Consider the following 112,062-nt stretch of genomic DNA (forward strand, 5'->3'; position numbering starts at 1 on the left):
GCGCTTTTTCGGTCGTTTTTGCCTTGGTCTTGCCTGCCTCGCCTACGTTTCCAACGGCCTGCTGAGAGACAAGCGCCCGCCGATGCGAGCCAGACGCACGCCTGCCTCTGGATGCAGGGACGCGGACGCGCGATACTGCCGACGCAACGCGCAATGTACTAACTGGTTCGTTCTTGTTCGGTTATCGAACAGAACCCCGTTTAGCGAATTGAAATGGCCAGCCTGGTCGGCTCACTATTCCGACCACGCCTGAAAACGAAGCGATCTTCTGCCTGGTGCATCACGCTTCGAATGTTTCAGCAGCCAATAAATATAAGAAGGTCAATTGTCATGTCACAGCCTATGCACCTGCGTGCCCCGGCCTCCCATGCCACAGCCAGGGCCACTCCTTGCCCGGCCACCAGCTCGTTGCTCGACGACTGGTCATCCCTATCGACGCTAGCCATGCCCGTCCTCGCCCCTGCCTGTCATGGCATGCACAGGAGCTTCCGGCCGCGCCTGATCAGCTCGCTGCTTGCCAGACTGCTACCTGCGCGCAAAGCCTGACTCAGCCCCTTACCCTCCCCCATTCTGTCGGAGCGATAGCATGAACAAGACAGACAAGATGCTGGTCGGCGAGCGCACGTTCTGCGCTCTGCTGCTGGTGTTCAGCCTGGTGATCTTCTACCTGGCCTACCAGATTTCCGGCTTCTCCTCGGCCAACTCTCCAGGCGCCTTTCCTATCGGCGTGGCGCTGGTAATGATCCTGTCGGCGGTGAAGATTGCCTTCGAACTGGTTGGCAAGGCACGCCCCGACTGCAGTGGCTGGCTCGATGCCTTCCAGCAGTTCCGTAGCCAGCATTTCCCCAGGGCTGTGCTGATCTTTGGCCTGCTGGCCGTAACGTACCTGGCGGCTATTCAGTGGGTCAGCTTCTACGTCAGCACCTTCCTTTTCCTTGTGCTTTCGATCGTCTACCTGCGCAATGGCCGCGTTCTCAACGCCATCCTGATCGCAGCTGTGTTGCTGGTGCTGATCTATCTGCTGTTCAGCCTGGCCTTCAGCGTTTACCTGCCATAACGAGGCACCCGAGATGAGCGATACCTTTTCCTACCTGCTGATGGCCTGGAGTGATCCGCAGCTGCTGATGCTGACTGCGCTGGGCACCTTTGCCGGCATTTATATCGGCGCCATCCCAGGCCTGTCGGTGACCATGGCAGTGTCCATCCTGGTGTCCTTCACCTTCTCCTGGGACGTCAACGACGCCCTGGCGCTGATCGTCGGCATCTTCATTGGCGGCGTTTACGGTGGCTCGCGCAGCGCCATACTGCTGAACATCCCCGGCGCGCCCTCCTCAGTGGCCACGGCCTTCGATGGCTACCCACTGGCACAACAGGGCGAAGCCGGACGCGCCATCGGCCTGAGCACCGTAATGTCGGTGGTCGGCGGCATCGTCGGCACCATCATGCTCGCCAGTGCCGCACCGCTGATCGGCGATCTGGCTCTGCGGTTCGCTCCGCGCGACTACTTTCTGGTGGCGACCATCGGCCTGCTACTGGTCGGCAGCCTATCCGAAGGCTCACTGGCCAAGGGCATCTTCGCTGCAGCACTGGGTGCGATCATCGGTCTGGTAGGCATGGACCCGGTCACCGCCGAAGGGCGCTTCACGCTCGGCCAGGTCGAACTGATGGGCGGCATCCACTACGTGGTGCTGATGATCGGCCTGTTCGGCGTCGCCGAGGCCTTCTATCAATTGCATAACCTGGACAGCCCGGTGATTCGGCAGAAGGTCGACAAGATCCTGCCGTCCTTCGCCATGGTCCTGAAATTCCTGCCGCTGTCGATCCGCACCTCGATCATCGGCGTGGTGGTCGGCGTGTTGCCGGGCGTCGGCGGTGACATCGCTGCACTGATGGCCTACGACCATGCCAAGCGCACCGTGAAAAATCCGTCCAAACCATTCGGCAAGGGAGCCTACGAAGGCCTGGTCGCCCCGGAAACCGCCAACAGCGCAGCGGTCGGTGGCGCCTACGTGCCGATGCTGACTCTGGGCATGCCTGGCGACGCGGTTACGGCGGTGATCATCGGCGCCCTGGTCGTGCATGGTCTGAACCCCGGCCCGATGCTCATGGTAGAGAACCCGCACATTTTCTACTTCACCGTCGGCAACCTGCTGCTGGCCAACGTGTTTCTGATGATCTTCGGCCTGATGGGCATCAAGCTGTTCGCCAAGTTCGTCGAAATGCCCAAGGCCGTGCTGATTCCGCTGATCCTGGTGCTCTGCGTGGTCGGTACCTACTCGATCAACAGCAGCATGACCGAGGTGTACTGGATGCTCGGCTTCGGTGTGCTCGGCTATTTGCTGAAGATCTTCGGCTTCCAGATGGGCCCGATCATCCTCGGCGCCATCCTCGGCCCGCTGATGGACACCTCGTATCGCCAGGCGATGTCCTCGGCCGGCGATCACCCGGGGGAGCTACTGCAGGGTCTGGTCACCAGCCCGCTGTCGCTGATCCTGACCAGTGCGGTAGTGCTGATTCTGCTGGGCAACACCCCGCTACTGAAGAAACTCAAGAGCAAGTTCAGCCCCGCCTCCGCGCGCGGCTGACACACGAGCACCAACAGGTGTGCCCCGACCTTGACTGGGGCTCACAACAACAAGCGATGGAGAGTCCCGATGTTCAAATCCCTTCTGACCGGCGCCGCCCTCGGCCTCAGCGCCCTGACTATGGCTCTGCCGGCCCATGCCGAATACCCCGAGCGCAGCATCCAGGCGGTCATTCCCTGGGGCGCCGGCGGTGCTACCGACAACGTCATGCGCAGCCTGACGCCCTACGTGGAAAAAGAACTGGGCGGCAAGTTCATCCTCAACAACCGTCCGGGCGGCACCGCGGTGATCGGCAGCACCTTCGTCAAGACCCAGCGTCCTGACGGTTACACCGTCCTGCTCGGTGCAGAGAACCCGCAGCTGTACAAAGTGCTGAAACTGGCCGACTTCGACTACGCCGACTTCTACCCGGTGAGCATCATTGGCCAGAACGTGGTGGTGATCGCCGCCAACGCCGACGCGCCGTTCAACAACATGGCTGAGCTGATGGCTGCCGCCAAGGCCAACCCGGACACCCTGCGCATGGGCTCCACTGGTGCCGGCGGCTTGCCGAGCACCGTCAGCGCGATGATCAACGCTGTGGACGAGCTGAAAGTGCGTGAAGTGACCTTCGGCGGCGACGGCCCCGGCATCACCGCACTGATGGGCAATCATATCGACTTCATGCCGCTGAGCCTGGCCGCCGCGCGCGAGCTGGTACGCAGCGGCAAGCTCAAGGCCCTGGCCGTGTTCGCCACCGAGGAAACCCCGGAACTGCCGGGCGTGGAGCCGATCACCAAGTCGCTGCCGGCCATCGCAGAGTACCTGCCGTGGGGTCCGTTCTGGGGCGCCTTCGTACGCAAGGACACCCCGGATGACGTCAAGCAGAAGCTGGTCGATGCCTACGCCAAGGCCGTGGCCAATCCCGAGTTCCAGGGCTTCCTGAAGAACTTCGGTGCACAGAGCCTGAACCTCAACGGCGCCGAAGCCGAGGAGTTCCTCAAGCGCTGGCAGTCGGTCACCACCTGGTCGATGTACAAGGCCAAGGCCATCGAGATCTCCCCGGACTCGGTCGGCATCGCCAAGCCCTGACCTGCCCCTGACGCACCTCCGCCGCTAACGGCGGCACCCCCTCTTTTTTGCGTATCTGCCTGCGCGGAGGGGGGTAGTGCACCCTGAAGATCGACCACAGAGGAACGATAACAATGAAAACCACCGTTACCCGCCTGCTGCCCAGCGCACTGGCCATGTCCGTCATCGCCGCACTGCCAGTTGGTAGCGTCCACGCTGCCGGCTTCGTCGAGGACGCCAAGGTCACCCTCGGCCTGCGCAATTACTACTTCAACCGCAATTACCTGAACGGCACTGATCCGATGATCGGCCCGGCAACTAATCGCGAGCGTCAGGGCCAGGCCGAAGGCTGGACTCAGAGCTTCATTCTCGATGCCCGTTCCGGCTTCACCGAAGGCACCGTCGGTTTCGGCCTGGATGTGCTCGGCCTTTACAGCATCAAGCTGGACGGCAACCGCGGCGCCGCCAATACCCAACTGATGCCTATTCACGACGACGGCCAGGCTGCTGATCAGTTCGGCCGTACCGCCGTGGCGGCGAAAACCAAGATTTCCAAGACCGAACTGAAGGTCGGTGAGTGGTTCGCCGTACTGCCGATCCTGCGCGCTGACGACGGCCGCTCGCTGCCGCAAACCTTCCAGGGCGCACAGCTGACGTCCAACGAGATCGATGGCCTGACCCTGTACGGTGGCCAGTTCTGGAAGAACAGCCAGCGTAACGATGCCAGTCGCGAAGACATGTCGTTCAACGGCGTAGCAGGCGATGACTTCAACTTCGGTGGTGGTGAGTACCGCTTCAACGGCAACAACACCATGGTCGGCGTCTGGCACGCACGCCTGGAAGACGTCTACCAGCAGAGCTACGTGCAGCTGACCCACAGCCAACCGGTCGGTGACTGGGTACTGGGTGCCAACCTTGGCTACGTTACCGGCAAGGAAGAAGGCGCGGCCAAGGCCGGCAATCTGGACAACAAGGTCTATCAGGGCGCACTCACTGCCAAGACCGGCAACAACAGTTTCATGGTTGCCTACCAAAAGCTCAGCGGCGACACCAAGTTCATGCGTATCGACGGCGCCAGCGGCGGCACTCTGGTCAACGACGGCTTCACCAACAGCTATGACAACCCGGAAGAACGCTCCTGGCAGATTCGCCATGACTACAACTTCGCCGGCCTCGGCATTCCGGGTCTGACCTTGATGAACCGCTACGTCAGCGGTAGCAACATCGACGTCTACACCAATGGCGTGAAAACCCGCGAGAACGCCGAGGAATGGGGCCGCGAATCCGAGCTGGCCTACACCATCCAGGAAGGCACGCTGAAGAACCTGAGCATCCGCTGGCGTAACTCCGATGTGCGTCGCGACGCGGGCCAGGATCTGCACGAGAACCGTCTGATCATCAACTACCCGCTTTCGCTCCTGTAAGCATCACGCGGCATCGCTGCACAAGTGACTCCTAGTGTTACGGCACGTTCAGCCCGTCCTCGTGACGGGCTTTTTTTTGATGTGCACCTGTTCGAGGAAGTACCACCATGCGCTGGATTATCGAACGCAGTGCCGACCTCAAGGTCGGCCACAAACTCCTGCTGGGTTTCTCGCTGGTCATGCTGCTGACCCTGGCAGTGGCTCTGGGGGGCTGGCGCACCGCCAGCGAGATTCTCGGGCATGCCGGGCAATCGCTGCAGGTCGCGGACCTCAAGCAGCAGATCCTGCAACTGCGCCTGCTGGAAAAGGACTACCTGCTGGCGCCGCTGGCTGGCCATGAGGTGGCAATCACCGAGCAGCACGCACGTATCGCCGCGGACCTGACGGACATCGCCAGCGATACCGAGCAGTTCCAACAACTGCAACGAGGCAACGACGCCTACCTGCAGCAATTCACCCAATTGCGTGCTACCCAGTCTCAAGCCGGCACGGCGCAGACCGGGATGGCGATACGCGCCGATGAGGCGCTGATCCAGTTCGAGATGGTCACTCAGGACCAGTTCAACCTGATCCGCGACCAACTGCTCGACGGCGAAACTGGCGCACAGAACAGTCTCGACCAGGCCGAGGCGGCAGCCCGCCTGAGCCATATGCTGTTGCTACTGCGCCTGGCGGAGGGGCAGTTCATCCGCAGTGCTGACAACGCCGATACCGACCTCTGGCAAGCGCGGTTCGTGACCATGACCGAGGCGGCGCAGCAACTGCGCACGCAACTGGCAGCCCTGCAGCAGGCCTCCCTGGACGAAGCGCTGCGCGCGCTCGACAGCTACCGCGAATCCTTCGAGCACTACCGCCAGAGTCGTGAGGCAGAGCAGCAACGCCGCAGCCAACTGACCGACCTGGCGCAGGGCATGTTGCAGCAAGGCAGCGATCTGCAGCAGCACCAGCAACGCGTCATGCATGAAGGCAATCGCACGTCGCTGCAGGCTCTTGCCCTGCTTACCGCCGCCGCCTTGCTGCTGGCGCTGCTCGCCAGCTGGCTGATTCGCCGCCTGATCGTCGGGCCGTTGCAGCATTGCCTGCTGCTGGCGCAACAGGTTGCAGCCGGCGACCTCAGCGGTGTTCGCAGCGCCATCCGGCGTGACGAGGTCGGCCAGCTTCTCGGGGCGCTGCAGAGCATGCGCGACCACCTGCGCGAACTGATCGAGCAGATAGGCGGCAGCGCCACGCAGATTGCCGCGGCGGCAGAACAGCTGTCGGCCGTCAGCGAACAGACCCGTGCGGGGGTGCGCGAACAGAGTGAGGAGTCCGGCCAGACCGCCAGCGCCATGCAGCAAATGGTCGCCAGTGTGCAGCAGGTGGCGGGTGACGCCGAGCACGCCTCGCAAGCCGCGCAACAGGCCGAAGCGCAAACCCGCGACGGTGATCGCCAGGTGCGCCAGGTCGTCGAGCAGATCGAGCGCCTGGCCAACGAAGTGGCGCACACCGGGCAGACCGTCGGCCAGGTGCAAGGTGAGAGCCAACGCATCGGCAGCGTGCTGGATGTGATCAAGTCCATCGCCGAGCAGACCAACCTGCTCGCGCTCAACGCCGCCATCGAAGCGGCACGCGCCGGTGAACAAGGCCGCGGCTTCGCCGTGGTCGCCGATGAAGTACGCGCCCTGGCGCGCCGCACCCAGGACTCGACTAGCGAGATCGAAGCGCTGATTGCCAGCCTGCAGCATCGCGTGCAACAGGCCGTCGCTCAGACGCAGGCCAGCCAGAGCCTCAGCCAGGATGCAGTGAGCAGCGTCGAGCGGGCCGGTCAGAGCCTCACGCAGATCAATCAGGCCGTTGCGCTGATCGAGCAGATGAACCAGCAGATCGCCAGTGCCGCCGAGCAGCAGAGTGCGGTGGCGATGGACATCAACCGTAGCCTGGACAACGTGCGCAGCATCGGCGAGCAAAGCGCCAACGCGACCGAACAAACTGCACTGTCCAGCGCCGAGCTGGCCAGGCTGGGTGGCGAGTTGCAGCTGCGCATCGGTCGCTTTCGTACGTGAGGGCTGGAGCTGAGCAGTAGGGTGGACAACGCGCAGCTTGTCCACCATCGCGGCTCGTGAGCAAGACTCAATCACTGCCCTTTCGCGGATTGCATCCGCGCTACACCGGCAATAATTGATCGCTAACCGCACGACTTCCCGGGTGAATCATCCGACAGTGCTTGGCGCCTCGAGAGTCGCCACATAAAATCCGGAACCAAGTTCCAATAAATAACAAATGCGGAGATCTGCCATGTCCAATGCCCCACTCGACTGCGACCTGCTGGTAGTCGGCTCCGGCGCGGCCGGGCTGGCCGCTGCGGTCAGCGCCGCGCACCTGGGCAAACGGGTGATCCTGGTGGAGAAGGACGCGGTGCTGGGTGGCGCGACCGCATGGTCCGGCGGCTGGCTGTGGGCACCGCGTAACCCGCTGGCCCAGCGCGCCGGCATCGTCGAAGATATCGAGCAGCCGCGTACCTACCTGCGCAACGAGCTGGGCGAGCATTACCGCCCCGAGCTGGTGGACGCCTTTCTGCAGAACTGCCCGGACATGGTGGCCTTCTTCGAGCAGCACACCGCGTTGCAATTCGTCGATGGCAACGGCATCCCCGACATGCACGGTGACACGCCCGGCGCCGCCACCGGCGGTCATCAGGTCATCGCCGCGCCCTACGATGGCCGCGAGGTGCTCGACCTGTTGCCGCGTCTGCGCAAGACCATGCGCGAGACCTCCTTCATGGGCATGCCGATCATGGCCGGCGCCGATCTGGCCGCCTTCCTCAACATGACCCGCTCGCCCAAGGCGCTGCTGCACGTAATCCGCCGCTTCACCAGCCACCTCTACCATCTGGCTCGCTATGGCCGGGCCATGCACCTGGTCAATGGCGTGGCGCTGGTCGCCCGCCTGGCCCGTTCAGCGCAGGATCTGGGCGTGCAGATGCTGGAGTCCACACCCGCGCAGCGCCTGATCGTCGAGAACGGCAGCGTATGCGGCGCCGTGGTGCTGTATGCCGGCGAAGAAATGACTATCCGCGCCAAAGCGGTGGTGCTGGCTGCTGGCGGTTTTCCCAACGATCCGGAGCGGCGCCAGGCGATGTTCCCGCGTGATGCCAGCGGCCACGACAACCTCGCCCTGCCACCGCTCAGTTGCTCCGGCGACGGTCTGCGCCTGGGAGAATCCGCCGGAGGGCGTGTAGCCGATGATCTGCGCTCGCCAGTGGCCTGGGCGCCGGTGTCCAAGGTGCCCTACCCCGACGGCAGCGTCGGCCATTTCCCGCACATCATCGACCGTGGCAAGCCCGGCATCATCGGCGTGCTGCAAAACGGCCAGCGCTTCGTCAACGAGGCCGGCGGCTACTACGACTACGTCGATGCCATGCTCAAGGCCATCCCCGAGGATCAGGAAGCCTGCTCCTGGCTGATCTGCGACCACCGCTTTCAGCGCCGTTATGGCCTGGGCTTTGCCCGCCCGGCACCGCTGCCGCTGTCGCCGCATATCCGCAATGGCTACCTCAAGCGCGGTGACAGCCTCGAAGAACTGGCTGTTGCCTGTGGCATCGACCCGCTTGGTCTGGCCACCACCGCCAGCGAATTCAATCGTCATGCGCGTCAAGGCGAAGACCCGCAATTCGGCCGCGGCAGTACGCCCTTCAATCGTCGCAGCGGCGATGCGCAACACGACGGCCCCAACCCCTGCGTGGCCCCCATCGAGCAGGGGCCGTTCTATGCGGTAAAGGTACAGCCGGGCTGCTTCGGCACCTTCGCCGGGCTGCGCACCGACGGCCAGGCGCGGGTACTGGACGCACATGGCCAGCCGATACCGGGGCTGTATGCAGCAGGCACCGATATGGCCAGCCCGCTGGGTGGGCATTATCCGTCCGGCGGCATCAACCTCGGGCCGGCGCTGACCTTCGGCTATATCGCCGGACGCCACGCCGCTACGCTCTGACGTCCGGCACGCAGGACGAACAGGCATAAAAAAGCGCCGCCCGGATGCGTGGTCCGGGCAGCGCTCCATTGCTCGCGGGCTCAGTCCTGCAGCGATTCCACACCCAGCTCGTCCCAAACGGCTTCGGCGAGGTGGAAAGTGGCGTTGGCCGCTGGAATGCCGCAGTAAATGGCGCTCTGCATGATCACTTCCTTGATCTCTTCGCGGCTCACCCCGTTGTTCTTCGCCGCGCGCAGGTGCAGCGTCAGCTCGCCCTCGCGGTTCATGCCGATCAGCATGGCGATGGTGATCAGGCTGCGTGTGTGGCGCGGCAAGCCCGGGCGCGTCCAGATATCGCCCCAGGCGTGACGGGTGATCATCTCCTGGAACTCACTGTTGAACGGCGTGAGCTTCTCCAGGCTGCGGTCGACATGGGCGTCACCGAGTACCGCACGGCGCACCTGCATGCCGGCTTCGTAGCGTTGTTTCTCGTCCATCGATCAATCCTCGAATTGGATATGTAGGAGCGAGCTCTGCTCGCGAAGCGCTTGCGTCGCAATGTTCGCGAGCAGAGCTCGCTCCTACGGAAAAGCGGCGATCAGGCGCGCAGGAAATCCAGTACGCGTTGGCTGAACTCATCACCAGCCTGCACGTTGGACAGGTGCGCGGCATAGAACTCCACCAGTTCAGCGCCAGCGATGCGCGCCTGCATGAAACGGCCGTCCTCGGTGGTGGTGACCGGGTCGCCACTGCCGCAGACGATCAGCGTCGGCGCACGGATGGCGCCCAACTGCTCGCGGTAGTCGGCATCGCGCACGGCCGCGCAGTTGGCTGCGTAGCCTTCGGGCGAAGTCTGCGCCAGCATGCCGACGATGGGCTCGACCTTGCCCGGATTGGCCTCGGCGAAATCAGCGGTGAACCAGCGCGAGATCGAGGCATCACGCAACCCGCGCATGGCATGCTCGCCCTCGGCCAGCACCATCTCGATGCGCGGGTTCCACACCTCGGGCGTGCCGATCTTGGCGGCGGTGTTGCACAGCACCAGGCGCTCGATGCGCTCGGGCGCATTGATACCCAGCCACTGGCCGATCAGACCGCCCATGGACAGCCCGCAGAAATGCGTCTTGGCGATACTCAGCGCATCGAGTAGGGCCAGCACGTCGCGACCGTTCTGTTCGATGCTGTATGGCCCTTCGCTAACCAGCGAGGCGCCATGACCACGGGTGTCGTAGCGCAACACCTGGAAGTGCTGGGTGAAGGCCGCGATCTGCGCATCCCACATGTGCAGGTCGGTGCCCAGCGAGTTGGACAGCACCAGCACCGGCGCACCGGCCGGGCCTTCGAGCAGGTAGTTCAAATCGCCATCGGCGAGACGTACGGCAGGCATGGATAACTCCTAAGAGGAAAATTGCGTGTGTTCGGCAACGGCCCGTTCGACCCAGCGGCGAGCCTGGCCCAGGTAATGCGCTGCATCGAGCAGGCGATCCAGCTCGTCAGCAGAAAGTTGCGCGCTGACCTCGGCATTGGCAACAAGCACGGTGCGCAGGTGGGCGCCCTCACGCACCGCCTGCTTGCAGCACTGTTCGATCAGGTGATGGGCCGCGTCGCGGCCGATCTTCTGCGCCAGAGCGATGCTCACCGCCTCAGCCAGCACCAGGCCCTGGGTCAGCTCAAGATTGGCGCGCATGCGTGCGGCATCCACCTCCAGCCCCGGCACCACCAGCAGTGCCTGCTGCAGGGCGCCAGAGACCAGGCAGCACAGCTCCGGCAGGGTGTCCCACTCGGCATGCCACAGGCCCAGGCTGCGCTCGTGCTCCTGCGGCATGGCGGCGAACATGGTCGCCACCAGGCCCGGCGCGCGGGTGGCGGCGCCGATCAGCACGGCGGCGCTGACCGGGTTGCGCTTGTGCGGCATGGTCGACGAGCCACCTTTGCCCGGCGCCGACGGCTCGAAGACTTCGCCGGCTTCGGTCTGCATCAACAGGCTGAGGTCGCGGCCCAGCTTGCCCAGGCTGCCGGCGATCATCCCCAGCAGACTGGCGAATTCCACCAGACGATCACGCTGGGTGTGCCAGGGCTGCTCGGGCAGGGTCAGTTCCAACTCCTGCGCCAGCGCACCGCTGACCGCCCAACCGGCATCACCGAGCGCCGCCAGGCTGCCAGAGGCGCCGCCGAACTGAAGGCTCAACAGGCGCGGTTTGAGCTCGCTCAGGCGCTGGCGATGTCGGGTAACGGCACCAAGCACACCGGCCAGCTTCATGCCGAGGGTGACCGGTGTGGCCTGTTGCAGCCAGGTACGCCCGGCCAGCGGGGTATCGATATGGCGCTCGGCCTGCGCCGCCAGAGCATCGGCCAACTGCGCCAGATCGCTTTCCAGCAGGCCGATGGCGGCGCGCAGTTGCAGCACCAGGCCGCTGTCCATGGCGTCCTGGCTGGTAGCGCCAAGATGAACGTAGCGCTCGGCCTCGGGGTCAGTGGCGGCGATGCGCTTGCCCAGTGCCTTGACCAGCGGGATGGCGGAATTGCCAGCAGTGGCGATAGCCTGGGCCAGCGCCGGGTAATCGTAGAGTTCGGCCTTGCAGGCGGCCGCGATGGGCGCCACGGCCTCGGCGGGAATCAGCCCCACGCGCGCCTCGGCCCTTGCCAGGGCGGCCTCGAAATCGAGCATGCCCTGCACTCGCCCGGCGTCGCAGAAGATCGCGCGCATGGCCGGCGCGGTGAAATAGGCATCGAAAAGTTGGTTGCTCACGCGCGCAACGCTCCTGGGAAAAATGTACGGCTAGTGTGGCATCAACCGGCGGCGCCGCGCACGGCACCGTGGGAGGGGTGTAGGGTGGGCCGGGCGGCGATCCGTTTCAGCCCACCGCCGTCAATGGTGGGCTAAAGCCCACCCTACGCGCCCGAATTTGCTTCGGTTCACACCCGCTCGATGGCCAGCGCCAGTCCCTGGCCGACACCCACGCACATGGTCGCCAGACCAAGTTTGCCGCCGGTCTTCTCCAGGTGGTGAACGGCGGTCAGTACCAGGCGATTGCCGCTCATACCCAGCGGGTGGCCGAGGGCGATGGCGCCGCCGTTCGGGTTGACCTTGGCGCTGTCGTCCGGCAGACCGAGGTCGCGGGTGACGGCCAGGCCTTGAGCGGCGAAGGCCTCATTCAGCTCGATCACGTCGAACTGCTCGATGCTCAGGTTCAGCCGCGCTAGCAGCTTGCGCACCGCCGGCACCGGGCCGACGCCCATGATGCGTGGCGCCACGCCGCCGCTGGCCATGCCCAGCACCTTGGCGCGCGGCTTGAGGGCGTATTTCTTAACAGCTTCAGCCGAGGCCAGGATCATCGCCGAGGCGCCGTCATTGAGGCCCGAGGCGTTGCCGGCGGTGACGGTCTTGCCTTCGCCATTGACCGGCTTGAGCTTGGCCAGGCCTTCGGCGGTGGTGTCGGCACGCGGGTGCTCGTCACGGTCGACGACGATCTCGCCCTTCTTGGTCTTGATCACTACCGGGACGATTTCCTCGGCGTAGTAACCGCTCTCCTGAGCCGCCGCCGCACGCTGCTGGCTGCGCAGGCCGAAGGCATCCTGATCGGCGCGGCTGACGCCGTAGTCCTCGGCGACGTTGTCACCGGTGACCGGCATCGGGTCGACGCCGTATTGCTCTTTCATCAGGGGGTTGACGAAGCGCCAGCCCAGGGTGGTGTCTTCCAGCTTCTGGCCACGGCCAAAGGCGCTGTCGGCCTTGCCCATCACGTAGGGTGCGCGGGTCATGGACTCGACGCCAGCGGCGATGGCCAGCTCCATTTCGCCCGTGGCGATGGCGCGGAAGGCAGCGCCCACCGCCTCCATACCCGAGGCGCACAGGCGGTTGAGGGTCACGCCTGGCACCGTTTCCGGCAGACCGGCGAGCAGTAGCGCCATGCGGGCGACGTTGCGGTTGTCTTCGCCGGACTGGTTGGCGCAGCCCATGAACACTTCATCGACTGCAGACCAGTCGACCTGCGGGTTACGCTCCACCAACGCCTTGAGCGGAATCGCCGCCAGGTCGTCGGCGCGCACCGCCGACAGCGCGCCATTCAAGCGGCCAATCGGCGTGCGCACGGCGTCGCAGATGAATACGTCGCGGCTCATTCCTCACCTCCAGCCTGACCATGAGCGGCGGCGGTGCGCGCTTCCAGGTCACGCAGGGCGGCCAGTTCCTCAGCTTTCGGCGCCTCGGTGGTGGTCAGGTTGTCGGCGAAGCGAATCTGCCAGCCGGTGTTCTCGATCACCTGCTCGCGGGTCACGCCCGGGTGCAGCGAAGTGACGATGAATTCGTTGCTGCCGGCTTCCGGCTCCATGATGCACAGGTCGGTGATGATCGCCACCGGGCCGTCACCTGGCAGGCCCAGGCGCTTGCGATGATCGCCACCCTCGCCATGGCCAACCGAGGTGATGAAGGCCAGCTTGTCGACAAAGGTGCGATGGCCCTGCTTGAGGATGATCAGCACCTTCTTCGCCGAACCGGCGATTTCCGGCGCGCCACCGGCGCCCGGCAAGCGCACTTTCGGCGCGTGGTAATCGCCGATCACGGTGGTGTTGATGTTGCCGAACTTGTCGACCTGGGCGGCGCCGAGGAAGCCAACGTCGATGCGCCCGCCCTGCAGCCAGTAGCGGAAGATTTCGCCGGTCGGCACCACGGTGTCAGCGGTTTCGGCCAGCTCGCCGTCACCGATGGACAGCGGCAGCACGCTTGGCTTGGCGCCAATCGGGCCGGACTCATAAATCAGTACCACTTCCGGCGCATGGGTCAGGCGCGCCAGGTTGGCGGCCTTGGACGGCAGGCCGATGCCGACGAAGCAGACGCTGCCATTTCCGAGGCGGCGTGCGGCGGCCACGGTCATCATTTCATTGGTGTTGAACGCGCTCATCACTTGGCCTCCCCATTCACTTTCGCCTGGTACTGCGCAAAATCCTCGGTGCCATGGATGTACTCATCGATCCATGCGGTGAAGGTGTCGCGGTCACGGGCAATCGGGTCCCAGGCCTGGTAGAAGCGGTTGTCGCGCTCGTAGTAGCCATGGGCGTAGGACGGATGGGCACCGCCAGGTACCACGCAGACAGCGCTGATGGCCCAGGTCGGCAGCACGCAGGCGTTCATCGGCGCCTGCAGGTCGTCGACGATTTCCTCGACGGTGACGATGCAGCGCTTGGCGGCCAGGGCGGCTTCCTTCTGCACGCCGAGGATGCCCTGGATCAGCACGTTGCCCTTGCGGTCGGCCTTCTGCGCATGGATCACGGTGACGTCCGGGCGAACGCTGGGGATCGCGGCCAGCTTCTCGCCGCTGAACGGGCAATCGATGAACTTGATCTCCGGATTGACCTTGACCAGATCGGAACCCTGGTAGCCGCGCAGCACGGCGAACGGCAGGTTGGAAGCGCCGGCGACATAAGCGTTGGCCATGGCCGCGTGGCTGTGCTCGCTGATTTCCAGCTTGTGCGGCCAGTGCTTCTCCACCGCATCGCGCAGGCGGTGCAGCGAACCGACGCCAGGGTTGCCGCCCCACGAGAAGGTCAGCTTGCGCGCGCAACCGGCGCCGATCAGCAGGTCGTAGACCAGATCCGGGGTCATGCGCACCAGATGCAGGTCTTTCTTGCCCTGGCGGATGATCTCGTGGGCAGCGGCAGTGGGAATCAGGTGGGTGAAGCCTTCGAGGGCGACGCAATCGCCGTCCTGGACATGGCGCGAAATGGCGTCGCGCAGCGTGATGATGTCGGCCATCGTATTGTTCTCGTCAGGTTGCAGGCGCCACCGAAGCGAGCGCGGTGGATACCTGCCACATTAAAAACTGACCCTGACGAGAACAATCCGATAATCGCCATATCGGGCGATTATCGAACACCTTCGAACGTTTACACCGCGCGGAACAACTGCCCGCTCAACTCTCGGCTGGCCGACAGCATCAGCGGCAGGTAGCGCTTTTCCAGCTCGGCGGCCGGAACGCGAGCAGCGTGGGTGCTGATGTTCATCGCTGCCAGCACGTGGCCGGCGGAGTCGTACACCGGCACCGCCAGCGAACGCAGGCCTTGCTCCAACTCCTGGTCGACGATGCACCAGCCCTGGTGCCGCACGCGCTGCAGGCACTCCCATAGCGCGTCGGGGGTGTGCAGGGTACGGCTGGTCTTGGGCTGCATCTCGGCGTGGGCCAGGTAGTCCTGCAACTGATCGTCATCCAGCGCGGCGAGCAGGATGCGACCCATGGAGGTGCAGTAGGCCGGCAGGCGGCTGCCGACGCTCAGGTCCACCGAGATCAGCCGTTGCGGAATGGCCGAACGGGCGATGTAGAGCACCTGCTCGCCTTCCAGCGTGGCCAGGTTGCAGGCCTCGTGCAGTTGCTCGCTGAGGCGGTCGAGGAAGGGTTGCGCGGATACCGCCAGCGGCGTCGACGACAGGTAGGCGTGGCCCAGGGTGAGGACCTTGGGCAACAGCGAATAGGTGCGCCCGTCGGTGGTGACGTAGCCCAGCTTCATCAGGCTGTAGAGACAGCGGCGCACGGCAGCACGAGGAATCTCGGTGCGGTGGCTGATCTGCGCGATGGTCAGATGGCGTTTGCGCTCTTGGAAGGCGTTGATCACCGCCAGGCCACGGGCCAGGGAGGTCATGAAGTTGGGGTCGCCAGCGAACTCCTCGATACGCTTGGCCGGCGATACGTAGGGCGGCGGAGCAAGACTGGTAAGCGGCGGACGGGTTTCGCTCATGATGACTCCGAAACGGCGATGAACAGCACTTGGCGATTATCGAACCGTCGTGCGGTAATCGCAAACATGCTGAGCAAAACAGCAAACGACACTTCTGTAGCCCGGATGCAATCCGCGGCCATTGTCTCAGTCATTCCCGGATTTCATCCGGGCTACGAGGCTCAATGCCCTTGCTGCCGCCCAGCCCCGGCCGTTACGGTCAGGTACCCCTCAGGGTGCGGGCGGGGCTAGCCACTGCTTACGCGAGCAGCCCGCGGAACTCGATGAAGCCGATCAGCGCACTGATAGTGAAGAACGCCAGCACGGTCGCCCCGACCAGCGCCGCCGCACAACGCTCCTCGAGGCCGAAGCGCTGCCCCATGATCGGGTAGATGCTCAGCATCGGCGCGCTGGCGAACAGCACCCCGGCCACCAGCATGTGCGGCTCGATGCCCGGCATCAGCATCAGTGCGGTGAACACCGCCAGCGGGTGCAACAGCAGCTTGGCCAGGCTGATTTGCGCCACCTCGCGCCACACGCCATTGGCCTTCATGCCGTACAGGGTGCCGCCGATCACGAACAGCGCCACCGGCGCCGAGGCACTGGCCAGCATGTCGATGGGGCGACTCAGCAGGGTCGGCAGGTCGATCCCCAGCAACGAGACCGCCAGGCCCAGACTGATACCGACGATGATCGGGTGCTTCAGCAGGCGCTTGAGGGTTTCACCCAGCACCGCCCACTTCGACTGCGCCTGCTGCTGTCCGCTCTCGGCAAGCATCAGCGCCAGGGGGATCATCAGCAGGTTCTCCACCAGCATGCCCAGGGCCAGCGCCACGGCAGCCTGCTCGCCCAGCACCGTGAGCGCGATCGGGTAGCCGATGAAACCGCTGTTGGACACCGACACGCCCAGGGCCATGATCGCGCTGCGCGACACGCCCTGCCGGCGCAACCAGAAGGCCACGGCAAAACCGATGGCGAAGATCGCCAGCGAGCCCAGGGCATAGGCGCCCATGTACGGCACGTTGAGCACCTCACTCAGCGGCCGCTTGGCCAGGGCGTTGAACACCAGGGCGGGCAAGGCGAAGGTGATGACGAAGGTGCCCATGCCGCGCAGTTGTTCGCGGTTGACCAGACCACCACGTACCGACACGAAACCCAGACCGATCAGGATGAAAATCGGTGCGGTAATGCTGAGTACGGCTAACACGCGACGCAGTTCTCCACAGAGCTGGACAGTTGCTGTAAACGGCTGCGGGTGCGGCTGAAATCGCTGGCGCCGATATCGGCGCACACCTGCTCCAGGCTCGACTCGCTGGCGAGCAGCAGGACCACCCCACTGTCGTAGGCAACATCGATGAAGTTGATCACCCGCTGCTGCACATCCAGTGACAGCCGATGCAGCGGCGGAACGTTACTGACGGCGACGCAAGCGAGATGTTCGCACAACCACAGGTAATCCGCGGTCGATGACGGCACCTCGAACAGCGCAGAAAAATCCAGCCAGATCCCATGCCCGCTTCGCCCCCGCAGGGCGAACGAGCGGCGGTTCAGTTGCAGCTCGCCGCCCTCGCCCGCCACGATCTGCAAGGCGCGGCACAACAGGCTGTCGGCCCGCTCGGCAGGCGCCTGGATGAAGCGCCCCCAATCGTGGCGGGTGCGCTGGCGATAGTCTTCGCCGGCGTCCAGTTCAAGCACCTGACAATGGCGCTGCAGCAACGCGATGAACGGCCTGAAGCGTGCATGATAGAGCGGGTTCGGGCACAGCCCGGCCGGCGCGAAATTGGACGTGAACACCAACGCCACGCCTTCACGCAGCAGGCATTCGAGCAGACGCCCGAGGAGAATGGCGTCGCCGATGTCGTGCACATGGAATTCATCGAAGCACAGCAGACGCGCCTCCCCGGCCAGGTCAGTGGCGACCCGGGCCAGCGGCTCGGGCTGGCCGCTGTAAGCGTTCAGGCGCTGTTGCAGCTCCTGGAGAAAACCGTGCACATGTACCCGGCGCTTGTTCGCCAGGGGCGCGGCGGCGAACAGGCAATCCATGACGAAGCTCTTGCCGCGCCCGACACCGCCCCACAGGTAAATACCCGCAGCCGGACGCCGCCAGCGCCGCTTGGGCGCCAGCTGCGCGCCCAGCCAGTCGGCGAGTTGGGCGATGGCCCGCTGCTGGGCGGGGTCGGCGCGAAAGCCCCGGGCCGCCAGCTCGCGGTCGAAGTGACGGCGCACCGCCTCGGCGGGCGTCACCGGGTCAGAAGTCAAAGAACACTGTCTCGCCGTCCCCCTGGATACGGATATCGAAACGGTAGGCCGGCTTGCCCTCGACTTCGCAGCGTTTGGCGATCAGCGTCTCGCGGCGCTGCGGCTGCTCGATCAGGTTCAGCACCGGGTCCTTGGCGTTGGCCTCGGCCTCATCCTCGAAATACAGGCGAGTATTGAGGTGGATGTTGATGCCCCGAGCGAACAGCGCGACGTTGACGTGCGGCGCCATCGGCACGCCGGCGGCGTTTTTCACTACACCCGGTTTGACCGTGTAGGCGAACCATTCGCTGCCGGCATCGAAGGTGGTGGCGGTACGACCGAAACCGTTGAACGCTTTGGACTGGTCGTAATCCTCGTCGTAGTGGCCCTGGTGGTCGGCCTGCCAGAGTTCGAGGAAGGCGTCGCGCACCAGGTGGCCGTTGCCGTCATAGACGTGGCCAACCAGCACGATGTGCTCGCCGGGCGCGTCGGGCCCCGCCATCTGGTTCCAGATTTCCTGCGCGCGGGTCGGGTTGCCGGCGGCGGCCAGAGCCAGGCCGATGTGTACGTAGGGGCCAGCGGTCTGCGAAGGGGTTTCCGGCAGTAGTTCAACAGGCATGGTCATCCCTCCTTATTTATTCTCGAAATGGGTTTGGCGCTGGCCGCGCAGCACGATGTCGAAGCGATAGGCCAGGCAATCCATCGGATTGGCCGCACCCATGTCCAGCCTGGCGATCAGCGTCTGCACCGCGTCCGGGTTGGCGATGGATTTGACGATGGGGCACAGCGGGATCAGCGGATCGCCCTCGAAATACAGCTGGGTGATCAGCCGCGTGGCAATCGACGGGCCACTGATGGAGAAGTGAATGTGCGCCGGGCGCCAGTCGTTCGGTCCATTGCGCCACGGATAGGGGCCGGGCTTGATGGTGCGGAAGCTGTAGCGGCCTTCGCTGTCGGTCAGCGCGCGGCCAACACCGCCGAAGTTGGGGTCGAGCGGTGCCAGGTAGCGGTCGTTCTTGTGCCGGTAGCGGCCACCGGCGTTGGCTTGCCACATTTCCACCAGGGTATGCGGGATCGGCTTGCCGTACTGATCCATCACCCGCCCGGAAACGATGATGCGCTCGCCGATGGGCAGGCCGCCATTGTTGAAGTTGAGCAGCAGATCGTTGTCATGCTCGGCGAACTTCAGGTGCGAGAAATCCGGGCCGCTGGTTTCGGAAACCGACTGCGGGATGCTCACCAGCGCCTGGCGCGGCGAACGGGCGATGGAGGTCTTGTAATCGGGCGTCAGGGCTTTGGGGTGCCAGTTGCGGTCACGAATGACGAAACGGCGATTGTCCTCGGCAGGCATGGTGCGCTCCTGTTGTGAGTATTGTGGAGTCGACCTGGGATCAGGCTGAAGCACAGTTTCCGCCAAAGCAGACGCGGAGAATATTGAAAAGACGCCGCCAATCCATAACCAAATGGTTATGAAAAAAGCCCTTCGCGGTAGGCTTCGGCCACCTCACGCAGCGCCGCGCAGAACTGCTCGGCGGCCAGCGGCAGGGCCAGCGCGCTGTTGCGGCAGATGCCCACCGAGCCGCCCGGTTCCTGCACACCCAGCTGCAGCTCGACCAGCTCGCCGCGCTGCACGTCCAGGCACACCGCGTCCTGCGGCGCCACCCACAGCGCATCGCCGGACAGCACGTAGCGCCGACTCAGCGCCGGCGACAGGGTCTCCAGGCGCTGCCGCGAGGGCGTCACCCCGCACTGTACGAACAGGCTGTCGGCGTGCTTGCGGATGGTGGTACCGGCCGTCGGCAGCACCAGCGGGTAATCGCCAAGGTGTCCCAGCGCGGCGGCGCCGGCGGCCAGCAGCGGGTGACCGGGGCGCACCACCAGGCTCATCGATTCGCTGTACAGGTGCTCGAAGGTCAGGCCCTGGATGTCCGGGCTGTCGGTCATGCGACCGACCACCAGGTCCAGCTCGCCGACGCGCAACTGACCGAGCAGGTAGGCGCCCGGCCCGGTAGCAACACTGACCACCAGCGCCGAGTGACGCTGATGCAGGCGCCGCACCACCTCGGGAATCAGCAGGCTCTCTACGGTAGACAGCACGCCGACGCGCACCTGGCCGGCCTCGTGCTCACCTTCGCGAAGACTGTTCACCCCATCGCGCAGCGCCTGCACGCACGGGCCGGCGTAACGCATGAAGGCGACACCGGCAGCGGTCAGACTCACCCCGCTCTTGCCCCGCTCGAACAGACTGGCCTCGAGGATTTCCTCCAGCTCCTTGAGCGTCTTGGAAATCGCTGGCTGGCTGACCGCCAGGGCATCGGCCGCCTTGGCGAAACTGCGCTGGCGGGCGATCTCGAGAAAGCACAGCAGGTGACGGAATTTGATACGGGTGTCGATGTTCATCGCGGGTACCGAATACAGGTGCTGCGATGATGCCGCAAAGCATAGGCCTGGCACAGACGACAATTGGCAGGTTCGTCACTTTAGTCGCACTTGGCTGACCGAAGGGTCAGCTCTATGCTGCACCTTTTTTGTGCGAGTCTGCCCGATGTCCCTGTTCGATATACTGCTGCTGGCCCTCGCCGGTTTCGCCGCTGGGGGCATGAACGCCCTGGCTGGCGGCGGCACCTTCTTTTCCTTCCCCGCCCTGCTCGCCGCCGGCCTGCCACCGGTAACGGCCAATGCCACCAACGCCGTGGCCCTGTGGCCGGCCAGCCTGGCTGGTGCCTGGGCAGCGCGCGCCTCATTGCGCCCGCTGGGGCGTTATCTGCTTCCATTGCTGTTGGCCGGTCTGGCCGGCGGCCTGCTCGGCGGCCTGTTGCTGCTGGCCGGAGGCGACGATGTGTTCCGCGTGTTGATCCCGTGGCTGTTGTTGGCCGCTACTGCACTGTTTGCTGCCAGCCCATGGCTGGGACGCTGGCTGGCCGAGCGGCGCAAGAACAAGGCATCCGCACACCCACCGCATACGCCACTGTCGCTGGGCGCGCATATCAGCGTGTCGATCTATGGCGGCTACTTCGGCGCCGGCATGGGCATTCTGCAGCTCGCCGCGTTTTCCATCGAAGGCCACCCGCTGGCACGCGCCAACGCGCTGAAGAACCTGATCTCGGCGGTGATCTACAGCATCGCCACACTGACCTTCGTCATCGCCGGCCGGGTCAGCTGGTATGAGCTTGCCATCCTGCTTACCGGCGCTACGATCGGCGGTTATGCTGGCGGCGCACTGGGCGAGAAACTACCGCCGGCACTGTTGCGTGGCTTCGTCATTCTGGTCGGCAGCACGATGACGCTGTACTACTTCTGGAGCACCTACTTCTCGGCGTAATAAAGCGGCCTTTTTGTAGGAGCGGCTTTAGCCGCGATTGGCGGTGGGTGCCTGGACAGCATCGCGGATAAAACGGAATGCCGCCCAGCCGCTCCTACAAAATCAGCATGCAGCGCTGATCGATCAGCCCGCTGATTTGCCCGAGTGGCGCGGCTCTGCTAGTGTCGCGCCCGTTTCTACGCTTCCCGAGAACCCGCACCATGGCCCGCAAGAAAGCCGCTCCCGACTTCGAACACTCCCTCGCCGAGTTGCAGACGCTGGTCGAGCGCCTGGAGAGCGGCGAGCTGTCGCTGGAAGACTCCCTGACTGCCTTCGAGCAGGGCATCGGCCTGACCCGCGAATGCCAGGCCGCCCTGGCCCAGGCCGAGCAGAAAGTGCAGATTCTGCTGGAGCGCGACGGTGAGTTGCAGGCAGCGCCCTTCGACACGGAAGAATCCGCATGATTGCGGCGTACCAGAAGCGCTGCCAGACCCGCGTCGATACCGCCCTGGAACAGCTGTTCCAAGCACCGCGCAAAGAACTCGAACGGCTCTACCAAGCCATGCGCTACAGCGTCATGAATGGCGGCAAGCGCGTCCGCCCGCTGCTGGTCTACGCCGCCTGCGAAACCCTCGAAGGCGATCTCGAACGTGCCGACGGTGCGGCCTGCGCGGTAGAACTGATCCATGCCTATTCGCTGGTGCATGACGACCTGCCGGCGATGGACGACGACGACCTGCGCCGTGGCCAGCCGACCACGCACAAGGCCTTCGACGAAGCCAGTGCAATCCTTGCCGGCGACGCTCTGCAAAGCCTGGCCTTCGGCGTACTCGCCGACCGCCGACGCAACCCGCAGGATGCCGAGACGCGCCTGCAGATGATCGAACTGTTGAGCCAGGCTGCAGGCCCGGCCGGCATGGTCGGCGGTCAGGCCATCGACCTTGGCTCGGTCGGCCTGCAACTCGACCAGCAGGCGCTGGAAGTGATGCACCGACACAAGACCGGCGCGCTGATCGAAGCCAGCGTGGCGCTCGGCGCCCTGGCCAGTGGCAGCACCGACGAACTGGCACTCAAGGCCCTGCTGCAATACGCCCGCGCCATCGGCCTGGCCTTTCAGGTGCAGGACGACATCCTCGACGTGGAGAGCGATACCGCCACCCTGGGCAAGACCCAGGGCAAGGACGAAGCCCACGACAAGCCCACCTACCCCGCCCTGCTCGGCCTCGACGCCGCGAAGGACTACGCCCTGGAACTGCGCGACCAGGCCCTGCACGTGCTGCGCCCGTTCGGCAACAGCGCCGAACCGCTGCGCGAGCTGGCACGTTACATCGTCGAGCGGCGCAGCTAGGCTGCTCTTGTGGGAGCGGCTTCAGCCGCGATGGCCGCTCCACTCCATCATTGTCATCTATAACTGCATGATCGCCACATAAGGCTTGCTTTACGCCGGCCACCAGCCACCTAAGATGGCTCCATAACGACAAGACGTCCGGAGCCGCCATGCCCTTCCCCGCCCTGCTGATCGCCAACCGTGGCGAGATCGCCATTCGCATTGCCCAGGCCTGCGCCGACCTCGGCATCCGCAGCGTCGCGGTATTTGCCGAGGACGACAGCGCCTGCCTGCACACACGCAAGGCCGACCTGGCCGTGGCGCTGGTCGGTCGCGGTGTCGCGGCCTACCTGGACGTAGATCAGCTCATTGCCATCGCCCGTGAACAGGGCTGCACGGCCATCCACCCCGGCTACGGCTTTCTCGCCGAGAACGCCGAGTTCGCCCGTCGTTGCCAAGCCGCCGGTCTGACTTTCGTCGGCCCCACATCAGAGATACTGCAACTGTTCGGCGACAAGGCCGCCGCCCGTGATCTCGCCGAGCGCTGCAACGTACCGCTGGTACCCGGCATCAACCAGACGGTGACGCTTGAGCAGGCATACGCCTTTCTCGCCAAGCACGGCAGCGTGATGCTCAAGGCCCTGGCTGGCGGCGGTGGTCGCGGCATGCGCGCGGTGGATGATCAGGCGCAACTGGCCGAGGCCTTCACCCGCTGCGCCTCCGAGGCCCAGGGCGCCTTCGGCAGTGGCGCGTTGTACGTGGAGAAGCGCGTGCGCCGCGCCCGGCATATCGAAGTGCAGGTGCTCGGTGACGGCAGCGGCACAGTCAGCCACCTGTGGGAGCGCGACTGCAGCCTGCAACGCCGCCACCAGAAGCTGGTGGAGATCGCGCCCAGCCCTGATCTGGATGTGGCCACCCGTGACGCGATCATCGCCAGCGCCCTGCGCCTGGCGGCCGAGGTGCAGTATCGCGGCATCGGCACCTTCGAGTTTCTGCTCGACCTCGACCAGCCGGGGCGCTTCTACTTCATGGAGGCCAACCCGCGTGTGCAGGTGGAGCACACCGTTACCGAGCAAGTAACTGGCATCGACCTGCTGCACACACAACTGCACCTGGCCGCCGGCAAAAGCCTGGCCGAGCTGAATCTGCTCACACCACCTGCGACCAAGGGCTATGCCGTGCAGGTGCGCCTGAATCTGGAAACCCTGCTCGCCGATGGCAGCGCGCGCCCGGCCAGTGGCGTGCTCGGCGCCTATCAACCGCCCTCCGGCCCGGGCCTGCGTGTGGATGGCTGCGGCTATGCCGGCTACATCGTCAGCCCGGCCTACGACTCGTTGATCGCCAAGCTGATCGCCAGCGCCAGCGACTACCCCAGCGCCCTGCGCCGCGCCTACCGAGGGCTGTGCGAGTTCCGCCTCGACGGCGTGGCGAGCAACCTGCACCTGCTGCAGAACCTGCTGCACTGCGAGGCGGTGATCGCCAACCAGGTCGATACCACCTACGTCGAGCGGCATCTGAGCGAGTTGCTGGCCCCTCGCGAGCAGGCCCATCCACATCGCTACTTCGCCACCGATACTTCGCTGCACAGCGCCAAGGCCACAGTCGATGCTCCGCCCGGCACGCTGGCCCTGAGCGCCCCCAGCGCTGGCGTGCTGGTCAGCCTGGAGATCGCCGATGGCGACGCCGTGGCCGCCGGCCAGCGCATCGCCGTGCTGGAAGCGATGAAAATGGAATTCGAGGTCAAGGCCGAGCACAGCGGCATCGTCCGTGCGCTGGCCGTGGCCCCCGGTGACGCCATCGGTGAGGGCCAGGCGCTGGCGTTCCTGCAGCCGGCCGAGGTGGATGGCATCGACGCCCACGGCGAACAGGCAGTCGACCTGGCGCATATCCGTGCCGATCTGGCCGAAGTGCTCGAGCGCCATGCGCGCCTGACCGATGCGCGTCGCCCCGAGGCCGTGGCGAAAAGGCGCAAGACCGGCCAGCGCACCGTGCGCGAGAACCTCGCCGACTTGCTCGATGCAGACAGCTTTATCGAATACGGCGCCATGGCCCTGGCTGCCCAGCGCCGCCGACGTTCGCCCGAGGAGCTGCTGGAGCTGAGCCCGGCCGATGGCCTGATTGCCGGCATCGGTACGGTGAACGCCGCGCGCTTCGGCAGCGAGGCTGCGCGCTGCATGGCCATCGCCTACGACTACACGGTATTCGCTGGCACCCAGGGCGTGATGAACCACAAGAAGACTGACCGCATGCTGGCCCTGGCCGAGCAATGGCGCCTGCCGGTGGTGCTGTTCGCCGAAGGCGGCGGCGGCCGACCGGGGGATACCGACTTCGTCGGCGTGGCCGGGCTCGACTGCCACACCTTCGTCGCCATGGCCAAACTCTCCGGCCTGGTGCCGACAGTGGGTGTGGTCTCCGGCCGCTGCTTCGCCGGCAACGCCGCGCTGCTCGGCTGCTGCGATGTGATCATCGCCACCCGCAACGCCAGCATCGGTATGGCTGGCCCGGCGATGATCGAAGGCGGCGGACTGGGCAGCTTCACCCCCGAGCAGGTCGGCCCGACCAGCGTGCAGGGCCCCAACGGGGTGATCGACGTGCTGGTGGTGGACGAAGCCGCCGCGGTCGCCGTGGCCAAGCAGTACCTGGGCTATTTCCAGGGCCCGCTCAGCGACTGGCAGTGCAGCGATCCCCGCGAACTGCGCCAGGTGATCCCGGAAAACCGCCTGCGCGTGTACGACATCCGCAAGGTCATCGAACTGCTGGCCGACGACGGCAGCGTGCTGGAACTGCGCCGCCAGTTCGCCCCCGGCCTGATCACCGCGCTGATTCGCATCGAGGGCAAGCCGTTCGGGCTGATCGCCAACAACCCCGCACACCTGGGCGGCGCCATCGATGCCGTGGCCGGCGACAAGGCCGCGCGCTTCCTGCAACTGTGCGAGGCGCATGACCTGCCCATCGTCTCGCTGTGCGACACCCCCGGTTTCATGGTTGGCCCGGAGGCGGAGAAACAAGCCACGGTGCGCCACGTCTCGCGCCTGTTCGTCACCTCCGCCAGCCTCACGGTGCCCTTCTTCACCCTGGTGCTGCGCAAGGGCTACGGCCTCGGCGCCCAGGCCATGGCCGCCGGCAGCTTCCATTCGCCGCTGTTCACCGCCGCCTGGCCCAGTGGCGAATTCGGCGCCATGGGTCTGGAGGGTGCGGTGCGCCTGGGCTTTGCCAAAGAGCTGGCGGCCCAGCCGGACGAGGCCGCGCGCCAGGCGCTGTTCGACAAGCTGGTGGCCAAGGCCTACGACAACGGCAAGGCGCTGAACATGGCCAGCTATCTGGAGATCGACGCCGTGATCGACCCAGCCGACAGCCGCGCCTGGCTGCTGCGCGGCCTCAATGCGGCGCCGCGCCCGCCCCGGCGCGATGGCAAGAAACGTCCCTTCGTCGACACCTGGTAAGGAATTGGCTATGTCCGCGTTAGCTGTTGCCAAGCAGTTCCGGGAAGGTTCGGAGCCTTGTAGGGTGGGCTTTAGCCCACGCTGACCGTCGGTGGTGGGCTGAAGCGGAGCGCCGCCCGGCCCACCCTACGGCCCTTTCCCCCCAACACTTAACTCAGACATAGCCAAGGAATTATCCATGCACATCGACCATCGCCTGCTCGCCGTTAACGGCATCGAACTGAGCCTGTACAGCGCCGGCCCGGAGCATGGCAAGCCGGTGTGGCTGCTGCATGGCTTTCCCGAATGCTGGTACGCCTGGCATCCGCAGATCGAGGCGCTGGCCGCCGCCGGCTACCGGGTGTTCGCCCCGGAGATGCGCGGCTATGGCGCCAGCAGCGCGCCGGTCGATCCGGCGGCCTATGACCTGCTCACCCTGTGCGGCGATATCCAGGCGGCGATGGACAAGCTCGGCCAGCGCGAGGTGGCGGTGGTCGGCCACGACTGGGGCGCACCAGTGGCCTGGCACCTGGCGCTACTGGAGCCGCAGCGAGTCAAGGCGCTCGGCGCGTTGTCAGTGCCCTTCGGCGGCAGGCCGAAACGCCCGGCCATCGAGATGATGCGCGAGGCCTACGCCGGGCGTTTCCATTACATCCTGTATTTCCAGCAGCCGGGTGTGGCCGAGGCCGAACTGGACGAGGACATCGGCCGCAGCCTGCGCCTGCTGCTCGGCGGCCTCGGCGATGCCCTGCTGGCAACGGACAAACCAGCCAATGCGCGACTGTTCGACGGCATGCCGGATGACCTGCCGCTGCCGCCCTGGTGCAACGAGGCGATGTTCGCCCACTACCTGCGCACCTTCGAGCGCCACGGCTTTCGCGGCGCGCTGAACTGGTACCGCAACTTCGAGCGCAACTGGCAGCGCACCGAGCGTCTGGCCGGGCTTCAGGTGGAGCAGCCGACGCTGTTCCTGCTCGGCGAGAACGACCCGGTCGGGCGCTTCGAGGCGCCGACGCTGAAACGCATGGGCGACAAGGTGCCGCACCTGGAACGCCATGATCTGCCCGGCGCCGGCCACTGGCTGCAGGCCGAATGCGGTGAACGGATCAGCGTACTGCTGCTGGACTTCCTCACACGAAACTACCAGTAACGGCGATATGGACAGCAGATTGGGCTGTTTTCCCGGCATCAGGTAAACTGCCGCATCTTTTACACCTATAACGATTCGCCTGATGCCGACCACTTTCCACGAGATCCCCCGCGAGCGCCCGTTGACGCCGCTGCTCGACAGCGCCAACACGCCCGACGAACTGCGCCGCCTGGCCGAAGCGGACCTGGAAACCCTCGCCGACGAACTGCGCCAGTACCTGCTCTACAGCGTTGGCCAGAGCGGCGGGCACTTCGGTGCCGGCCTCGGCGTGATCGAGCTGACCATCGCCCTGCACTACGTCTTCGACACCCCCGATGACCGTCTGGTGTGGGATGTCGGCCATCAGGCCTACCCGCACAAGATCCTTACCGGTCGTCGCGAACGCATGGGTACGCTGCGCCAGAAGGACGGCCTGGCCGCCTTCCCGCGGCGCAGCGAGAGCGAGTACGACACCTTCGGCGTCGGCCACTCCAGCACCAGCATCAGCGCGGCGCTGGGTATGGCCATCGCAGCCCGCCTGAAAGGCGAGAAGCGCAAGAGCGTGGCGGTGATCGGTGACGGTGCCCTGACCGCCGGCATGGCCTTCGAGGCGCTCAACCACGCCACCGACGTCAACGCCAACATGCTGGTGATCCTCAACGACAACGACATGTCGATCTCCAAGAATGTCGGCGGCCTGTCCAACTACCTGGCCAAGATCATCTCCAGCCGCACCTACGCCAGCATGCGTGAGGGCAGCAAGAAGATCCTCTCGCGCCTGCCCGGCGCCTGGGAAATCGCGCGCAAGGTCGAGGAACACGCCAAGGGCATGCTGGTGCCCGGCACCCTGTTCGAAGAATTGGGCTGGAACTACGTCGGCCCGATCGACGGCCACGACCTGCCCACCCTGGTGACCACACTACGCAACATGCGCGACCTCGACGGCCCGCAGTTCCTGCATGTGGTGACCAAGAAGGGCAAGGGCTTCGCCCCGGCCGAGCTTGATCCCATCGGCTACCACGCCATCACCAAGCTGGAACCGGTGACTCCGGTCGCCGCGCCCAAGAAACCCAGCGGCCCGAAATACTCCAACGTGTTCGGCCAGTGGCTGTGCGACATGGCCGCAGCCGACAACCGCCTGGTTGGCATTACCCCGGCGATGAAGGAAGGCTCGGATCTGGTGGCCTTCAGCGAGCGCTTCCCCGAGCGCTACTTCGACGTCGCCATTGCCGAGCAGCACGCCGTCACCCTCGCCGCCGGCATGGCCTGCGAAGGTGCCAAGCCGGTGGTGGCGATCTACTCCACCTTCCTCCAGCGCGCCTATGACCAACTGATTCACGACGTGGCCGTGCAGCATCTCGACGTGCTGTTCGCCATCGACCGCGCCGGCCTGGTCGGCGAGGACGGCCCGACCCACGCCGGCAGCTTCGACCTGTCCTACCTGCGCTGCATCCCCGGCATGCTGGTGATGACGCCAAGCAACGAGAACGAGATGCGCCGCATGCTCAGCACCGGCCACCTGTTCGACGGCCCGGCGGCGGTGCGCTACCCGCGCGGCACCGGACCCAATGCAGCGCTGGATGCTGGTCTGGAGCCGCTGGAAATTGGCAAGGCGGTGGTACGCCGCCAGGGCAAGGGCGTCGCCCTGCTGGCCTTCGGCGTGCAACTGGCCGAAGCCCTGCGCGTCGGTGAAACCCTGGATGCCACGGTGGTCGACATGCGCTTCGTCAAACCCCTGGACGAAGCCCTGCTGCGCGAACTGGCAGGCAGCCACGCGCTGCTGGTGACCATCGAAGAAAACAGCATCATGGGCGGCGCCGGTAGTGCGGTCAGCGAATTCTTCGCCGCCGAGAACATCCAGCTGCCGATGCTGCACCTGGGCCTGCCCGACTACTACGTCGAGCACGCCAAGCCCAGCCAGATGCTCGCCGAGTGCGGTCTCGACGAAGCCGGCATCGAACGCGCGGTGCGTCAACGCCTGAGCCTGCTGCAGGCCTGAGCATGAAGCCCGCTCATCGCTGAATGAGCGGCGCTTGCTTGTGATTCATATGCGTGCGCACTAAGGTGCGCGCCATTCATGTTCCGCCAGGGTGCGCTGCGCAAGCAGTGTTAAACGGGAAGTCGGTGCGCTCATCACGAGCAATGCCGACGCTGCCCCCGCAACGGTAATCGACTGCACCCGCTGAGCGTGCGCCACGTCCAACAGCCGCTGGGCCCTGCCTGAGAAGGCGGACATGGGTCGAGAGCCCGGAGACCGGCCAAGGCGGTGCGACCGGTGTTGCGGAGGGCAGCACGGTCAAGCGCCGTCCTGCGCTTGCGCCTGCCCTCCTCGACCGTCTGCCGACCGCTGAGGAAAGAGAATGAAACTGTCCCGTCTGGCTCTGGCCATCGCCGTCATGCCAGGTCTCTCGCTGGCCGCCGAGCCCTACGTGGCCGAGCCGCTGGTCGTCACCTCCGGGCGCCTGGCCGAACCGCAAGCGCAGGCTACCGCGGCGACCACGGTGTTCGAGCGGGACGACATCGAACGTCTGCAGGTCAGTAGCGTGCCCGACCTACTCAGCCGCGTGCCCGGTGTGTCTATCGTACAAAGCGGCGGTCGCGGCAGCCTCACCAGCCTGTTCCTACGTGGTGCCAACGCCAACCAGACCTTGGTGTTGGTCGATGGCGTACGCCTGAATGCCGCCGCCAGCGGCCTAGCCCGTCTGGAGTTTCTCAGCCCCGAGCAGATTGATCGTATCGAGGTCGCGCGCGGCGCCCGCTCGGCGCTTTACGGTTCCGACGCCATTGGCGGTGTGATCCAGATATTCACTCGGCGCGGCGAGGATGGCCTGCAGCCGCGCCTGCGCCTGGCCGCTGGCAGTCAGAAGACCTTCGAGCGCAGCCTGGGTCTGGCCGGCGGCGACCAGCGCACCCGCTTCGACCTCGGCGCCAGCCTGGTCGAACGCGCCGGCTTCGACCGTTCCCAGGACGGCCGCGGTTACGACAACGATCACGACGGCCTGCGCCGCAAGGCCTTCAACCTGAGCCTGGAGCATCGCTTCAACGACCGCCTAAAGGGCGGCCTGAGCCTGCTCGAGCAACGTGGCGAGAGCGAGTACGACGACCTGTTCAGTTTCGATCCGGGCAACCCCAGCGAACGCTTCAGCGTCTCCAGCATCGCCGGCCATCTCGAAGCACAACTCGCCGACGACTGGAGCAGCCGTCTGGAACTCGGCCATAGCGAGGATAAGAGCGAGAACCGCGACCCGCTGAATGCCGACAACAACTATGTCTACAACACGTACCGCGACAGCGCCGGCTGGATCAACACCCTGCGACTCGGCGACGCTCACCAGTTGCTGCTCGGCCTCGATTGGTACGAAGACCGCCTTGGCAGCGACAGCGACTTCAGCCGCAGCAAACGCTGGAACCGGGCTGCTTTCGTCCAACACCGCTATCGTGGCAACGGCTTCGCCACCGAACTGGGCCTGCGCCACGACGACAACCAGCAGTTCGGCAGCGAGGACAGTTGGAGCGCAGCGCTGACGCTGGACCTGGCCGAGCATCTGGATCTGGTGCTGAGCTACAGTGAGGGTTTCCATGCGCCCACTTTCAACGACCTCTACTTCCCGACCATTCCGTTCTACGGCGGCAACCCGGATCTCGCCCCGGAACGTTCGAAAACCTACGAGGCACAACTGCGTGGCGATCACCTGGATACCCGGTGGAGCCTGTCAGCCTACCGTACCGAGGTCGAGGATCTGATCACAGTGGTCAGCGACCCGGTGACGTTCTTTAGCACCCCAATGAACGTCAGCAAAGCGCGCCTGCAGGGCCTGGAACTGAGCATCGAACGCGAACTGCTGGGCTGGCAGGCGACCCTCGGCGCCAGTCTGCTAGACCCGCGTGACCGCGACAGCGGCCACATTCTGCCGCGCCGAACGAAGCGCAGCCTGAGCCTGGACCTAGATCGTCAGTTCGGCGCGATCGCCGCCGGCATGACCTGGCAGGCCTTCTCCGGCCGTTACGACGATGCCGCCAACAACCGCAAGATCGCCGGCTACGGCCTGCTGGGCGCACGCGCGAGCTGGCAGATGAGCGATGAGCTGCTGTGGCAAATCAAGGTCGACAACCTTTTGGACAAAGACTACTCCCAAGCCCTGTATAGCCGACCAAACGATCCGTTCTTCAGCAACGTTAGCTATTACGGCTACCGCGAAGAAGGCCGCAGCGCCCTGCTCTCACTGACCTGGACGCCGCAACTCTGATCTTGGTGCGCACGGCGCACCCTACCACCGCTGTAGGATGCACCGTGCGCACCGCCTGAGAGGGCTACCGCGCCCCCGCCATCCGCTCACATAACTGTTCGATGGCCCCGAGCATCTGCCAGCTGGGTCGTTCCAGGCCCTTGTCCGGCACAGCCCAAACCTGGCGGTGGCGCACCGCGTGCAATTGCGACCAGGCCTGCCAGGCGCTCAGCTCGGCATTGCTGCCACCAAGAATCACATCGGGATCACGCGCCAGTACCGCCTCGACGCTGATCTGCGGCGCCGGCTGCGGCAGGTCCTCGAACAGATTGCGCGCGCCACACACCTGCAGCGCATCGCCGATCAGTTGTTCGCCACCGATGGTGTACAGCGGTTGGTGCCAGACCTGATAGAACACCGTCAGGGGCTGCTCCCGCTGGTAGCGCTGGCGCAGCGCGTGCAGCTCGGCGCGAAACTCGGCCGCCAGCCGCTCGCCCTGCTCCGCCCGGCCCACTCGCTCGCCAATGCGCACGAAGGCCTCACCGAGTTGGTCAAGGCGCTGCGGCTCGACGATCAACAGGTCGATACCGAAACGCTGCAACTGCGCTTGTTGCGCCGGCGGCACGCTACCGGGTGCGATCAGGATCAGATCCGGCGCCAGCTGCAACAGTCGCTCGAATTCCAGCTGACCATAACGACCAACAGTGGGCAGGTGCGCCAGCGCGGCGGGACGCTCATCGCCTTCGAGCACGCCGACCAGCAGTTCAGCAGCATCCAGGTCGAGCATGATTTCACTGAGCGAGGGTGCCAGGCTGATTACCCGTTCGGCAGCTGACAGCGGCAACGCCAGCAGGCAAAGCGCGAGCAGCAGCGTGCGCATCAACCCAACTGGCGGGGTATGCGGTAGAGGCTGTGCAGCACGATGGACGACAGCGCCAGCAGAACCAGCGGGATCGCCTCGAGGCCAGCAAGGACTGCCAACGCGGCGATCCACGCAGGCAGCGCCGCGCCAAGCAAGGCGCGCAAACGAACACGATCCAGCTCCAGCCAGGCGGCAGGCTCGGCGTCGCTGTCGAGGACCTTCTCGGTCGCGATCAGGGCACGTTTGTAAGCGGAAAACAGCGGCAGGCTGACGAACATCGAGGCCAGGCCGGCAATGAACATCGGCATGCTCATGACCGTGTGACCGCCACCGCCGAACAGCAGGTTGAACATGAACAAGGGCGCCAGCGCCACGCCCAGTTGACGCCACCAGGCCAGCGCAAGACGCCGCTTTACCTGGCCTCGGGTCACAGGCGCTCCTCGGTCTCACCCTGATGCTGGTTGCCCAGCATATGACCGAGCTTACCGGCCTTGGTGGCGAGGTAGCGCTTGTTGTAGGGGTTGTGTGCAATCTGCAACGGCACACGGTGGTCCACGGCGATACCCATGTCACCCAGCGCTTTGACCTTGCGCGGGTTATTGGTCATCAGCTTGAGGCTGTGAATGCCTAGGTGCTCGAGCATCGGCAGGCAGATGGCGTAGTCACGCTGGTCAGCGCCGAAACCCAGGCGCTCGTTGGCTTCCACGGTATCGGCCCCACCGTCCTGCAGCTCATAGGCGCGGATCTTGTTCAGCAGACCAATGCCCCGGCCCTCCTGACGCAGATACAGCAGCACGCCGCGACCTTCGTTGGCGATGGCCTGCAGCGCAGCCTGCAGTTGGGCACCACAATCGCAACGCAGGCTGAACAGGGCGTCGCCGGTCAGGCATTCGGAATGCAGACGCCCGAGCACCGGTGCACCGTCGGCAACATTGCCGAAGGTCAGGGCGACATGTTCCTTGCCGGTAACCTCATCGAGGAAACCATGCATGGTGAACACACCGAAGGGCGTGGGCAGTTGGGAGGCGGCGACAAACACGACGGACACCGGATACTCCTAGCAATGAGTACGAAACAGGGCCGGCATTGTATCAGCAGCCCCCGCTGGCGGGTCAGTCAGAATTGCCGATCATCAGTATCGAAACGGTCAATGGCAACCTCAAAGCTTGGATTCGAGCACCAGCATGCCTTGTTCTTCGCGCCAGCCCACCCGACCGAGGAAGCTCATACCCAGCAGGGCTTCATGCGGTGCATTCCCCTCCAGCACCACTGCCTCGACGCCGAGCACCTCGAGATCGCCGACCTTGACCCGGTCAAGCATCACGCGCCAGCCACGAGCGACACCACTGGCGGTGTTGACCTGTAGAGGCCGGCCACTGACTCGATAATCGATACCTAGGCGCCGGGCATGCGCGTCATTGAGAGCCACCGAGGTGGCACCGGTATCCACTAGAAACTGCACCGTCTGGCCGTTGACCGACCCGGCGACCCAATAGTGGCCACCAATACCCTTGGCGATACTCAGGCGTTTTCTCACCGGCTCGGCAAAACCGGCACTGTATTCCCGACTCAGTGGATAGGCGCGCTCGACACCCTCGACACGCAGCACCGCCCCCTGCTTGTCGACGCTGACCACCTCTACCCCGCCCGGACCGGTCTGGCCGACCCGCACCAGCTTGCGCTGGCCATCGACATTGACCACTGCGGCCCCGGGGAACAGCCCAACCACCTGAACCTGAGAAGCAGCGCAGACAACACTCGACCCCAACAGCGCCAACGCGGCGAGACAGTGACGAAACTGCATGTAGGACGGCCTCCCGGCTCAATCGAAGGGATAAGGCTGCTGCCAGCGCGCGAAGATTGGCCGTAACGTCCCGGCCTTGACCAGCAGCGCCATGCGCTGATCGAACAGCTCGGCCAGGGCGCGCCCTCTGACGTTATCGGCAAAACCGATGTAAAGCGGCAACCAGGTCAGCTCGACCAACTGATAGCGGCCGCGTCGCGCAACATTCGCCAGCAGCAGCTCGAGTTCCAAATGGGAGTCGATATGGAAATCGGCATGCCCCTGATCAAGCATGCCAAGAATATCGCTATGCTGCCGAACTTCCCGGTAATGCCGCACATTCGGCAGATAGCGCTGGTATTCGTAGCCGCGCTTCCAGACCAGATGCAGCTCACCGAGCGACTCCAGCGTGGGGGCCGGCTTGCCGCGCAGACCGAGTGCACTGACGCGCTCGCCGTCGTAATGCCAGCGCGGATACAGCACACCTTCATCTATTTCATCGCGGTAGGAACCCACCCAGGCATCGGCACTGCCACGCTGCACCAGACCTACCGCACGGGTGTAAGGCACGCTCTGCACATGCAAGCGCCCCCCGACCGGCTCGAACACCTCACGCAGGATATCCCAGGCCATGCCCGTGCCGTCGGCATTGGTGTGCCCTTCCCAGACTTCGCTGGCCACCTGAATCTCGTCCGGCGGCTGCAGTTCGGCATGCGCCGCCAGGATTACGCTCATGCCCAGCAGCAATGCCAACAGCCTCGCAGCCATCTTTGCTTGCCTCTCTAAAAGCCCAACAGCGCTGCATAACGATCCCAACCCCACACCAGCCCCTGCATGGCCAGCCAGGCGAATACCCCGGCGATCACGTCATCGAGCATGATGCCGACTCCGCCATGCACATGCCGGTCAACCCAGTGAATGGGCCAGGGCTTGACGATGTCGAACAAACGAAACATGAGAAAGCCTAGCAGCAACCAGACCCAACCCTCGGGCACCAGCCAGAGGGTGATCCACATGCCGACCATCTCGTCCCAGACGATGCCTTCATGGTCGTGCACGCGCAGGTCGTCGGCGACCTTGCCGCACAACCAGAAGCCGAACAGCATGGTGACCCCGAGCAGCAGCCAGTAGCCCCAGTCCGGCAGCATCTGCCACAGCGGCACGAACGGCAGCGCCACCAGCGAGCCCCAGGTACCCGGCGCCTTGGGCAGCGTGCCGGAACCGAAGCCGAAGGCGATGAAGTGCCACGGATTGCGCCACACCGAGGGCGGTACGTATTCGGCGGGAACCTGGTTGGGGTGATCGGTCACACGCACTCCGTCCTGTCAGAAATGTTGATAGCCGCCGCGCGGCGGTTCGATTGGCTGGCCGTTGGCGTCCAGCAGCTGCACCCCTATGCCGCTCAGTACACGGCCGATAATCTGGACTTCAGGCCAGTCACGCTGAATGTCGGCGAACAGCGCTGGCGGTAGGGTAAAGGCCAGGCGGTAGTCATCGCCACCACCGAGCGCGCAGACCCGCGCCTGCTCTTCACCGGCAAAGGCGCGCAGCGCTGCAGACAGCGGCACACGCGCCAGCTCAATGTGCAGCGCGACCTGCGAGGCGTTGGCGATATGCCCGCAGTCCGCGAGCAGGCCGTCGGAAATATCCAGTGCTGCCGTGGCTCGGCCGCGCAGTGCCTGCCCCAGGGCCAGTTGCGGTTGCGGCGACCAGTAACGAGCCAGCAAAGGCTCGGCGACTTCAGGCATTGCATCACGCTGGGCTAATACCAGCGGCAGGGCGCCAGCAGCGTCACCCAGCTCGCCACCCACGCACAGCAGATCACCCTCCTGCGCACCGCTGCGCAACAGTGCCTGCCCGGCCGGCACTCGGCCGAACACGGTCAGCGTCAGGCTCAGCGGGCCACGCGTGGTGTCGCCACCGACCAACGCCAGCGAGCAGTTCTCGGCCATCTGCTGCAGGCCACGCGCGAACTCGGCCAGCCAGGTTTCACTGGCGCTCGGCAAGGTCAGCGCGAGGGTAAAGGCCAGCGGCGTAGCGCCCATGGCAGCCAGGTCACTGGCGGAGACGGCCAGCGCACGCTGACCGAGAAGAAAGGCATCGCAGGCGTTGGGAAAGTGCACCCCGGCAACCAGCGTATCGGTGGACACCGCCAACTGCTCGCCCGCTGGCAACGCCAGCAGGGCGCAGTCATCGCCGATACCGCGAACCACGCCGTCACCGCCCTGAGCGCAACGGGCGGCGGCGAAATAGCGACGGATCAGCTCGAACTCATTCACCGCTTGTTGGCGTTGACTTCGGCGGCACGCAGCTTGGGCGCTAGCTTGTCGAGGATGCCGTTGACAAACTTGTGCCCGTCAGTGGCACCGAACACCTTGGCCAGCTCGATACCTTCGTTGATCACCACCTTGTAGGGCACATCAACGCGGTTCTTCAGCTCGTAGGTGGACAGGCGCAGGATGGCCAGTTCGACCGGATCGATCTCTTCCAGCGGGCGATCGAGCAGCGGCGTGAAGGCCTCGTCCAGCTCGGTCTTCTGCCGCGGCACGCCGTGCAGAATTTCGTGGAAGTAAGCGCCATCGACCTTGCTGAAATCGTTGTCGACACGAAACTGCGCTTCGATCTCGTTCAGCGGCTGCCCGGCAATATGCCAGGAATACAGCGCCTGCATGGCCAGGGTACGGGCCTCACGGCGTGCGAGAATCTTGCCGCTGGGCCCCTTCTTGGCCGGCTGGCCGTTACCGGAGTTGCTCACTTGGCCTCCAACTGCGCCAGCAGGCTGACCATTTCCAGGGCAGACAGCGCAGCTTCGGCACCCTTGTTACCTGCCTTGGTGCCGGAACGTTCGATGGCTTGCTCGATGGAGTCGACAGTCAGCACGCCGAAGGCGACCGGTACGCCATATTCCATGGAGACCTGGGCCAGACCCTTGGTGCACTCGCCGGCGACGTATTCGAAGTGCGGGGTGCCGCCGCGGATGACCGCGCCGAGGGCGATGATCGCCGCGTACTCACCACGCTGAGCGACCTTCTGGGTGACCAGAGGAATCTCGAAAGCACCCGGTGCTCGGATGATGGTGATCTCGCTCTCGCTCACGCCGTGGCGTACCAGGGCGTCGATGGCGCCACTGACCAGGCTCTCGACGACGAAGCTGTTGAAACGGCCTACCACCAGGGCGTATTTGCCCTTCGGGGCGATGAAGGTACCTTCGATGGTCTTCAGGGTCATGACGGGTCTCACATGGGTTAAAGAGCCGGAGCGCTGAGCGCTCCGAAAATAAAATTCGTGCTCCCTAGGGAGCGGGCTTTGCTCCCCTCTCCCACCTGTGGGAGAGGGGCCGGGGGAGAGGGTTAGGCGTTGGCCATAACACCCTCTCCCGCCCTGCGGGCACCCTCTCCCATAAATGGGAGAGGGTCATCAGCTTTGGCCCTTCGGGCCGCTTTTAATCGGCCGGCAGGTATTCTACAACTTCGAGGTCGAAGCCGGATATCGCGTTGAACTTCATCGGCGAGCTCATCAGGCGCATCTTGCGTACGCCAAGATCGCGCAGAATCTGCGAACCGGCGCCCACCGTGCTGTAGGTCGCAGGATTGGCCGGTTGCTGACGACCGATCAGCGCCAGCAGCTCGGGCCCGGTCAGCGGGTTGCCGAGCAGCAGCACCACGCCGCTACCCGCCTTGGCCACTTCGGCCATGGCCGCACGCATGCTCCAGCGCCCCGGCTGGTTGACCAGGAACAGGTCGCGCAGCGGGTCCATGTTGTGCACGCGCACCAGGGTCGGCTCTTCGGCGCAGATGGTGCCCAGGGTCAGCGCCATGTGTGCGGTGTCCTCGACGCTGTCCCGGTAGGTCACCAGATTGAACTGACCCAGCTCAGTGTCCAGCGGCTGCTCGCTGATGCGCTCGACGGTACGCTCGTGGATCAGGCGGTAGTGGATCAGGTCGGCGATGGTGCCGATCTTCAGGCCGTGCTCTTCGGCGAACTTCTCCAGCTCCGGGCGACGGGCCATGGTGCCGTCGTCGTTCATGATCTCGCAGATCACCCCGCTCGGTTCGAAACCGCCCATACGCGCCAGGTCGCAGGCCGCTTCGGTGTGGCCGGCACGGGCCAGCACGCCGCCGGGCTGGGCCATCAGCGGGAAGATGTGGCCAGGGCTGACGATATCCTCGGCCACCGCATTGCGCGCCACGGCAGCCTGCACGGTGCGCGCGCGGTCGGCGGCGGAAATGCCGGTGGTCACACCTTCGGCCGCCTCGATGGAGACAGTGAACTTGGTACCGAAACCGGAACCGTTACGCGGCGCCATCAGCGGCAGCTTGAGCAGCTCACAACGCTCGCGGGTCATGGGCATGCAGATCAGGCCACGGGCGAAGCGGGCCATGAAGTTGATGTGCTCGGCGGTGACGCATTCGGAGGCGATGATGATGTCGCCTTCGTTCTCGCGGTCCTCGTCATCCATAAGGATGACCATCTTGCCGGCGCGGATGTCTTCGATCAGTTCTTCAGCGGTATTGAGCGCCATCGGGGCGTCTCCTCAATTCTTCAGGTAGCCGTGTTCGGCGAGAAAGCTTTCGGTGAGGCCCGAGGCCTTGGGCTCTGCGGCCTTGTCGCCGAGCAGCAGGCGCTCCAGGTAACGCGCCAGCAGGTCGACCTCGAGGTTGACCTTACGCCCGGCCTGATAGTCGACCATGATGGTCTCGGCCAGGGTGTGCGGCACGATGGTCAGTTCGAACTCGGCGCCATTGACCGCGTTGACCGTCAGGCTGGTGCCATCGACGGTGATCGAACCCTTGTGCGCGATGTACTTGGCCAGCTCGCGCGGGGCGCGCACCGTGAACTGCACGGCGCGGGCATTATCGGCGCGCGAGACGATCTCGCCGACACCGTCGACGTGACCGCTGACCAGATGGCCGCCGAGGCGACTGGTGGGCGTCAGGGCCTTTTCCAGATTGACGGCGCTGCCGGGCTTGAGGTCGACGAAGGCGGTGCGCGCCAGCGTCTCGCGGCTGACGTCGGCCCAGAAGCCGTCGCCGGGCAATTCCACAGCGGTCAGGCAGATGCCGTTGACGGCGATGCTATCGCCGAGCTTGACGTCGCCCAGGTCGAGTTTTCCGGTGGCCACGTAAACGCGCACGTCGCCTCCTTTCGGCGTCATGGCGCGGATACTGCCGATGGCTTCGATTATGCCGGTGAACATAAGCCCTCCGGTTTCACGTTGAAGGTGGTGCTGAACAGCATGGACGAACTCCTGTTTTGGTCAAAAACAGGGCAATGCCGATCGATAGGGATTTCGCGGACACGCACTAGGCGCCCGTGGAGGGAATCCCGCTCTCTCTTTATCCGGACTATACCGTCGGCCCCGGAATCACACCGGGTCTGCTGGACCTCGCCTGGCAGGTGCCGTGGCGAGCGCTCGCGGGCTAGGTTCTACGAACCATCACCGCCGGTGGGGAATTTCGCCCCGCCCTGAGAACGTTGCGGCCATGTGAAATGACCGCGTGGCGTTTTATCACATTTCTCGCCGCGACGCATGGCCCGTGCGCTATCTGGCCTTGGGCACCGCGGTGATCTGCCAGTCGTCGCCGACGGCGCGAATATCGAGAATCTGCAACTCCGGCGCTTCGGCCATGCGGTTGAGCGGCAATTCGAACAACGGCCGCGCGCTGGAGCCGAGCAGCTTGGGCGCGACGAAGATGCGGTACTCATCCACCAAGCCGGAACGGGCGAAGGCGCCGGCCAGACGCGGCCCAGCCTCTACCAGCACTTCGTTGACGCCACGGCCGGCCAGCTCCAGCAGCAACTTGCGCAAGTCGACGTGACCATTGCTGCCCGGTACGGCGAGCAGTTCGTGACCATCGGCCAGATAGCGATCACGGGCGGCGGCAGCCGCACAGGTGGCCACCAGCGCCGGACCGGCCTGGAAGAAGGCCTTGCTCAGCGGCACGCGTAGACGACCATCGACCAATACCCGCAGCGGTGGTCGCGAAGCGGCCATGAAAGTGGCTTCGACCCCCAATCCCAGCTCGTCGGGACGCACCGTCAGCCGGGCATCGTCCGCCAGCACGGTGTCGGCGCCACTGAGCACCACGCTGGACTGCGCGCGTAAACGCTGCACCTCCGCGCGCGCCGCCGGGCCAGTGATCCACTGACTCTCGCCGCTGGCCATGGCAGTGCGGCCATCCAAGCTCATCGCCGACTTGACCCGCACCAACGGCAACCCGCTCTCCATGCGCTTGATGAAACCGGCATTGAGCGCTCGCGCCTCGCTTTCCAGCACGCCACTGGCGACCTCGATACCGGCTTGGGCCAGGCGTAGCAGGCCACTGCCGGCCACCTGCGGGTTGGGGTCCTGCATCGCCGCAACGACCCGGCTGACCCCGGCGGCGACCAGCGCATCGGCGCAAGGCGGCGTGCGCCCATGATGGCTGCAGGGCTCCAGTGTCACGTACGCCGTTGCGCCACGCGCCTTGTCGCCGGCCTGGCGCAGTGCGTACACCTCGGCGTGCGGCTCACCGGCACGGGCATGCCAGCCTTCGCCGACGATCTCGCCATCACGCACGATGACGCAGCCGACTCGTGGATTGGGATGGGTGGAGTACAGGCCTTTGCGCGCCAGCCGCAGGGCGCGCGCCATGAAGAATTGGTCGCGTTCGCTCATCGGCTTTTCGACGGCTCGCGGGCCAGGCGTTCGATTTCCTCGCGGAATTCGTTGAGGTCCTGAAAACGGCGGTAGACCGAGGCGAAGCGGATGTAGGCCACCTCGTCGAGCTTGCTCAGTTCGGTCATCACCAACTCACCCAGCACCAGCGACTTCACCTCGCGCTCGCCAGTGGCGCGCAGTTGCTGCTTGATACGGGCGATGGCTTCCTCTAGGCGCTCGACGCTCACCGGGCGTTTTTCCAGCGCGCGCTGCATGCCGGCGCGCAGCTTTTCTTCGTCGAAAGGCTGGCGGCTGCCGTCCTGCTTGATCAGACGCGGCATCACCAGCTCGGCGGTTTCAAAGGTGGTGAAGCGCTCACCGCAGGCCACGCATTCGCGGCGGCGGCGGACCTGGTCGCCCTCGGCGACCAGACGGGAATCGATGACCTTGGTGTCGTTGGCAGCGCAGAACGGACAATGCATGGTGAGGGCTGACGAATGGCGGCAAAGTCGCCATGGTAGCGCATAGCACGTCATTGAAAAATGTAAGGAGCCTTGAGATCACCTGCTTACGGCGGCAAGACAAATTAAGCTATGCCCATGCCCCGTCAAAAGCAGAACCTGCCATGAATCAATATCTGCCCCTCCTACCCATTGCCCTGAGCGGCCTACTTGCGGCCTGCGCCGGCGAGCCCACGAGCACTGCGTCGCCACCCACTCCAGTACCTGCACAGGCAGAACCCATCGCAGCACCGATCCAGGGCCCAGGCCTGCGCGGCGAATTGCTTGGCGTCGCCGCAGACGCCGATGTCGACCTCGCATTATTGGGCGTAGACATGCGCGGTCGCCCGCGTGCGTTGCTTGGCCAGGTTCATCTGCGTGGTGACGGCGAAGCGCTGCCGTTCCATCTGCCACTGAACACGCAGCAGGCGCCTCAGGACCTGCGCCTGGAACTGCGCGGCCGCGTCAGTCAATCCGGACGCCTGGTACAGCGCTTGCCGGCACGCACCATCACCGAACTGAACGACCAGGACCTTGGCGCGCTGCATCTGGTGCCAGCGCCATGAGGCCACCCGCACCGCTGCAGCATGCGCTCAGCGAATTACTCGGCGATGCCCGCCTGGTGGCCGAAACACTGCCCGGTACAGATATCGCCCTGTGGCTGATCGATGCCAGCAATATGGAGCGCGCCTTCAACCCCGAGGAGACCCGGCGCATCCTCGAGGAGCCGCCCTACTGGTGCTTCTGCTGGGCCAGCGGCCTGGTGCTGGCACGCTGGCTGGCCGAGCGCCCCGAATGGGTACGCGGCAAGCGCGTACTGGATTTCGGCGCTGGTTCCGGCGTAGCGGCCATTGCCGCGGCCAAGGCGGGTGCGGCAGAAGTGGTAGCCTGCGACCTCGACCCACTGGCGCTGGCCGCCAGCCGCGCCAACGCCGCACTCAACGGTGTGACGCTGAGCTACTCGGACGATTTCTTCGCCGAAGCGGATCGCTACGACCTGATTCTGGTCTCCGACGTGCTCTACGATCGCGCCAACCTGCCGCTGCTCGACCACTTTCTCAGCCGCGGGCGTCAGGCCCTGGTGGCCGATTCACGGGTCAAGGATTTCCAGCATCCGCTGTACCAGCGCCTGGCGCTGCTGGACGGCTGCACCTGGCCAGACCTGGCCGAGCCCGCCGAATTCCGCGAAGTCAGCCTGTATCACGCCGTGCGCCCCTTGTAACCGCGCGGCAGTGCCCGCATTAATAGACCATTGCCCTGTTTTTCGAGACCGACCATGAGCGACTCCCCCTACATCTTCGACATCTCCGGCGCCGCCAACTTCGAGCAACTGGTGATCGAGAACTCCTTCCACAAACCGGTGCTGGTGGACTTCTGGGCCGAGTGGTGCGCGCCGTGCAAGGCGCTGATGCCAATGCTGGCGAAGATCACCGAGGAATATGCCGGTGAGCTGCTGCTGGCCAAGGTCAACTGCGATATCGAGCAGGACATCGTCATGCGTTTCGGCATTCGCAGCCTGCCAACCGTGGTGCTGTTCAAGGACGGCCAGCCGGTGGATGGTTTCGCCGGCGCCCAGCCGGAGGCGGCGATCCGCGAGATGCTCAAGCCTCATGTCGCTGAACCGGCCCCTACCGCCGCCGACCCGATGGAGGCCGCCCAGGCGCTGTTCGCCGAAGGCCGTTTTGCAGACACCGAAACACTGCTCAAGCAGGTGCTGACCGAAGACAACGAAAATGCTGCCGCGCTGATCCTCTACGCGCGCTGCCTGGCCGAGCGCGGCGAGTTGGGCGAAGCGGAAACCGCGCTCAACGCCGTCAAGGGTGACGAGCACAAGCAGGCACTGGCCGGTGCCAAGGCGCAACTGACCTTCCTGCGTCAGGCCGCCGACCTGCCAGACGCCGCCACGCTGAAAAGCCGCCTGGCGCAGAATGCCGAGGACGACGAAGCGCTGTATCAGTTGGCCGTGCAGCAACTGGCGCGCCAGCAGTACGAAGCGGCGCTGGACGGCCTGCTCAAGCTGTTCGTGCGTAATCGCAGCTACAGCGAAGGCCTGCCGCACAAGACCCTGCTGCAAGTGTTCGACCTGCTCGGCGGCGACCACCCGCTGGTCACCACCTACCGCCGCAAGCTGTATCAGGCGATCTACTGATCCCAGCGTTGGATCGCGCTCGCCGTAGGGCGGACCGGAACGCCGGCCACGCGTAGGGCGGACTCAGGAGCGCCAGCGAACAGTCCGTCGGGCCGCGCCAAGTTCTCCACCGCAACTCACGCCCAACACTCCCCTCAACGGCGTACTGTTTCCGAGCGGCCGGCGCCCCGGTACGCACTACGCCCCTCGCCTTGAGGTGCGCACCAGCGATGGGGGCGCTAGCGCCTCGTTGCACGCAGCATGGCAGCGCGCGACACCCTACCAGCCTGAGCAACTACTCCTGCCAGTGATAGATCGGCGCATCCGCGCCGGTCTCCATGCGGATCTGTGCACAGTGGCGCAGACGTACCAACAAGCGTTTGCCAGCGGCCTCGCCACCTGCCAGCGCGGCCAGTTGCGCCATCAGTTTCGGTCCTTCCACCTGCCCTGCATCGCGCACCAGTTGCAGCGCGGTTTGCCACAGGGCATCACCCGCATCTGCCGTGGGTGCCGACGCCATCGCACCAGCAGTAGGCGCAACGGCGACATGCTGCGCCAGTTGCGCCCAGTCCTCAGCATCCAGCTCCACCGTCAGATCCACCGGCCAGTCGCCAATGCGCCCACGTATTCGCACCATGTTCAGCCTCCAGTCAGGATCTTGCATGCTCCCATGACAGCGTCAGGCTGGCCAGTTCGCCACGAAAGTTGTTATAACGTAACAATTAACTCGCACCCAAGCTGGAGACACCCATGCGCCACCTGCTGCTCGCCCTGCCCTTCGCCCTGCTGCCCCTGGTCGCCGCCCAGGCCCATGAACACGGCCATGATCACGACCACGAACATTCCCACGACAGCCTGGGTGCCCACGAACACGGCGTCGCCAGCCTCAACGCAGCACTGGACGGCAACCTGCTGGAGCTGCAGCTCGAAAGCCCGGCAATGAACCTGGTGGGCTTCGAACATGCCGCCAAGAGCGATGCCGACAAGGCCAAGGTCGCCGCCGCCAAGCGGGAACTGGAGCAGCCCATCAGCCTGTTCGCCCTGAACAGCGGCGATTGCAAGGCCACCCAGGTCGAACTGGAAAGCCCACTGTTTGGCGACGCTGATCATGATCATGATCATGATCATGATCATGAAGGCGAGCACAGCGACATCCATGCGCACTATCGCTTCGAATGCGCCAAGGCCAACGAATTGAAACAGTTGGATCTCGCCGAACTGTTCAAACGCTTCCCCGCCACCGAGAAGATTCAGGTACAACTGATCGGCCCGAATGGTCAGCAGGGCGTGGAACTGACGCCAGCACAGCCACGCCTGAGCTTCTGACCTGCCACGTCTCATTGCCGGAGTGAGCGCCCCTCGCTCCGGCAATAAATGCCTTCTCCCGACACGCAGCAGACAATGACCGAACCTCTGATCGAACTCGCCAATCTCGGCTTCGCCTGGCCCGGCCAGGCGCAGCTGCTGGATATCCCCGTCTTCACCCTGGCACGCGGTGAAACCCTGTTTCTCAAAGGCCCAAGTGGCAGCGGCAAAACCACCCTGCTCGGCCTGCTCGGCGGCGTACAAAGGGCACAAAGCGGCCATATCCGCCTGCTCGGCCAGGACCTCGGCCAACTCTCCGCCGGTGCCCGCGACCGTTTTCGCGTCGACCACACTGGCTACATCTTCCAGCAGTTCAACCTGCTGCCATTTCTTTCTGTGCGCGAGAACGTCGAGCTGCCCTGCCGCTTCTCGCGCCTGCGTGCCGAACGCGCACGCCAGCGCCACGGCAGCATCGATGTCGCCGCAGCGGCGCTGCTCGACCATCTCGGCCTGCGCGCCGACCTGCTCGGCCGTCGCGCCGACGAACTGTCCATCGGCCAGCAACAACGCGTTGCTGCCGCGCGAGCACTGATCGGCCAGCCGGAACTGGTGATCGCTGACGAACCGACTTCGGCACTGGACTTCGACGCCCGCGAGGCCTTCCTGCAATTGCTCTTCGCCGAATGCCGCGCTGCCGGCGCCAGCCTGCTGTTCGTCAGCCACGATCAGAGCCTGGCTTCGCTGTTCGACCGCAACCTGTCGCTGGCCGAACTTAACCGCGCCACGCGCCCACAGGAGGCCTGAGATGCACCTGATCCGCATCGCCCTGGCCAGCCTGGCCAACCGCCGCTTCACCGCCTTGCTCACGGTATTCGCCATCGCCCTTTCGGTGTGCTTGCTGCTGGCCGTGGAGCGTGTACGTACCGAAGCTCGCGCCAGCTTCGCCAACACCATCAGCGGCACCGACCTGATCGTCGGCGCCCGCTCCGGCAGCGTGAACCTGCTGCTCTACTCGGTGTTCCGCATCGGCAACGCCACCAACAACATCCGTTGGGACAGTTTCGAGCACTTCGCCAACCACCGTCAGGTGAAGTGGGCCATCCCCATTTCCCTCGGTGACTCGCACCGTGGCTATCGGGTAATGGGCACCAGCACCGCCTATTTCGAGCATTACCGCTACGCCCGTAGCCAGGCGCTGAAGCTGGCCCAGGGCCGCGAGTTTGCCGACGACCCGTTCGAGGTAGTACTCGGCGCGGAAGTGGCCCAGGCGCTGGGCTACGGTCTCGGCGAGAAGGTCGTCCTGGCACACGGCGTCGCCACCATCAGCCTGGTCAAGCACGACGACAAGCCGTTCACCGTGGTCGGCATCCTCGAACGCACCGGCACACCGGTCGACCGCACGCTGCACATTTCCCTGGCTGGCATGGAGGCGCTGCACATCGACTGGCAAAACGGCATGCCGGCACGCAGCGCGGCGCAGATCAGCGCAGATCAGGTGCGAGAGTGGGCAAGCGCCTGTTCACAAGCGTCGCGAGCGCAGACGGGGCAAGGCGAAAGCGGGCGAGGAAGCGCAGTTGAGTCGAGTCTCAATGAGCATTCCGAGCCTGCTTTCAACGCAGCAGCGTCAAGCGCAGTAGCTTGTGGACAGGCGCTGCAGCCCAAGCAGATCACTGCCTTCCTGCTCGGCCTCAACAGCAAGATCGCCACCTTCAGCCTGCAACGAGAAATCAATGAATTCCGCGGCGAGCCGCTGCTGGCGATCCTACCAGGCGTAGCTCTGCAGGAGCTGTGGAACCTGATGGGTACGGCCGAAAAAGCACTGTTCGTGGTCTCGCTGTTCGTCGTGCTGACCGGTCTGATCGGCATGCTCACGGCGATTCTCACCAGCCTCAACGAGCGCCGCCGGGAGATGGCCATTCTGCGTTCGGTAGGCGCCCGCCCCTGGCATATCGCCAGTCTGCTGGTGCTTGAGGCCTTCACTCTGGCGCTTGCCGGCGTGACCTTCGGTGTCGCGCTGCTCTATCTGGGTATCGCCGGCAGCCAGGGCTTCGTCCAGGCCAATTACGGTCTGTATCTGGCACTCAATGCGCCGTCGAGTTACGAATGGAAACTACTTGGTGGCATTCTCGCCGCAGCCGTGGCGATGGGCAGCGTGCCGGCCTGGCGGGCCTATCGGCAGTCGTTGGCCGATGGGTTGTCGATAAGGCTCTAAGGAAAAGTTGAGAGCGCCTGTCGTACACTGCACAGGCGTTCTCACTACGAGGTTCCTCATGTCCCGCCCCCTGCTCGCCACCCTGCTGCTGAGCCTGGCACTACCGCTGGCCGCCGCTGATGTGCGCGAACTCACCTGGTCCGAGCTGATTCCGCCGGATGCTCCGCCGCAGGTCATCAACCCTGCGCCGATCCACGACCTCTCTCAACTGGCCGACGCGCTGGCCGAGTCCGGGCCGGCCGCCATGCAGCAATCGCCGGCCGCACCAGTGGTCAAGGAGCTCAATGGTCAGCAGGTGAAGGTGCCCGGTTATATCGTGCCGCTGGATGTGACTGACGAAGGCCGGGTGGTGGAGTTTTTGCTGGTGCCCTACTTCGGCGCCTGCATTCACGTACCACCACCGCCCTCGAACCAGATCGTTCACGTCACCAGCGAGCTCGGCGTACTGCTCGACGCGTTGTACCAGCCGTTCTGGGTGGAAGGCCCGCTGAAAACCGAACATGTCAGCAGCGAGCTGGCCGAAGTTGGTTATAAGATGGAAGCGGACAAGATCTACGCCTACGAATTGCCGGATAACTGACCCTGCCGGGCATTCGTAGGTGTGACTGTAGGAGCGGCTTCAGCCGCGAAAAGATTCGCGGATAAATCGGAACGCCGCCCGCCGCTCCTACAAATACGCCACCCAAGAAAAAGCCAGACCCAGGGGCCTGGCTTTTTACTTGGTGCGCGCGGCGCATCCTACCGTAGGGTGCGCCGTGCGCACCGAGAACGACTCAACTGCGACTGGCGACCCGGTTCTCCCGCTCGAAGCGCAGCTCGCTTTCCGCCCATTGCCGCCAGGAGCGCACCTTGGCTCGCTCGGCACCACCACGCTCGGCACGCGCCAGTGCATCCAGGCCGGCCTGCCAGCGCGCCTGTTCCAGCTCCAACTGCGCGACATAAAGCCAATGTTTGCCATTACCGCTGCGCTCGGCCAACGGGCGCAGCACGCGTACCGCAGCAGAACGATCACGCGCCTGCCACCAGAACAACCCCAGGCACTCCTGGCGCGCGGCGGTGTTGGCCAGCAGACCACTGTCGAGCATCCCGGCCAGCAGCTTGGCACCCTGCCAGGGCTGGTCGGCAGCGCCAGCCAGCAGCACCAGGTTGTCCAGCTCGGACTCGCTGAAACGCAGGCCCTTGCTATGCGCCGCACGCAGGGTCGCCAGCGCCTTGTCATTGCTACCGGCCATCTGCTGCAGGCCAGCCAGCTGACGCCAGCCCTTGGCTTCGTTCGGCTGGCGCGACAGCAACTGGCGCTGCCAGCGCTCGGCATGGGCATAACGTTTCAGGTCGGCATTGGCACCCACCAGAAACTGCAGCCAGATATCGGCGGCGTTGGGGTTGGCCTGCACGTATCGCTCGGCCAGCGGCAACGCCTTGGCCGGCTGGTTCATGCCCTGATAGGCCTGCACCAGCATTTGCAGCACCTCCTCGGAGGCATTGCCCTGATTCGGTGCCAGCAACTCGACAACCTTGGCGTAGCGGCGCTCGCCCAGGTTGAGCTTGGCCAGATTGAGACGCTCGCCAGCCAGCATTTCATCGTCAAGCTTGCCGCTACGCACAGCCTTGTCCAGCCAGTCGATGGCCTGAGCATTGTTGCCGGCCGACCAGGCCACATAGGCCTTGCTACGCCAGACCAGTGCCTCTTCGAGGCTGCCGCTCTTGGCCTGGACGCCGTCGAGTGCGCGCTGTGCGGCGGCGTAGTCGCCTTTCTGCTGCGCAACCTGCGCCGTATTCAGGGCCTTGAACACAGCCGGATCGACGGTCTGCTGAGCCATGCCAGGCACGGCCGCAGCACTGAGCATCACGAGCAACAACCAACGATACATGGTCAGCTCCTTTCCAGACGGAAGTAGAGGGTTTTTACCGCCTCGCGGTCTACAGCCAGACCACCCTCGGTACGTGGCGCGAAGCGCCAGCGAGAGGCGGCACGGCGCGCTTCGCGCTCGAACACGTTACGCGGATTGGCCTCCAGCACACGGATGTTTTCAACGTTGCCGGAACGATTGATGGTGAACGCCAGTTTGACGAAGCCTTCAATGCCACGCTGCAGGGCGTATCGCGGGTAATCCGGGCGCACGTCATTGAGCGGCATGACTTCGCTCTCCATCCCGCCCATCTGCCCACCGGCCTCGGCTGCCTCACTCGGCGGCGTCGGTGCCGGAGCACCCGGTGCAAGACCGGACAAGCTCGGTGCCGGCGCGCTGTTGACGGCAATACCACTGGCCAGGCTGGGCAGTTGGATATCCAGCGCCGGCAGGCTGGCATTCGGCGTGGCCGTTTGCGGCGTCGGTGGCGTGGGTGGCTGCGGCGTCTGCGGTTGCGGCGGCTGCGGTGCCTGCTGACGGGTGCGGCTGGCGGTCTCGCTGGCGTTACCGTCCATGCGCACGAAATTGGCCACGCTGACCGGTTCCTGACTCACCTTGGCGCTCGGTGGCGCGACCATGTACAGCATCAGGGCGAACAGCCCCAAGGCCATCAGGCAGGCGCCGAGAAAAGACAGCGGCAGGCGCATCAGTTGACTCCGCTACCAGCGGCCAGAGCGACATCCTGCACACCGGCCAGACGCGCCTGATCCATCACCTGGACGACCAGGCCGGTACGCGCATCCTGATCGGCCTGCACCACCACGGCACCATCCGGCTGGTCGACGCGCATGCGCTCGACATGCGCCCGTACGCTGCGGATGTCCACCGGCTGCTTGTCCATCCAGATCTGCCCGTCGGCGGTGACGGCAATGAGGATATTGCCCTTGTCCTGCGGGCTGGCGGTTTCCGCCTGCGGGCGCTGCACTTCGACGCCAGACTCACGAATGAAGGAGCTGGTGACGATGAAGAAGATCAGCATGATGAAGACCACGTCGAGCATCGGCGTGAGGTCGATACCGGTGTCTTCGTCCTGCTGGTGGTGACGACGCATTCTCATGTTGGGCGATCTCAGTCGTGACGCAGCTGGTCGGCCAGCCGCTCGATGGCCTGACTGGCTTCGCGTTCGAGGCGCGCCAGGCTGAACAATCCAGGAATGGCCAGAACCATGCCGGCCATGGTCGGCAGGGTCGCCTGCCAGACGCCTGCGGCCATGCCGCGTGGGTTACCGGTGCCGTTGAGGGCGAGCACATCGAACACGGCGATCATGCCAAGCACGGTGCCAAGCAGGCCCAGTAGCGGATACAGCGCCACCAGGGTCTTGCCCAGGCGCAGCGGCGTCGCCAGTTGCTGACGCGCCTGCGCCAGCCAGGCCAGGCGTACCGCGCGCTGCCAGTTGCCGTTGTCATCGGCGAGCACCTGCTGCCAGGCCTCGCGACGCTCCTGCACCCAGCGCGGGAAAATCCTGCGCATGTACCAGAAGCGCTCGAACACCAGGGTCCAGAACACCACGCAGAGCACTGCCAGCGCCCACATCACCACGCCGCCAGCGCTCATGAAGTCGAGCAGTGCATGGGCACTGTCGACTGCACGCAGCCAGAAGGCGAACAGATCACTCACGGCGCGGCGCTCCCGACAGGTGCAAGGCAATGAGGCCGGCGCTCTGCTGCTCCAGAATCTGGATCAGGCCCTTGCTACGGCTGGCCAGCAGGCTGTGCAGGAACAGCAGCGGAATGGCCACCACCAGACCGAGCACGGTGGTTACCAGCGCCTGGGAGATACCGTCGGCCATCAGGCGCGAGTCACCGCCACCGCTCTGGGTGATGGCCTGGAAGGTGACGATCATGCCGGTCACGGTACCCAGCAGGCCGAGCAGCGGTGCCACGGCGGCGAGCAGCTTGAGCAGGCCCTGGCCTTTTTCCAGCGGCGGTGTCTCCTGCAGGATCGCTTCGTCGAGCTTCAGCTCCAGGGTTTCCAGATCCGCCAGTTGCGGCTTGGCGCCCAGCACGCCGATCACGCGGCCCAGCGGGTTGTCATTGCGCGGCGCGCTGAGGTCGTGTATCTGCGCCTTGACGCCGCTACCAACGCGAGCCAGGTAGACCATGCGCCACACAGCGAGAAGCAGGCCGAAAGCACCCAGCACGACGATCACCCAACCGACCAGACCACCCTGTTGCAGACGGTCCCACAGAGTCGGTTGCTGCTGCAGCTGCGCCAGCAGGCTGCCACGGCTCGGATCGATGGGCAGCGTGGCGAGCGCATCGGTACTGCTCAGGTAGTCCTTGACCTGGCCCAGGCCGGACGGCTGACGCGGCGGCGCCACCAGTTGCCCGGCATCGGCGTCGTAACGCAGGAAGGCATCCTCGCCATACACAGCGAAGGCGCCAACACGCAGTACCTGCTGCTCCTGACGCGAACCATCTGCACTCACCACCGGCAGTTGCAGGCGCTCGATACGGCCGCTGGCAGCCAGGTCTTCGAGCAGCAGCATCCAGTAGCCGTCAAGATCGTCAGCGGACGGCAGCGAGCGGCTTTCGGCCAATGCTTTGAGGCGCGTCAGACGCTCCGGATACTGGGCGTTGAGCAGACTGTCCTGCCATTGACCAGCGACATCACCCGCGCTCTGGCGCACCACGCCAAACAGCTCACCGAGGTGACCAACGCGCTGTGCCAGCAGTTTTTCCTGCTCGGCCAGTTCGACCTCCTGCCGGTCGAACTCGGCCTTGAGGCGTTCGCTTTCGGCTTTCTGGGTATTCAGCGCGGAACGTGCGGCAGCCAGCAACTGCGCCTGCTCACTACGTTTGGCGAGAAACGCCTGCTCGCGCTCCCGCATGGCGCTAACTTCGGCAGCGCGCTCGCTACGGATGCGCTGCAGCAGTTGATCGGGGTTGAGGGTTTCGGCCACGGCGGCCAGTGCCGGCAACAGGCTGAGCGCCAATACGGCTACAACACGACGACTCATTGTGCGGCCTCCTCGGCCAGGGTCTTGATCGGCAGGGACAGCACGGCGGGCGCCTGTTGCTGACGGGCGATGGCGATGGCCTGGGTCAACGGACGACGCGCGCTACCATCGAGCACTTCCCAGGCGTCGGACTGCGGGTTCCACCAGCCGCTCTCATGAGCATCGAGGGTCTGGTAATAGAGCATGCTGCGACCCAGACGCAGGAACTCGACGCTACGCGAGCCGCCATCGGCCTGGTTCAGTTCGCCACGCCAGGCCTCCAGGGTGCGACCGTAGTCGCTTTCAATCTGGTAAGCCTCGAGGATGCGGCGATATTTGTCGGCCAGGCTGACATCGGCGCGCGGTAGCAGGTCCTGCAGCTGAGCCAGACGGTCTTCACGTTCCTCGGGCAGGAACGGCAGGTCCGCGGCGATGAACTCACCCAGCACCTCAACCATCTTGACCATCTGCGGGCTTACCGCTTCCTGGGTGCGTTCGATGCCATCGAGCTGCTTCTGATAACTGGCCAGCTCCTGACGCTGGGCTTCGACCAGGTCACGAAGTTGACTGTTATAACCTTTCAAAGCCTCAGCCTGCTGCAAGGCATTTCGGTACTCATTGAGCATCTCACGGCTGGCGTCATCCAGCTGTTCAACACGGCCCTGGGAGGCTTTCGCCTCGGCGGCCAGGCGCTGGCTTTCGTCGAGCGCAGCATCCAGCGGCGCGGCGAGCAGCGAGCCGCTGCTCAACATCAGTGCCACGACCAGGGAACGGTGGGGGAAGCGATTCATGCGCAGAGGGTCCTCGACAGACGGGCTTGCTTCAAAAAGAGAAACATTATCATCTACAGACGCATTCGAAGCAATGGACAAAACACCGCAGCAGAGCCCGTCGATCTATTGAGCCAGGTCAAAAAGTGAATTGTTGCTTGGCTTAGCATTGATTTCAGCCAAGACACACAACCGACTCGAACTGGAGCTCGCTATGTACAAGTCACTGTTCACTGCCTCACTGCTGGCCCTGGCCATCGCCTCCCCCATTGCTCAAGCCCACCAGGCTGGCGACATCATCGTCCGCGCCGGCGCCATCACCGTCGATCCGCACGAAGACAGCTCAAACGTCAAAATTGGTGGCGTAAAAGCTGCCGGGACCGCAGCGACACTCGATAGCGATACCCAACTGGGTCTGAACTTCGCTTACATGCTCACCGACAAGCTTGGTATCGAACTGCTGGCTGCCACACCGTTCAGCCACGACGTTGGCACCAAAGGTCTCGGCGGCCTGAAACTGGGCTCGGTCAAGCATCTGCCACCGACCCTGAGCCTTGTCTACTACCCGCTCGACAGCAAGTCGGCCTTTCAGCCTTACGTCGGTGCCGGCATCAACTACACGTGGTTCTTCGACGACAAGCTCAGCAGCGAAGCCGAAGGTGCCGGTTTCCGTGGCCTGGACATGAAGGACTCTTGGGGTTGGGCTGCACAAGTCGGTGCCGATTACATGCTGACCGACAATCTGATGATCAACGCCCAGGTGCGCTACATCGATATCGACACCACCGGCACCACCTATCTGGCCGGCGACAAGGTCAAGGTCGACGTGGATGTCGACCCCTTCGTCTACATGGTCGGCCTGGGCTACAAGTTCTGATAGCCCACGCAGAAACGAAAAAGCCGGCGACGCCGGCTTTTTTTCGTGAACTCGATTTACAAACCGAGCAGTTGGCGCAATCCTTCACACAGCGGCGTCTGCTCTGGCAGGCGGTAATGGGCCTGCAGGCGCGCATTGTCGGCACGCGAGTGGCGGATATCACCGGCACGGGCCGACAAATGCGTCACCTGCGGCAAGCCGCCACAAAGCGCGCCGATCTCCGCCAGCAATTGATTGAGGCTTACCGCCTGGCTCCACCCCACGTTGACCGGATCACTCACCACCTGATCGTTGAGCAGCGCCTGCATCAACAGCACAACCAGATCACCGACGTAGAAGAAATCTCGGGTCTGTTCGCCGTCGCCGAAGACGCTGATCGGCAGCCCCTGCTGCGCACGCTGGGTGAAGATGCTGATCACCCCGGAGTACGGCGAGGACGGGTCCTGGCGCGGGCCGAAGATATTGAAGAAACGAAACACCGCCGGTTCCAGGCCATGCTGACGACGGTAGAAGTCCAGATAGTGTTCGCCGGACAGCTTGTCGGACGCGTAAGGCGTCAGCGGCGCCTTGGCAGTGGCTTCGTCGATTGCCACGCCCTCGCCGTTGTTGCCGTAAATAGCCGCGCTGGAGGCATAGACCACACGTCGCACACCATGCTGACGCATGGCCTCGCAAACATTCAGGGTACCGATGAAGTTGCTCTGGTGCGTGGACACGGGGTCATCCACCGAGGCCTGCACCGACGCCACCGCTGCCAGATGCGCTACCCCTGAACAACCGGCGACCGCCTGCGCGACCACTTCAGCATCAGCGACATCGCCCTCAATGAAGCGCAAGCGCGGATTGTCCAGCGGCAGGTTGCTGCGCTTGCCCATGGACAGATTGTCCAGCACTCGCACTTCGTGGCCAGCGGCCAGCAAGGCATCGACCAGGTGCGAGCCAATAAAGCCAGCGCCGCCAGTTACGAGAATTTCAGCCATGACGGTAATAACGATCCAAAAGCGCTGGCAGACCGGAGCGCCAGGCGCGCGGCTTGATGCCGAAGGTGTGAAGAATCTTCTTGCAGGCCAGCACGGCGTGTTGCGGTTCATCGGCTGCATCCGGGCGAGCAGCGTGCGCCTGCGGCGCGACGTCCTCGACCAGATTGCTGCGATAGTGACGCGCCTCGCTCAGCACCGCCTGCCCCAGGCTCAGCGATGTGCTGGTCTCGTGGCCACCGTAATGATAGGTGCCCCACAGCGGCGACTCGCAATCTAGTTGCTTGAGCACGGCCAGAATCACCCGTGCGGCATCGTCCACTGGCGTCGGGTTGCCGCGCCGGTCATCGGCGAGATAAAGGGCATCGTCGCGCTCGGCACGTAATAGAAAGCGCCCCAGCAACCCTTCACGACTGTCATCGAGCAGCCAGCCAAAGCGCAGCAACACATGACGCGGACAGATCGCCCGCACACTCTGCTCCAGCCGCCACAGCGCCTGACCGCGCAGCCCGAGGGGCAGCGGCTCTTCCTTCTCGCTGTAGGCGGTGACCCGCGCGCCATCGAAAACCCGGTAGCTGGACGGCTGCAGCAAGACGATGCCGTGGTGCTGACACAACTCGGCCAGCCGCTCCACAGCGCGCTCCTGCGTTTGCAGGCGCGACTCGGCCACCGACTCAGCCTGGAACCAGTCGAAGTAGTAAGCCAGGTTGATCAGTGCATCCGGGCGGGTATCGTCGAGCAGCTCAGTCAGGCTGGCGGCATCCCAACCGTCTTCCGGCGGACGAGGCGCGAGGAAGCCGATGTCTTCCTCGGCGCCAAGACGGATCAGCGCTTGCCCCAGGGCACTACCGCCGCCAAGCAGCATCAGGCGCATTCGCATAGGCTAGAGCCCGCTCAGATCAGAACGGGATATCGTCATCGAAGCTGTCGTAGTCAGGCGCTGGCTGGGCCTGCTGCGGAGCAGGACGCTCCTGACGCGGAGCATGCTGCGGCTCACGCTGCGGAGCCGGACGCGATTGACGCGGAGCGCCACCTTCGTCGCCGCTAGGACGACCGCCCAGCAGCTGCATGGTGCCCTGCATGTCGACGATGATCTCGGTGGTGTAGCGCTTGATGCCGTCCTTTTCCCACTCGCGGGTCTGCAGCTTGCCTTCGATGTACACCTGCGAACCCTTGCGCAGGTACTCGCCGGCGATCTCGGCAACCTTGCCGAACAGCGCAACGCGGTGCCACTCGGTCTTCTCGACCTTCTGCCCGGTCTGCTTGTCGGTCCACTGCTCGCTGGTGGCCAGGCTCAGGTTGGTCACTGCGTTGCCGCTGGGCAGGTAGCGTGTTTCCGGGTCCTGGCCGCAGGTACCGACCAGAATGACTTTGTTAACCCCACGGGCCATAACGTTCTCCTAGACTCCTCACGCCCCGGGCGCCGATGCGATCAGGCGCTCGATTGACGTGCGATCCACTTGTTGGGTATCGACTTTAATGTAGATGGCCGCTTCATCGACCACCACCACGGCGTCCGCCACTCCCGGCGTCGCCCTGAGGCGTTCGACCAGTCCGACATCGGCCAGTGCCGCGGCATCGAGCGGCAGGCGCAAACTGGTCACGTACGGCGGTTCGCGCATAGTAACAGCAATAGCCAGCCAAATTGCACAGAGCGCTGCGCAGCCGATGAAGACACCGCCAAGGCCAACGTGCTGATACAGCCAACCGCCAAGAATGCCGCCCAATGCCGCGCCGAGGAACTGACTGGTGGAGTACACCCCCATCGCCGTGCCCTTGCCTCCAGCTGGCGCCACCTTGCTGACCAGCGACGGCAGCGAGGCTTCGAGCAAGTTGAACGCGGTGAAGAACACCACGATGCCCAGTACCAGCGCACGCAAACTGCTGCCGAAGAAGGCAAAGTAAAGCTCGCAGACCAGCAATACGCTGACGGCGCCGAGCAGCACGCGCTTCATCTGGCGTTTTTTCTCGCCGTAAATGATGAAGGGCACCATGCCAAAGAAACCGATCAACAGCGCGGTGAGATACACCCACCAGTGTTCCTCCTTGACCAGTCCGCCCTGCTCCACCAGCGCCAGCGGCAGGGCGACGAAACTGGCCATGAGCACTGCATGCAAGGCCAGGATGGCGAAGTCCAGGCGCAACAAATCGGCGTGCTTGAGCGTCGGCCACAGCGCCTGCGCCGCTACGCCGGACTCGCGATGTTGTAGCGGGCCGGCGTCTTTGGGCACGATGCCAGCGACGATCAGAATGCCGAGCAACGCCATCGCCCCGGTGGCCCAGAACAGCCCGGACAGGCCGAAGGCGCGAGTCAGCAGCGGGCCAATGACCATGGCCACGGCGAACGACAGGCCAATGCTCATGCCGATCATGGCCATGGCCTTGGTGCGATGTTGCTCGCGAGTCAGGTCCGACAACAGTGCCATCACCGCCGCGGAAATCGCGCCAGCGCCCTGCAGCACGCGTCCGGCGATAACGCCCCAGATCGAATCGGCATTGGCCGCCAGCACGCTGCCAGCGGCGAAGATCAGCAACCCGACGTAGATCACCGGGCGTCGGCCAATACGATCACTGAGCATACCGAAGGGAATTTGCAGCACAGCCTGGGTCAAACCATAGGCACCGATGGCCAGGCCGATCAGCGCGGGGGTACTGCCCGCCAGATCCATGCCGTAGGTGGCCAGCACCGGCAGCACCATGAACATGCCCAGCATACGAAACGCGAACACCATAGCCAGGCCGCCGGCCGCGCGGGTCTCGCTACTACTCATGCGCTCGCTGTGCGAATCGTGCATCGAATAAACCCTGAGGAAATCAGCCGGCGATTCTAGCAGCCGCCATCGTTTCGGCACAGGCGCACACTTTGCCGCAGGGCAGCAGCAAGCCCTATACTCGACCGTTTTCCGCCCGCCCAGCGAGGCCGTTGTAGGGAGCCTGTAAAAGCGTTAGCGAGGCAGCTAGCGCAAGGCGAAAGCAGGCGAAGAATGCACTGGGCCCGCATCCGGGTTTACGAGCTGTAAATGAGCATTCTGAGCCGGCTTTCAACGCAGCGCTTGCAACGCAGATAGCTTTTAGAGGTTCCCTAAGTGGACAAGATTCTGATTCGTGGGGCCCGTACCCACAACCTGAAGAACATCGACCTGACCCTGCCGCGTGACAAGCTGATCGTGATCACCGGCCTGTCCGGTTCCGGCAAGTCTTCCCTGGCCTTCGACACGCTGTACGCCGAAGGCCAGCGCCGTTATGTCGAATCGCTGTCGGCTTACGCCCGGCAGTTCCTGTCGATGATGGAAAAGCCCGATGTCGACACCATCGAAGGCCTGTCACCGGCGATTTCCATCGAACAGAAATCCACCTCGCACAACCCGCGCTCGACCGTCGGCACCATCACCGAAATCTACGATTACCTGCGCCTGCTCTATGCCCGCGCCGGTATTCCGCGCTGCCCGGATCACGATGTGCCCCTGGAGGCGCAGACCGTCAGCCAGATGGTCGACCAGGTGCTGGCCCTGCCGGAAGGCCGCAAGCTAATGCTGCTGGCCCCGGTGATCCGCGAGCGCAAGGGCGAGCATCTGTCGGTATTCGAGGAGCTGCGGGCGCAGGGCTTCGTCCGTGCCCGCGTCAACGGCAAGCTGTTCGAACTGGACGAGCTGCCCAAGCTGGACAAACAGAAGAAGCACTCCATCGACGTGGTGGTGGATCGCTTCAAGGTCCGTGAAGACCTGCAGCAACGGCTGGCCGAGTCGTTCGAGACTGCGCTCGGGCTGGCCGACGGCATCGCTCTGATCGCCCCCATGGATGATGAGCCAGGCGAAGAGATCATCTTCTCCGCGCGCTTCGCCTGCCCGCACTGCGGCCACTCGATCAGCGAGCTGGAACCCAAGCTGTTCTCCTTCAACAACCCGGCCGGCGCCTGCCCAACCTGCGACGGACTGGGCGTGAAGCAGTTCTTCGACGGCAAGCGCCTGGTCAATGGCGAGCTGACCCTGGCCGAAGGCGCCATACGCGGCTGGGACAGGCGCAATGTCTACTACTTCCAGATGCTCGGCTCACTGGCCGCGCACTATGGCTTTAGCCTGGAAGAGCCCTTCGACGAATTGGCCACCGAACACCAGAAAGCCATCCTCAGCGGCAGCGGCACGCAGAGCGTCGACTTCAAATACCTCAATGATCGCGGCGACATCGTCAAACGCTCGCATCCCTTCGAGGGCATCATCCCCAACCTCGAACGCCGCTACCGCGAAACCGAGTCGGCCAGCGTGCGCGAGGAGCTGGCCAAGTTCCTCAGCACCCAACCCTGCCCCGATTGCCGTGGCACCCGCCTGCGCCGTGAGGCAAGGCATGTCTGGGTCGGCGAGAAGACTCTGCCGGCAGTGACCGGCCTGCCGGTCGGCGATGCCTGCGATTACGTCGCCAACCTGCACCTGACCGGCCGCCGCGGCGAGATCGCCGAGAAAATCCTCAAGGAAATCCGCGAGCGTCTGCAGTTCCTGGTCAACGTCGGCCTCGATTATCTGACCCTGGATCGCAGCGCCGACACCCTGTCCGGCGGCGAAGCGCAGCGCATCCGCCTGGCCAGCCAGATCGGCGCCGGCCTGGTGGGCGTGATGTACATCCTCGATGAACCGTCCATCGGCCTGCACCAGCGCGACAACGAGCGCCTGCTCGGCACCCTCAACCACCTGCGCAACCTGGGCAATACGGTGATCGTCGTCGAACACGATGAGGACGCCATCCGCATGGCCGATTACGTGGTCGATATCGGCCCGGGTGCTGGTGTACATGGCGGCCGCATCGTCGCCGAAGGCACGCCGGACGAGGTGATGAATCACCCCGACTCGCTGACCGGCAAATACCTGTCCGGCCGTGAGAAGATCCGCTATCCGGCGCAGCGCACCCCGCGTGACAAGAAGAAACTGCTCAAGCTCAAGGGCGCACGGGGCAACAACCTGCGCAATGTCGATCTGGAAATTCCAGTGGGCCTGCTCACCTGCGTCACCGGGGTTTCCGGTTCGGGCAAGTCGACGCTGATCAACAACACCCTGTTCCCGCTCACCGCCACCGAGCTGAACGGCGCCACCACCCTGGAAGCGGCGCCGCACGACTCCTTCGACGGCCTGCAGCATCTGGACAAGGTGGTCGATATCGACCAGAGCCCGATTGGCCGCACACCGCGCTCCAACCCGGCCACCTACACTGGTCTGTTCACACCGATCCGCGAGCTGTTCGCCGGCGTGCCGGAATCGCGCTCGCGCGGTTATGGCCCGGGCCGTTTCAGCTTCAACGTCAAGGGCGGGCGCTGCGAGGCGTGCCAGGGCGACGGCGTGATCAAGGTGGAGATGCACTTCCTGCCGGACATCTACGTGCCGTGCGACGTGTGCAAGGGCAAGCGCTACAACCGCGAAACCCTGGAAGTGAAGTACAAGGGCAAGAGCATCACCGAGGTGCTCGACATGACCATCGAGGAAGCCCGCGCCTTCTTCGACGCCGTGCCGGCCATCGCGCGCAAGCTGCAGACGCTGATGGACGTCGGCCTGTCCTATATCAAGCTGGGGCAGAGCGCGACCACCCTGTCCGGCGGCGAGGCGCAGCGGGTCAAGCTGAGTCGCGAGCTGAGCAAGCGCGATACTGGCAAGACCCTGTACATCCTCGACGAGCCAACCACCGGTCTGCACTTCGCCGATATCCAGCAACTGCTCGACGTGCTGCACCGCCTGCGCGACCACGGCAATACCGTGGTGGTGATCGAGCACAACCTGGACGTGATCAAGACCGCCGACTGGCTGGTGGATCTCGGCCCCGAGGGCGGCTCCAAGGGCGGCATGATCATCGCCACCGGCACACCGGAAGAGGTGGCCGCCAACCCGGCCTCGCATACCGGGCACTTCCTCAAGCCGCTGCTGGAAAGAGATAGAGCTTGAGGCTACAGGCTACAGGCTACAGGCAGAGCATGGACGCCTGCAGCCTGAGGCCTAAAGCCTGCAGCCCAAAGACTTACATCTGGCTTTGCAGGTACTTCTCCAGCCCCAGCTTGTCGATTAGCTGCAGCTGAATCTCCAGCCAATAGGCGTGGTCTTCCTCGGTATCCTTGAGCTGTGCCAGGAGGATGTCGCGAGTCTGGTAATCCTGATGCTTCTCGCACAGTTCGATACCCTTGCTCAGGGCCGCGCGCACTTCGTACTCCAGCGCCAGATCCAGCTTCAGCGCCTCAGGCACGGTCTGCCCGAAGGAGAAGGCGTTGGGCACCATATCCGGCACACCCTCGAGGAAGATGATGCGCTTGAGCAGCGCGTCGGCGTGCTGGGTTTCCTCTTCCATCTCGTGGTTGATGCGCTCGTAGAGCTTGCTGAAACCCCAGTCCTCATACAGCCGCGAATGGATGAAATACTGGTCACGAGCGGCCAGCTCACCTTTGAGCAGATGCTTGAGATAGTCGACGACTTCGGTATGGCCTTTCATGCCGGGCATTCCTTGTAGCATTCATGAACAAGTGGCAATGCTCCGCCTGACGCGGGGTTCGGTCAAGCAAAAGCACAACGCCTCCACGAGGGAGGCGTTGCGTTACCGCTCAGTGAAGCGTCAGGCCAGATCGAAACGATCCAGGTTCATCACCTTGGTCCAGGCCGCGACGAAGTCCTTGATGAACTTCTGCTGGCCGCCGTCCTGGGCATACACCTCGGCATAGGCGCGCAGCAGCGAGTTGGAACCGAACACCAGGTCGGCACGGCTGGCCGTGTACTTCTTCGCCCCGGTCTTGCGCTCCAGCACATCGAAGCCCGCGCCACTGGGTTTCCACTCCAGGCCCATGCTCAGCACATTGACGAAGAAGTCATTGCTCAGCACGCCCACCTTGTCGGTGAACACACCCCGCAGGCTGCCATCCCAGTTGGCGCCCAGCACACGCAGGCCACCGAGCAGCGCGGTCATCTCCGGCGCTGTCAGCGTCAGCTGCTGAGCCTTGTCGATCAGCAGCACCTCGTCGCCGATACCGACACCATCGGCCTTCCAGTTACGGAAGCCATCGGCCGGGCCACGCAGGTATTCAACGCTGTGCACGTCGGTCTGCTCCTGCGAGGCATCGACGCGACCAGCGGCGAACGGCACCTCGATCGACGTACCGGCAGCACTGGCGGCCTGCTCGACGCCGAGATTACCGGCCAGGACGATCAGGTCGGCCAGAGACAGGCGAGTCGAAGCCTGGATGCCCTCGATCTTGGCCAGCGCGGCAACCGCGATCTTGTTCACCGCCCAGCCGCGCTGCGGTTGCAGCGCCAGGCGCGCACCGTTGGCACCGCCGCGCTTGTCGCCGCCCCGGAAGGTGGCCGCCGAGGCCCAAGCCAGGGAAACCAGTTCGGATACGCTCAGGCCCAGCGCCGCGATCTTAGCTTTGGCATCGGCGATGTCGGCAGCGGACGGCAGCGGGCCGGCTGGCGGCAGCGGGTCTTGCCAGATCAGGTCTTCCTTCGGCACTTCCGGGCCGAGGTAACGAGCCTTCGGCCCCATGTCGCGGTGGGTCAGCTTGAACCAAGCGCGGGCGAAGGCTTCGCTGAACGCCTGCGGGTCGTTGAGGAAACGCCGCGAGATTTTCTCGAAGGCCGGATCGAAACGCAGGGTCAGGTCGGTGGTGAGCATGGTCGGCTTGTGCTTGACCGCCGGATCGAAAGGATCGGGCATGATCTCCGGGGCATCCTTGGCTACCCACTGGATCGCGCCGGCCGGCGACCTGACTTGCTCCCATTCGTACTGGAACAGGTTCTCGAAGAAGTAGTTGCTCCACTGGGTCGGCGTTTGCGTCCAGGTGACTTCGATCCCCGAGGTGATGGCGTCCTTACCCTTGCCACTGCCATGGCCGCTGAACCAGCCCAGGCCCTGCTGCTCGATGGGAGCGGCTTCCGGGTCGGGGCCGATCTTGTCGCCCGGCACCGCGCCGTGCGTCTTGCCCAGGGTGTGACCACCGGCGATCAGGGCGACGATTTCCTCGTCGTCCATCGCCATGTTGCCGAAGGTGGCACGGATGAACGGCGCCGCCGACAGCGGATCGCCACTGGCTTCCGGGCCTTCCGGGTTGACGTAGATCAGGCCCATTTCGGTGGCCGACAGCGGGCTGTCTTTCAGCGCCTCGCTATGACGGTGCTTGAGCCATTCCTTTTCCGTGCCCCAGTTGACGTCGTTATCCGGCTCCCAGGTGTCCGCGCGCCCGGCAGCGAAGCCGAAGGTACGGAAACCCGAAGACTCCAGGGCAACGTTGCCGGCCAGCATGAACAGGTCGGCCCAGCTGATCTTCTGTCCATACTTCTGCTTCACCGGCCACAGCAGGCGACGAGCCTTGTCCAGGTTGGCGTTGTCCGGCCAGGCGCCCAGCGGCGCAAAACGCTGCTGACCACGTCCCGCACCACCCCGGCCATCGACCAGACGGTACGTGCCGGCGCCATGCCAGGCCATGCGGATGAACAGACCGACGTAGCTGCCCCAGTCGGCCGGCCACCAGTCCTGCGAATCGGTGAGTACCTTGCGGATGTCGCCCTTGAGGGCGGAATAGTCGATCTTCTTAAATTCGTCGGCGTAGTTGAATGTCTCGCCCAGCGGGTTGGAGCGCTCAGAATGCTGGTTCAGCAGATCCACACGCAACTGATTCGGCCACCAATCCAGATTGGTCGTCCCCTGGCCTGCGACATGAAACGGGCATTTACCTGTGTTCGACATGCTTCTCTCCTTCTCCTCATCGTGTCGGTTCCAATGGCTGTGGCCGACAATGAAAGGAGAGTAGTCCTGCACTTACGAAAGAGCCAATATATGAAACACAACGACAAGATAGTCATTTTCTTTCGATAGACGCCCGGACGCGTCCAAACCGAGCACCACCGCAACAGGAGAAAAGCCAGGATTTTTCCGCCGCAAAAACAAACGCCCCAACACTGTTGGGGCGTTTGTCGTTGCCTTGACCTGAACTGGCTGCTTGACGCAAGCCGGCTCGGTGTAGGGAACAGAGACTTACTCGGCAGCTTCTACCGAACCGCCGACCGGACGGTCGACCAGTTCAACGTAAGCCATCGGAGCGTTGTCGCCAGCGCGGAAGCCGCACTTGAGGATGCGCAGGTAGCCGCCGTTACGGGTGGCGTAGCGCTTGCCCAGATCGTTGAACAGTTTGCCAACGATGGCTTTCGAACGGGTACGGTCGAAGGCCAGACGACGGTTAGCAACGCTGTCTTCCTTGGCCAGGGTGATCAGCGGCTCGGCAACGCGACGCAGTTCCTTGGCTTTCGGCAGGGTAGTTTTGATCAGCTCGTGCTCGAACAGCGAGACCGCCATGTTCTGGAACATGGCCTTGCGGTGAGCGCTGGTGCGGCTAAGGTGACGGCCACTTTTACGATGACGCATGGTTCAATTCCTTACCAAACTTGTTCGTTCGGTGATGATGACGATCAGGCAGTAGCCTTATCGTCTTTCTTCAGACTTGCCGGCGGCCAGTTGTCGAGGCGCATACCGAGGGACAGACCGCGAGAAGCCAGAACATCCTTGATTTCGGTCAGGGATTTCTTGCCCAGGTTCGGGGTTTTGAGCAGCTCTACTTCAGTGCGCTGAATCAGGTCACCGATGTAGTAGATGTTCTCTGCCTTGAGGCAGTTGGCCGAACGTACGGTCAGTTCCAGGTCATCAACAGGGCGCAGCAGGATCGGATCGATCTCGTCTTCCTGCTCGACCACCACAGGCTCACTGTCACCTTTGAGGTCGACGAACGCGGCCAACTGCTGCTGCAGAATGGTCGCGGCACGACGGATAGCCTCTTCAGGGTCCAGAGTACCGTTGGTTTCCAAGTCGATAACCAGTTTGTCCAGGTTGGTGCGCTGCTCGACACGGGCGTTTTCCACCACGTAAGCAACCCGACGCACAGGGCTGAACGAAGCATCCAGCTGCAAGCGACCAATGCTGCGGCTTTCATCTTCGTCGCTCTGACGCGCGTCAGCCGGCTCATAGCCGCGACCACGAGCTACGGTCAGCTTCATGTTCAGCGCGCCATTGGAGGCCAGGTTGGCGATTACGTGGTCGCCATTGACGATTTCGACATCGTGATCCAGCTGAATATCGGCAGCGGTAACTACGCCCGGGCCCTTTTTAGCCAGAGTCAGGGTCACTTCGTCACGGCCGTGCAGCTTGATAGCCAGACCTTTCAGGTTGAGCAGGATCTCAATGACATCTTCCTGCACACCTTCGATCGCGGAGTACTCATGGAGTACGCCATCGATCTCGGCCTCGACTACTGCACAGCCAGGCATGGAGGACAACAGGATGCGACGCAGCGCGTTGCCCAGGGTATGGCCAAAGCCACGCTCGAGAGGCTCGAGGGTGATCTTGGCGCGGGTCGAACTGACCTCCTGCACATCAATGTGACGGGGGGTCAGGAACTCATTTACCGAAATCTGCATGGATGCACCTATTTTCTAGCCCTTACTTGGAGTAGAGCTCGACAATCAGGCTCTCGTTGATGTCAGCGGACAGATCGCCACGAGCCGGTACGTTCTTGAACACACCAGACTTCTTCTCGGCGTCTACTTCTACCCACTCAACACGGCCACGTTGGGCGCAGAGCTCGAGAGCCTGAGCGATGCGCAGCTGATTGCGCGATTTCTCGCGAACAGCAACGACGTCGCCAGCCTTAACTTGGTAGGACGGTACGTTTACGGTCTGACCGTTGACGCTGATCGCTTTGTGCGAAACCAGCTGACGGGACTCGGCACGAGTAGCGCCAAAACCCATACGGTAAACCACGTTGTCCAGACGGCACTCCAGCAGTTGCAGTAGATTCTCGCCGGTGGCGCCTTTCTGGCTGGCAGCTTGCTTGTAGTAACCGCTGAATTGACGCTCCAGTACGCCGTAGATACGACGAACTTTTTGCTTCTCACGCAGCTGGGTGCCGTAGTCGGACTGACGGCCACGGCGCTGGCCGTGGATACCCGGAGCTGCTTCGATGTTGCACTTAGATTCAAGCGCGCGAACACCACTCTTCAGGAAGAGATCGGTGCCTTCACGACGAGACAGTTTGCATTTGGGACCAATGTAACGAGCCATTTCTCACTGTCTCCTGATTACACGCGACGCTTCTTCGGCGGACGGCACCCGTTGTGCGGGATTGGCGTCACGTCGGTGATGCTGGCGATTTTGTAGCCGCAGGCGTTCAGAGCACGCACGGCGGATTCGCGACCCGGACCTGGACCTTTGACGTTGACGTCGAGGTTCTTCAGACCGTATTCCAGTGCAGCCTGACCAGCACGCTCAGCGGCGATCTGGGCAGCGAATGGAGTGGACTTACGCGAGCCGCGGAAACCCGAACCACCGGAGGTAGCCCAGGACAGGGCGTTACCCTGACGGTCGGTAATGGTCACGATAGTGTTGTTGAAAGACGCATGGATGTGGGCGATGCCATCAACCACTGTCTTTTTGACTTTTTTACGAGTACGAGCAGCAGGTTTTGCCATGACTAAATTCCTGTCGATTCGCGAATGCGATTACTTGCGGATCGGCTTACGCGGGCCCTTACGGGTGCGAGCGTTGGTCTTGGTACGCTGACCGCGAACCGGCAGACCTTTACGATGACGCAGGCCGCGGTAGCAACCCAGATCCATCAAGCGCTTGATCTTCATATTCACTTCACGACGCAGGTCGCCTTCGGTATTCACCTTGGCTACTTCGCCACGCAGCTGTTCGATCTGCTCGTCAGTCAGATCCTTGATTTTCGCAGCCGGATTTACACCGGTAGCGGCACAGATTTTCTGTGCAGTGGTGCGACCAACACCAAAGATGTAGGTCAGCGAGATAACAGTGTGCTTGTTATCCGGAATGTTAACGCCTGCAATACGGGCCATTCAGTGGAACTCCAATTGACAGCTACCTACGCCCCGGAAGCCAAGAAATAGGGCGCGAGATATTAACGCTGTAATAACAAATAATCAACCCGGCAGCGCACTAGCTGCCGGGCTTATCACGCGTGGTTCACACTCAGCCTTGGCGCTGCTTGTGACGCGGCTCTGCGCTGCAGATCACCCGCACGACACCTTCGCGACGGATAATTTTGCAGTTACGGCACAGCTTTTTCACCGATGCACGAACTTTCATTACCAACTCCTCGAACCTTACGGGTGGATCAGCGGAGCATGCCGCTGCCATAGCCCTTCAGGTTGGCTTTCTTCATCAGGGAATCGTACTGGTGAGACACGAGGTGCGATTGCACTTGAGACATGAAGTCCATCACAACCACGACCACGATCAGCAACGAGGTCCCGCCAAGGTAGAACGGAACGTTGGCTGCAACCACCAGGAACTGGGGCAGCAGGCACACGGCCGTCATGTACAGAGCACCGAACATGGTCAAGCGAGTCAGAACGCCATCGATATAGCGCGCAGACTGCTCGCCCGGACGGATGCCCGGAATAAAGGCACCGGACTTCTTCAGGTTTTCCGCTACGTCTTTCGGGTTGAACATCAGCGCTGTGTAGAAGAAGCAGAAGAAAATGATCCCTGCACTAAACAGCAAAATGTTCAACGGCTGACCAGGAGCGATAGCCTGCGAAATGTCCTGCAGCCAGCCCAAACCCTCGGACTGACCAAACCAGGCACCCAGCGAGGCCGGGAACAGCAGAAGGCTGCTAGCGAAGATGGCCGGGATTACGCCCGCCATGTTCACCTTCAACGGCAAGTGGCTGGTCTGCGCAGCAAAGACCTTGCGGCCCTGCTGACGCTTGGCGTAGTGCACCGCAATGCGACGCTGACCACGCTCGATGAACACCACAAAACCGATGATCGCTACTGCCAACAGGCCGATGGCGATCAGAGCGAAGATGTTGATATCGCCCTGGCGAGCAGACTCGAAAGACTGCCCGATTGCCGACGGCAGACCGGCTACGATGCCCGCAAAAATCAGCATCGAGATACCGTTACCGACACCGCGCTCAGTGATCTGCTCGCCCAGCCACATCATGAACATCGCGCCCGCCACGAAAGTGGTGACCGCCACGAAGTGGAAGCCGAAATCGCCCGAGAACGCAACGCCCTGGCTAGCCAGACCAGCGGACATACCGATGGCCTGAACGAACGCCAGGACGAGTGTGCCGTAGCGGGTGTACTGGCTGATCTTGCGACGGCCAGCTTCACCTTCCTTCTTCAACTGCTCCAGCTGCGGGCTGACGGCGGTCATCAGCTGCATGATGATCGATGCCGAGATGTACGGCATGATCCCCAGTGCAAAGATGCTCATCCGCTCCAGCGCGCCGCCGGAAAACATGTTGAACAAGCTAAGAATGGTCCCCTCATTCTGTCGAAACAGATCGGCCAGACGGTCAGGGTTTATACCGGGAACTGGGATATGCGCGCCGATTCGATAGACGATGATCGCCATGAACAGAAAACGCAGACGAGCCCAGAGTTCGGACAACCCGCCACCAGCCAGAGCAGAGAGAGCACCTTGCTTAGCCATTTATTCCTCGAACTTACCGCCAGCTGCTTCGATAGCCGCACGCGCACCTTTGGTGGCAGCGATACCTTTCAGGGTGACCGCACGGGTAACCTCACCGGACAGCATGATTTTCACACGCTGCACGTGCTGGCCAACCAGATTGGCATCCTTCAGAGCCTGCAGAGTTACAACACCCTCTACCTTGTTCAGCTCGGAGGTACGCACTTCGGCGCGATCCATAGCCTTCAGGGAGACGAAGCCGAACTTCGGCAGACGGCGGTGCAGCGGCTGCTGACCACCCTCGAAGCCCGGAGCGATGGAGCCACCGGAGCGGGAGGTCTGACCTTTGTGGCCACGGCCACCAGTCTTACCCAGACCGCTACCGATGCCACGGCCCGGACGGTGCTTCTCGCGACGGGCACCCGGCGCGGAACGCAGATCGTTCAGTTGCATGATTAACCCTCCACCTTCAGCAGGTAGTAAGCCTTGTTGATCATGCCGCGGTTTTCCGGAGTATCCAGAACCTCTACGGTGTGACCGATGCGACGCAGGCCCAGGCCCTTGACGCAAGCTTTGTGATTGGCCAGACGGCCATTGGTGCTCTTGATCAGAGTCACTTTGACGGTATTAGCCATGGTTAGAGAATCTCCTCGACGCTCTTGCCACGCTTGGCTGCAACGGATGCTGGAGACTGCATGGTCTTCAGACCCTTGAAGGTGGCATGAACCACGTTCACCGGATTGGTCGAGCCGTAGCACTTGGCCAGAACGTTCTGCACACCAGCCACTTCCAGAACGGCACGCATGGCGCCGCCGGCGATGATACCGGTACCTTCGGACGCCGGCTGCATGTACACCTTGGAGGCGCCATGAGCGGACTTGACCGGGTACTGCAGAGTGGTGCCGTTCAGATCAACTTGGATCATGTTACGACGAGCAGCTTCCATCGCTTTCTGGATAGCAGCTGGAACTTCACGGGATTTGCCACGGCCGAAACCGACGCGACCCTTACCATCACCCACCACGGTCAGCGCGGTGAAAGTGAAGATACGGCCACCCTTTACGGTCTTGGCAACGCGGTTAACCTGAACCAGCTTCTCGATGTAGCCTTCGTCGCGCTTTTGGTCGTTATTTGCCATAACTTAGAACTCCAGCCCGCCTTCACGAGCAGCATCAGCCAGCGCCTTGACGCGGCCGTGGTACTTGAAGCCAGAACGGTCGAATGCCACCTGGGTCACACCAGCGGCTTTCGCACGCTCAGCAACCAGCGCACCAACTTTCTTGGCTGCGTCGACGTTGCCGGTGGCGCCATCACGCAGTGCTTTGTCCAAGGTAGAGGCGCTGGCCAGAACCTTGCTGCCGTCGGCCGAGATGACCTGGGCGTAGATGTGCTGCGAAGAGCGGTACACGCACAGACGCACGGCTTCGAGCTCGTGCATTTTCAGGCGTGCTTTGCGAGCGCGACGCAGACGAGTAACTTTTTTGTCGGTCATTTTTCAGCCCCTTACTTCTTCTTGGCTTCTTTACGACGGACAACTTCATCCGCGTAACGAACGCCTTTGCCCTTGTAGGGCTCAGGACGACGGAAGTCACGGATTTCCGCAGCCACCTGACCCACCAGTTGCTTGTCGATACCCTTGATCAGGATTTCGGTCTGGTTCGGGGTTTCAGCCACGACGCCTTCCGGCAGTTCGTAGTCGATCGGGTGGGAGAAGCCCAGTGCGAGGTTCAGCACCTGGCCTTTGGCTTGAGCTTTGTAGCCCACGCCGACCAGCTGCAGCTTACGCTCGAAGCCTTGGCTGACACCGATGACCATGTTGTTCACCAGGGCGCGAGTAGTACCGGCCATAGCGCGGTTCTGCTGGTCGCCATTACGAGCGGCGAAACGCAGTTCGCTACCTTCCTGGATCACTTCAACGGACGAGTGAACATTCAGTTCCAGAGCGCCCTTGGCACCCTTGACCGAGAGCTGCTGACCGGCGAGTTTGATCTCGACACCAGCTGGCAGCACTACGGGGTTCTTAGCAACGCGAGACATGCTTATCCCCCCCTTAGAACACGGTGCAGAGCACTTCGCCGCCGACACCGGCAGCGCGCGCAGCGCGATCCGTCATCACACCTTTGTTGGTGGAGACGATGGAAACACCGAGACCGCCGCGAACCTTCGGCAGGTCATCGACGGATTTGTACTGACGAAGGCCAGGACGGCTCACGCGCTTGACTTCCTCGATGACCGGACGGCCTTCGAAGTACTTCAGCTCGATGGACAGTTGTGGCTTGGCTTCACCATTGACTTCATAACCCGCAATGTAACCTTCGTCTTTGAGAACTTTGGCTACGGCAACCTTCAGAGTGGAAGAAGGCATGCTTACGACGGACTTTTCAGCCATCTGGGCATTACGGATACGAGTTAGCATGTCCGCTAACGGGTCCTGCATACTCATGGGCTAGACGCTCCTGATACAAAAAGAACAGCCCGAGGGCTGTGGGATCATCCAAAAGCTCGGCATGGAAATGCCAGGCTCAGGAGAGCCGGACATTCTAGAGACCGATCAAAAATGAAGCAAGCCCCAAAAGGGGCTTGTTCAATAAAAGGCAAAGCCGGCACAAGGCCGGCTTTGCTTTTAGCGACTGCTGATTACCAGCTGGCTTTCACCAGACCCGGTACGTCACCGCGCATGGCGGCTTCGCGCAGCTTGTTACGCGACAGACCGAACTTGCGATAAACGCCGTGCGGACGGCCGGTGATGCGGCAACGGTTACGCAGGCGCGAGGCGCTGGCGTCACGTGGTTGCTTCTGCAGAGCGACCTGGGCTTCCCAACGCGCTTCCGGACTGGTGTTCGGATTAGCGATGGTAGCTTTCAGCTCGGCACGCTTCTTGGCGTACTTGGCAACCGTTTGCTGACGCTTCAGCTCGCGGTTCTTCATGCTTGTCTTGGCCATTGTCCAGGACTCCGATCAGTTGCGGAACGGGAAGTTGAAAGCACGCAGCAGAGCGCGGCCTTCATCATCGTTACGGGCAGTGGTAGTCAGGGTGATGTCCAGACCACGCAGCGCATCGATTTTGTCGTAATCGATTTCCGGGAAGATGATCTGCTCTTTCACGCCCATGCTGTAGTTGCCACGGCCATCGAAGGACTTGGCATTCAGGCCGCGGAAGTCACGCACGCGCGGCAGGGAGATGGACAGCAGACGATCCAGGAACTCGTACATACGCTCGCGACGCAGAGTGACCTTGACGCCAATCGGCCAACCTTCACGAACCTTGAAACCTGCGATCGACTTACGGGCATGAGTCACAACGACTTTCTGACCGGTGATCTTCTCGAGGTCGGCTACAGCGTTTTCGATGATCTTCTTGTCACCGATAGCTTCGCCCAGGCCCATGTTCAGGGTGATCTTGGTGATGCGCGGAACTTCCATCACGTTCGCCAGCTTCAGTTCTTCCTTCAGCTTGGGCGCGATTTCCTTCCGGTAAATCTCTTTCAGTCGTGCCATGGTATTTACCTACGGATTCTCAAGCGCCAACCGGCTTCTGGGTGGACTTGAAGACACGAATTTTCTTGCCGTCTTCGGTCTTGAAGCCAACGCGGTCAGCCTTGTTGGTTTCAGAGTTGAAGATGGCAACGTTGGAAGCGTGCAGAGGCGCTTCTTTCTCGACGATACCGCCTTGAACGCCCGACATCGGGTTCGGCTTGGTATGACGCTTCACCAGGTTGATGCCACCGACGACCAGACGGTCGTCAGCGAGAACCTTGAGCACCTTACCGCGCTTACCTTTGTCTTTACCGGCGATCACGATGATCTCGTCGTCACGACGAATCTTTTGCATGTCGGATCTCCTTAAAGCACTTCAGGGGCGAGCGAGACGATCTTCATGAACTTCTCGGAACGCAGTTCACGGGTCACTGGCCCGAAGATACGGGTACCAATCGGCTCTTGCTTGTTGTTCAGCAGAACAGCAGCGTTGCCGTCGAAGCGGATGATCGAACCGTCGGCACGACGAACGCCGTGACGGGTACGAACAACCACTGCGGTCATGACCTGACCTTTCTTCACTTTGCCGCGCGGAATTGCTTCCTTGACGGTGACCTTGATGATGTCGCCGATGCCGGCGTAGCGACGATGAGAGCCACCCAGCACCTTGATGCACATAACGCGACGTGCACCGCTGTTGTCAGCAACATCGAGCATGGATTGAGTCTGAATCATAAAATTTCTCCGACCCCTAGCCCTTAGACGTCAACTGCGCGTTCGACGACTTCAACCAGAGCCCAGGACTTGGTCTTGGACTGCGGACGGGTTTCGCAAATGGAAACCTTGTCGCCGATCTTGCACTGGTTGGTTTCGTCGTGAGCGTGCAGTTTGGTCGAACGCTTGACGTATTTACCGTAGATCGGGTGCTTGACGCGGCGCTCGATCAGAACGGTGATGGTCTTGTCCATCTTGTCGCTGACAACACGGCCGGTCAGCGTACGGACTGTTTTTTCGGCTTCAGCCATGATCACTTACCTGCCTGCTGGTTGAGCACAGTTTTCACACGAGCGATGTCGCGCTTAACTTGCGAGAGCAGGTGAGACTGCCCCAACTGGCCAGTTGCTTTCTGCATACGCAGATTGAACTGGTCGCGCAGCAGACCGAGCAGTTGCTCGTTCAGTTGCTGTGCGGTTTTTTCACGAAGTTCGGTCGCTTTCATCACATCACCGTCCGCTTAACAAAGGTGGTGGCGAGCGGCAGCTTTGCAGCAGCCAGGGCGAAAGCCTCACGCGCCAGCTCTTCGGAAACGCCTTCGATCTCGTACAGGACTTTACCTGGCTGGATCTGGGCTACCCAATATTCGACGCCACCCTTACCTTTACCCATACGCACTTCGAGAGGCTTCTTGGTAACCGGCTTGTCCGGGAATACGCGAATCCAGATCTTGCCGCCACGTTTTACGTGACGAGTCAGAGCACGACGAGCGGACTCGATCTGACGGGCGGTGAGACGACCGCGGGCTACAGACTTCAGCGCGAACTCGCCGAAGCTGACCTTGCTACCGCGCTGAGCCAGACCACGGTTGTGGCCGGTCATCTGCTTGCGGAACTTCGTACGCTTTGGTTGCAACATGATGCGTACTCCTTATTTCTTAGCAGCTTTACGAGGAGCGGGCGCTTGCGGCTTCAGCTCTTCAGTGCGGCCACCAATGACCTCACCCTTGAAGATCCAAACCTTGACGCCGATCACACCGTAAGTGGTGTGCGCTTCGTAGGTGGCGTAATCGATATCTGCACGCAGGGTGTGCAGGGGCACACGACCTTCGCGATACCACTCGGTACGGGCGATTTCAGCGCCACCAAGACGACCACTCACCTGGATCTTGATGCCCTTGGCACCAATACGCATGGCGTTCTGTACGGCGCGCTTCATGGCGCGACGGAACATTACGCGGCGCTCCAGCTGCTGAGCTACGCTCTGTGCAACCAGCATACCGTCGAGTTCCGGCTTGCGGATCTCTTCGATGTTGATGTGCACCGGCACACCCATTTGCTTGGTCAGGTCCTGACGCAGCTTCTCAACATCTTCACCTTTCTTGCCGATCACGATGCCGGGACGAGCGGTGTGGATGGTGATGCGTGCGGTTTGAGCCGGGCGAGCGATGTCGATACGGCTAACGGACGCGCTTTTTAGTTTGTCTTGCAGGTATGCACGAACCTTCAGGTCGGCATTCAGGTAGTCGGCGTAAGTGCGACCATCTGCATACCAAACCGAAGTGTGATCCTTGACGATTCCCAGGCGGATGCCAACGGGATGTACTTTCTGACCCATCTGATCGACTCCGTTACTTGTCCGCAACCTTGACAGTGATATGGCAAGACCGCTTGACGATGCGATCAGCACGGCCTTTGGCACGCGGCATGATGCGCTTAAGCGAACGCCCTTCGTTGACGAAAACGGTGCTGACCTTCAGGTCATCAACGTCTGCGCCTTCGTTGTGCTCGGCGTTGGCAACGGCCGACTCCAGCACTTTCTTCATGATCTCGGCGGCTTTCTTGCTGCTGAAAGCCAGCAGGTTGAGCGCTTCGCCCACCTTCTTCCCGCGGATCTGGTCGGCGACCAGGCGAGCTTTCTGGGCGGAGATGCGAGCGCCCGACAACTTAGCGGCTACTTCCATTTCCAAACCCCTTAACGCTTGCCTTTCTTGTCGGCAACGTGACCACGATAGGTACGCGTGCCGGCAAATTCGCCCAGTTTGTGGCCGACCATGTCTTCGTTCACGAGGACCGGGACATGTTGACGACCGTTATGCACAGCAATGGTCAGACCGACCATCTGCGGCAGGATCATGGAGCGACGCGACCAGGTCTTAACCGGTTTGCGCTCGCCCTTTTCCACCGCCGCTTCGACCTTCTTCAGTAGGTGAAGATCGATAAAAGGACCTTTTTTCAGAGAACGTGGCACTGTCGTATCCCTCTATTTACTTGCGACGACGGACGATCATGTTGTCGGTGCGCTTGTTAGCACGGGTTTTCGCGCCCTTGGTCGGGAAGCCCCATGGCGACACCGGATGACGACCACCGGAGGTACGACCCTCACCACCACCGTGCGGGTGATCAACCGGGTTCATGGCAACACCACGAACGGTCGGACGAACACCGCGCCAGCGCTTGGCACCGGCCTTACCCAGCGAACGCAGGCTGTGCTCGGAGTTCGAGACTTCGCCCAGGGTCGCACGGCACTCGGACAGGACTTTGCGCATTTCGCCGGAGCGCAGACGCAGAGTCACATAGGCACCTTCACGAGCGACCACCTGAGCGGAAGCGCCAGCGGAACGAGCGATCTGAGCACCTTTACCCGGTTTCAGCTCGATACCGTGAACGGTCGAACCTACCGGAATGTTGCGCAGCTGCAGGCTGTTGCCCGACTTGATCGGAGCCATGATGCCCGCAATCAGCTGGTCGCCAGCAGATACGCCCTTCGGAGCGATGATGTAGCGACGTTCGCCGTCAGCGTATTTCAGCAGAGCGATGTGAGCAGTACGGTTCGGATCGTATTCCACGCGCTCGACGGTGGCAGGGATGCCATCCTTGTCGTTGCGACGGAAGTCGACCAGACGGTAATGCTGTTTATGACCACCACCGATATGACGGGTGGTAATACGGCCATTGTTGTTACGACCACCGGACTTCGACTTTTTCTCGAGCAGCGGAGCGTACGGAGCGCCTTTGTGCAGCTCCTGATTGACCACCTTGACCACAAAACGGCGGCCAGCGGAAGTCGGTTTGCATTTAACGATTGCCATGATGCACCCCTTCCTTACTCAGCACTGCTGGTGAAATCGAGTTCTTGGCCCGGCTGAAGGGAGATAACTGCCTTCTTCCAGTCGTTACGCTTGCCCAGACCGCGAGCGGTGCGCTTGCTCTTACCCAGAACGTTCTGAGTAGTAACACGCTCAACCTTCACGCCGAACAGGCCTTCGACAGCCTTCTTGATTTCCAGCTTGGTCGCATCGGTAGCGACTTTGAAAACGAACTGACCTTGCTTGTCAGCCAGAACCGTGGCCTTCTCGGAGATGTGCGGGCCAAGCAGCACTTTGAATACGCGTTCCTGGTTCATCCCAGCAGCTCCTCGAATTTCTTCACGGCCGAAACGGTGACCAGCACCTTCTCGTACGCGATCAGGCTGACCGGATCGGAACCCTGAACGTCACGTACATCAACGTGCGGCAGGTTGCGGGCAGCCAGGTACAGGTTCTCATCGACAGCGTCGGATACGATCAGCACGTCGGTCAGGCCCAGGCCATTGAGTTTGGCCAGCAGAGTCTTGGTCTTCGGCGCATCAACGGCGAAGTCTTCGACTACGACCAGACGGTCGGTACGAACCAGCTCAGCAAGGATGGAGCGCAGAGCTGCGCGGTACATCTTCTTGTTCAGCTTTTGATCATGGTTACGGGTGGACGCTGCGAAGGTCACGCCACCGCCACGCCAGATCGGACCACGAGTGGTACCAGCACGAGCACGACCGGTGCCTTTCTGACGCCACGGGCGCTTGCCGCCACCGGAAACGTCGGAACGGGACTTCTGGCCTTTGGTACCCTGACGGCCGCCAGCCATGTAGGCCACGACTGCTTGGTGAACCAGGGTCTCGTTGAACTCGCCACCGAAGGTCGCATCGGACACTTCGATCGCCTGAGCGCCATTTACATTCAATTGCATCTCAGATTCTCCCCTTACGCCTTGACAGCCGGACGAACGATAACGTCGCCGCCAGTAGCGCCAGGAACGGCACCCTTGACCAGCAGCAGGTTACGCTCGGCGTCTACGCGTACGACTTCCAGGGACTGAACGGTAACGCGCTCGGCACCCAGGTGACCGGACATCTTCTTGCCCTTGAATACGCGACCCGGGGTCTGGCACTGGCCAATGGAACCCGGAACACGGTGGGACACGGAGTTGCCGTGAGTGTTGTCCTGGCCGCGGAAGTTCCAACGCTTGATGGTACCGGCGAAGCCTTTACCTTTGGACTGACCGGTGACATCCACCAGTTGACCAGCTTGGAAAATTTCAGCGTTGATCAGATCGCCAGCCTGGTAGTCGCCTTCTTCAAGACGGAACTCCAGAACGGTACGACCTGCCGCGACGTTCGCCTTGGCGAAGTGGCCAGCTTGAGCTGCTGTGACACGCGAAGCACGACGCTTGCCAACAGTGACTTGCACTGCGCGATAGCCATCGGATTCTTCGGTTTTAAACTGGGTGACGCGATTCGGCTCGATCTCAATGACCGTAACCGGAATGGAGACACCTTCTTCGGTGAAAATACGGGTCATACCCGCTTTACGACCGACTACACCAATAGTCATGTTGTAAACCTCATGAGTGTACGGGGCTTTCACCCGCTATGGCCGCCCATTTCAGAGCGTTACACGACTAAAACCGCCAGGTTTTAGCCGAGGCTGATCTGCACTTCCACGCCTGCCGCAAGGTCGAGCTTCATCAGCGCATCAACGGTTTTATCCGTCGGCTGGACGATGTCCAGAACGCGCTTATGAGTGCGGATTTCGTACTGATCGCGCGCGTCTTTGTTGACGTGCGGGGAGACCAGAACGGTATACCGCTCCTTACGAGTAGGCAGAGGAATCGGACCACGCACCTGAGCACCAGTACGTTTCGCGGTTTCCACGATTTCCTGGGTAGATTGATCGATCAGGCGATGGTCAAAAGCCTTCAACCGAATACGGATTTGTTGGTTTTGCATTTTGACCTCAGATTCCAAGCTGCTAATCCCCACAGACGGACTACGCCCGTTCAAGGGAGGCGCAATTGTACGGATGCCCCCTGGGGGTGTCAACTTTTAACCAATCCAAAAGAAAAGGGCCCCGCAGGGCCCTTTTCTATACCGCGGATCGTTGATTACTCGACGATCTTGGCAACCACGCCAGCACCAACGGTACGACCACCTTCGCGAATTGCGAAGCGCAGGCCGTCTTCCATGGCGATCGGCTTGATCAGGGTGACAACCATTTTGATGTTGTCGCCCGGCATTACCATCTCAACGCCTTCCGGCAGTTCGCACGAACCGGTCACGTCAGTGGTACGGAAGTAGAACTGAGGACGGTAGCCTTTGAAGAACGGGGTGTGACGACCACCTTCTTCTTTGGACAGAACGTATACTTCAGCTTCGAACTTGGTGTGCGGCTTGATGGTGCCCGGCTTGGCCAGAACCTGACCACGCTCGACTTCATCACGCTTGGTGCCGCGCAGCAGCACGCCGCAGTTCTCACCAGCACGACCTTCGTCCAGCAGCTTGCGGAACATCTCAACGCCGGTGCAGGTAGTTTTGGTGGTCGGACGCAGACCAACGATTTCGATTTCTTCCTGGATCTTGACGATACCGCGCTCTACACGACCGGTCACAACAGTACCGCGGCCGGAGATCGAGAATACGTCTTCGATCGGCATCAGGAACGGACGGTCGATGGCACGAACCGGCTCAGGGATGTAGGTATCCAGCGTTTCAACCAGCTTCTTGACGGCAGTGGTGCCCATCTCGTTGGTGTCTTCGCCGTTCAGCGCCATCAGCGCGGAACCGATGATGATCGGAGTGTCGTCACCCGGGAAATCGTAGGTGCTCAGCAGGTCGCGAACTTCCATCTCGACCAGCTCCAGCAGCTCAGCGTCGTCAACCATGTCAGCCTTGTTCAGGAAGACAACGATGTACGGTACGCCAACCTGACGGGACAGCAGGATGTGCTCACGGGTTTGCGGCATGGGGCCGTCGGCAGCCGAGCAGACCAGGATCGCGCCGTCCATCTGGGCAGCACCGGTGATCATGTTCTTCACATAGTCGGCGTGACCCGGGCAGTCAACGTGCGCGTAGTGACGAATGGTGGAATCGTACTCTACGTGCGCAGTGTTGATGGTGATACCACGAGCCTTCTCTTCCGGCGCGCTGTCGATCTTGTCGAAGTCAACACGGGCCGAACCGAATACTTCGGAGCAGACACGGGTCAGAGCAGCGGTCAGAGTGGTCTTACCGTGGTCAACGTGACCGATGGTGCCGACGTTGACGTGCGGTTTGTTACGTTCGAATTTTTCCTTAGCCACGACAGTAAACCTCTTACTTAAAGGGCGGGATTAGCCTTGTTTTTTAACCAGAGCTTCGACGATGTTCGACGGAGCTTCTGCGTACTTGGAGAATTCCATGGAGTAGCTGGCGCGACCCTGGGACATGGAACGAACGTCGGTAGCGTAACCAAACATCTCGCCCAGCGGAACTTCGGCACGGATTACCTTACCGGATACCGAATCTTCCATACCCTGGATCAGACCACGACGACGGTTCAGGTCACCCATCACGTCACCCATGTAGTCCTCAGGAGTTACCACTTCCACCTTCATGATCGGCTCGAGCACCTTGCCGCCGCCCTTTTGGGCCAGCTGCTTGGTCGCCATGGAGGCAGCGATCTTGAACGCCATCTCGTTGGAGTCGACGTCGTGGTAGGAACCATCGAACACGGTAGCCTTCAGGCCGATCAGCGGATAGCCGGCAACGACGCCGTTCTTCATCTGCTCTTCGATACCCTTCTGGATCGCCGGGATGTATTCCTTCGGAACCACACCGCCCACGACTTCGTTGGTGAACACCAGACCTTCGGTGATGTTGCCCTTGTCGTCCACGTCCGGAGTCGAGAAGCGAATCCAGCAGTGACCGAACTGACCGCGACCACCGGACTGACGAACGAACTTGCCTTCGATCTCGACATTGTCCTTGGTGATGGTTTCACGGTAGGAAACCTGCGGCTTACCAATGTTGGCCTCAACGTTGAACTCGCGCTTCATGCGGTCAACGAGAATGTCCAGGTGCAGCTCACCCATACCGGAGATGATGGTCTGACCAGTCTCTTCATCGGTCTTGACGCGGAACGACGGGTCTTCCTGAGCCAGCTTGCCCAGCGCGATACCCATCTTCTCCTGGTCAGCCTTGGTCTTCGGCTCTACAGCTACCGAGATGACCGGCTCCGGGAAGTCCATACGCTCGAGGATGATCGGCTTGTCCGGATCACATAGGGTTTCACCAGTGGTGACGTCCTTCATGCCGATCAGAGCAGCGATGTCGCCAGCGCGTACTTCTTTGATCTCTTCACGCTGGTTGGCGTGCATCTGCACCATACGACCAACACGCTCTTTCTTGCCCTTCACGGAGTTGATGACCGATTGGCCAGACTCCAGAACGCCCGAATAGACACGAACGAAAGTCAGCGTACCGACGAACGGGTCGGTAGCGATCTTGAACGCCAGAGCCGAGAACGGCTCGCTGTCGTCAGCGTGACGCTCGTCTTTCGGCGCTTCGTCACCCTGCTCAATGTGATCCGGATGGATACCCTGAATGGCAGGGATCTCGGTCGGAGCGGGCAGGAAGTCGATGACGGCATCGAGAACCAGGGGAACACCCTTGTTCTTGAACGAGGAGCCGCAGACAGCAGGAACGATCTCGCTTGCCAGAGTACGGGCACGCAGACCAGCCTTGATGTCTTCGACGGACAGATCACCTTCTTCAAGGTACTTGTTCATCAGCTCTTCGTTGGCTTCGGCAGCAGCTTCGACCATGTTCGAGCGCCACTCGTTGGCCAGGTCCACCAGCTCGGCAGGAATCTCTTCCTCACGATAGGTAGTACCCTTGTCGTCATCGTTCCAGTAGATGGCCTTCATCTTGATCAAGTCGACCTGACCAGCGAAGTTCTCTTCCGAACCGATGGCGATCTGAATTGGAACCGGGGTGTGACCCAGACGATTCTTGATCTGACCGACGACGCGCAGGAAGTTGGCACCAGCGCGGTCCATCTTGTTCACGTAGACGATACGCGGAACACCGTATTTGTTGGCCTGACGCCATACGGTTTCGGACTGCGGCTCAACGCCCGAGGTACCGCAGAACACAACGACAGCGCCGTCGAGTACGCGCAGCGAGCGCTCTACTTCGATGGTGAAGTCAACGTGACCGGGGGTATCGATGACGTTTACGCGGTAGTTGTCGTACTGACCAACCGAACCCTTCCAGAACGTGGTGATGGCAGCAGAAGTAATGGTAATACCACGCTCCTGCTCCTGAACCATCCAGTCGGTGGTCGCGGCGCCATCATGCACCTCGCCCATCTTGTGGCTCAGGCCTGTGTAGAACAGGATCCGCTCGGTAGTGGTGGTCTTGCCCGCGTCAACGTGGGCACAGATACCGATGTTACGGTAGCGGTTAATTGCTGTATTACGAGCCATAAAGCCCTCGCAAGGTTAGTGGAGCCGGGATTAGAAGCGGTAGTGCGAGAAAGCCTTGTTGGCTTCAGCCATACGGTGCACGTCTTCACGCTTCTTGACAGCAGCGCCTTTGCCTTCAGCGGCATCCAGCAACTCACCAGCCAGACGCAGAGCCATGGACTTCTCGCCGCGCTTGCGGGCGTAGTCTACGAGCCAGCGCATTGCCAGAGCGTTACGACGGGACGGACGAACTTCGACCGGAACCTGGTAGGTAGCACCGCCTACACGGCGGGACTTGACTTCGACCAGCGGAGCGATGGCGTCGAGAGCTTTCTCGAAGATCTCCAGGGGATCGCTGTTCTTGCGTGCTTTGACAGTGTCCAGAGCACCGTAAACGATGCGCTCGGCCACGGCCTTCTTGCCGCTTTCCATCACGTGGTTCATGAATTTGGCGAGGATCTGGCTTCCGTATTTCGGATCGTCCAGGATCTCACGCTTGGCTGCTACACGACGTCTTGGCATTGATAAGCCCTCAAACGGTCTTCAGGTTAGCTCGGGACCAACGACGAATGCCGCGCCCGACCTTACTCTTATCGACTCAACTAAATAAAAAGGATCAAGCGGCCTTATTTCGGACGCTTGGTACCGTACTTGGAACGACCCTGCTTACGGTCTTTAACGCCGGAGGTATCCAGCGAACCACGCACGGTGTGGTAGCGCACACCCGGAAGGTCTTTTACACGACCGCCACGGATCAGCACGACGCTGTGCTCTTGCAGGTTGTGGCCTTCACCGCCGATGTACGAAGACACTTCGTAGCCGTTGGTCAGACGCACGCGGCACACTTTACGCAGTGCCGAGTTAGGTTTTTTCGGCGTGGTGGTGTACACGCGGGTGCACACGCCACGACGCTGCGGGCAGTTCTGCAGCGCAGGCACGTCGGATTTCTCGACGATACGCTTACGCGGCTGACGTACCAGCTGGTTGATAGTTGCCATCTACTAGCTCCACTGTTGTCTTTCGACGCTTACAAATAAAGATGGCAGAGCCAATCGCCCTGCCAAATTTAGGGGTGCATGAGTCTAAAGAGACTCAAGCCCCCAGTCAAGGCAAAGCCCCGCTAGCGAACTAGCGAGGCTTCGACTCAATTTCCGCTGGAGTTCAGCGCTTCGGTCAGTGCGGCTTCCACCTCACTGGCGCTGACACGTACCGGCTTGTCGGCATCACGCTTGCGCTTGCGCTCGCTGTGATAGGCCAGACCGGTACCGGCCGGAATCAGGCGACCCACGACCACGTTCTCTTTCAGACCACGCAGGTAGTCGCGCTTGCCAGTAACCGCTGCCTCGGTGAGGACGCGAGTGGTTTCCTGGAAGGACGCTGCCGAGATGAACGACTCGGTGGACAGCGACGCCTTGGTGATACCCAGCAGTACGCGGGTGTACTTGGCGACGAATTTGTCCTCTTCAGCCAGACGCTCGTTCTCGCCCAGAACCTGGGTGAGCTCCATCTGGTCGCCCTTGATGAAGGACGAATCGCCGGACTCGGAGATCTCAACCTTACGCAGCATCTGACGCAGGATGGTCTCGATGTGCTTGTCGTTGATCTTCACGCCCTGCAGACGGTAAACGTCCTGGATCTCGTTGACGATGTACTTGGCCAGCGCGCTCACACCCAGCAGACGCAGGATGTCGTGCGGATCGCTCGGGCCGTCGGAGATAACTTCGCCGCGGTTCACTTGTTCGCCTTCGAAGACGTTCAGGTGACGCCACTTCGGAATCAGCTCCTCGTACGGATCGCTGCCATCGGTCGGGGTGATGACCAGACGACGCTTGCCCTTGGTCTCTTTACCGAACGAAATGGTGCCGCTGATTTCCGCCAGGATCGAAGCTTCCTTCGGACGACGGGCTTCGAACAGGTCGGCAACGCGCGGCAGACCACCGGTGATGTCGCGAGTTTTCGAGGTCTCTTGCGGGATACGGGCGATAACGTCACCGACCGCGATCTGCGCACCGTCAGCCACACCGACCAGGGCGTTGGCTGGCAGGAAGTACTGAGCGGGAACGTCGGTACCCGGCAGCAGCAGTTCCTTGCCGTTGGCGTCGACCATCTTGATGGCCGGACGAATGTCCTTGCCAGCAGCCGGACGATCCTTCGGATCGAGAACCTCGATGTTGGTCAGACCGGTCAGTTCGTCGGTCTGGCGCTTGATGGTGATGCCCTCCTCCATGCCGACGAAGGTCACGATACCCTTCATTTCGGTCACGATCGGGTGGGTGTGCGGGTCCCACTTGGCGACGATGGCGCCAGCGTCGACCTTGTCACCTTCCTTCACGGAAATCACTGCACCGTACGGCAGCTTGTAGCGCTCACGCTCACGACCGAACTCGTCAGCCACAGCCAGCTCACCGGAGCGGGAAACCGCTACCAGATTGCCGTCCACGCGCTCGACGTGCTTGAGGTTGTGCAGACGGATCGCACCACCGTTCTTCACCTGGACGCTGTCGGCAGCCGAAGTACGGCTTGCAGCACCACCGATGTGGAAGGTACGCATGGTCAGCTGGGTACCCGGCTCACCGATGGACTGGGCAGCGATAACGCCGACTGCTTCACCGATGTTGACCTGGTGACCACGAGCCAGATCGCGGCCGTAGCACTTGGCGCAGATGCCGAAGCGGGTTTCGCAGGTGATCGGCGAACGCACGACCACTTCGTCGACGCTGTTCAGCTCGATGAACTCGACCCACTGCTCGTCGATCAGGGTGCCGGCCGGAACGATAACGTCCTCGGTGCCAGGCTTGAACACGTCCTTGGCGATCACTCGACCCAGTACGCGCTCACCCAGCGGCTCGACCACGTCGCCGCCTTCAATGTGCGGCGTCATCAGCAGACCGTGCTCGGTACCGCAATCGATCTCGGTCACCACCAGATCCTGGGCCACGTCGACCAGACGACGAGTCAGGTAACCGGAGTTCGCGGTCTTCAGTGCGGTATCCGCCAGACCCTTACGAGCACCGTGGGTGGAGATGAAGTACTGCAGAACCGACAGACCTTCGCGGAAGTTCGCGGTGATCGGTGTTTCGATGATGGAGCCGTCCGGCTTGGCCATCAGACCACGCATACCGGCCAGCTGACGGATCTGGGCGGCGCTACCACGAGCACCGGAGTCCGCCATCATGTACATGGAGTTGAAGGACTCCTGCTCGACGGTCTTGCCTTCGCGATCGACAACCGGCTCTTTCGAGAGGTTGGCCATCATCGCCTTGGAGACTTCATCGTTAGCCTTTGACCACAGGTCGATCACCTTGTTGTACTTCTCGCCCTGGGTAACCAGGCCGGAGGCGTACTGCGATTCGATTTCCTTCACTTCCTCGGTGGCGGCGTCGATGATGCGCGCCTTCTCGTCCGGGATGACGAAGTCGTTCACGCCGATCGACACACCGGAGATGGTCGAGTAAGCGAAACCGGTGTACATCAGCTGGTCAGCGAAGATGACGGTGTCCTTCAGACCCACAGTGCGGTAGCACTGGTTGATCAGCTTGGAGATCGCCTTCTTCTTCATCGACTGGTTGACCACGTCGTAGGACAGGCCGGCCGGTACGATCTGGAACAGCAGCGCACGGCCGACAGTGGTGTCGACGATGCGGGTGTTCTTGGTGATCGAACCATCTTTCTCTTTGATGGTTTCGTTGATACGCACCTTTACACGGGCGTGCAGGGACGCTTCGCCCGCGCGGAACACGCGGTCGACTTCCTGCAGGTCGGCGAATACGCGACCTTCGCCCTTGGCGTTAACGGCTTCGCGGGTCATGTAGTACAGACCCAGTACCACGTCCTGCGACGGAACGATGATCGGCTCACCGTTGGCGGGCGACAGGATGTTGTTGGTCGACATCATCAGCGCGCGCGCTTCGAGCTGGGCTTCCAGCGTCAGCGGCACGTGAACGGCCATCTGGTCACCGTCGAAGTCGGCGTTGTACGCGGCGCAGACCAGCGGGTGCAGCTGAATCGCTTTACCTTCGATCAGTACCGGTTCGAACGCCTGGATGCCCAGACGGTGCAGGGTCGGTGCACGGTTGAGCAGTACGGGGTGTTCGCGAATCACTTCAGCGAGAACGTCCCACACTTCCGGCAGCTCACGCTCGACCATCTTCTTGGCAGCCTTGATGGTGGTCGCCAGACCACGCATTTCCAGCTTGCCGAAAATGAACGGCTTGAACAGTTCGAGGGCCATCTTCTTCGGCAGACCGCACTGGTGCAGACGCAGGGTCGGGCCTACGGTAATAACGGAACGACCGGAGTAGTCCACGCGCTTACCGAGCAGGTTCTGACGGAAGCGACCTTGCTTACCTTTGATCATGTCAGCCAGCGACTTCAGCGGACGCTTGTTCGAGCCAGTGATGGCGCGACCGCGACGGCCGTTGTCGAGCAGGGCGTCGACCGCTTCCTGCAGCATGCGCTTTTCGTTGCGCACGATGATGTCCGGCGCGGACAGATCGAGCAGGCGCTTCAGGCGGTTGTTACGGTTGATCACGCGGCGATACAAGTCGTTCAGGTCGGACGTGGCGAAACGGCCACCATCGAGCGGAACGAGCGGGCGCAGATCCGGCGGCAGAACCGGCAGAACGGTCAGCACCATCCACTCTGGCAGGTTGCCGGAGTCCTTGAACGCTTCCATCAGCTTCAGGCGCTTGGACAGCTTCTTGATCTTGGTCTCGGAGTTGGTCTGCGGAATCTCTTCACGCAGGCGGCCGATCTCGTGATCCAGGTCGATGGCGTGCAGCAGCTCGCGAACGGCCTCGGCGCCCATGCGCGCGTCGAAGTCGTCACCGAACTCTTCGAGAGCTTCGAAGTACTGCTCGTCGTTCAGCAGCTGACCCTTCTCAAGGGTGGTCATGCCCGGGTCGATCACGACGTAGCTCTCGAAATAGAGCACGCGCTCGATGTCACGCAGGGTCATGTCCATCAGCAGGCCGATACGGGACGGCAGCGACTTCAGGAACCAGATGTGGGCAACCGGCGAGGCCAGTTCGATGTGCGCCATGCGCTCACGACGAACCTTGGCCAGGGCCACTTCAACGCCGCACTTCTCGCAGATCACACCGCGGTGCTTGAGGCGCTTGTACTTACCGCACAGGCACTCGTAGTCCTTTACCGGGCCAAAGATCTTGGCGCAGAACAGGCCATCGCGCTCTGGCTTGAAGGTACGGTAGTTGATGGTTTCCGGCTTTTTAACTTCACCGAACGACCACGAACGGATCATCTCAGGCGAGGCCAATCCGATACGGATGGCGTCGAACTCTTCGATCTGACCCTGGTTTTTCAGCAAATTCAATAGGTCTTTCAAGGCCTTTCCTCCTGGCGGAGCGGGCAGCGGGCTGGACTAGCCCCGCTGCCGATTCACGTCGTGTTATTCGGTTTCCAGATCGATATCGATGCCGAGCGAACGGATCTCTTTGATCAGTACGTTGAAGGACTCGGGCATGCCCGGCTCCATACGGTGATCGCCATCCACGATGTTCTTGTACATCTTGGTACGGCCGTTCACGTCGTCCGACTTCACGGTCAGCATTTCCTGCAGGGTGTAGGCGGCGCCATAGGCTTCCAGCGCCCAGACCTCCATCTCCCCGAAACGCTGACCACCGAACTGCGCCTTACCACCCAGCGGCTGCTGGGTAACCAGGCTGTAGGAACCAGTGGAACGGGCGTGCATCTTGTCGTCCACCAGGTGGTTCAGTTTGAGCATGTACATGTAGCCGACGGTGGTCGGGCGCTCGAACTGGTTACCGGTACGACCGTCGAACAGGCGCATCTGGCCGCTCTCCGGCAGATCAGCCAGCTTCAGCATGGCCTTGATCTCGGTTTCCTTGGCACCGTCGAACACGGCAGTTGCCATCGGTACACCGCCTTTGAGGTTCTTCGCCAGCTCGAGAATCTCGGTATCGGAGAACTCGTCGAGGTTTTCCTGACGGCCACCGATCTCGTTGTAGATCTCGGCGAGGAACTTGCGCAGCTCGGCGATCTTGCGCTGCTCTTCGAGCATGCGGTTGATCTTCTCGCCCAGGCCCTTGGCCGCGAGGCCCAGGTGGGTTTCGAGAATCTGACCGACGTTCATACGCGACGGTACGCCCAGCGGGTTCAGCACGATGTCGACCGGAGTACCGTTGGCGTCGTGCGGCATGTCTTCGACCGGCATGATCACCGAGACGACACCCTTGTTACCGTGACGACCGGCCATCTTGTCACCCGGCTGGATGCGACGGCGGATGGCCAGGTAGACCTTAACGATCTTCAGTACGCCCGGAGCCAGGTCATCGCCCTGCTGCAGCTTGCGCTTCTTGTCTTCGAACTTGTCGTCGAGCATCTGACGGCGGTCGGAGATGTAGGCCTGAGCCTTCTCCAACTGCTCATTCAGAGCGTCTTCGGCCATGCGCAGTTTGAACCACTGGCCACGCTCGAGACCGTCGAGGAACTCGTCGGTGATCACAGTGCCTTTCTTCAGACCAGCGCCGCCTTCGGCAGTCGCGCCAACCAAAGCGGAACGCAGACGCTCGAAGGTTGCGCCTTCGACGATGCGGAACTCTTCGTTGAGGTCTTTGCGGATCTCGTCCAGCTGCATCTTCTCGATGGACAGGGCACGCGAGTCGCGCTCCACGCCGTCACGGGTGAAGACCTGCACGTCGATCACGGTACCCTTGGTGCCAGTCGGCACACGCAGGGAGGTGTCCTTAACGTCGGACGCCTTCTCACCGAAGATCGCACGCAGCAGCTTCTCTTCCGGAGTCAGCTGGGTCTCACCTTTCGGGGTGACCTTACCGACCAGGATGTCGCCCGGGCCAACTTCGGCACCGACGTAGACGATACCGGCTTCATCCAGCTTGTTCAGCGCAGCTTCGCCAACGTTCGGGATGTCAGAGGAGATTTCCTCTGGGCCGAGCTTGGTGTCACGCGCCACACAGGTCAGTTCCTGGATGTGGATCGTGGTGAAGCGATCTTCCTGAACCACGCGCTCGGACAGGCAGATGGAGTCTTCGAAGTTGAAGCCGTTCCACGGCATGAACGCCACGCGCATGTTCTGACCCAGCGCCAGTTCACCCATGTCGGTGGACGGGCCGTCGGCCATGATGTCGCCACGCGCTACCTGATCACCCTTGCTCACTAGCGGACGCTGGTTGATGCAGGTGTTCTGGTTGGAGCGGGTGTACTTGGTCAGGTTGTAGATGTCGACACCGGCTTCGCCAGTTTCGACTTCGTCGTCATTGACGCGAACCACGATACGGCTGGCGTCGACCGAGTCGATCACGCCGCCACGGCGGGCCACGACGCAGACGCCGGAGTCACGGGCGACGTTGCGCTCCATGCCGGTACCTACCAGCGGCTTGTCAGCACGCAGAGTCGGTACAGCCTGGCGCTGCATGTTCGAACCCATGAGTGCACGGTTGGCGTCGTCATGCTCGAGGAACGGAATCAGCGAGGCAGCAACGGAAACAACCTGCTTCGGCGAAACGTCCATCAGGGTGACGTCTTCCGGCGCCTTGACGGTGAACTCGTTGAGGTGACGTACGGCAACCAACTCGTCGATCAGCTGACCCTTGTCGTTCAGGGTAGCGGATGCCTGAGCGATCACATGATCGGCTTCTTCGATGGCGGACAGGAACACGATCTCGTCGGTAACCTGACCTTCCTTGACCACGCGGTACGGGCTTTCCAGGAAGCCGTACTGGTTGGTGCGGGCGTAGGCCGCCAGGGAGTTGATCAGACCGATGTTCGGACCTTCCGGCGTTTCGATCGGGCACACGCGACCATAGTGAGTCGGGTGTACGTCGCGGACTTCGAAGCCAGCGCGCTCACGAGTCAGACCGCCTGGGCCGAGTGCAGAAACACGGCGCTTGTGGGTGATCTCGGAGAGCGGGTTGTTCTGGTCCATGAATTGCGAGAGCTGGCTGGAACCGAAGAACTCTTTCACCGCCGCCGCAACCGGCTTGGCGTTGATCAGGTCTTGCGGCATCAGGCCTTCGCTTTCGGCCATCGACAGACGTTCCTTGACCGCGCGCTCTACACGCACCAAGCCAACGCGGAACTGGTTCTCGGCCATCTCGCCGACGCAACGTACGCGGCGGTTACCCAGGTGGTCGATGTCGTCGACGATGCCCTTGCCGTTACGGATATCGACCAGGGTCTTCAGTACGGCAACGATGTCTTCCTTGCTCAGCACGCCCGAACCTTCGATCTCGGTGCGACCGATACGACGGTTGAACTTCATACGGCCAACGGCGGACAGGTCGTAACGCTCGGCGCTGAAGAACAGGTTGTTGAACAGGGTCTCGGCAGCATCCTTGGTTGGCGGCTCGCCAGGACGCATCATGCGGTAGATCTCGACCAGCGCTTCCAACTGATTGGTGGTGCTGTCGATCTTCAGCGTGTCGCTGATGAACGGGCCACAATCGATGTCGTTGGTGTACAGGGTCTCGAAGCGAACCACCTGCGCCTTGGCCATCTTGACCAGCAGGTCAGCGGTCAGCTCGGTGTTGCACTCGGCGATGATTTCGCCGGTAGCCGGGTGCACGATCGCCTTGGCAGTGGTACGGCCAATCACGTAGTCGAGCGGAACTTCCAGCTCTTTGATGCCAGCCTTGTCCAGCTGGTTGATGTGGCGAGCCGTGATACGACGCCCCTGCTCCACGATCACCTTGCCGCTGCCGTCCTTGATGTCGAGAACGGCGACTTCGCCGCGCAGACGCTGCGGAACCAGCTCCAGGTTCAGGCTCTCGCCCTTCACGTGGTAAACGTTGGTGTCATAGAAGGCATCCAGCACTTCTTCAGTGCTGTAGCCGAGTGCGCGCAGCAGGACGGAAGCCGGCAGTTTGCGGCGACGGTCGATACGCACAAATACCGCGTCCTTCGGGTCGAACTCGAAGTCCAGCCAGGAACCGCGGTAAGGAATGATGCGAGCGGAGTACAGCAGCTTGCCCGAGCTGTGGGTCTTGCCGCGGTCGTGGTCGAAGAACACACCCGGCGAACGGTGCAGCTGGGACACGATGACGCGCTCGGTACCGTTGATGACGAAGGTACCGTTCTCGGTCATGAGCGGAATCTCGCCCATGTACACTTCCTGCTCTTTGATGTCCTTGATCGCTTTGTTCGACGATTCTTTGTCGAAAATGATAAGGCGTACTTTCACGCGCAGCGGCACGGCGAAGGTCACGCCACGCAGGACGCACTCCTTGACGTCGAACGCCGGCTCGCCCAGGCGATAGCCGACGTACTCCAGGGCAGCGTTGCCGGAGTAGCTGATGATCGGGAATACCGATTTGAAGGCCGCATGCAGGCCGATGTCACGGAATTGTTCCTTGCTCACCCCTTGCTGCAGGAATTCGCGATAGGAATCCAGCTGGATGGCCAGGAGGTAAGGCACATCCATGACATCCGGCAACTTGCTAAAGTCCTTGCGGATACGTTTTTTCTCAGTGTATGAGTAAGCCATCAGCGTTCCCCAGCTTGGTCACCTGCTTATTTGGTCAACGCCGGCGGCGGTGACCAGAAAATCGTGCAAACCCTCGGTTTGCAACCGCCTCTCGGGCGGAATTTCTCTGCTCCAGGCCAACTGACGAACAGTCGACCTAGAACGGAAAAAGGCCGGTGGCAAAAGCCACCAGCCATCAGCCTTGTGCGAGTCGCGCGGGCTGTAGACGCAAGGTGCGAGCTTACTTGAGCTCGACCTTGGCGCCAGCTTCTTCCAGCTTCTTCTTGGCGTCTTCAGCAGCTTCTTTGCTCAGACCTTCAGCGATAACCTGAGGAGCGGTGTCGACCTTCTCCTTGGCTTCTTTCAGGCCCAGACCGGTCAGCTCGCGAACAGCCTTGATCACGTTCACTTTCTTGTCGCCAGCTTCAGCCAGAACAACGTTGAACTCGGTCTGCTCTTCAACAGCAGCAGCGGCAGCAGCCGGGCCAGCGGCAACAGCAGCAGCAGCGGTAACGCCGAAGGTTTCTTCCATCGCCTTGATCAGCTCAACGATTTCCATAACGGATTTCTGGCCGATAGCTTCGATGATTTGCTCGTTAGTCAGAGACATGACTATCAATTCCTGTATTGGGGTGACGGCCTAGGCGACCATCAAATTAAACGTTTGATTTCGAAAGTGCTCACGCCGCCTTAGGCAGCAGCAGCTTCTTTCTGGTCGCGAATGGCTGCCAGGGTGCGAGCGAGTTTGCTGGTGGCGCCTTGAATAACGCTCATCAGCTGGGCGATGCCCTCGTCGCGCGTCGGCAGACTTGCCAGTACGTCGATCTGGTTTGCTGCGAGGTACTTGCCCTCGAACGCAGCTGCCTTGATCTCGAACTTGTCCTGACCCTTGGCAAACTCCTTGAACAGACGGGCAGCAGCGCCCGGGTGTTCGTTGGAGAAAGCGATCAGGGTCGGGCCTTTGAACACGTCGTTGAGCACGTCAAACTGAGTGCCTTCAACGGCGCGCTTGAGCAGGGTGTTACGCACGACTTTCACGTACACACCAGCTTCGCGGGCCTCTTTACGGAGTCCGGTCATTGCGCCGACGGTCACGCCACGGGCATCAGCCACGACAGCGGACAGACCGGCTTTGGCAGCCTCGTTGACTTCAGCGACGATGGCCTTCTTGTCTTCGAGTTTAATTGCCACGGGTTTACTCCTGGTTTTTACCGTATCGCCAAACCGAGGCTTGGCGGCGTTTTGGTGTCTGATTCGGTAACGAATCGGGAGCACCATCTGCGTAGGCCATCAGGCGAACCTGACATTTAAAACGTGTGTCACCTACGGTCTTGGATAGCCCCCGCCAGGCAGGGACCCCAATCTTCCATGGCCGGCAGCACGCGGCTACCGGCCCAATCACTTACGCGTCGAGCGAAGCCTGATCGATGATCAGACCCGGACCCATGGTGGTGCTCAGGGTCACACGCTTGACGTAGATACCTTTCGAGGTCGACGGCTTCAGACGCTTGAGGTCAGACAGCAGGGCTTCCACGTTCTGCTTCAGCGCAGCGGCTTCGAAGCCGACCTTGCCAACGGAGGTGTGGATGATGCCGTTCTTGTCGGTACGGAAACGCACCTGACCAGCCTTGGCGTTCTTGACAGCGGTAGCGACGTCCGGAGTCACGGTGCCGACTTTCGGGTTCGGCATCAGGCCGCGCGGGCCCAGAACCTGACCCAACTGGCCAACAACACGCATAGCGTCCGGAGAGGCGATGACCACGTCGTAGTTGAGATCGCCGGCTTTCATTTCGGCAGCCAGATCGTCCATACCGACCTTGTCGGCACCGGCAGCCAGGGCTGCTTCAGCGCCCGGACCTTGGGTGAACACGGCAACGCGTACGGTCTTGCCAGTGCCGTTCGGCAGAACGGTGGCGCCACGTACGACCTGGTCGGATTTACGCGGGTCTACACCCAGGTTCACCGCGACGTCAAAGGACTCTACGAATTTGGCAGCAGGCAGCGAAGCCAGCAGAGTTGCCGCTTCTTCGAAACTGTAGGCCTTGCCTGCTTCGACTTTCTCGGCAATGGCCTTTTGGCGCTTGGTCAACTTAGCCATTACACACCCTCCACGTTGAGGCCCATGCTACGAGCGGAGCCGGCGATGGTGCGCACGGCCGCATCCAGGTCAGCGGCAGTCAGATCGGCCTGCTTGGTCTTGGCGATCTCTTCCAGCTGAGCACGGGTAACGGTGCCTACTTTGACGGTGTTCGGACGCGCGGAACCACTGGTCAGGCCAGCAGCCTTCTTCAGCAGCACGGCGGCCGGGGTGCTCTTGGTTTCAAAGGTGAAGCTGCGGTCACTGTATACAGTGATGATCACAGGAGTCGGCAGACCCGGCTCGACGCCTTGAGTCTTGGCGTTGAACGCCTTGCAGAATTCCATGATGTTTACACCGTGCTGACCCAGAGCAGGACCAACGGGTGGCGACGGGTTTGCCTGACCGGCTTTAACCTGCAGCTTGATATAAGCCTGAATCTTCTTAGCCATTAGCTACTCCAATTTCGGGTTCGAACGCCTTACGGCTCCCCGAGGTTACTTACGCATTTATCCCAATGACGACAAAACCCCGCAGCCTAGGACTGCGGGGTGGGGGATGCTTATGTCAGTTATGCCTTCTCGACCTGACTGAACTCCAGCTCGACCGGGGTGGAGCGACCGAAAATGGTCACAGCAACCTGGATGCGGCTTTTCTCGTAATTCACTTCTTCGACGACACCGCCAAAGTCGGCGAACGGACCATCGATAACACGAACCATCTCGCCCGGCTCAAACAACGTTTTCGGCTTGGGCTTGTCGCCACTATCGGCAACACGACGCAGAATGGCCTCGGCTTCTTTCTCGGTAATCGGCGCCGGCTTGTCAGCCGTACCACCAATGAAACCCATGACACGCGGCGTATCCTTGATCAAGTGCCAAGTCGCCTCGCTCATTTCCATCTGCACAAGAACGTAGCCAGGGAAGAACTTGCGCTCACTCTTGCGCTTCTGACCATTGCGCATCTCGACCACTTCTTCAGTGGGCACGAGAATCTCGCCAAAGTCATCTTCCATCCCAGCCAGCTTCACGCGCTCGATGAGCGAGCGCATGACATGCTTCTCGTAACCCGAGTAAGCATGCACGACGTACCAACGCTTAGCCACGAGACACCCTTAACCAACAATCAGCGAAATCAGCAAACCGAGCAGGGAATCGAGCCCCCACAACAGCAGCGCCATGACCAACACCACAGCAACCACGATCAGGGTAGTCTGAGTGGTCTCCTGGCGAGTCGGCCAAACAACCTTACGAATCTCGACGCGCGCTTCTTTCAGCAGCACCGCGAAAGCCTGACCGCGAGCAGTCTGAAACGCCACGAAAGCGGCAACAGCGCCCAGCACAACCAAACCCAGAACACGATACAGAACAGGCTCTGCAGAAAAGTACTGATTACCCACCACACCCACCGCAACCAGGGCAGCGACAACCAGCCACTTGACCAGATCAAAGCGAGAGTCTTTGGCTTCAGCCTTAACATTCATTCGAGAGGATCCTGTGAAAGACACGCCAAATTCGTTAGAAAATGGCAGGTCAGGAGGGAATCGAACCCCCAACCTGCGGTTTTGGAGACCGCCGCTCTGCCAATTGAGCTACTGACCTAAAGCAAAATCAGGCCGGCCATTATGCCGGCCCGAGAGGAACAGATCAACCGATTACTCGACGATCTTGGCAACCACGCCAGCACCAACGGTACGACCACCTTCGCGAATTGCGAAGCGCAGGCCGTCTTCCATGGCGATCGGCTTGATCAGGGTAACAACCATTTTGATGTTGTCGCCCGGCATTACCATCTCAACGCCTTCCGGCAGCTCGCACGAACCGGTCACGTCAGTGGTACGGAAGTAGAACTGAGGACGGTAGCCTTTGAAGAACGGGGTGTGACGACCACCTTCTTCTTTGGACAGAACGTATACTTCAGCTTCGAACTTGGTGTGCGGCTTGATGGTGCCCGGCTTGGCCAGAACCTGACCACGCTCGACTTCATCACGCTTGGTGCCGCGCAGCAGCACGCCGCAGTTCTCACCAGCACGACCTTCGTCCAGCAGCTTGCGGAACATCTCAACGCCGGTGCAGGTGGTCTTGGTGGTCGGACGCAGACCAACGATTTCGATTTCTTCCTGGATCTTGACGATACCGCGCTCTACACGACCGGTCACAACAGTACCGCGGCCGGAGATCGAGAATACGTCTTCGATCGGCATCAGGAACGGACGGTCGATGGCACGAACCGGCTCAGGAATGTAGCTATCCAGAGTCTCAACCAGTTTCTTGACGGCAGTGGTGCCCATCTCGTTGGCGTCTTCGCCGTTCAGCGCCATCAGCGCGGAACCGATGATGATCGGAGTGTCGTCACCCGGGAAATCGTAGGTGCTCAGCAGGTCGCGAACTTCCATCTCGACCAGCTCCAGCAGCTCAGCATCGTCAACCATGTCAGCCTTGTTCAGGAAGACAACGATGTACGGCACGCCAACCTGACGGGACAGCAGGATGTGCTCACGAGTTTGCGGCATCGGACCATCGGCAGCCGAGCAGACCAGGATCGCGCCGTCCATCTGGGCAGCACCGGTGATCATGTTCTTCACGTAGTCGGCGTGACCCGGGCAGTCAACGTGCGCGTAGTGACGAATATTGGAGTCGTACTCTACGTGCGCAGTGTTGATGGTGATACCACGAGCCTTCTCTTCCGGCGCGCTGTCGATCTTGTCGAAGTCGACCTTGGCCGAACCGAATACTTCGGAGCAGACGCGGGTCAGAGCAGCGGTCAGAGTGGTTTTACCGTGGTCAACGTGACCGATGGTGCCAACGTTGACGTGCGGTTTGTTACGTTCGAATTTCTCTTTAGCCATCTTGACCGTCTCCTAGCGAAGAATTGAGCAAGCCATGCCGCCATTAAAACAAAGGCAGATACTTTCATATCTGCCTTCATTAGATGGAGCTCATGAGCGGATTTGAACCGCTGACCTCACCCTTACCAAGGGTGTGCTCTACCAACTGAGCTACATGAGCCAGACCCTGTTGCGCCAACCACAAACTGGAGCGGGTAGCGGGAATCGAACCCGCATCATCAGCTTGGAAGGCTGAGGTTCTACCACTGAACTATACCCGCGGAGCTTGCAGCTCACGCTAAATCTGGTGGAGGGGGAAGGATTCGAACCTTCGAAGTCGATGACGTCAGATTTACAGTCTGATCCCTTTGGCCGCTCGGGAACCCCTCCAAAGTGAGGCGGCATTTTCTAGATCCGCCACCCTGCTGTCAAGCTTTTTCTCATTAAAATCTTGAGGTTAGCTACTTCGACAACATCTTCGCCGGGAACCAACTTTGACCACCCTGCGAAGCGGGCGCCATTCTATGCAAACTACTGGAGCAATGCAACGCCTTCACAAGGCATTAATTGATGCTGCAAACCGGCAAAGTCTCCGGCAAGTCGCCCAAGCAAAAACTCGTCAGCCAAGCGCCGACTTTCCGGGGCCACGCGCACCCAAAAACTGCGATGCGCACGTGAGAGTTCGCGAATCTGCGGCTCGTAACCCACATCACGCAAACGCTGCATAACGCTATTGGCCGAGTCATTACGAGGGAATATCCCCAGCGATATGCCATTCGCCAGCTCACCCTGAGTGATGATGTAGCTATCGATACGCCGGGCCTGCAGCTCACGCAACTGCCTCAGCGAGGCCTGACGCGAAGCCAGAGGTGGCAGATAAACCCAATACTCGACACCAGCTGCAGCATCGACGCTGCGCACTTCAGCCTGGATATCCAAGCTCAAAAGCCGCTGCTCCACAACCCTGGCTCTCGACTCCTCTTCGAAACTCCCCAGATAGAGGCAGACTGCCGCCTCAGGAGCAACGGCATCAGCCGGCGCCGAAGATTCTGCGCGCACGCGCGGCGCATCCGCCTCACTCAACAGACGAATATCTTTACGCGCCGACTGATAAGCACCGGCTGGAGCCACCTCCTTGGCGCGCAAGGGGCCCTGCTGCTGATGCCAGACGTAATAGAAAGCGTTAAGTAGCAGGAGCAATAGCAGAATCCAGCGCATGCCTCGCCTCAGCTCAAGGGACAGGCGATAGCCAGTCCGACAAATACCAGATCAGGAACAACATGCGCCCCCGGAACCACGTCTCGCACCAGGCCCGCATCGCCGCCAGTCAGGAAAACCTCGAATCCGTCAGGAAAACGAGCCTGCGCTTGCAGCAACTGTTCGGCAACAAAACCACGCAGCATCAATACGCAGCCTCGCTCGACAGCCTCCGCAGTGGAGCGCCCAGGCTCCAACTCCTGCAAAGCGGCGAGCGCCACCTGACGATCGTAGCGAATACGCCGAGTGTGCGTGCTCAACTGATCACGCATCAGCGGCAACCCAGGGCAGATGAAACCACCCTGATGCCTACCATCGGCCGATACGAAGTCTGCGGTCACCGCAGTTCCAAGATCCACTACCAGACAAGCGCGCTGCCCCAGGTGATAGGCGCCCAGCACAGCCAGCCAACGGTCCAGACCAAGGCGCCGGAAGTCTTCATAACCGTTCTGCACCACCCCGACCTGACTAGCAGATTGAGCGCAGACCGCATCCACCCCTAAGGACTCACGGATACGCGCAACCAACTGCTCGGTCTCAGCATCGCTACGCACACTGACCAGGCGACAGCGACTCACCCGCAACTGAGACGCAGCAGCCAAAGACTCGAAAAGCGCGGCATCGGAGTCGACCACGCCAGCAAGAACGCGCTGCGCTCCATCCACGGAGATGACCCGCCACTTGATAAAGCTATTACCGCAGTCGAGCTCAAGAATCATGCTGCAACCTCAGGCTCAACTCGCCACCACTGAAGGAGCGATCAACGCCTTCCACGCTCAGCCTAATAGCGCCTCGCTCATCAACTCCAAGCACGACACCCAGCGTCGCATTGCTTCCTGCCGTCAACGCAACAGAGCGCCCACGCCACGCATGCAAGGCTTCCCACTCCTCGCGCAAACCAGCAAAGCCGTGCTGCCAATGAGTGGACAGGCTGCTCCGAAGCTGCAACAACAGCTCAGCAGCCAATTCATTACGATCGAGCATCCGCCCAAGGCATTGCCGCACCGAGGTCCAAGGCTGATCGATCACAGCGGGCGCATCGACTGCCATGTTGACGTTGATACCGATACCAATCACCACATGACAGACATCGGCCGGGTCTCCAGCGAGCTCCAGGAGAATTCCGGATATCTTGCGACCTTCAACAAGCACATCATTCGGCCATTTGAGTCGCGCGTCATCGACGCCACAGGATTGCAGTGCTTTGGCGACAGCAAGGCCTACAGTCAGACTCAAGGCCTCCACCTGACTCATCCCACCTTCTACACGCAGAACGACACTGCAATAAAGGTTCTCGGCAAAAGGGCTGGCCCAGACACGCCCCCGCCGACCGCGGCCAGCGGTCTGACGCTCCGCAAGCAGCACGAAAGGCGCACTCACCCCAGCATCGAGGCGACGAAAGATCTCGGCGTTCGTCGAATCCACGCTGGACTCAACAGAGATCGGCCAATCCAAGCCATCTGCGCCACGAGAGATATCTCCGGCATCGAGCAAAGTCATGGGTGAAGACAGCCGATAGCCCCGACCAGGAACCTTGAACACCTCGATCCCCAGCTCGGCCTCCAGGCCTTGCAGTTGCTTCCAGATGGCACTGCGACTTATCCCAAGCTTCGCCCCCAGGGCTTCACCGGAATGGAATCGACCATCCTGCAGAAGTTTCAACAATTCCAGCATGCCAGGCCCCGCCACGAACAAGGCTGGCATGATAACGATGAGGCTCCGGCTTGCATAGAAAACGGGAAGCATAAGAAATCTATATAAAGGAAAGATCCTGCCCCACGCACAGGACCAAACCCTCAGAACCTATAAACAGCAAAGGCCACCTTCAGGTGGCCTTTTTCTTGATGCCAATAACGCATTACTCCGCAGGGTGCACCGTGCGCCCCACGATAACCTCGCCCTGGTCGGTGCGCGCAGCGCGCCCTACGCGTTTGCTGGAACGACTTCGTAACCGTCCGGGCAACACACCTCCCCGATTTCTCCAGCTAGCGGCATGGTGTCCACCTGTTTTTGGTGGACACCATTTCAAGCCCCTTGCGGAGGATCTCCCGTGCCAGGCCAACGCCGCTCCTATCCCAAATCTTTCAAGGCCCAGGTCGTCGATGAGTGCACCCAGCCCGGCGCCTCGGTTGCCGGCGTGGCCTTGAGCCACGGCCTCAACGCCAATCTCGTGCATAAGTGGATTCGCCGCCAGCAGGCACAGCTGCCCGCTGTGCCTTCAGGTTTTATTCCGATTCCTCTCGTCCCGAGCCTGCTGGCTACCCCGAGTGCGGCCGACAGGGCCATCCAGATCGCCATTCCCCATCGGGCCGGCAAGCTGTCGGTGCATTGGCCGGGCAACGACCCTGAAGGCTGCGCCCGCTTCCTGCGCGAGCTGCTGAAGTGATCCGCATCGAGCGCATCTGGCTCGCCACCGAGCCGCTGGACATGCGCGCCGGCACTGAAACCGCGTTGGCCCGGGTGGTTCAAGTGTTCGGTGCGGCGCAGCCGCACTGCGCCTACCTGTTCACCAACAAGCGCGCCAACCGGATGAAGGTGCTGGTGCACGATGGCTTCGGCATCTGGCTGGCCGCTCGCAGGCTCAATCGAGGGCGCTTCGTCTGGTCGGGCAATTGGCAGGGACAGCAGTTGGAACTCAGTCCCGAGCAGTTGCAGGCCCTGGTGGTCGGCCTACCTTGGCAGCGTCTTGGGCCCAATGCCGAGATCAGACTCCTGTAGCCGGGGTGCAATTAGGCCAATGGCCTATCGCCGAGGGGGCCGACAATCAGCACACTCGGCGCCATGAGTCCTGCCGCTTTCGATCACCTGACACCCGAGCAACTGCGCCAACTGGCCGCGCAGTTGAGTCAGCGCGTCGAACACCTGGAAACGCTCAACCAGCGGTTGAACCACGAACTCGCCGTGCTGCGGCGCCACCGCTTCGCCCGACGCAGCGAGCAGCTCAATGCCGACCAGCTCAATCTGCTCGACGAGATGATCGAGGCCGACATCGCCGCCATCGAGGCAGAGCTTGAGGCGGCCCGACCAGAGTCCGCCAAGCGCGAGCTACGGCAGCAGCCCAAGCGAGCGCCTCTGCCGGCCGAACTGCCGCGCACGCTGATACTTCACGAGCCGGACAGCACCCAGTGTGCCTGCGGCTGCCAGCTCAAGCGCATCGGTGAAGACGTCAGCGAGAAGCTCGACTACACCCCGGGCACCTTCACCGTCGAGCGGCATATCCGTGGCAAGTGGGTCTGCGCCCAGTGTGAAACGCTGATCCAGGCCCCAGTGCCTGCGCAGGTGATCGACAAGGGCATCCCGACTGCCGGGCTACTGGCTCAGGTCATGGTGGCCAAGTTCGCCGATCATCTGCCACTGTACCGCCAGGAAAAGATCTTCGCCCGCGCCGGGCTGGCCATCGCGCGCTCCACGCTGGCGCGATGGGTCGGCGCATGCGGCGTCCAACTGCAACCCCTGGTCGATGCCCTGCGCGACTGCCTGCTTCAGCAGGACGTCATCCTCGCCGACGAAACCCCAGTGCAGATGCTTGCCCCGTGCACAAAGAAGACCCAGCGGGCTTACGTCTGGGCTTATGCACCCAGCCCCTTCGCCGACCTCAAGGCCGTGGTCTACGACTTCAGGCCGAGCCGGGCCGGCGAGCACGCGCGCAGCTTCCTGGGTGACTGGCAGGGCAAACTGGTCTGCGACGACTTCGCCGGCTACAAGGCCAGCTTCGAGCAAGGCGTGACCGAGATCGGCTGCATGGCCCATGCACGGCGTAAGTTCTTCGACCTGCATGCCGCCAACCAGAGCCAACTGGCCGAGCAGGCCCTCCAGTACATCGGTCAGCTGTACGAGGTGGAGCGCGAAGGGCGAGAGTTGCTCGCCGCACAGCGACGGCAACTGCGCCAGGACAAAGCCAGGCCGATCATCGATGGCCTGCATAGCTGGATGCTTGGGCAGCGGCAGAAGGTGCCGGAGGGCAGCGCGATCGCCAAAGCACTCGACTACAGCCTCAAGCGCTGGGCAGCGTTGGTGCGCTACCTGGATGACGGCAACCTGCCCATCGACAACAACTGGATCGAGAACCAGATCCGCCCCTGGGCCCTGGGGCGTGCCAACTGGCTGTTTGCCGGCTCGCTACGCAGTGGCCAGCGTGGCGCAGCCTTGATGACGCTGATCCAGTCAGCCCGCCTGAACGGGCACGATCCGTACGCCTACCTGAAGGACGTGCTCATGCGCCTGCCGACGCAGAAGGCCAGCGCCCTGGCCGAGCTGCTGCCGCATAACTGGGTGCCCGCCGGCAAGGTGTGATGCCCGTTCGCTTACACGACTTCTGCAGCTCTGTTTTCCGCGCTGCAAAGAAGAAACCCCAGACCGCTTTCGCGATCTGGGGTTTCGTATAGGAGCTTGACGATGACCTACTCTCACATGGTGAAGCACCACACTACCATCGGCGATGCGTCGTTTCACTACTGAGTTCGGGATGGGATCAGGTGGTTCCAACGCTCTATGGTCGTCAAGCAATTCGGTTGGGATGTCGCGGTTAGGCGCTATCCCTTGGATACGTGATAGATGATTTGTAGTTCTTGCAAATTTTCGGCTTTCTGTCGACTTCACCATCGACACCCTCTGCTTTGAGGGCAGATTGTTTGGGTGTTATATGGTCAAGCCTCACGGGCAATTAGTATTGGTTAGCTCAACGCCTCACAGCGCTTACACACCCAACCTATCAACGTCGTAGTCTTCGACGGCCCTTTAGGGAGCTCAAGGCTCCAGTGAGATCTCATCTTGAGGCAAGTTTCCCGCTTAGATGCTTTCAGCGGTTATCTTTTCCGAACATAGCTACCCGGCAATGCCACTGGCGTGACAACCGGAACACCAGAGGTTCGTCCAACCCGGTCCTCTCGTACTAAGGTCAGCCCCTCTCAAATCTCAAACGTCCACGGCAGATAGGGACCGAACTGTCTCACGACGTTCTAAACCCAGCTCGCGTACCACTTTAAATGGCGAACAGCCATACCCTTGGGACCGGCTTCAGCCCCAGGATGTGATGAGCCGACATCGAGGTGCCAAACACCGCCGTCGATATGAACTCTTGGGCGGTATCAGCCTGTTATCCCCGGAGTACCTTTTATCCGTTGAGCGATGGCCCTTCCATACAGAACCACCGGATCACTAAGACCTACTTTCGTACCTGCTCGACGTGTCTGTCTCGCAGTCAAGCGCGCTTTTGCCTTTATACTCTACGACCGATTTCCGACCGGTCTGAGCGCACCTTCGTACTCCTCCGTTACTCTTTGGGAGGAGACCGCCCCAGTCAAACTACCCACCATACACTGTCCTCGATCCGGATAACGGACCAGAGTTAGAACCTCAAGGTTGCCAGGGTGGTATTTCAAGGATGGCTCCATGAGAACTGGCGTCCCCACTTCAAAGCCTCCCACCTATCCTACACAAGCAAGCTCAAAGTCCAGTGCAAAGCTATAGTAAAGGTTCACGGGGTCTTTCCGTCTAGCCGCGGATACACTGCATCTTCACAGCGATTTCAATTTCACTGAGTCTCGGGTGGAGACAGCGCCGCCATCGTTACGCCATTCGTGCAGGTCGGAACTTACCCGACAAGGAATTTCGCTACCTTAGGACCGTTATAGTTACGGCCGCCGTTTACCGGGGCTTCGATCAAGAGCTTCGCTTGCGCTAACCCCATCAATTAACCTTCCGGCACCGGGCAGGCGTCACACCCTATACGTCCACTTTCGTGTTTGCAGAGTGCTGTGTTTTTAATAAACAGTCGCAGCGGCCTGGTATCTTCGACCGGCATGGGCTTACGTAGTAAATACTTCACCCTCACCGGCGCACCTTCTCCCGAAGTTACGGTGCCATTTTGCCTAGTTCCTTCACCCGAGTTCTCTCAAGCGCCTTGGTATTCTCTACCTAACCACCTGTGTCGGTTTGGGGTACGGTTCCTAGTTACCTGAAGCTTAGAAGCTTTTCCTGGAAGCATGGCATCAACCACTTCGCATTCTAAAAGAACGCTCGTCATCAGTTCTCGGCCTTAAGATCCCGGATTTACCTAAGAGCTCAGCCTACCACCTTAAACACGGACAACCAACGCCGTGCTGGCCTAGCCTTCTCCGTCCCTCCATCGCAGTAACTAGAAGTACGGGAATATTAACCCGTTTCCCATCGACTACGCATTTCTGCCTCGCCTTAGGGGCCGACTAACCCTGCGTCGATTAACGTTGCGCAGGAAACCTTGGTCTTTCGGCGTGCGAGTTTTTCACTCGCATTGTCGTTACTCATGTCAGCATTCGCACTTCTGATACCTCCAGCAAGCTTCTCAACTCACCTTCACAGGCTTACAGAACGCTCCTCTACCGCTCATCCAAAGGATGAACCCGTAGCTTCGGTGTATGGTTTGAGCCCCGTTACATCTTCCGCGCAGGCCGACTCGACTAGTGAGCTATTACGCTTTCTTTAAAGGATGGCTGCTTCTAAGCCAACCTCCTAGCTGTCTAAGCCTTCCCACATCGTTTCCCACTTAACCATAACTTTGGGACCTTAGCTGACGGTCTGGGTTGTTTCCCTTTTCACGACGGACGTTAGCACCCGCCGTGTGTCTCCCGTGCTGACACTTGCTGGTATTCGGAGTTTGCATCGGTTTGGTAAGTCGGGATGACCCCCTAGCCGAAACAGTGCTCTACCCCCAGCAGTGATACACGAGGCGCTACCTAAATAGCTTTCGAGGAGAACCAGCTATCTCCGAGCTTGATTAGCCTTTCACTCCGATCCACAGGTCATCCGCTAACTTTTCAACGGTAGTCGGTTCGGTCCTCCAGTCAGTGTTACCTAACCTTCAACCTGCCCATGGATAGATCGCCCGGTTTCGGGTCTATACCCAGCGACTAAAGCGCCCTATTAAGACTCGCTTTCGCTACGCCTCCCCTATTCGGTTAAGCTCGCCACTGAATATAAGTCGCTGACCCATTATACAAAAGGTACGCAGTCACCCAACAAAGTAGGCTCCCACTGCTTGTACGCATACGGTTTCAGGTTCTATTTCACTCCCCTCTCCGGGGTTCTTTTCGCCTTTCCCTCACGGTACTGGTTCACTATCGGTCAGTCAGTAGTATTTAGCCTTGGAGGATGGTCCCCCCATGTTCAGACAAGGTTTCTCGTGCCCCGTCCTACTCGATTTCATTGATAAGAGCGTTTCGTGTACGGGGCTATCACCCACTACGGCGGCACTTTCCAGAGCCTTCCACTACACTCAAATCAACTTAAGGGCTAGTCCCCGTTCGCTCGCCACTACTTAGGGAATCTCGGTTGATTTCTTTTCCTCAGGGTACTTAGATGTTTCAGTTCCCCTGGTTCGCCTCTTGCACCTATGGATTCAGTACAAGATACCCGGCTTATGCCGGGTGGGTTCCCCCATTCAGAGATCTCTGGATCACAGTCTGTTTGCCGACTCCCCAAAGCTTTTCGCAGGCTACCACGTCTTTCATCGCCTCTGACTGCCAAGGCATCCACCGTATGCGCTTCTTCACTTGACCATATAACCCCAAGCAATCTGGTTACTGTCTCAATCGTGAAGACGACATTCGCCGAAAATTTGCGTCTTGAGAACTACAAATTTTACCTTGACCAGATCAATTGCCAGTGAAAGCAATTAATCAGTCACTTCTATCACATATCCAAATTTTTAAAGAACGATATTCGTACCGGTCAAAAGACCAGAAATCAGCACTCGCCAGGTCTACCCTGAAGCGCTCATTTCTGAACTCTTTCTCTTCTCACCGTAACCGCGTAGAGAGTGGTGGAGCCAAGCGGGATCGAACCGCTGACCTCCTGCGTGCAAGGCAGGCGCTCTCCCAGCTGAGCTATGGCCCCGTATTCTTCTGCACCAAGCAATTGGTAGGTCTGGGCAGATTTGAACTGCCGACCTCACCCTTATCAGGGGTGCGCTCTAACCAACTGAGCTACAGACCTATAACAGGGTCGCGTTACAGCATCGTCTTCGACTATGAATCAAGCAATTCGTGTGGGAACTTATGAAGAAGCTGATGTCTTCGATTAAGGAGGTGATCCAGCCGCAGGTTCCCCTACGGCTACCTTGTTACGACTTCACCCCAGTCATGAATCACTCCGTGGTAACCGTCCCCCCGAAGGTTAGACTAGCTACTTCTGGAGCAACCCACTCCCATGGTGTGACGGGCGGTGTGTACAAGGCCCGGGAACGTATTCACCGTGACATTCTGATTCACGATTACTAGCGATTCCGACTTCACGCAGTCGAGTTGCAGACTGCGATCCGGACTACGATCGGTTTTATGGGATTAGCTCCACCTCGCGGCTTGGCAACCCTTTGTACCGACCATTGTAGCACGTGTGTAGCCCTGGCCGTAAGGGCCATGATGACTTGACGTCATCCCCACCTTCCTCCGGTTTGTCACCGGCAGTCTCCTTAGAGTGCCCACCATAACGTGCTGGTAACTAAGGACAAGGGTTGCGCTCGTTACGGGACTTAACCCAACATCTCACGACACGAGCTGACGACAGCCATGCAGCACCTGTGTCTGAGTTCCCGAAGGCACCAATCCATCTCTGGAAAGTTCTCAGCATGTCAAGGCCAGGTAAGGTTCTTCGCGTTGCTTCGAATTAAACCACATGCTCCACCGCTTGTGCGGGCCCCCGTCAATTCATTTGAGTTTTAACCTTGCGGCCGTACTCCCCAGGCGGTCAACTTAATGCGTTAGCTGCGCCACTAAGTTCTCAAGGAACCCAACGGCTAGTTGACATCGTTTACGGCGTGGACTACCAGGGTATCTAATCCTGTTTGCTCCCCACGCTTTCGCACCTCAGTGTCAGTATCAGTCCAGGTGGTCGCCTTCGCCACTGGTGTTCCTTCCTATATCTACGCATTTCACCGCTACACAGGAAATTCCACCACCCTCTACCGTACTCTAGCTCGCCAGTTTTGGATGCAGTTCCCAGGTTGAGCCCGGGGCTTTCACATCCAACTTAACGAACCACCTACGCGCGCTTTACGCCCAGTAATTCCGATTAACGCTTGCACCCTTCGTATTACCGCGGCTGCTGGCACGAAGTTAGCCGGTGCTTATTCTGTCGGTAACGTCAAAACAGCAAGGTATTAACTTACTGCCCTTCCTCCCAACTTAAAGTGCTTTACAATCCGAAGACCTTCTTCACACACGCGGCATGGCTGGATCAGGCTTTCGCCCATTGTCCAATATTCCCCACTGCTGCCTCCCGTAGGAGTCTGGACCGTGTCTCAGTTCCAGTGTGACTGATCATCCTCTCAGACCAGTTACGGATCGTCGCCTTGGTGAGCCATTACCTCACCAACTAGCTAATCCGACCTAGGCTCATCTGATAGCGCAAGGCCCGAAGGTCCCCTGCTTTCTCCCGTAGGACGTATGCGGTATTAGCGCCCGTTTCCGGACGTTATCCCCCACTACCAGGCAGATTCCTAGGCATTACTCACCCGTCCGCCGCTAAATCAAGGAGCAAGCTCCTCTCATCCGCTCGACTTGCATGTGTTAGGCCTGCCGCCAGCGTTCAATCTGAGCCATGATCAAACTCTTCAGTTCAATACTGCTTGGGTTTTGAGAAAACCCTAAACTTGGCTCAGCAATCGCAAAACTTTCAAATTAATGAAAGGTAACTCTCGAATTAACGAGTGTTGCTTTGTGATGCTGATAATCAGTTGACTATCAGTCTTACCTCACAAGCACCCACACGAATTGCTTGATTCAGTTGTTAAAGAACAGTTGGTTAAGCCTTTCATCTCAACCGAGGCGCGCATTCTACAGCAGCCTCTCTATCTGTCAAGCTGTTTTTCGAATTTGTTTCCGGAGAAACTTCTTTCTACTCAACCACTTGCGCCTTCGATCTGAACTTCTTCTCTCCAGCGGGAGGCGCATTGTACAGCGTTCAAAACCGCTGTCAACACCTCTTTTCTACCACTTTCGATCCATTCGAACGAACCACCAACAGAGCCTTACCACCCCCTGTCGACCGGCGCGCATTCTACACGCCAGATCCAGTTTTGCAAGCCCTTCATTCAACTTAACTTATTGATTAACAAGCAGTTTTTGAAGCGCTTCATCGCTGAAGTGGCGCGCATTCTACATCCAACAGAATACGCGTCAAGCTTATTTTGCAGTTTTATTACTCAGCCTTGAGGGCGATACGCGCAAAGGCCCTCTTGCCGGCCTGACAGACATGAGCAGAACCCAGCTTGAACAGGAAGGTGCGATCAACCACTTCACCATCGACGCGCACACCCCCCGAGCCCAACAGGTCGCGAGCAACCGCAGCATTTTTCACCAGGCCTGCTTTATTAAGGACGGACGAGATCGGCATATCTTCAGCCGATACCAGTTCGACCTCGGGCAGATCTTCCGGCAGCTCGCCATCCTTCATACGGTTGCCAGCGGAACGGTGAGCATTGGCCGCAGCCTCTTGACCATGAAAGCGCGCCACAAGCTCTTCGGCCAGCTTGATCTTGATATCACGCGGGTTCGCGCCCTGCTCGACATCGCGCTTGAACTGCTCGATCTCCTCCATGGAGCGGAAGCTGAGCAGCTCGAAGTATCGCCACATCAGCGCATCAGGCATGGACACGAGTTTGTTGTACATCACACCCGGCGCTTCCTGGATGCCCACGTAGTTACCCAGAGACTTGGACATCTTCTTCACGCCATCGAGACCTTCCAGCAACGGCATGGTGACGATGCACTGCGACGCTTGCCCATAGGCCCTCTGCAACTCGCGCCCCATCAGCAGGTTGAACTTCTGATCGGTACCGCCCAGTTCGACATCGGCCTTCAGCGCTACGGAGTCATAGCCCTGCACCAGCGGATAGAGAAACTCGTGAATGGCGATCGGCTGGTTGCTGCTGTAGCGCTTGTCGAAGTCATCACGCTCCAGCATGCGCGCCACCGTGTACTGCGACGTCAGACGAATGAAATCGGCAGGCCCCATCTGGTCCATCCAGGTGGAGTTGAAGGCCACCTCGGTCTTGGCCGGGTCGAGAATCTTGAAGACCTGCTGTTTATAGGTCTCGGCATTATCCAGAACCTGCTCACGGGTCAGCGGCGGACGAGTAGCGCTCTTACCGCTGGGGTCACCGATCATTCCGGTGAAATCCCCAATCAGGAAGATCACCTGGTGACCGAGCTCCTGGAACTGACGCAGCTTATTAATAAGAACGGTATGGCCGAGATGCAGATCTGGAGCAGTAGGGTCGAAACCCGCCTTGATCCGCAGCGGCTGACCACGCTTGAGCTTTTCGACCAGCTCAGCCTCAACCAGAACCTCTTCCGCACCGCGCTTGATCAGCGCCAGCTGCTCTTCAACCGACTTCATAAAATGACTCACAATGACCTTGTTCAAAAGGGAACCAACCATACAAGAACGCCGACAAATCACAAGTTTTGCTCAGCGTAAGGCAGACCATGCTCCGATCATCATCTGCAGGGTTGCCTCCCGGCGGTTTTGGTTATATTTTATACAGTTAGTGCATATTCATCATGCTCTTCTTTTAATCTTCATCTTTTCACTTCAAAAAGCAGCCCTATGACCTCTACATCTAAAGCGCCGCCACTCTATCCAAAGACCCATATTCTTGCAGCGAGCGGCGTGGCCGCGCTGCTCAGCCTTGCCCTCCTGGTTTTTCCTTCGCGTGAAGTCGAGGCACAGAAAACCTTCATAGACCTGGATCTGGGCAACGATGCCGAGATGGTGCTGCAGGAAAAGGATGACCTCCGAGCGGGACTACCAGTACCAGGCGCCGCCTCGCCATTCGCCGAGATCGAGCAAGGCACCGACACCGCCGAAAACAGCGCACAAGACGCTGACGAAGACCTCCTAGAAACAGCTGACTCCTCTCCTCCCGCCGATCCCAACCACCACAACATCACGGTCAGTAATGGCGATACGCTTTCCACCGTGTTTGCCAAGGTCGGCTTGAGCGCCAACGACCTGCATGAGGCTCTGAACAGTAATAAAGAGGCCAAACAATTCAGCCGCCTTAAAGTGGGCCAGGTGCTGGATTTCGAGCTGAACGAAGACGGCAAGCTGAAAAGCCTGCAGAGCAAGCTCAGCGACCTGGAAACCATTCGCCTGAGCCGTACCGATAAAGGCTTCGATTTCCAGCGCGATCAGGTCAAGCCTGAGGTGGTCACCGCTTACAGCCGTGGCGTGATCAACAGTTCGCTGTTCCTCTCCGCCAAACGTGCAGGCCTGTCGCATAGCCTGACCATGGACCTGGCCAACGTATTTGGTTACGACATCGACTTCGCCATGGATATTCGCGAAGGGGACGAGTTCGAAGTGATCTACGAAGAGAAGGTGGTCAACGGCAAACGTGTCGGTACCGGCAATATTCTCTCGGCGCGCTTCACCAACCGCGGCAAGACTTACACCGCCGTGCGCTACACCAGCAAGCAAGGCATCACCAGCTACTACAACGCCAATGGCGAGAGCATGCGCAAGGCATTCATCCGTACGCCGGTGGACTTCGCTCGCATCAGCTCGCGCTTCTCCACTGGGCGCAAGCACCCGATCCTGAACAAGATTCGCGCGCACAAGGGTGTCGACTATGCCGCGCCACGTGGCACGCCGATCAAGGCTGCCGGTGACGGTCGCGTAACACTGGCAGGTCGCAACGGAGGCTACGGCAATACCGTGATCATCCAGCACGGCCAGCGCTACCGTACTCTTTATGCCCATATGCAGGGTTTTGCCAAAGGTGTTCGCAATGGTTCGAACGTCAAGCAAGGCCAGATCATCGGTTACATTGGCACCACCGGGCTCTCCACCGGCCCTCACCTGCACTATGAATTCCAGGTCAACGGCGTACACGTAGATCCACTCAGCCAGAAGCTGCCGATGGCCGACCCGATTGCAGCGAGCGAAAAGCAACGCTTTATGCAACTGAGCAAGCCGCTGATGGCGCGCATGGACCAGGAAAAGACCACCATGCTAGCCGCTAACCAGCAGTAAGCCGTGCCCCTCTATATTGGTGTGATGTCCGGCACCAGCCTGGACGGGCTGGACATCGCGCTGATCGATCAGGATCAGCGCCCCAAACTCCTCGCAACGCTCTACCGCCCCATGCCAGAACAACTACGTAGCGACCTGCTGGCGCTGTGCACCTCGGGCGATGATGAGCTGGCGCGCGCAGCTATCGCAGAACAGCGCTGGGTCGAATTGGCCGCTGCCGCCATCAACGAACTCCTGCAGCAACAGAACCTTACCGCACAGCAGATTCGCGCCATCGGCAGCCATGGCCAGACCGTGCGCCATGAGCCTGCACGCGGCTTCACCATTCAGATCGGCAACCCGGCACTGCTGGCCGAGCTCACCGGGATTTGCGTGGTCGGCGATTTTCGTCGCCGCGATGTGGCAGCCGGCGGCCAAGGCGCTCCCTTGGTGCCTGCTTTTCACCACGACCTGTTCGGCAACAGCCAACGTCATGTCGCCGTGCTCAATGTCGGCGGCTTCAGCAACCTCAGCCTGCTTTCGCCCGGCCAGGAGGTTCTGGGATTCGACAGCGGCCCTGGTAACGTTCTGCTCGATGCCTGGATTCAGTATTGCCAGGGCCTGACCTATGACCGTGACGGCGCCTGGGCATCCAGCGGCAAGGTAGACGCCGCGCTACTGTCGCGACTACTGAGCGATCCCTTCTTCGCCACCCAGGGTCCGAAGAGTACCGGCCGCGAGCTATTCAACCTCGACTGGCTGCTGGCCCATTTGCATGGATCACCGCGCCTGGCCAACGAAGATGTACAGGCGACCCTGGTAGAACTCACCGCACACAGCATCGTCAGCGCCTTGCGCAACGCGCAAGCTCACACCGGCGTCCTGCTGGTGTGTGGCGGCGGCGCTCACAACGCTTGTCTGATGAAGCGCCTGAGCGAGATGCTGCCTGAAACCGAAGTCAGCAGCACCGCAGCTGCAGGTGTTGACCCGGACTGGGTCGAAGCCATGGCCTTCGCCTGGCTGGCGCATTGCGCCCTTGAGGGCATTGCTGGCAATCGCCCGAGCGTGACCGGAGCCAGAGGCCTGCGCGTGCTCGGCGCCATCTACCCGGCCTGAAAACGAAAACGCCGCGCTAGAGCGCGGCGTCTGTAATCAGGCGAAGCATTCAGATCGAGAAGGACGACCCGCAACCACAGGTGGTGGTGGCGTTGGGGTTCTTGATCACGAAGCGCGAACCTTCCAGCCCCTCCTGATAGTCCACCTCGGAGCCCGCCAGATACTGGAAGCTCATGGCATCGACCACCAAGCTTACACCTTCACGCTCGACGATGGTGTCATCCTCGGCTACTTCCTCATCGAAGGTGAAACCGTACTGAAAGCCCGAGCAGCCGCCGCCCGTGACGAACACGCGCAGCTTCAGGCGCGGATTGCCCTCTTCATCGACCAGGTTCTTCACCTTGCCGGCCGCGCCCTGGGTGAAGTGCAAGGGGGCAGGGGTGAAGGTTTCGACGCTCATTCTGGACTCCCGGCGCTATGCGCCATACTGCTTTGGGCGTGCATTATCCGCTTGCCCGACGAAATTGGTCAACTATTGCTCGATTTCCAGCGTCGCCGGAAGCTCGAGTGGCCGCTCACCATCCTTGAGGTGACAGAGGCGCCCTTCGATCTGCGCCCCCATGGCCATCTCCATCAGGCCGTAATGCAGGTTACCGCGAACCCGGGAGCGCGAGCCTAGTTCCAGATGGCCGCTGGCGAACACATCACCATTCACCTCGCCATCGATCACTATATGGGGTGCACGTATCTCACCTTCAACCAGGCCGCCCGCGCTCACGCGCACCAGACCTTCGGTAGCCAGCAGATTACCGGTGACCCGACCATCCACTTGCACTGCGCCCTGAAAGCGCATGTCGCCTACCAGCTCAGCGCCAGCGGCAATCAGGCTGGTCTTACCGCTGAAACGCTGCAAGTCGGGTTTGGTCTTGTCTTTACTCCACATGAGTGGCTATCGCTCCTGATTTTATCCATTCGAATGTACGGCTCAGCGGCTTGTCGCCCTCGACCTCCGCCTGAACCTTGACCTGACGCGGCTCGAAGCCCTCAGGTAGTTGTAGTTCGCCAAAACGACCCGCCTCGGGGAAGGACTGGAAGTGCCTGAAAGAGAACGCAATGCTGCTCTCGCTGACCTCATCGGACAGCGCCGCCAGCTCCAGCGCAGCCGGCTTACCGTTTTGCTGCCCCTCGATCGTAATGCGCAAACGCCCCTGCAATGCCTCATCACTGGCGCCGACTCGGCTCATCAGCAATTTGTAGCGGAATCGTAACGGCACGTCCGTGGCTTGCAACTCAAAGGCGCGAATGCGGATGCCTTCACGCCGACTGGCAGGTGCCAGCACACCTTTGTAGAAGGCCAGGTCCTGCTGTTGCTTGAAGATCTGCTCCTCCAGCAACTTGATGGTGCGACGATTCTGCTCCATGGCTTGCTGAGTGACTTTGTCGCTACTACCGACCACAGCCAGACGCTGGCGTAGCAGTTCCAGCTCCTGCTCCTGTTCGGCAACGCGAGTCAACAACGCATATGGCTCTTCGGCTGCCTGCGTAGGCTGCACTTGTGGCCAGTACCAACCCAGGGCAAAGGCCGCCGGCACAGCGAGCACCAGCAGCAGTTGCAGCCAGCGACGCCTGCGCTCACGGCGCGGATCGCTGAGGCGGACCTCCCAGCCAGGTATCACGGCAGCAGGGCCGCGTGCGACAGGCCGAGGCGCTCGTCGAGACCGAAAAGAATGTTCATGTTCTGCACCGCCTGACCGGATGCGCCCTTGACCAGGTTGTCGATCACCGAGAGCACCACCACCAGATCGCCGCCTTGCGGACGGTGCACGGCGATGCGGCAAACATTGCCTCCGCGCACGCTACGGGTTTCCGGGTGACTGCCCGCCGGCATGACATCGACGAACGGCTCGCCGGCGTAACGCTTCTCGAACAGCGCCTGAAGATCGACCGAGGTATCGGCCAC

114 protein-coding genes, 6 tRNA genes, 3 rRNA genes, 1 pseudogene and 2 riboswitches (1 of these 126 only partly in view) are annotated in these 112,062 nt (G+C 61.5%); of the genes and pseudogenes, 28 read left to right on the plus strand and 96 right to left on the minus strand.

The window, feature by feature from the left end; translation table 11 throughout:
- The first annotated feature begins 586 nt into the window (after nt 1-586).
- The 7 genes and pseudogenes from AAEQ75_RS04880 (at nt 587) to AAEQ75_RS04905 (ending at nt 9,028) form a co-directional block, all read left to right on the plus strand.
- Nucleotides 587-1,057, plus strand: coding sequence for a tripartite tricarboxylate transporter TctB family protein (locus AAEQ75_RS04880; protein ID WP_074856956.1), 471 nt, complete (start codon nt 587-589; stop codon nt 1,055-1,057).
- A 13-nt stretch (nt 1,058-1,070) separates the two neighbouring features.
- Nucleotides 1,071-2,585, plus strand: a complete 1,515-nt coding sequence (locus AAEQ75_RS04885) for a tripartite tricarboxylate transporter permease (protein ID WP_036998328.1) — start codon at nt 1,071-1,073, stop codon at nt 2,583-2,585.
- 69 nt (nt 2,586-2,654) lie between these two features.
- Nucleotides 2,655-3,656, plus strand: a complete 1,002-nt coding sequence (locus tag AAEQ75_RS04890) for a tripartite tricarboxylate transporter substrate binding protein (RefSeq protein ID WP_074856962.1) — start codon at nt 2,655-2,657, stop codon at nt 3,654-3,656.
- A gap of 113 nt (nt 3,657-3,769) precedes the next feature.
- Complete coding sequence (locus AAEQ75_RS04895) at nt 3,770-5,059, plus strand: OprD family porin (RefSeq protein WP_343351032.1); 1,290 nt, start codon at nt 3,770-3,772, stop codon at nt 5,057-5,059.
- A gap of 956 nt (nt 5,060-6,015) precedes the next feature.
- A pseudogene (locus AAEQ75_RS21915) lies at nt 6,016-6,246 on the plus strand (HAMP domain-containing protein); the annotation flags it as partial.
- Nucleotides 6,238-7,101: a methyl-accepting chemotaxis protein gene (locus AAEQ75_RS21920; RefSeq protein ID WP_430523456.1), complete on the plus strand. Its 864-nt coding sequence runs from the start codon at nt 6,238-6,240 to the stop codon at nt 7,099-7,101. The pseudogene AAEQ75_RS21915 and the gene AAEQ75_RS21920, both read left to right, overlap by 9 nt.
- A 232-nt stretch (nt 7,102-7,333) precedes the next feature.
- Nucleotides 7,334-9,028, plus strand: a complete 1,695-nt coding sequence (locus tag AAEQ75_RS04905; protein ID WP_343351034.1) for an FAD-dependent oxidoreductase — start codon at nt 7,334-7,336, stop codon at nt 9,026-9,028.
- Between the two features lie 80 nt (nt 9,029-9,108).
- Here AAEQ75_RS04905 and pcaC read toward each other — a convergent pair whose 3' ends face one another.
- The 12 genes from pcaC to pcaQ all read right to left on the minus strand — a co-directional run bounded on the left by pcaC (nt 9,109) and on the right by pcaQ (nt 20,353).
- The gene (pcaC, locus tag AAEQ75_RS04910) at nt 9,109-9,504 is read right to left on the minus strand and encodes a 4-carboxymuconolactone decarboxylase (RefSeq protein WP_074856978.1); all 396 of its coding nucleotides are present in this window, start codon (nt 9,502-9,504) and stop codon (nt 9,109-9,111) included.
- 101 nt (nt 9,505-9,605) lie between these two features.
- Entirely contained in the window at nt 9,606-10,394 is a 789-nt protein-coding gene (gene pcaD / locus AAEQ75_RS04915) for a 3-oxoadipate enol-lactonase (protein ID WP_343351035.1), read from the minus strand.
- A 9-nt stretch (nt 10,395-10,403) separates the two neighbouring features.
- Nucleotides 10,404-11,714 carry a 3-carboxy-cis,cis-muconate cycloisomerase gene (locus AAEQ75_RS04920; RefSeq protein ID WP_343352333.1) on the minus strand — a complete coding sequence of 437 codons (1,311 nt, stop codon included), beginning with the start codon at nt 11,712-11,714 and terminating at the stop codon, nt 10,404-10,406.
- A gap of 209 nt (nt 11,715-11,923) precedes the next feature.
- Entirely contained in the window at nt 11,924-13,129 is a 1,206-nt protein-coding gene (gene pcaF, locus AAEQ75_RS04925; RefSeq protein WP_343351036.1) for a 3-oxoadipyl-CoA thiolase, read from the minus strand.
- Nucleotides 13,126-13,908 (minus strand): CoA-transferase subunit beta, encoded by a 783-nt coding sequence (locus AAEQ75_RS04930; protein WP_099526313.1) that lies wholly within the window; start codon nt 13,906-13,908, stop codon nt 13,126-13,128. The genes pcaF and AAEQ75_RS04930 overlap by 4 nt, the downstream gene beginning before the upstream one ends.
- On the minus strand, nt 13,908-14,759 hold the full coding sequence (locus AAEQ75_RS04935; protein WP_343351037.1) for a CoA transferase subunit A: 852 nt from the start codon (nt 14,757-14,759) through the stop codon (nt 13,908-13,910). The genes AAEQ75_RS04930 and AAEQ75_RS04935 overlap by 1 nt, the downstream gene beginning before the upstream one ends.
- Before the next feature lie 131 nt (nt 14,760-14,890).
- Nucleotides 14,891-15,736 carry an IclR family transcriptional regulator gene (locus tag AAEQ75_RS04940; RefSeq protein ID WP_099526311.1) on the minus strand — a complete coding sequence of 282 codons (846 nt, stop codon included), beginning with the start codon at nt 15,734-15,736 and terminating at the stop codon, nt 14,891-14,893.
- A 238-nt stretch (nt 15,737-15,974) separates the two neighbouring features.
- Complete coding sequence (locus tag AAEQ75_RS04945) at nt 15,975-16,922, minus strand: AEC family transporter (RefSeq protein ID WP_343351038.1); 948 nt, start codon at nt 16,920-16,922, stop codon at nt 15,975-15,977.
- A complete protein-coding gene (gene zapE, locus AAEQ75_RS04950; RefSeq protein ID WP_343352334.1) occupies nt 16,916-17,959 on the minus strand; it encodes a cell division protein ZapE in 1,044 nt (347 codons plus the stop codon). Before zapE ends, AAEQ75_RS04945 begins: the two co-directional genes overlap by 7 nt.
- A gap of 4 nt (nt 17,960-17,963) precedes the next feature.
- Nucleotides 17,964-18,572 carry a protocatechuate 3,4-dioxygenase subunit alpha gene (gene pcaG, locus AAEQ75_RS04955; RefSeq protein ID WP_343351039.1) on the minus strand — a complete coding sequence of 203 codons (609 nt, stop codon included), beginning with the start codon at nt 18,570-18,572 and terminating at the stop codon, nt 17,964-17,966.
- 12 nt (nt 18,573-18,584) lie between these two features.
- Nucleotides 18,585-19,304 (minus strand): protocatechuate 3,4-dioxygenase subunit beta, encoded by a 720-nt coding sequence (gene pcaH, locus AAEQ75_RS04960; protein ID WP_343351040.1) that lies wholly within the window; start codon nt 19,302-19,304, stop codon nt 18,585-18,587.
- Between the two features lie 116 nt (nt 19,305-19,420).
- Nucleotides 19,421-20,353, minus strand: a complete 933-nt coding sequence (gene pcaQ / locus AAEQ75_RS04965; RefSeq protein ID WP_343351041.1) for a pca operon transcription factor PcaQ — start codon at nt 20,351-20,353, stop codon at nt 19,421-19,423.
- A gap of 145 nt (nt 20,354-20,498) precedes the next feature.
- Here pcaQ and AAEQ75_RS04970 point away from each other — a divergent pair, with 145 nt between their 5' ends.
- The 7 genes from AAEQ75_RS04970 to AAEQ75_RS05000 all read left to right on the plus strand — a co-directional run bounded on the left by AAEQ75_RS04970 (nt 20,499) and on the right by AAEQ75_RS05000 (nt 31,379).
- Nucleotides 20,499-21,275 carry a sulfite exporter TauE/SafE family protein gene (locus AAEQ75_RS04970; RefSeq protein WP_343351042.1) on the plus strand — a complete coding sequence of 259 codons (777 nt, stop codon included), beginning with the start codon at nt 20,499-20,501 and terminating at the stop codon, nt 21,273-21,275.
- A gap of 200 nt (nt 21,276-21,475) precedes the next feature.
- Nucleotides 21,476-21,718: an exodeoxyribonuclease VII small subunit gene (locus tag AAEQ75_RS04975; protein ID WP_343351043.1), complete on the plus strand. Its 243-nt coding sequence runs from the start codon at nt 21,476-21,478 to the stop codon at nt 21,716-21,718.
- On the plus strand, nt 21,715-22,602 hold the full coding sequence (gene ispA, locus AAEQ75_RS04980) for a (2E,6E)-farnesyl diphosphate synthase (protein WP_343351044.1): 888 nt from the start codon (nt 21,715-21,717) through the stop codon (nt 22,600-22,602). The genes AAEQ75_RS04975 and ispA overlap by 4 nt, the downstream gene beginning before the upstream one ends.
- Nucleotides 22,603-22,751: 149 nt before the next feature.
- On the plus strand, nt 22,752-26,024 hold the full coding sequence (locus AAEQ75_RS04985; RefSeq protein WP_343351045.1) for an acetyl-CoA carboxylase family protein: 3,273 nt from the start codon (nt 22,752-22,754) through the stop codon (nt 26,022-26,024).
- A gap of 178 nt (nt 26,025-26,202) precedes the next feature.
- The gene (locus AAEQ75_RS04990) at nt 26,203-27,153 is read left to right on the plus strand and encodes an alpha/beta fold hydrolase (RefSeq protein WP_343351046.1); all 951 of its coding nucleotides are present in this window, start codon (nt 26,203-26,205) and stop codon (nt 27,151-27,153) included.
- 82 nt (nt 27,154-27,235) lie between these two features.
- Nucleotides 27,236-29,131 carry a 1-deoxy-D-xylulose-5-phosphate synthase gene (gene dxs, locus AAEQ75_RS04995; RefSeq protein WP_343351047.1) on the plus strand — a complete coding sequence of 632 codons (1,896 nt, stop codon included), beginning with the start codon at nt 27,236-27,238 and terminating at the stop codon, nt 29,129-29,131.
- A gap of 72 nt (nt 29,132-29,203) precedes the next feature.
- Nucleotides 29,204-29,409, plus strand: a riboswitch (cobalamin riboswitch).
- Between the two features lie 83 nt (nt 29,410-29,492).
- Nucleotides 29,493-31,379, plus strand: a complete 1,887-nt coding sequence (locus tag AAEQ75_RS05000) for a TonB-dependent receptor domain-containing protein (protein ID WP_343351048.1) — start codon at nt 29,493-29,495, stop codon at nt 31,377-31,379.
- Nucleotides 31,380-31,443: 64 nt separating this feature from the next.
- Here AAEQ75_RS05000 and AAEQ75_RS05005 read toward each other — a convergent pair whose 3' ends face one another.
- From AAEQ75_RS05005 to nrdR, 13 genes are all read right to left on the minus strand, one after another.
- Nucleotides 31,444-32,238, minus strand: coding sequence for a cobalamin-binding protein (locus tag AAEQ75_RS05005; RefSeq protein WP_343351049.1), 795 nt, complete (start codon nt 32,236-32,238; stop codon nt 31,444-31,446).
- Entirely contained in the window at nt 32,238-32,651 is a 414-nt protein-coding gene (locus tag AAEQ75_RS05010) for an MFS transporter (RefSeq protein WP_343351050.1), read from the minus strand. Before AAEQ75_RS05010 ends, AAEQ75_RS05005 begins: the two co-directional genes overlap by 1 nt.
- Complete coding sequence (gene ribA, locus AAEQ75_RS05015; RefSeq protein ID WP_099526297.1) at nt 32,648-33,268, minus strand: GTP cyclohydrolase II; 621 nt, start codon at nt 33,266-33,268, stop codon at nt 32,648-32,650. The genes AAEQ75_RS05010 and ribA overlap by 4 nt, the downstream gene beginning before the upstream one ends.
- 111 nt (nt 33,269-33,379) lie before the next feature.
- Nucleotides 33,380-34,024 carry a retropepsin-like aspartic protease family protein gene (locus AAEQ75_RS05020; protein ID WP_343351051.1) on the minus strand — a complete coding sequence of 215 codons (645 nt, stop codon included), beginning with the start codon at nt 34,022-34,024 and terminating at the stop codon, nt 33,380-33,382.
- Nucleotides 34,025-34,042: 18 nt separating this feature from the next.
- The gene (locus AAEQ75_RS05025; RefSeq protein ID WP_343351052.1) at nt 34,043-34,771 is read right to left on the minus strand and encodes a substrate-binding periplasmic protein; all 729 of its coding nucleotides are present in this window, start codon (nt 34,769-34,771) and stop codon (nt 34,043-34,045) included.
- Between the two features lie 14 nt (nt 34,772-34,785).
- Nucleotides 34,786-35,313 carry a phosphatidylglycerophosphatase A family protein gene (locus tag AAEQ75_RS05030; protein ID WP_106733424.1) on the minus strand — a complete coding sequence of 176 codons (528 nt, stop codon included), beginning with the start codon at nt 35,311-35,313 and terminating at the stop codon, nt 34,786-34,788.
- 15 nt (nt 35,314-35,328) lie between these two features.
- Nucleotides 35,329-36,282, minus strand: coding sequence for a thiamine-phosphate kinase (gene thiL / locus AAEQ75_RS05035; protein ID WP_343351053.1), 954 nt, complete (start codon nt 36,280-36,282; stop codon nt 35,329-35,331).
- Entirely contained in the window at nt 36,279-36,758 is a 480-nt protein-coding gene (gene nusB, locus AAEQ75_RS05040) for a transcription antitermination factor NusB (RefSeq protein WP_003463208.1), read from the minus strand. The genes thiL and nusB overlap by 4 nt, the downstream gene beginning before the upstream one ends.
- A complete protein-coding gene (ribH, locus tag AAEQ75_RS05045) occupies nt 36,755-37,231 on the minus strand; it encodes a 6,7-dimethyl-8-ribityllumazine synthase (RefSeq protein WP_343351054.1) in 477 nt (158 codons plus the stop codon). Before ribH ends, nusB begins: the two co-directional genes overlap by 4 nt.
- Nucleotides 37,232-37,445: 214 nt before the next feature.
- Complete coding sequence (gene ribBA, locus AAEQ75_RS05050; RefSeq protein ID WP_343351055.1) at nt 37,446-38,525, minus strand: bifunctional 3,4-dihydroxy-2-butanone-4-phosphate synthase/GTP cyclohydrolase II; 1,080 nt, start codon at nt 38,523-38,525, stop codon at nt 37,446-37,448.
- Nucleotides 38,526-38,537: 12 nt separating this feature from the next.
- The gene (locus AAEQ75_RS05055) at nt 38,538-39,200 is read right to left on the minus strand and encodes a riboflavin synthase (RefSeq protein WP_106733421.1); all 663 of its coding nucleotides are present in this window, start codon (nt 39,198-39,200) and stop codon (nt 38,538-38,540) included.
- 126 nt (nt 39,201-39,326) lie between these two features.
- Nucleotides 39,327-39,481: riboswitch (FMN riboswitch) on the minus strand.
- Nucleotides 39,482-39,545: 64 nt separating this feature from the next.
- A complete protein-coding gene (gene ribD, locus AAEQ75_RS05060) occupies nt 39,546-40,661 on the minus strand; it encodes a bifunctional diaminohydroxyphosphoribosylaminopyrimidine deaminase/5-amino-6-(5-phosphoribosylamino)uracil reductase RibD (protein ID WP_343351056.1) in 1,116 nt (371 codons plus the stop codon).
- Nucleotides 40,658-41,125, minus strand: coding sequence for a transcriptional regulator NrdR (nrdR, locus tag AAEQ75_RS05065; RefSeq protein WP_003243991.1), 468 nt, complete (start codon nt 41,123-41,125; stop codon nt 40,658-40,660). The genes ribD and nrdR overlap by 4 nt, the downstream gene beginning before the upstream one ends.
- Nucleotides 41,126-41,268: 143 nt before the next feature.
- Here nrdR and AAEQ75_RS05070 point away from each other — a divergent pair, with 143 nt between their 5' ends.
- Genes AAEQ75_RS05070 through trxA form a run of 3 tightly spaced genes read left to right on the plus strand, consistent with a single transcriptional unit; the run spans nt 41,269 to nt 43,292 of the window.
- Nucleotides 41,269-41,709 (plus strand): hypothetical protein, encoded by a 441-nt coding sequence (locus tag AAEQ75_RS05070; RefSeq protein ID WP_179574571.1) that lies wholly within the window; start codon nt 41,269-41,271, stop codon nt 41,707-41,709.
- On the plus strand, nt 41,706-42,365 hold the full coding sequence (locus tag AAEQ75_RS05075; protein WP_343351057.1) for a class I SAM-dependent methyltransferase: 660 nt from the start codon (nt 41,706-41,708) through the stop codon (nt 42,363-42,365). Before AAEQ75_RS05070 ends, AAEQ75_RS05075 begins: the two co-directional genes overlap by 4 nt.
- A 54-nt stretch (nt 42,366-42,419) precedes the next feature.
- A complete protein-coding gene (gene trxA / locus AAEQ75_RS05080) occupies nt 42,420-43,292 on the plus strand; it encodes a thioredoxin (RefSeq protein ID WP_179574573.1) in 873 nt (290 codons plus the stop codon).
- Nucleotides 43,293-43,566: 274 nt separating this feature from the next.
- On the opposite strand, the gene AAEQ75_RS05085 is transcribed toward trxA, so the two are convergent.
- On the minus strand, nt 43,567-43,908 hold the full coding sequence (locus AAEQ75_RS05085) for a hypothetical protein (protein WP_179574574.1): 342 nt from the start codon (nt 43,906-43,908) through the stop codon (nt 43,567-43,569).
- A 113-nt stretch (nt 43,909-44,021) separates the two neighbouring features.
- On the opposite strand from AAEQ75_RS05085, the gene AAEQ75_RS05090 reads away from it, so the two are divergent.
- From AAEQ75_RS05090 to AAEQ75_RS05105, 4 genes are all read left to right on the plus strand, one after another.
- On the plus strand, nt 44,022-44,597 hold the full coding sequence (locus tag AAEQ75_RS05090) for a DUF2796 domain-containing protein (RefSeq protein WP_343351058.1): 576 nt from the start codon (nt 44,022-44,024) through the stop codon (nt 44,595-44,597).
- A gap of 75 nt (nt 44,598-44,672) precedes the next feature.
- Complete coding sequence (locus AAEQ75_RS05095; RefSeq protein ID WP_179574576.1) at nt 44,673-45,380, plus strand: ATP-binding cassette domain-containing protein; 708 nt, start codon at nt 44,673-44,675, stop codon at nt 45,378-45,380.
- A 1-nt stretch (nt 45,381) separates the two neighbouring features.
- On the plus strand, nt 45,382-46,788 hold the full coding sequence (locus AAEQ75_RS05100) for an ABC transporter permease (RefSeq protein WP_343351059.1): 1,407 nt from the start codon (nt 45,382-45,384) through the stop codon (nt 46,786-46,788).
- 58 nt (nt 46,789-46,846) lie between these two features.
- A complete protein-coding gene (locus AAEQ75_RS05105; RefSeq protein ID WP_343351060.1) occupies nt 46,847-47,368 on the plus strand; it encodes a DUF3299 domain-containing protein in 522 nt (173 codons plus the stop codon).
- A gap of 193 nt (nt 47,369-47,561) precedes the next feature.
- Here the strand turns inward: AAEQ75_RS05105 and AAEQ75_RS05110 are convergent, their stop codons facing one another.
- Genes AAEQ75_RS05110 through AAEQ75_RS05135 form a run of 6 tightly spaced genes read right to left on the minus strand, consistent with a single transcriptional unit; the run spans nt 47,562 to nt 52,427 of the window.
- Nucleotides 47,562-48,659, minus strand: coding sequence for a tetratricopeptide repeat protein (locus tag AAEQ75_RS05110; protein WP_343351061.1), 1,098 nt, complete (start codon nt 48,657-48,659; stop codon nt 47,562-47,564).
- Between the two features lie 2 nt (nt 48,660-48,661).
- A complete protein-coding gene (locus AAEQ75_RS05115) occupies nt 48,662-49,345 on the minus strand; it encodes an energy transducer TonB (protein ID WP_343351062.1) in 684 nt (227 codons plus the stop codon).
- Nucleotides 49,345-49,755, minus strand: a complete 411-nt coding sequence (locus tag AAEQ75_RS05120; protein ID WP_003463247.1) for an ExbD/TolR family protein — start codon at nt 49,753-49,755, stop codon at nt 49,345-49,347. The genes AAEQ75_RS05115 and AAEQ75_RS05120 overlap by 1 nt, the downstream gene beginning before the upstream one ends.
- 11 nt (nt 49,756-49,766) lie before the next feature.
- Nucleotides 49,767-50,315: a MotA/TolQ/ExbB proton channel family protein gene (locus AAEQ75_RS05125; RefSeq protein ID WP_343351063.1), complete on the minus strand. Its 549-nt coding sequence runs from the start codon at nt 50,313-50,315 to the stop codon at nt 49,767-49,769.
- On the minus strand, nt 50,308-51,657 hold the full coding sequence (locus tag AAEQ75_RS05130) for a MotA/TolQ/ExbB proton channel family protein (protein WP_343351064.1): 1,350 nt from the start codon (nt 51,655-51,657) through the stop codon (nt 50,308-50,310). The genes AAEQ75_RS05125 and AAEQ75_RS05130 overlap by 8 nt, the downstream gene beginning before the upstream one ends.
- Nucleotides 51,654-52,427 carry a DUF3450 domain-containing protein gene (locus tag AAEQ75_RS05135; protein WP_343351065.1) on the minus strand — a complete coding sequence of 258 codons (774 nt, stop codon included), beginning with the start codon at nt 52,425-52,427 and terminating at the stop codon, nt 51,654-51,656. Before AAEQ75_RS05135 ends, AAEQ75_RS05130 begins: the two co-directional genes overlap by 4 nt.
- 193 nt (nt 52,428-52,620) lie before the next feature.
- Here AAEQ75_RS05135 and AAEQ75_RS05140 point away from each other — a divergent pair, with 193 nt between their 5' ends.
- Nucleotides 52,621-53,283, plus strand: coding sequence for an OmpW/AlkL family protein (locus AAEQ75_RS05140; RefSeq protein WP_343351066.1), 663 nt, complete (start codon nt 52,621-52,623; stop codon nt 53,281-53,283).
- A gap of 56 nt (nt 53,284-53,339) precedes the next feature.
- Here AAEQ75_RS05140 and AAEQ75_RS05145 read toward each other — a convergent pair whose 3' ends face one another.
- The 4 genes from AAEQ75_RS05145 to AAEQ75_RS05160 are packed head-to-tail and all read right to left on the minus strand — an operon-like array spanning nt 53,340 to nt 57,055.
- Nucleotides 53,340-54,263, minus strand: a complete 924-nt coding sequence (locus AAEQ75_RS05145; protein WP_343351067.1) for an NAD-dependent epimerase/dehydratase family protein — start codon at nt 54,261-54,263, stop codon at nt 53,340-53,342.
- Nucleotides 54,256-55,140 carry a sugar nucleotide-binding protein gene (locus tag AAEQ75_RS05150; RefSeq protein WP_343351068.1) on the minus strand — a complete coding sequence of 295 codons (885 nt, stop codon included), beginning with the start codon at nt 55,138-55,140 and terminating at the stop codon, nt 54,256-54,258. The genes AAEQ75_RS05145 and AAEQ75_RS05150 overlap by 8 nt, the downstream gene beginning before the upstream one ends.
- 19 nt (nt 55,141-55,159) lie before the next feature.
- Complete coding sequence (locus tag AAEQ75_RS05155; RefSeq protein WP_343351069.1) at nt 55,160-55,651, minus strand: single-stranded DNA-binding protein; 492 nt, start codon at nt 55,649-55,651, stop codon at nt 55,160-55,162.
- An 18-nt stretch (nt 55,652-55,669) separates the two neighbouring features.
- Entirely contained in the window at nt 55,670-57,055 is a 1,386-nt protein-coding gene (locus tag AAEQ75_RS05160) for an MFS transporter (RefSeq protein ID WP_343351070.1), read from the minus strand.
- 291 nt (nt 57,056-57,346) lie between these two features.
- Here AAEQ75_RS05160 and uvrA point away from each other — a divergent pair, with 291 nt between their 5' ends.
- Nucleotides 57,347-60,181: an excinuclease ABC subunit UvrA gene (gene uvrA, locus AAEQ75_RS05165; protein WP_343351071.1), complete on the plus strand. Its 2,835-nt coding sequence runs from the start codon at nt 57,347-57,349 to the stop codon at nt 60,179-60,181.
- Between the two features lie 73 nt (nt 60,182-60,254).
- Here the strand turns inward: uvrA and bfr are convergent, their stop codons facing one another.
- From bfr to birA, 50 genes are all read right to left on the minus strand, one after another.
- A complete protein-coding gene (gene bfr, locus AAEQ75_RS05170; RefSeq protein ID WP_074858054.1) occupies nt 60,255-60,719 on the minus strand; it encodes a bacterioferritin in 465 nt (154 codons plus the stop codon).
- Between the two features lie 120 nt (nt 60,720-60,839).
- The gene (gene katG, locus AAEQ75_RS05175; RefSeq protein ID WP_343351072.1) at nt 60,840-62,963 is read right to left on the minus strand and encodes a catalase/peroxidase HPI; all 2,124 of its coding nucleotides are present in this window, start codon (nt 62,961-62,963) and stop codon (nt 60,840-60,842) included.
- Nucleotides 62,964-63,251: 288 nt separating this feature from the next.
- On the minus strand, nt 63,252-63,638 hold the full coding sequence (gene rplQ / locus AAEQ75_RS05180; protein ID WP_003243945.1) for a 50S ribosomal protein L17: 387 nt from the start codon (nt 63,636-63,638) through the stop codon (nt 63,252-63,254).
- A 44-nt stretch (nt 63,639-63,682) separates the two neighbouring features.
- The gene (locus AAEQ75_RS05185) at nt 63,683-64,684 is read right to left on the minus strand and encodes a DNA-directed RNA polymerase subunit alpha (protein ID WP_099526271.1); all 1,002 of its coding nucleotides are present in this window, start codon (nt 64,682-64,684) and stop codon (nt 63,683-63,685) included.
- Nucleotides 64,685-64,706: 22 nt separating this feature from the next.
- Nucleotides 64,707-65,327, minus strand: coding sequence for a 30S ribosomal protein S4 (gene rpsD / locus AAEQ75_RS05190; RefSeq protein WP_017675608.1), 621 nt, complete (start codon nt 65,325-65,327; stop codon nt 64,707-64,709).
- Between the two features lie 17 nt (nt 65,328-65,344).
- Nucleotides 65,345-65,734: a 30S ribosomal protein S11 gene (rpsK, locus tag AAEQ75_RS05195; RefSeq protein WP_003243933.1), complete on the minus strand. Its 390-nt coding sequence runs from the start codon at nt 65,732-65,734 to the stop codon at nt 65,345-65,347.
- Nucleotides 65,735-65,764: 30 nt separating this feature from the next.
- The gene (gene rpsM / locus AAEQ75_RS05200) at nt 65,765-66,121 is read right to left on the minus strand and encodes a 30S ribosomal protein S13 (protein ID WP_003463275.1); all 357 of its coding nucleotides are present in this window, start codon (nt 66,119-66,121) and stop codon (nt 65,765-65,767) included.
- Between the two features lie 133 nt (nt 66,122-66,254).
- Nucleotides 66,255-66,371, minus strand: a complete 117-nt coding sequence (gene rpmJ, locus AAEQ75_RS05205) for a 50S ribosomal protein L36 (protein ID WP_002555468.1) — start codon at nt 66,369-66,371, stop codon at nt 66,255-66,257.
- A 28-nt stretch (nt 66,372-66,399) separates the two neighbouring features.
- Nucleotides 66,400-67,728, minus strand: coding sequence for a preprotein translocase subunit SecY (gene secY, locus AAEQ75_RS05210; protein ID WP_099526269.1), 1,329 nt, complete (start codon nt 67,726-67,728; stop codon nt 66,400-66,402).
- Nucleotides 67,729-68,160 carry a 50S ribosomal protein L15 gene (rplO, locus tag AAEQ75_RS05215; protein ID WP_343351073.1) on the minus strand — a complete coding sequence of 144 codons (432 nt, stop codon included), beginning with the start codon at nt 68,158-68,160 and terminating at the stop codon, nt 67,729-67,731.
- Nucleotides 68,161-68,162: 2 nt separating this feature from the next.
- Complete coding sequence (gene rpmD / locus AAEQ75_RS05220; RefSeq protein ID WP_003243922.1) at nt 68,163-68,342, minus strand: 50S ribosomal protein L30; 180 nt, start codon at nt 68,340-68,342, stop codon at nt 68,163-68,165.
- Between the two features lie 2 nt (nt 68,343-68,344).
- The gene (gene rpsE / locus AAEQ75_RS05225; protein ID WP_099526267.1) at nt 68,345-68,845 is read right to left on the minus strand and encodes a 30S ribosomal protein S5; all 501 of its coding nucleotides are present in this window, start codon (nt 68,843-68,845) and stop codon (nt 68,345-68,347) included.
- A gap of 3 nt (nt 68,846-68,848) precedes the next feature.
- Nucleotides 68,849-69,199, minus strand: coding sequence for a 50S ribosomal protein L18 (gene rplR, locus AAEQ75_RS05230; RefSeq protein ID WP_017675612.1), 351 nt, complete (start codon nt 69,197-69,199; stop codon nt 68,849-68,851).
- An 11-nt stretch (nt 69,200-69,210) separates the two neighbouring features.
- Nucleotides 69,211-69,744 (minus strand): 50S ribosomal protein L6, encoded by a 534-nt coding sequence (gene rplF, locus AAEQ75_RS05235; RefSeq protein ID WP_017675613.1) that lies wholly within the window; start codon nt 69,742-69,744, stop codon nt 69,211-69,213.
- Between the two features lie 13 nt (nt 69,745-69,757).
- Nucleotides 69,758-70,150, minus strand: coding sequence for a 30S ribosomal protein S8 (rpsH, locus tag AAEQ75_RS05240; protein WP_003243915.1), 393 nt, complete (start codon nt 70,148-70,150; stop codon nt 69,758-69,760).
- Nucleotides 70,151-70,344: 194 nt separating this feature from the next.
- Complete coding sequence (rpsN, locus tag AAEQ75_RS05245; RefSeq protein ID WP_003463288.1) at nt 70,345-70,650, minus strand: 30S ribosomal protein S14; 306 nt, start codon at nt 70,648-70,650, stop codon at nt 70,345-70,347.
- Between the two features lie 15 nt (nt 70,651-70,665).
- The gene (rplE, locus tag AAEQ75_RS05250) at nt 70,666-71,205 is read right to left on the minus strand and encodes a 50S ribosomal protein L5 (protein WP_017675614.1); all 540 of its coding nucleotides are present in this window, start codon (nt 71,203-71,205) and stop codon (nt 70,666-70,668) included.
- A 19-nt stretch (nt 71,206-71,224) separates the two neighbouring features.
- Nucleotides 71,225-71,539: a 50S ribosomal protein L24 gene (rplX, locus tag AAEQ75_RS05255; RefSeq protein WP_017675615.1), complete on the minus strand. Its 315-nt coding sequence runs from the start codon at nt 71,537-71,539 to the stop codon at nt 71,225-71,227.
- 11 nt (nt 71,540-71,550) lie between these two features.
- Nucleotides 71,551-71,919, minus strand: coding sequence for a 50S ribosomal protein L14 (gene rplN, locus AAEQ75_RS05260; protein WP_003243907.1), 369 nt, complete (start codon nt 71,917-71,919; stop codon nt 71,551-71,553).
- A gap of 23 nt (nt 71,920-71,942) precedes the next feature.
- Nucleotides 71,943-72,209: a 30S ribosomal protein S17 gene (rpsQ, locus tag AAEQ75_RS05265; RefSeq protein ID WP_003463297.1), complete on the minus strand. Its 267-nt coding sequence runs from the start codon at nt 72,207-72,209 to the stop codon at nt 71,943-71,945.
- 2 nt (nt 72,210-72,211) lie between these two features.
- The gene (gene rpmC, locus AAEQ75_RS05270) at nt 72,212-72,403 is read right to left on the minus strand and encodes a 50S ribosomal protein L29 (RefSeq protein ID WP_003463299.1); all 192 of its coding nucleotides are present in this window, start codon (nt 72,401-72,403) and stop codon (nt 72,212-72,214) included.
- The gene (rplP, locus tag AAEQ75_RS05275) at nt 72,403-72,816 is read right to left on the minus strand and encodes a 50S ribosomal protein L16 (protein ID WP_003243901.1); all 414 of its coding nucleotides are present in this window, start codon (nt 72,814-72,816) and stop codon (nt 72,403-72,405) included. The genes rpmC and rplP overlap by 1 nt, the downstream gene beginning before the upstream one ends.
- Nucleotides 72,817-72,828: 12 nt before the next feature.
- The gene (gene rpsC / locus AAEQ75_RS05280; RefSeq protein WP_017675617.1) at nt 72,829-73,515 is read right to left on the minus strand and encodes a 30S ribosomal protein S3; all 687 of its coding nucleotides are present in this window, start codon (nt 73,513-73,515) and stop codon (nt 72,829-72,831) included.
- Nucleotides 73,516-73,528: 13 nt separating this feature from the next.
- Nucleotides 73,529-73,861 (minus strand): 50S ribosomal protein L22, encoded by a 333-nt coding sequence (gene rplV / locus AAEQ75_RS05285; protein WP_003103908.1) that lies wholly within the window; start codon nt 73,859-73,861, stop codon nt 73,529-73,531.
- 11 nt (nt 73,862-73,872) lie between these two features.
- The gene (gene rpsS / locus AAEQ75_RS05290; RefSeq protein WP_003463302.1) at nt 73,873-74,148 is read right to left on the minus strand and encodes a 30S ribosomal protein S19; all 276 of its coding nucleotides are present in this window, start codon (nt 74,146-74,148) and stop codon (nt 73,873-73,875) included.
- Nucleotides 74,149-74,164: 16 nt separating this feature from the next.
- Nucleotides 74,165-74,989 carry a 50S ribosomal protein L2 gene (rplB, locus tag AAEQ75_RS05295; RefSeq protein WP_343351074.1) on the minus strand — a complete coding sequence of 275 codons (825 nt, stop codon included), beginning with the start codon at nt 74,987-74,989 and terminating at the stop codon, nt 74,165-74,167.
- A gap of 14 nt (nt 74,990-75,003) precedes the next feature.
- On the minus strand, nt 75,004-75,303 hold the full coding sequence (gene rplW, locus AAEQ75_RS05300) for a 50S ribosomal protein L23 (RefSeq protein ID WP_003463306.1): 300 nt from the start codon (nt 75,301-75,303) through the stop codon (nt 75,004-75,006).
- Nucleotides 75,300-75,902, minus strand: coding sequence for a 50S ribosomal protein L4 (rplD, locus tag AAEQ75_RS05305; RefSeq protein ID WP_092377955.1), 603 nt, complete (start codon nt 75,900-75,902; stop codon nt 75,300-75,302). Before rplD ends, rplW begins: the two co-directional genes overlap by 4 nt.
- 14 nt (nt 75,903-75,916) lie before the next feature.
- Nucleotides 75,917-76,546, minus strand: coding sequence for a 50S ribosomal protein L3 (rplC, locus tag AAEQ75_RS05310; protein ID WP_343351075.1), 630 nt, complete (start codon nt 76,544-76,546; stop codon nt 75,917-75,919).
- A gap of 83 nt (nt 76,547-76,629) precedes the next feature.
- Nucleotides 76,630-76,941 carry a 30S ribosomal protein S10 gene (rpsJ, locus tag AAEQ75_RS05315; RefSeq protein WP_003463313.1) on the minus strand — a complete coding sequence of 104 codons (312 nt, stop codon included), beginning with the start codon at nt 76,939-76,941 and terminating at the stop codon, nt 76,630-76,632.
- Between the two features lie 155 nt (nt 76,942-77,096).
- The gene (gene tuf, locus AAEQ75_RS05320; protein ID WP_143504852.1) at nt 77,097-78,290 is read right to left on the minus strand and encodes an elongation factor Tu; all 1,194 of its coding nucleotides are present in this window, start codon (nt 78,288-78,290) and stop codon (nt 77,097-77,099) included.
- 30 nt (nt 78,291-78,320) lie between these two features.
- Nucleotides 78,321-80,456, minus strand: a complete 2,136-nt coding sequence (fusA, locus tag AAEQ75_RS05325) for an elongation factor G (RefSeq protein WP_013717349.1) — start codon at nt 80,454-80,456, stop codon at nt 78,321-78,323.
- A 30-nt stretch (nt 80,457-80,486) separates the two neighbouring features.
- Nucleotides 80,487-80,957 (minus strand): 30S ribosomal protein S7, encoded by a 471-nt coding sequence (gene rpsG / locus AAEQ75_RS05330; protein WP_003246741.1) that lies wholly within the window; start codon nt 80,955-80,957, stop codon nt 80,487-80,489.
- Nucleotides 80,958-81,061: 104 nt separating this feature from the next.
- The gene (gene rpsL / locus AAEQ75_RS05335) at nt 81,062-81,433 is read right to left on the minus strand and encodes a 30S ribosomal protein S12 (protein WP_004373429.1); all 372 of its coding nucleotides are present in this window, start codon (nt 81,431-81,433) and stop codon (nt 81,062-81,064) included.
- 146 nt (nt 81,434-81,579) lie between these two features.
- On the minus strand, nt 81,580-85,779 hold the full coding sequence (gene rpoC / locus AAEQ75_RS05340) for a DNA-directed RNA polymerase subunit beta' (protein WP_143504855.1): 4,200 nt from the start codon (nt 85,777-85,779) through the stop codon (nt 81,580-81,582).
- Nucleotides 85,780-85,842: 63 nt separating this feature from the next.
- On the minus strand, nt 85,843-89,916 hold the full coding sequence (gene rpoB / locus AAEQ75_RS05345; protein ID WP_256832752.1) for a DNA-directed RNA polymerase subunit beta: 4,074 nt from the start codon (nt 89,914-89,916) through the stop codon (nt 85,843-85,845).
- Nucleotides 89,917-90,136: 220 nt separating this feature from the next.
- Nucleotides 90,137-90,505: a 50S ribosomal protein L7/L12 gene (gene rplL, locus AAEQ75_RS05350; RefSeq protein ID WP_074861137.1), complete on the minus strand. Its 369-nt coding sequence runs from the start codon at nt 90,503-90,505 to the stop codon at nt 90,137-90,139.
- Nucleotides 90,506-90,585: 80 nt separating this feature from the next.
- Entirely contained in the window at nt 90,586-91,086 is a 501-nt protein-coding gene (gene rplJ / locus AAEQ75_RS05355; protein ID WP_003463333.1) for a 50S ribosomal protein L10, read from the minus strand.
- A gap of 211 nt (nt 91,087-91,297) precedes the next feature.
- On the minus strand, nt 91,298-91,993 hold the full coding sequence (gene rplA / locus AAEQ75_RS05360) for a 50S ribosomal protein L1 (protein ID WP_343351076.1): 696 nt from the start codon (nt 91,991-91,993) through the stop codon (nt 91,298-91,300).
- Entirely contained in the window at nt 91,993-92,424 is a 432-nt protein-coding gene (gene rplK, locus AAEQ75_RS05365; protein WP_143504859.1) for a 50S ribosomal protein L11, read from the minus strand. The genes rplA and rplK overlap by 1 nt, the downstream gene beginning before the upstream one ends.
- Before the next feature lie 119 nt (nt 92,425-92,543).
- Nucleotides 92,544-93,077, minus strand: a complete 534-nt coding sequence (gene nusG / locus AAEQ75_RS05370; protein ID WP_343351077.1) for a transcription termination/antitermination protein NusG — start codon at nt 93,075-93,077, stop codon at nt 92,544-92,546.
- 9 nt (nt 93,078-93,086) lie between these two features.
- Nucleotides 93,087-93,455, minus strand: coding sequence for a preprotein translocase subunit SecE (gene secE, locus AAEQ75_RS05375; RefSeq protein WP_143504861.1), 369 nt, complete (start codon nt 93,453-93,455; stop codon nt 93,087-93,089).
- 42 nt (nt 93,456-93,497) lie between these two features.
- Nucleotides 93,498-93,573 (minus strand) — tRNA-Trp (locus AAEQ75_RS05380).
- 53 nt (nt 93,574-93,626) lie between these two features.
- A complete protein-coding gene (gene tuf, locus AAEQ75_RS05385; RefSeq protein ID WP_159973773.1) occupies nt 93,627-94,820 on the minus strand; it encodes an elongation factor Tu in 1,194 nt (397 codons plus the stop codon).
- Nucleotides 94,821-94,904: 84 nt separating this feature from the next.
- Nucleotides 94,905-94,980: transfer RNA gene (locus tag AAEQ75_RS05390), tRNA-Thr, on the minus strand.
- A 26-nt stretch (nt 94,981-95,006) separates the two neighbouring features.
- A tRNA-Gly gene (locus AAEQ75_RS05395) sits at nt 95,007-95,080 on the minus strand.
- Nucleotides 95,081-95,104: 24 nt separating this feature from the next.
- Nucleotides 95,105-95,189: transfer RNA gene (locus AAEQ75_RS05400), tRNA-Tyr, on the minus strand.
- A gap of 141 nt (nt 95,190-95,330) precedes the next feature.
- Complete coding sequence (locus AAEQ75_RS05405; protein ID WP_099526825.1) at nt 95,331-96,017, minus strand: SPOR domain-containing protein; 687 nt, start codon at nt 96,015-96,017, stop codon at nt 95,331-95,333.
- An 8-nt stretch (nt 96,018-96,025) separates the two neighbouring features.
- Nucleotides 96,026-96,775, minus strand: coding sequence for a pantothenate kinase (locus tag AAEQ75_RS05410; RefSeq protein ID WP_343351078.1), 750 nt, complete (start codon nt 96,773-96,775; stop codon nt 96,026-96,028).
- Nucleotides 96,765-97,730 (minus strand): bifunctional biotin--[acetyl-CoA-carboxylase] ligase/biotin operon repressor BirA, encoded by a 966-nt coding sequence (gene birA, locus AAEQ75_RS05415; protein WP_343351079.1) that lies wholly within the window; start codon nt 97,728-97,730, stop codon nt 96,765-96,767. Before birA ends, AAEQ75_RS05410 begins: the two co-directional genes overlap by 11 nt.
- A gap of 376 nt (nt 97,731-98,106) precedes the next feature.
- On the opposite strand from birA, the gene tnpA reads away from it, so the two are divergent.
- The 3 genes from tnpA to tnpC all read left to right on the plus strand — a co-directional run bounded on the left by tnpA (nt 98,107) and on the right by tnpC (nt 100,349).
- A complete protein-coding gene (tnpA, locus tag AAEQ75_RS05420; protein ID WP_343351080.1) occupies nt 98,107-98,442 on the plus strand; it encodes an IS66-like element accessory protein TnpA in 336 nt (111 codons plus the stop codon).
- The gene (gene tnpB / locus AAEQ75_RS05425; protein WP_033997876.1) at nt 98,439-98,774 is read left to right on the plus strand and encodes an IS66 family insertion sequence element accessory protein TnpB; all 336 of its coding nucleotides are present in this window, start codon (nt 98,439-98,441) and stop codon (nt 98,772-98,774) included. The genes tnpA and tnpB overlap by 4 nt, the downstream gene beginning before the upstream one ends.
- Nucleotides 98,775-98,837: 63 nt before the next feature.
- Nucleotides 98,838-100,349 (plus strand): IS66 family transposase, encoded by a 1,512-nt coding sequence (tnpC, locus tag AAEQ75_RS05430; RefSeq protein ID WP_343351081.1) that lies wholly within the window; start codon nt 98,838-98,840, stop codon nt 100,347-100,349.
- 94 nt (nt 100,350-100,443) lie between these two features.
- Here the strand turns inward: tnpC and rrf are convergent.
- From rrf to tyrS, 6 genes are all read right to left on the minus strand, one after another.
- Nucleotides 100,444-100,559: ribosomal RNA gene (gene rrf, locus AAEQ75_RS05435) — 5S ribosomal RNA — on the minus strand.
- Between the two features lie 139 nt (nt 100,560-100,698).
- A 23S ribosomal RNA gene (locus AAEQ75_RS05440) occupies nt 100,699-103,591 on the minus strand.
- A gap of 261 nt (nt 103,592-103,852) precedes the next feature.
- Nucleotides 103,853-103,928: transfer RNA gene (locus AAEQ75_RS05445), tRNA-Ala, on the minus strand.
- 22 nt (nt 103,929-103,950) lie between these two features.
- Nucleotides 103,951-104,027, minus strand: a tRNA-Ile gene (locus AAEQ75_RS05450).
- Between the two features lie 85 nt (nt 104,028-104,112).
- Nucleotides 104,113-105,649 (minus strand): 16S ribosomal RNA (locus AAEQ75_RS05455).
- The 16S, 23S and 5S rRNA genes sit together here with 2 tRNA genes alongside, the layout of an rRNA operon.
- 580 nt (nt 105,650-106,229) lie before the next feature.
- A complete protein-coding gene (gene tyrS, locus AAEQ75_RS05460; RefSeq protein WP_343351082.1) occupies nt 106,230-107,429 on the minus strand; it encodes a tyrosine--tRNA ligase in 1,200 nt (399 codons plus the stop codon).
- Nucleotides 107,430-107,639: 210 nt separating this feature from the next.
- Between tyrS and AAEQ75_RS05465 the strand changes: the two genes are divergently transcribed.
- Nucleotides 107,640-109,067 (plus strand): peptidoglycan DD-metalloendopeptidase family protein, encoded by a 1,428-nt coding sequence (locus AAEQ75_RS05465; RefSeq protein WP_125834916.1) that lies wholly within the window; start codon nt 107,640-107,642, stop codon nt 109,065-109,067.
- A 3-nt stretch (nt 109,068-109,070) separates the two neighbouring features.
- Nucleotides 109,071-110,162 (plus strand): anhydro-N-acetylmuramic acid kinase, encoded by a 1,092-nt coding sequence (locus AAEQ75_RS05470; RefSeq protein ID WP_296233846.1) that lies wholly within the window; start codon nt 109,071-109,073, stop codon nt 110,160-110,162.
- A 49-nt stretch (nt 110,163-110,211) separates the two neighbouring features.
- On the opposite strand, the gene erpA is transcribed toward AAEQ75_RS05470, so the two are convergent.
- From erpA to argC, 4 genes are all read right to left on the minus strand, one after another.
- A complete protein-coding gene (gene erpA / locus AAEQ75_RS05475; RefSeq protein WP_099525802.1) occupies nt 110,212-110,562 on the minus strand; it encodes an iron-sulfur cluster insertion protein ErpA in 351 nt (116 codons plus the stop codon).
- A 72-nt stretch (nt 110,563-110,634) separates the two neighbouring features.
- Nucleotides 110,635-111,045 carry a bactofilin family protein gene (locus AAEQ75_RS05480; RefSeq protein ID WP_099525803.1) on the minus strand — a complete coding sequence of 137 codons (411 nt, stop codon included), beginning with the start codon at nt 111,043-111,045 and terminating at the stop codon, nt 110,635-110,637.
- On the minus strand, nt 111,035-111,778 hold the full coding sequence (locus AAEQ75_RS05485; protein WP_256672400.1) for a DUF6776 family protein: 744 nt from the start codon (nt 111,776-111,778) through the stop codon (nt 111,035-111,037). Before AAEQ75_RS05485 ends, AAEQ75_RS05480 begins: the two co-directional genes overlap by 11 nt.
- Nucleotides 111,775-112,062, minus strand: the 3' portion of a protein-coding gene (argC, locus tag AAEQ75_RS05490; RefSeq protein ID WP_099525804.1) for an N-acetyl-gamma-glutamyl-phosphate reductase. Its footprint extends 747 nt past the window's final position; only the last 288 of its 1,035 coding nucleotides appear in the window; its start codon lies off the right edge, out of view — the gene reads right to left on this strand; it ends in the stop codon at nt 111,775-111,777. Before argC ends, AAEQ75_RS05485 begins: the two co-directional genes overlap by 4 nt.

Origin of the sequence: Pseudomonas sediminis, from assembly GCF_039555755.1 — a bacterium.
GTDB lineage: Bacteria > Pseudomonadota > Gammaproteobacteria > Pseudomonadales > Pseudomonadaceae > Aquipseudomonas > Aquipseudomonas mendocina_D.

Bases quoted from the DNA above. Each gene is read 5' to 3' on its own strand.
- AAEQ75_RS05405 (WP_099526825.1), bottom strand. From the start codon at position 96,017: ATGCGCTGGATTCTGCTATTGCTCCTGCTACTTAACGCTTTCTATTAC.
- ribD (WP_343351056.1), bottom strand. From the start codon at position 40,661: ATGAGCGAACGCGACCAATTCTTCATGGCGCGCGCCCTGCGGCTGGCG.
- rplE (WP_017675614.1), bottom strand. From the start codon at position 71,205: ATGGCACGACTGAAAGAGATTTACCGGAAGGAAATCGCGCCCAAGCTG.
- AAEQ75_RS05135 (WP_343351065.1), bottom strand. From the start codon at position 52,427: ATGAATCGCTTCCCCCACCGTTCCCTGGTCGTGGCACTGATGTTGAGC.
- rpoB (WP_256832752.1), bottom strand. From the start codon at position 89,916: ATGGCTTACTCATACACTGAGAAAAAACGTATCCGCAAGGACTTTAGC.
- rpsN (WP_003463288.1), bottom strand. From the start codon at position 70,650: ATGGCCAAGACAAGCATGAAGAACCGCGAGCTGAAGCGTCAGCAAACG.
- erpA (WP_099525802.1), bottom strand. From the start codon at position 110,562: ATGAGCGTCGAAACCTTCACCCCTGCCCCCTTGCACTTCACCCAGGGC.
- ribBA (WP_343351055.1), bottom strand. From the start codon at position 38,525: ATGGCGCTCAATACCGCTGAAGAACTGATCGAAGACATCCGCGCCGGC.
- AAEQ75_RS21920 (WP_430523456.1), top strand. From the start codon at position 6,238: ATGCGCGACCACCTGCGCGAACTGATCGAGCAGATAGGCGGCAGCGCC.
- AAEQ75_RS05410 (WP_343351078.1), bottom strand. From the start codon at position 96,775: ATGATTCTTGAGCTCGACTGCGGTAATAGCTTTATCAAGTGGCGGGTC.
- rplA (WP_343351076.1), bottom strand. From the start codon at position 91,993: ATGGCTAAGTTGACCAAGCGCCAAAAGGCCATTGCCGAGAAAGTCGAA.
- pcaD (WP_343351035.1), bottom strand. From the start codon at position 10,394: ATGCCTGCCGTACGTCTCGCCGATGGCGATTTGAACTACCTGCTCGAA.
- rpsE (WP_099526267.1), bottom strand. From the start codon at position 68,845: ATGGCAAATAACGACCAAAAGCGCGACGAAGGCTACATCGAGAAGCTG.
- bfr (WP_074858054.1), bottom strand. From the start codon at position 60,719: ATGAAAGGCCATACCGAAGTCGTCGACTATCTCAAGCATCTGCTCAAA.
- AAEQ75_RS05465 (WP_125834916.1), top strand. From the start codon at position 107,640: ATGACCTCTACATCTAAAGCGCCGCCACTCTATCCAAAGACCCATATT.
- AAEQ75_RS05005 (WP_343351049.1), bottom strand. From the start codon at position 32,238: ATGCGCACGCTGCTGCTCGCGCTTTGCCTGCTGGCGTTGCCGCTGTCA.
- pcaF (WP_343351036.1), bottom strand. From the start codon at position 13,129: ATGAGCCGCGACGTATTCATCTGCGACGCCGTGCGCACGCCGATTGGC.
- AAEQ75_RS05160 (WP_343351070.1), bottom strand. From the start codon at position 57,055: ATGCACGATTCGCACAGCGAGCGCATGAGTAGTAGCGAGACCCGCGCG.
- AAEQ75_RS05055 (WP_106733421.1), bottom strand. From the start codon at position 39,200: ATGTTCACCGGCATAATCGAAGCCATCGGCAGTATCCGCGCCATGACG.
- rpmC (WP_003463299.1), bottom strand. From the start codon at position 72,403: ATGAAAGCGACCGAACTTCGTGAAAAAACCGCACAGCAACTGAACGAG.
- rplN (WP_003243907.1), bottom strand. From the start codon at position 71,919: ATGATTCAGACTCAATCCATGCTCGATGTTGCTGACAACAGCGGTGCA.
- AAEQ75_RS05085 (WP_179574574.1), bottom strand. From the start codon at position 43,908: ATGGTGCGAATACGTGGGCGCATTGGCGACTGGCCGGTGGATCTGACG.
- AAEQ75_RS04895 (WP_343351032.1), top strand. From the start codon at position 3,770: ATGAAAACCACCGTTACCCGCCTGCTGCCCAGCGCACTGGCCATGTCC.
- AAEQ75_RS05070 (WP_179574571.1), top strand. From the start codon at position 41,269: ATGAATCAATATCTGCCCCTCCTACCCATTGCCCTGAGCGGCCTACTT.
- tuf (WP_159973773.1), bottom strand. From the start codon at position 94,820: ATGGCTAAAGAGAAATTCGAACGTAACAAACCGCACGTCAACGTTGGC.
- AAEQ75_RS04890 (WP_074856962.1), top strand. From the start codon at position 2,655: ATGTTCAAATCCCTTCTGACCGGCGCCGCCCTCGGCCTCAGCGCCCTG.
- AAEQ75_RS05105 (WP_343351060.1), top strand. From the start codon at position 46,847: ATGTCCCGCCCCCTGCTCGCCACCCTGCTGCTGAGCCTGGCACTACCG.
- rpmD (WP_003243922.1), bottom strand. From the start codon at position 68,342: ATGGCTAATACCGTCAAAGTGACTCTGATCAAGAGCACCAATGGCCGT.
- pcaG (WP_343351039.1), bottom strand. From the start codon at position 18,572: ATGCCTGTTGAACTACTGCCGGAAACCCCTTCGCAGACCGCTGGCCCC.
- rpsD (WP_017675608.1), bottom strand. From the start codon at position 65,327: ATGGCTCGTTACATTGGTCCCAAATGCAAACTGTCTCGTCGTGAAGGC.
- AAEQ75_RS05140 (WP_343351066.1), top strand. From the start codon at position 52,621: ATGTACAAGTCACTGTTCACTGCCTCACTGCTGGCCCTGGCCATCGCC.
- ribH (WP_343351054.1), bottom strand. From the start codon at position 37,231: ATGACCCTGAAGACCATCGAAGGTACCTTCATCGCCCCGAAGGGCAAA.
- rpsQ (WP_003463297.1), bottom strand. From the start codon at position 72,209: ATGGCTGAAGCCGAAAAAACAGTCCGTACGCTGACCGGCCGTGTTGTC.
- rplQ (WP_003243945.1), bottom strand. From the start codon at position 63,638: ATGCGTCATCGTAAAAGTGGCCGTCACCTTAGCCGCACCAGCGCTCAC.
- AAEQ75_RS04970 (WP_343351042.1), top strand. From the start codon at position 20,499: ATGTCCCTGTTCGATATACTGCTGCTGGCCCTCGCCGGTTTCGCCGCT.
- AAEQ75_RS04920 (WP_343352333.1), bottom strand. From the start codon at position 11,714: ATGCGCGCGATCTTCTGCGACGCCGGGCGAGTGCAGGGCATGCTCGAT.
- AAEQ75_RS05020 (WP_343351051.1), bottom strand. From the start codon at position 34,024: ATGCAGTTTCGTCACTGTCTCGCCGCGTTGGCGCTGTTGGGGTCGAGT.
- AAEQ75_RS05095 (WP_179574576.1), top strand. From the start codon at position 44,673: ATGACCGAACCTCTGATCGAACTCGCCAATCTCGGCTTCGCCTGGCCC.
- AAEQ75_RS05120 (WP_003463247.1), bottom strand. From the start codon at position 49,755: ATGAGAATGCGTCGTCACCACCAGCAGGACGAAGACACCGGTATCGAC.
- AAEQ75_RS04905 (WP_343351034.1), top strand. From the start codon at position 7,334: ATGTCCAATGCCCCACTCGACTGCGACCTGCTGGTAGTCGGCTCCGGC.
- AAEQ75_RS05150 (WP_343351068.1), bottom strand. From the start codon at position 55,140: ATGCGAATGCGCCTGATGCTGCTTGGCGGCGGTAGTGCCCTGGGGCAA.
- rplV (WP_003103908.1), bottom strand. From the start codon at position 73,861: ATGGAAGTAGCCGCTAAGTTGTCGGGCGCTCGCATCTCCGCCCAGAAA.
- birA (WP_343351079.1), bottom strand. From the start codon at position 97,730: ATGCTGGAATTGTTGAAACTTCTGCAGGATGGTCGATTCCATTCCGGT.
- rpsC (WP_017675617.1), bottom strand. From the start codon at position 73,515: ATGGGTCAGAAAGTACATCCCGTTGGCATCCGCCTGGGAATCGTCAAG.
- rplF (WP_017675613.1), bottom strand. From the start codon at position 69,744: ATGTCTCGCGTTGCTAAGAACCCCGTAGTGCTGCCAGCTGGTGTCGAG.
- rpsH (WP_003243915.1), bottom strand. From the start codon at position 70,150: ATGAGTATGCAGGACCCGTTAGCGGACATGCTAACTCGTATCCGTAAT.
- AAEQ75_RS04935 (WP_343351037.1), bottom strand. From the start codon at position 14,759: ATGGCCGACATCATCACGCTGCGCGACGCCATTTCGCGCCATGTCCAG.
- AAEQ75_RS04990 (WP_343351046.1), top strand. From the start codon at position 26,203: ATGCACATCGACCATCGCCTGCTCGCCGTTAACGGCATCGAACTGAGC.
- tyrS (WP_343351082.1), bottom strand. From the start codon at position 107,429: ATGAAGTCGGTTGAAGAGCAGCTGGCGCTGATCAAGCGCGGTGCGGAA.
- rplB (WP_343351074.1), bottom strand. From the start codon at position 74,989: ATGGCAATCGTTAAATGCAAACCGACTTCCGCTGGCCGCCGTTTTGTG.
- AAEQ75_RS05130 (WP_343351064.1), bottom strand. From the start codon at position 51,657: ATGAGTCGTCGTGTTGTAGCCGTATTGGCGCTCAGCCTGTTGCCGGCA.
- AAEQ75_RS05000 (WP_343351048.1), top strand. From the start codon at position 29,493: ATGAAACTGTCCCGTCTGGCTCTGGCCATCGCCGTCATGCCAGGTCTC.
- AAEQ75_RS04985 (WP_343351045.1), top strand. From the start codon at position 22,752: ATGCCCTTCCCCGCCCTGCTGATCGCCAACCGTGGCGAGATCGCCATT.
- rplD (WP_092377955.1), bottom strand. From the start codon at position 75,902: ATGCAATTGAATGTAAATGGCGCTCAGGCGATCGAAGTGTCCGATGCG.
- rplK (WP_143504859.1), bottom strand. From the start codon at position 92,424: ATGGCTAAGAAGATTCAGGCTTATATCAAGCTGCAGGTTAAAGCCGGT.
- rplR (WP_017675612.1), bottom strand. From the start codon at position 69,199: ATGACCGACAAAAAAGTTACTCGTCTGCGTCGCGCTCGCAAAGCACGC.
- rplL (WP_074861137.1), bottom strand. From the start codon at position 90,505: ATGTCTCTGACTAACGAGCAAATCATCGAAGCTATCGGCCAGAAATCC.
- AAEQ75_RS05155 (WP_343351069.1), bottom strand. From the start codon at position 55,651: ATGGCCCGTGGGGTTAACAAAGTCATTCTGGTCGGTACCTGCGGCCAG.
- rpmJ (WP_002555468.1), bottom strand. From the start codon at position 66,371: ATGAAAGTTCGTGCATCGGTGAAAAAGCTGTGCCGTAACTGCAAAATT.
- dxs (WP_343351047.1), top strand. From the start codon at position 27,236: ATGCCGACCACTTTCCACGAGATCCCCCGCGAGCGCCCGTTGACGCCG.
- rplC (WP_343351075.1), bottom strand. From the start codon at position 76,546: ATGACTATTGGTGTAGTCGGTCGTAAAGCGGGTATGACCCGTATTTTC.
- rplW (WP_003463306.1), bottom strand. From the start codon at position 75,303: ATGAACCAGGAACGCGTATTCAAAGTGCTGCTTGGCCCGCACATCTCC.
- rpsL (WP_004373429.1), bottom strand. From the start codon at position 81,433: ATGGCAACTATCAACCAGCTGGTACGTCAGCCGCGTAAGCGTATCGTC.
- katG (WP_343351072.1), bottom strand. From the start codon at position 62,963: ATGTCGAACACAGGTAAATGCCCGTTTCATGTCGCAGGCCAGGGGACG.
- AAEQ75_RS05025 (WP_343351052.1), bottom strand. From the start codon at position 34,771: ATGGCTGCGAGGCTGTTGGCATTGCTGCTGGGCATGAGCGTAATCCTG.
- rplX (WP_017675615.1), bottom strand. From the start codon at position 71,539: ATGCAAAAGATTCGTCGTGACGACGAGATCATCGTGATCGCCGGTAAA.
- rpsM (WP_003463275.1), bottom strand. From the start codon at position 66,121: ATGGCCCGTATTGCAGGCGTTAACATTCCGGATAACAAGCACACTGTT.
- secE (WP_143504861.1), bottom strand. From the start codon at position 93,455: ATGAATGTTAAGGCTGAAGCCAAAGACTCTCGCTTTGATCTGGTCAAG.
- AAEQ75_RS05480 (WP_099525803.1), bottom strand. From the start codon at position 111,045: ATGTGGAGTAAAGACAAGACCAAACCCGACTTGCAGCGTTTCAGCGGT.
- tnpC (WP_343351081.1), top strand. From the start codon at position 98,838: ATGAGTCCTGCCGCTTTCGATCACCTGACACCCGAGCAACTGCGCCAA.
- AAEQ75_RS05185 (WP_099526271.1), bottom strand. From the start codon at position 64,684: ATGCAGATTTCGGTAAATGAGTTCCTGACCCCCCGTCACATTGATGTG.
- AAEQ75_RS04940 (WP_099526311.1), bottom strand. From the start codon at position 15,736: ATGAGCGAAACCCGTCCGCCGCTTACCAGTCTTGCTCCGCCGCCCTAC.
- pcaH (WP_343351040.1), bottom strand. From the start codon at position 19,304: ATGCCTGCCGAGGACAATCGCCGTTTCGTCATTCGTGACCGCAACTGG.
- trxA (WP_179574573.1), top strand. From the start codon at position 42,420: ATGAGCGACTCCCCCTACATCTTCGACATCTCCGGCGCCGCCAACTTC.
- AAEQ75_RS04880 (WP_074856956.1), top strand. From the start codon at position 587: ATGAACAAGACAGACAAGATGCTGGTCGGCGAGCGCACGTTCTGCGCT.
- pcaQ (WP_343351041.1), bottom strand. From the start codon at position 20,353: ATGAACATCGACACCCGTATCAAATTCCGTCACCTGCTGTGCTTTCTC.
- rpsJ (WP_003463313.1), bottom strand. From the start codon at position 76,941: ATGCAAAACCAACAAATCCGTATTCGGTTGAAGGCTTTTGACCATCGC.
- ispA (WP_343351044.1), top strand. From the start codon at position 21,715: ATGATTGCGGCGTACCAGAAGCGCTGCCAGACCCGCGTCGATACCGCC.
- AAEQ75_RS04930 (WP_099526313.1), bottom strand. From the start codon at position 13,908: ATGAGCGCGTTCAACACCAATGAAATGATGACCGTGGCCGCCGCACGC.
- AAEQ75_RS05145 (WP_343351067.1), bottom strand. From the start codon at position 54,263: ATGGCTGAAATTCTCGTAACTGGCGGCGCTGGCTTTATTGGCTCGCAC.
- AAEQ75_RS05110 (WP_343351061.1), bottom strand. From the start codon at position 48,659: ATGTATCGTTGGTTGTTGCTCGTGATGCTCAGTGCTGCGGCCGTGCCT.
- AAEQ75_RS04975 (WP_343351043.1), top strand. From the start codon at position 21,476: ATGGCCCGCAAGAAAGCCGCTCCCGACTTCGAACACTCCCTCGCCGAG.
- nrdR (WP_003243991.1), bottom strand. From the start codon at position 41,125: ATGCATTGTCCGTTCTGCGCTGCCAACGACACCAAGGTCATCGATTCC.
- AAEQ75_RS05075 (WP_343351057.1), top strand. From the start codon at position 41,706: ATGAGGCCACCCGCACCGCTGCAGCATGCGCTCAGCGAATTACTCGGC.
- AAEQ75_RS04885 (WP_036998328.1), top strand. From the start codon at position 1,071: ATGAGCGATACCTTTTCCTACCTGCTGATGGCCTGGAGTGATCCGCAG.
- rplO (WP_343351073.1), bottom strand. From the start codon at position 68,160: ATGCAACTGAACGATCTGCGTTCCGCGCCGGGTGCCCGTCGCGAGAAG.
- pcaC (WP_074856978.1), bottom strand. From the start codon at position 9,504: ATGGACGAGAAACAACGCTACGAAGCCGGCATGCAGGTGCGCCGTGCG.
- rplP (WP_003243901.1), bottom strand. From the start codon at position 72,816: ATGTTGCAACCAAAGCGTACGAAGTTCCGCAAGCAGATGACCGGCCAC.
- AAEQ75_RS05090 (WP_343351058.1), top strand. From the start codon at position 44,022: ATGCGCCACCTGCTGCTCGCCCTGCCCTTCGCCCTGCTGCCCCTGGTC.
- rpsK (WP_003243933.1), bottom strand. From the start codon at position 65,734: ATGGCAAAACCTGCTGCTCGTACTCGTAAAAAAGTCAAAAAGACAGTG.
- AAEQ75_RS05100 (WP_343351059.1), top strand. From the start codon at position 45,382: ATGCACCTGATCCGCATCGCCCTGGCCAGCCTGGCCAACCGCCGCTTC.
- fusA (WP_013717349.1), bottom strand. From the start codon at position 80,456: ATGGCTCGTAATACAGCAATTAACCGCTACCGTAACATCGGTATCTGT.
- secY (WP_099526269.1), bottom strand. From the start codon at position 67,728: ATGGCTAAGCAAGGTGCTCTCTCTGCTCTGGCTGGTGGCGGGTTGTCC.
- rpsG (WP_003246741.1), bottom strand. From the start codon at position 80,957: ATGCCAAGACGTCGTGTAGCAGCCAAGCGTGAGATCCTGGACGATCCG.
- AAEQ75_RS05115 (WP_343351062.1), bottom strand. From the start codon at position 49,345: ATGCGCCTGCCGCTGTCTTTTCTCGGCGCCTGCCTGATGGCCTTGGGG.